The sequence below is a fragment of the Halorubrum salinum genome (assembly GCF_024494575.1).
GTDB classification, from domain to species: Archaea; Halobacteriota; Halobacteria; order Halobacteriales; family Haloferacaceae; genus Halorubrum; species Halorubrum salinum.
In genome coordinates this window covers 112,794-227,090 of record NZ_JANHDO010000002.1, presented here as the reverse complement: position 1 = coordinate 227,090, position 114,297 = coordinate 112,794, and the positions used below count along the sequence as shown (strand labels likewise).

102 protein-coding genes (2 of these 102 running past the window's edge) are annotated in these 114,297 nt (G+C 68.0%); 55 read left to right on the top strand and 47 right to left on the bottom strand.

What is annotated here, in order from left to right; genetic code table 11:
- From NO930_RS06835 to NO930_RS06785, 11 genes are all read left to right on the top strand, one after another.
- A protein-coding gene (locus tag NO930_RS06835; RefSeq protein ID WP_256403154.1) for a V-type ATP synthase subunit I crosses the window boundary here: on the top strand, positions 1-1,157 show its 3' portion. 1,045 nt of this gene lie to the left of the window's left edge; only the last 1,157 of its 2,202 coding nucleotides appear in the window; its start codon lies off the left edge, out of view; it ends in the stop codon at positions 1,155-1,157.
- Between the two features lie 169 nt (positions 1,158-1,326).
- Positions 1,327-1,578: a hypothetical protein gene (locus NO930_RS06830; RefSeq protein ID WP_012659523.1), complete on the top strand. Its 252-nt coding sequence runs from the start codon at positions 1,327-1,329 to the stop codon at positions 1,576-1,578.
- A 21-nt stretch (positions 1,579-1,599) separates the two neighbouring features.
- On the top strand, positions 1,600-2,178 hold the full coding sequence (locus NO930_RS06825) for a V-type ATP synthase subunit E (protein WP_137783644.1): 579 nt from the start codon (positions 1,600-1,602) through the stop codon (positions 2,176-2,178).
- Positions 2,175-3,221: a V-type ATP synthase subunit C gene (locus tag NO930_RS06820; RefSeq protein WP_256402933.1), complete on the top strand. Its 1,047-nt coding sequence runs from the start codon at positions 2,175-2,177 to the stop codon at positions 3,219-3,221. Before NO930_RS06825 ends, NO930_RS06820 begins: the two co-directional genes overlap by 4 nt.
- Entirely contained in the window at positions 3,218-3,547 is a 330-nt protein-coding gene (locus NO930_RS06815) for a V-type ATP synthase subunit F (protein WP_137784502.1), read from the top strand. The genes NO930_RS06820 and NO930_RS06815 overlap by 4 nt, the downstream gene beginning before the upstream one ends.
- A 1-nt stretch (position 3,548) precedes the next feature.
- Positions 3,549-5,327 (top strand): ATP synthase subunit A, encoded by a 1,779-nt coding sequence (locus NO930_RS06810; RefSeq protein ID WP_256402932.1) that lies wholly within the window; start codon positions 3,549-3,551, stop codon positions 5,325-5,327.
- Positions 5,328-5,329: 2 nt separating this feature from the next.
- Positions 5,330-6,751, top strand: a complete 1,422-nt coding sequence (locus NO930_RS06805; RefSeq protein ID WP_137782966.1) for a V-type ATP synthase subunit B — start codon at positions 5,330-5,332, stop codon at positions 6,749-6,751.
- 99 nt (positions 6,752-6,850) lie between these two features.
- Entirely contained in the window at positions 6,851-8,518 is a 1,668-nt protein-coding gene (locus tag NO930_RS06800; protein WP_256402931.1) for a PAS domain-containing protein, read from the top strand.
- A gap of 115 nt (positions 8,519-8,633) precedes the next feature.
- Entirely contained in the window at positions 8,634-9,383 is a 750-nt protein-coding gene (locus tag NO930_RS06795) for a bacteriorhodopsin (protein WP_345780034.1), read from the top strand.
- 122 nt (positions 9,384-9,505) lie between these two features.
- Positions 9,506-10,333 carry a lycopene cyclase domain-containing protein gene (locus NO930_RS06790; RefSeq protein WP_137782968.1) on the top strand — a complete coding sequence of 276 codons (828 nt, stop codon included), beginning with the start codon at positions 9,506-9,508 and terminating at the stop codon, positions 10,331-10,333.
- A gap of 114 nt (positions 10,334-10,447) precedes the next feature.
- Entirely contained in the window at positions 10,448-11,143 is a 696-nt protein-coding gene (locus tag NO930_RS06785; protein WP_049984433.1) for a V-type ATP synthase subunit D, read from the top strand.
- 117 nt (positions 11,144-11,260) lie between these two features.
- On the opposite strand, the gene NO930_RS06780 is transcribed toward NO930_RS06785, so the two are convergent.
- Together NO930_RS06780 and NO930_RS06775 are read right to left on the bottom strand one after the other, a co-directional pair.
- Positions 11,261-11,989, bottom strand: coding sequence for a LysE family translocator (locus NO930_RS06780; RefSeq protein WP_137782969.1), 729 nt, complete (start codon positions 11,987-11,989; stop codon positions 11,261-11,263).
- 175 nt (positions 11,990-12,164) lie between these two features.
- On the bottom strand, positions 12,165-12,968 hold the full coding sequence (locus NO930_RS06775) for a DUF2103 domain-containing protein (RefSeq protein WP_256402930.1): 804 nt from the start codon (positions 12,966-12,968) through the stop codon (positions 12,165-12,167).
- A gap of 134 nt (positions 12,969-13,102) precedes the next feature.
- Here NO930_RS06775 and NO930_RS06770 point away from each other — a divergent pair, with 134 nt between their 5' ends.
- Complete coding sequence (locus tag NO930_RS06770; RefSeq protein ID WP_256402929.1) at positions 13,103-13,771, top strand: hypothetical protein; 669 nt, start codon at positions 13,103-13,105, stop codon at positions 13,769-13,771.
- Positions 13,768-14,403, top strand: coding sequence for a DUF2238 domain-containing protein (locus NO930_RS06765; protein ID WP_256402928.1), 636 nt, complete (start codon positions 13,768-13,770; stop codon positions 14,401-14,403). The genes NO930_RS06770 and NO930_RS06765 overlap by 4 nt, the downstream gene beginning before the upstream one ends.
- Positions 14,404-14,439: 36 nt before the next feature.
- Here NO930_RS06765 and NO930_RS06760 read toward each other — a convergent pair whose 3' ends face one another.
- Together NO930_RS06760 and aroA are read right to left on the bottom strand one after the other, a co-directional pair.
- Complete coding sequence (locus NO930_RS06760) at positions 14,440-15,657, bottom strand: ArsA family ATPase (RefSeq protein WP_256402927.1); 1,218 nt, start codon at positions 15,655-15,657, stop codon at positions 14,440-14,442.
- A gap of 148 nt (positions 15,658-15,805) precedes the next feature.
- On the bottom strand, positions 15,806-17,242 hold the full coding sequence (gene aroA / locus NO930_RS06755; RefSeq protein ID WP_256402926.1) for a 3-phosphoshikimate 1-carboxyvinyltransferase: 1,437 nt from the start codon (positions 17,240-17,242) through the stop codon (positions 15,806-15,808).
- A 129-nt stretch (positions 17,243-17,371) separates the two neighbouring features.
- Between aroA and NO930_RS06750 the strand changes: the two genes are divergently transcribed.
- From NO930_RS06750 to NO930_RS06740, 3 genes are all read left to right on the top strand, one after another.
- Positions 17,372-17,761, top strand: a complete 390-nt coding sequence (locus NO930_RS06750) for a cupin domain-containing protein (RefSeq protein ID WP_137783270.1) — start codon at positions 17,372-17,374, stop codon at positions 17,759-17,761.
- 63 nt (positions 17,762-17,824) lie between these two features.
- Positions 17,825-20,461 (top strand): PAS domain-containing protein, encoded by a 2,637-nt coding sequence (locus NO930_RS06745; RefSeq protein WP_256402925.1) that lies wholly within the window; start codon positions 17,825-17,827, stop codon positions 20,459-20,461.
- Between the two features lie 73 nt (positions 20,462-20,534).
- On the top strand, positions 20,535-23,525 hold the full coding sequence (locus tag NO930_RS06740; RefSeq protein WP_256402924.1) for a DEAD/DEAH box helicase: 2,991 nt from the start codon (positions 20,535-20,537) through the stop codon (positions 23,523-23,525).
- 39 nt (positions 23,526-23,564) lie between these two features.
- On the opposite strand, the gene NO930_RS06735 is transcribed toward NO930_RS06740, so the two are convergent.
- The 3 genes from NO930_RS06735 to NO930_RS06725 are packed head-to-tail and all read right to left on the bottom strand — an operon-like array spanning position 23,565 to position 26,838.
- Positions 23,565-24,182 (bottom strand): dolichol kinase, encoded by a 618-nt coding sequence (locus NO930_RS06735; protein WP_137784139.1) that lies wholly within the window; start codon positions 24,180-24,182, stop codon positions 23,565-23,567.
- A gap of 4 nt (positions 24,183-24,186) precedes the next feature.
- A complete protein-coding gene (glyS, locus tag NO930_RS06730; protein ID WP_256402923.1) occupies positions 24,187-25,989 on the bottom strand; it encodes a glycine--tRNA ligase in 1,803 nt (600 codons plus the stop codon).
- Positions 25,990-26,838 (bottom strand): CBS domain-containing protein, encoded by an 849-nt coding sequence (locus tag NO930_RS06725; RefSeq protein WP_256402922.1) that lies wholly within the window; start codon positions 26,836-26,838, stop codon positions 25,990-25,992.
- 239 nt (positions 26,839-27,077) lie between these two features.
- Here NO930_RS06725 and NO930_RS06720 point away from each other — a divergent pair, with 239 nt between their 5' ends.
- Positions 27,078-27,302, top strand: coding sequence for a DUF7556 family protein (locus NO930_RS06720; protein WP_137782732.1), 225 nt, complete (start codon positions 27,078-27,080; stop codon positions 27,300-27,302).
- A 45-nt stretch (positions 27,303-27,347) separates the two neighbouring features.
- Here the strand turns inward: NO930_RS06720 and NO930_RS06715 are convergent, their stop codons facing one another.
- The 3 genes from NO930_RS06715 to NO930_RS06705 all read right to left on the bottom strand — a co-directional run bounded on the left by NO930_RS06715 (position 27,348) and on the right by NO930_RS06705 (position 30,510).
- A complete protein-coding gene (locus NO930_RS06715) occupies positions 27,348-28,253 on the bottom strand; it encodes a ketopantoate reductase family protein (protein ID WP_256402921.1) in 906 nt (301 codons plus the stop codon).
- Between the two features lie 74 nt (positions 28,254-28,327).
- Entirely contained in the window at positions 28,328-29,554 is a 1,227-nt protein-coding gene (locus NO930_RS06710; protein WP_256402920.1) for a pyridoxal-phosphate dependent enzyme, read from the bottom strand.
- Entirely contained in the window at positions 29,554-30,510 is a 957-nt protein-coding gene (locus NO930_RS06705) for a succinylglutamate desuccinylase/aspartoacylase family protein (protein WP_256402919.1), read from the bottom strand. Before NO930_RS06705 ends, NO930_RS06710 begins: the two co-directional genes overlap by 1 nt.
- Before the next feature lie 158 nt (positions 30,511-30,668).
- Between NO930_RS06705 and NO930_RS06700 the strand changes: the two genes are divergently transcribed.
- Both NO930_RS06700 and NO930_RS06695 read left to right on the top strand, forming a co-directional pair.
- On the top strand, positions 30,669-30,917 hold the full coding sequence (locus tag NO930_RS06700) for a hypothetical protein (protein ID WP_137782892.1): 249 nt from the start codon (positions 30,669-30,671) through the stop codon (positions 30,915-30,917).
- A gap of 82 nt (positions 30,918-30,999) precedes the next feature.
- Entirely contained in the window at positions 31,000-31,797 is a 798-nt protein-coding gene (locus NO930_RS06695; RefSeq protein WP_256402918.1) for a helix-turn-helix transcriptional regulator, read from the top strand.
- A 41-nt stretch (positions 31,798-31,838) separates the two neighbouring features.
- On the opposite strand, the gene NO930_RS06690 is transcribed toward NO930_RS06695, so the two are convergent.
- Both NO930_RS06690 and NO930_RS06685 read right to left on the bottom strand, forming a co-directional pair.
- Positions 31,839-31,967: a hypothetical protein gene (locus tag NO930_RS06690; RefSeq protein ID WP_255511554.1), complete on the bottom strand. Its 129-nt coding sequence runs from the start codon at positions 31,965-31,967 to the stop codon at positions 31,839-31,841.
- A 116-nt stretch (positions 31,968-32,083) separates the two neighbouring features.
- Positions 32,084-32,617 carry an inorganic diphosphatase gene (locus tag NO930_RS06685; protein ID WP_137782894.1) on the bottom strand — a complete coding sequence of 178 codons (534 nt, stop codon included), beginning with the start codon at positions 32,615-32,617 and terminating at the stop codon, positions 32,084-32,086.
- Positions 32,618-32,946: 329 nt separating this feature from the next.
- Here NO930_RS06685 and NO930_RS06680 point away from each other — a divergent pair, with 329 nt between their 5' ends.
- On the top strand, positions 32,947-33,306 hold the full coding sequence (locus NO930_RS06680) for a PadR family transcriptional regulator (protein ID WP_137782895.1): 360 nt from the start codon (positions 32,947-32,949) through the stop codon (positions 33,304-33,306).
- Positions 33,307-33,469: 163 nt separating this feature from the next.
- On the opposite strand, the gene NO930_RS06675 is transcribed toward NO930_RS06680, so the two are convergent.
- The 8 genes from NO930_RS06675 to NO930_RS06640 form a co-directional block, all read right to left on the bottom strand.
- Positions 33,470-34,156: a DUF7108 domain-containing protein gene (locus NO930_RS06675; protein ID WP_137782896.1), complete on the bottom strand. Its 687-nt coding sequence runs from the start codon at positions 34,154-34,156 to the stop codon at positions 33,470-33,472.
- Positions 34,143-34,739: a ribonuclease HI gene (rnhA, locus tag NO930_RS06670; protein WP_137782897.1), complete on the bottom strand. Its 597-nt coding sequence runs from the start codon at positions 34,737-34,739 to the stop codon at positions 34,143-34,145. Before rnhA ends, NO930_RS06675 begins: the two co-directional genes overlap by 14 nt.
- A gap of 61 nt (positions 34,740-34,800) precedes the next feature.
- The gene (locus tag NO930_RS06665; RefSeq protein ID WP_256402917.1) at positions 34,801-38,898 is read right to left on the bottom strand and encodes a DNA-directed DNA polymerase II large subunit; all 4,098 of its coding nucleotides are present in this window, start codon (positions 38,896-38,898) and stop codon (positions 34,801-34,803) included.
- A 16-nt stretch (positions 38,899-38,914) separates the two neighbouring features.
- Entirely contained in the window at positions 38,915-39,334 is a 420-nt protein-coding gene (locus NO930_RS06660) for a PPC domain-containing DNA-binding protein (RefSeq protein ID WP_049984456.1), read from the bottom strand.
- Positions 39,335-39,500: 166 nt separating this feature from the next.
- On the bottom strand, positions 39,501-39,875 hold the full coding sequence (locus tag NO930_RS06655) for a NifU family protein (protein ID WP_137782900.1): 375 nt from the start codon (positions 39,873-39,875) through the stop codon (positions 39,501-39,503).
- A 96-nt stretch (positions 39,876-39,971) separates the two neighbouring features.
- On the bottom strand, positions 39,972-40,301 hold the full coding sequence (locus tag NO930_RS06650; protein ID WP_137782901.1) for a DUF5783 family protein: 330 nt from the start codon (positions 40,299-40,301) through the stop codon (positions 39,972-39,974).
- Positions 40,302-40,455: 154 nt separating this feature from the next.
- Positions 40,456-43,206 (bottom strand): heavy metal translocating P-type ATPase, encoded by a 2,751-nt coding sequence (locus NO930_RS06645; RefSeq protein ID WP_256402916.1) that lies wholly within the window; start codon positions 43,204-43,206, stop codon positions 40,456-40,458.
- Between the two features lie 141 nt (positions 43,207-43,347).
- Positions 43,348-44,676 carry an amidohydrolase gene (locus NO930_RS06640; RefSeq protein WP_256402915.1) on the bottom strand — a complete coding sequence of 443 codons (1,329 nt, stop codon included), beginning with the start codon at positions 44,674-44,676 and terminating at the stop codon, positions 43,348-43,350.
- A 137-nt stretch (positions 44,677-44,813) separates the two neighbouring features.
- On the opposite strand from NO930_RS06640, the gene NO930_RS06635 reads away from it, so the two are divergent.
- On the top strand, positions 44,814-45,161 hold the full coding sequence (locus NO930_RS06635; RefSeq protein WP_256402914.1) for a dihydroneopterin aldolase family protein: 348 nt from the start codon (positions 44,814-44,816) through the stop codon (positions 45,159-45,161).
- A gap of 10 nt (positions 45,162-45,171) precedes the next feature.
- Here NO930_RS06635 and NO930_RS06630 read toward each other — a convergent pair whose 3' ends face one another.
- Positions 45,172-46,800 carry a GTPBP1 family GTP-binding protein gene (locus NO930_RS06630; protein WP_256402913.1) on the bottom strand — a complete coding sequence of 543 codons (1,629 nt, stop codon included), beginning with the start codon at positions 46,798-46,800 and terminating at the stop codon, positions 45,172-45,174.
- Positions 46,801-46,896: 96 nt separating this feature from the next.
- Entirely contained in the window at positions 46,897-47,829 is a 933-nt protein-coding gene (locus tag NO930_RS06625) for a transcription initiation factor IIB (RefSeq protein WP_256402912.1), read from the bottom strand.
- A gap of 162 nt (positions 47,830-47,991) precedes the next feature.
- Here NO930_RS06625 and NO930_RS06620 point away from each other — a divergent pair, with 162 nt between their 5' ends.
- Complete coding sequence (locus NO930_RS06620) at positions 47,992-48,483, top strand: DUF7858 family protein (RefSeq protein WP_256402911.1); 492 nt, start codon at positions 47,992-47,994, stop codon at positions 48,481-48,483.
- A 34-nt stretch (positions 48,484-48,517) separates the two neighbouring features.
- Here NO930_RS06620 and NO930_RS06615 read toward each other — a convergent pair whose 3' ends face one another.
- Entirely contained in the window at positions 48,518-49,318 is an 801-nt protein-coding gene (locus tag NO930_RS06615; RefSeq protein WP_256402910.1) for a ParA family protein, read from the bottom strand.
- Positions 49,319-49,440: 122 nt separating this feature from the next.
- Between NO930_RS06615 and NO930_RS06610 the strand changes: the two genes are divergently transcribed.
- On the top strand, positions 49,441-50,658 hold the full coding sequence (locus tag NO930_RS06610; protein WP_256402909.1) for an MFS transporter: 1,218 nt from the start codon (positions 49,441-49,443) through the stop codon (positions 50,656-50,658).
- Positions 50,659-50,745: 87 nt separating this feature from the next.
- Here the strand turns inward: NO930_RS06610 and NO930_RS06605 are convergent, their stop codons facing one another.
- Positions 50,746-51,177, bottom strand: coding sequence for an HIT family protein (locus NO930_RS06605; RefSeq protein ID WP_256402908.1), 432 nt, complete (start codon positions 51,175-51,177; stop codon positions 50,746-50,748).
- Between the two features lie 99 nt (positions 51,178-51,276).
- Positions 51,277-52,209 (bottom strand): ribonuclease Z, encoded by a 933-nt coding sequence (rnz, locus tag NO930_RS06600; protein WP_137783465.1) that lies wholly within the window; start codon positions 52,207-52,209, stop codon positions 51,277-51,279.
- A gap of 119 nt (positions 52,210-52,328) precedes the next feature.
- Between rnz and NO930_RS06595 the strand changes: the two genes are divergently transcribed.
- Both NO930_RS06595 and NO930_RS06590 read left to right on the top strand, forming a co-directional pair.
- Positions 52,329-52,604, top strand: a complete 276-nt coding sequence (locus NO930_RS06595) for a DUF7538 family protein (protein WP_137783466.1) — start codon at positions 52,329-52,331, stop codon at positions 52,602-52,604.
- Positions 52,605-52,670: 66 nt separating this feature from the next.
- Entirely contained in the window at positions 52,671-54,617 is a 1,947-nt protein-coding gene (locus NO930_RS06590) for an ABC transporter ATP-binding protein (RefSeq protein WP_256402907.1), read from the top strand.
- A 69-nt stretch (positions 54,618-54,686) separates the two neighbouring features.
- Here NO930_RS06590 and NO930_RS06585 read toward each other — a convergent pair whose 3' ends face one another.
- Complete coding sequence (locus tag NO930_RS06585) at positions 54,687-55,040, bottom strand: DUF5789 family protein (protein ID WP_137783468.1); 354 nt, start codon at positions 55,038-55,040, stop codon at positions 54,687-54,689.
- Positions 55,041-55,120: 80 nt separating this feature from the next.
- Here NO930_RS06585 and NO930_RS06580 point away from each other — a divergent pair, with 80 nt between their 5' ends.
- Complete coding sequence (locus NO930_RS06580; protein ID WP_256402906.1) at positions 55,121-55,870, top strand: creatininase family protein; 750 nt, start codon at positions 55,121-55,123, stop codon at positions 55,868-55,870.
- A 2-nt stretch (positions 55,871-55,872) separates the two neighbouring features.
- Here NO930_RS06580 and NO930_RS06575 read toward each other — a convergent pair whose 3' ends face one another.
- The gene (locus tag NO930_RS06575) at positions 55,873-56,286 is read right to left on the bottom strand and encodes a DUF5790 family protein (RefSeq protein ID WP_256402905.1); all 414 of its coding nucleotides are present in this window, start codon (positions 56,284-56,286) and stop codon (positions 55,873-55,875) included.
- A gap of 236 nt (positions 56,287-56,522) precedes the next feature.
- On the opposite strand from NO930_RS06575, the gene NO930_RS06570 reads away from it, so the two are divergent.
- The 3 genes from NO930_RS06570 (at position 56,523) to NO930_RS06560 (ending at position 59,680) form a co-directional block, all read left to right on the top strand.
- A complete protein-coding gene (locus tag NO930_RS06570) occupies positions 56,523-57,077 on the top strand; it encodes a DoxX family protein (RefSeq protein WP_137783873.1) in 555 nt (184 codons plus the stop codon).
- A 135-nt stretch (positions 57,078-57,212) separates the two neighbouring features.
- On the top strand, positions 57,213-58,916 hold the full coding sequence (locus NO930_RS06565; protein ID WP_137783872.1) for a methyl-accepting chemotaxis protein: 1,704 nt from the start codon (positions 57,213-57,215) through the stop codon (positions 58,914-58,916).
- Positions 58,913-59,680, top strand: coding sequence for a bacteriorhodopsin (locus tag NO930_RS06560; protein WP_256402904.1), 768 nt, complete (start codon positions 58,913-58,915; stop codon positions 59,678-59,680). Before NO930_RS06565 ends, NO930_RS06560 begins: the two co-directional genes overlap by 4 nt.
- A 36-nt stretch (positions 59,681-59,716) precedes the next feature.
- On the opposite strand, the gene ahbB is transcribed toward NO930_RS06560, so the two are convergent.
- Positions 59,717-60,808 (bottom strand): siroheme decarboxylase subunit beta, encoded by a 1,092-nt coding sequence (gene ahbB / locus NO930_RS06555; protein WP_256402903.1) that lies wholly within the window; start codon positions 60,806-60,808, stop codon positions 59,717-59,719.
- Positions 60,809-60,947: 139 nt separating this feature from the next.
- Positions 60,948-61,094 (bottom strand): DUF7317 family protein, encoded by a 147-nt coding sequence (locus tag NO930_RS06550; RefSeq protein ID WP_199242205.1) that lies wholly within the window; start codon positions 61,092-61,094, stop codon positions 60,948-60,950.
- Between the two features lie 265 nt (positions 61,095-61,359).
- On the opposite strand from NO930_RS06550, the gene NO930_RS06545 reads away from it, so the two are divergent.
- The gene (locus NO930_RS06545; RefSeq protein ID WP_256402902.1) at positions 61,360-62,457 is read left to right on the top strand and encodes an anthranilate phosphoribosyltransferase; all 1,098 of its coding nucleotides are present in this window, start codon (positions 61,360-61,362) and stop codon (positions 62,455-62,457) included.
- A 206-nt stretch (positions 62,458-62,663) separates the two neighbouring features.
- Complete coding sequence (locus tag NO930_RS06540; RefSeq protein ID WP_196219654.1) at positions 62,664-62,813, top strand: DUF7563 family protein; 150 nt, start codon at positions 62,664-62,666, stop codon at positions 62,811-62,813.
- A gap of 26 nt (positions 62,814-62,839) precedes the next feature.
- Here the strand turns inward: NO930_RS06540 and NO930_RS06535 are convergent, their stop codons facing one another.
- Positions 62,840-63,673 carry an NAD+ synthase gene (locus tag NO930_RS06535; protein WP_137783483.1) on the bottom strand — a complete coding sequence of 278 codons (834 nt, stop codon included), beginning with the start codon at positions 63,671-63,673 and terminating at the stop codon, positions 62,840-62,842.
- 167 nt (positions 63,674-63,840) lie between these two features.
- Between NO930_RS06535 and NO930_RS06530 the strand changes: the two genes are divergently transcribed.
- The 4 genes from NO930_RS06530 (at position 63,841) to NO930_RS06515 (ending at position 68,276) form a co-directional block, all read left to right on the top strand.
- Entirely contained in the window at positions 63,841-64,143 is a 303-nt protein-coding gene (locus NO930_RS06530) for a DUF7091 family protein (protein ID WP_137783484.1), read from the top strand.
- 78 nt (positions 64,144-64,221) lie between these two features.
- On the top strand, positions 64,222-65,421 hold the full coding sequence (locus NO930_RS06525) for a hypothetical protein (RefSeq protein ID WP_137783485.1): 1,200 nt from the start codon (positions 64,222-64,224) through the stop codon (positions 65,419-65,421).
- Positions 65,422-65,544: 123 nt separating this feature from the next.
- Positions 65,545-67,479 carry an ABC transporter substrate-binding protein gene (locus NO930_RS06520; RefSeq protein ID WP_256402901.1) on the top strand — a complete coding sequence of 645 codons (1,935 nt, stop codon included), beginning with the start codon at positions 65,545-65,547 and terminating at the stop codon, positions 67,477-67,479.
- Positions 67,476-68,276, top strand: coding sequence for a phosphatase PAP2 family protein (locus NO930_RS06515; RefSeq protein WP_256402900.1), 801 nt, complete (start codon positions 67,476-67,478; stop codon positions 68,274-68,276). Before NO930_RS06520 ends, NO930_RS06515 begins: the two co-directional genes overlap by 4 nt.
- Before the next feature lie 39 nt (positions 68,277-68,315).
- On the opposite strand, the gene NO930_RS06510 is transcribed toward NO930_RS06515, so the two are convergent.
- The gene (locus NO930_RS06510) at positions 68,316-69,020 is read right to left on the bottom strand and encodes a DsbA family oxidoreductase (protein WP_256402899.1); all 705 of its coding nucleotides are present in this window, start codon (positions 69,018-69,020) and stop codon (positions 68,316-68,318) included.
- 85 nt (positions 69,021-69,105) lie between these two features.
- Here NO930_RS06510 and thiD point away from each other — a divergent pair, with 85 nt between their 5' ends.
- Positions 69,106-69,996 (top strand): bifunctional hydroxymethylpyrimidine kinase/phosphomethylpyrimidine kinase, encoded by an 891-nt coding sequence (gene thiD, locus NO930_RS06505; protein WP_137784106.1) that lies wholly within the window; start codon positions 69,106-69,108, stop codon positions 69,994-69,996.
- 75 nt (positions 69,997-70,071) lie between these two features.
- Here thiD and NO930_RS06500 read toward each other — a convergent pair whose 3' ends face one another.
- From NO930_RS06500 to NO930_RS06460, 9 genes are all read right to left on the bottom strand, one after another.
- Positions 70,072-70,869 (bottom strand): ZIP family metal transporter, encoded by a 798-nt coding sequence (locus NO930_RS06500; protein WP_256402898.1) that lies wholly within the window; start codon positions 70,867-70,869, stop codon positions 70,072-70,074.
- Positions 70,870-70,958: 89 nt separating this feature from the next.
- On the bottom strand, positions 70,959-71,096 hold the full coding sequence (locus tag NO930_RS06495) for a hypothetical protein (RefSeq protein ID WP_256402897.1): 138 nt from the start codon (positions 71,094-71,096) through the stop codon (positions 70,959-70,961).
- Complete coding sequence (locus tag NO930_RS06490) at positions 71,093-71,860, bottom strand: hypothetical protein (RefSeq protein WP_256402896.1); 768 nt, start codon at positions 71,858-71,860, stop codon at positions 71,093-71,095. Before NO930_RS06490 ends, NO930_RS06495 begins: the two co-directional genes overlap by 4 nt.
- The gene (locus NO930_RS06485; protein ID WP_256402895.1) at positions 71,860-72,864 is read right to left on the bottom strand and encodes a signal peptidase I; all 1,005 of its coding nucleotides are present in this window, start codon (positions 72,862-72,864) and stop codon (positions 71,860-71,862) included. Before NO930_RS06485 ends, NO930_RS06490 begins: the two co-directional genes overlap by 1 nt.
- Entirely contained in the window at positions 72,864-73,955 is a 1,092-nt protein-coding gene (locus tag NO930_RS06480) for a DUF7467 domain-containing protein (RefSeq protein ID WP_256402894.1), read from the bottom strand. The genes NO930_RS06485 and NO930_RS06480 overlap by 1 nt, the downstream gene beginning before the upstream one ends.
- Complete coding sequence (locus NO930_RS06475) at positions 73,952-74,728, bottom strand: hypothetical protein (RefSeq protein ID WP_256402893.1); 777 nt, start codon at positions 74,726-74,728, stop codon at positions 73,952-73,954. Before NO930_RS06475 ends, NO930_RS06480 begins: the two co-directional genes overlap by 4 nt.
- Before the next feature lie 213 nt (positions 74,729-74,941).
- Positions 74,942-76,651: a SipW-dependent-type signal peptide-containing protein gene (locus tag NO930_RS06470; protein WP_256402892.1), complete on the bottom strand. Its 1,710-nt coding sequence runs from the start codon at positions 76,649-76,651 to the stop codon at positions 74,942-74,944.
- A 118-nt stretch (positions 76,652-76,769) separates the two neighbouring features.
- A complete protein-coding gene (locus NO930_RS06465) occupies positions 76,770-78,101 on the bottom strand; it encodes a SipW-dependent-type signal peptide-containing protein (RefSeq protein ID WP_256402891.1) in 1,332 nt (443 codons plus the stop codon).
- Between the two features lie 126 nt (positions 78,102-78,227).
- A complete protein-coding gene (locus NO930_RS06460) occupies positions 78,228-79,727 on the bottom strand; it encodes a vWA domain-containing protein (RefSeq protein ID WP_137784121.1) in 1,500 nt (499 codons plus the stop codon).
- 549 nt (positions 79,728-80,276) lie between these two features.
- Here NO930_RS06460 and NO930_RS06455 point away from each other — a divergent pair.
- Entirely contained in the window at positions 80,277-80,804 is a 528-nt protein-coding gene (locus tag NO930_RS06455) for a DUF7344 domain-containing protein (protein WP_137784323.1), read from the top strand.
- 37 nt (positions 80,805-80,841) lie between these two features.
- Here NO930_RS06455 and NO930_RS06450 read toward each other — a convergent pair whose 3' ends face one another.
- Complete coding sequence (locus NO930_RS06450) at positions 80,842-81,699, bottom strand: DUF8054 domain-containing protein (RefSeq protein ID WP_137784322.1); 858 nt, start codon at positions 81,697-81,699, stop codon at positions 80,842-80,844.
- A gap of 256 nt (positions 81,700-81,955) precedes the next feature.
- Between NO930_RS06450 and NO930_RS06445 the strand changes: the two genes are divergently transcribed.
- The 4 genes from NO930_RS06445 to azf all read left to right on the top strand — a co-directional run bounded on the left by NO930_RS06445 (position 81,956) and on the right by azf (position 86,878).
- Positions 81,956-82,510, top strand: a complete 555-nt coding sequence (locus NO930_RS06445; RefSeq protein ID WP_256402890.1) for a DUF7344 domain-containing protein — start codon at positions 81,956-81,958, stop codon at positions 82,508-82,510.
- A gap of 217 nt (positions 82,511-82,727) precedes the next feature.
- Positions 82,728-85,535 carry a DNA mismatch repair protein MutS gene (gene mutS / locus NO930_RS06440; protein WP_256402889.1) on the top strand — a complete coding sequence of 936 codons (2,808 nt, stop codon included), beginning with the start codon at positions 82,728-82,730 and terminating at the stop codon, positions 85,533-85,535.
- A 49-nt stretch (positions 85,536-85,584) separates the two neighbouring features.
- Entirely contained in the window at positions 85,585-85,935 is a 351-nt protein-coding gene (locus NO930_RS06435; protein WP_049984498.1) for a cell division protein SepF, read from the top strand.
- A gap of 76 nt (positions 85,936-86,011) precedes the next feature.
- The gene (gene azf / locus NO930_RS06430; protein WP_256403153.1) at positions 86,012-86,878 is read left to right on the top strand and encodes an NAD-dependent glucose-6-phosphate dehydrogenase Azf; all 867 of its coding nucleotides are present in this window, start codon (positions 86,012-86,014) and stop codon (positions 86,876-86,878) included.
- Between the two features lie 57 nt (positions 86,879-86,935).
- On the opposite strand, the gene NO930_RS06425 is transcribed toward azf, so the two are convergent.
- On the bottom strand, positions 86,936-87,598 hold the full coding sequence (locus NO930_RS06425; protein ID WP_137784463.1) for a DUF309 domain-containing protein: 663 nt from the start codon (positions 87,596-87,598) through the stop codon (positions 86,936-86,938).
- Between the two features lie 284 nt (positions 87,599-87,882).
- Between NO930_RS06425 and NO930_RS06420 the strand changes: the two genes are divergently transcribed.
- Genes NO930_RS06420 through NO930_RS06390 form a run of 7 tightly spaced genes read left to right on the top strand, consistent with a single transcriptional unit; the run spans position 87,883 to position 93,420 of the window.
- The gene (locus NO930_RS06420) at positions 87,883-88,266 is read left to right on the top strand and encodes an urease subunit beta (protein ID WP_137784464.1); all 384 of its coding nucleotides are present in this window, start codon (positions 87,883-87,885) and stop codon (positions 88,264-88,266) included.
- Positions 88,263-89,975, top strand: a complete 1,713-nt coding sequence (gene ureC, locus NO930_RS06415) for an urease subunit alpha (RefSeq protein ID WP_256402888.1) — start codon at positions 88,263-88,265, stop codon at positions 89,973-89,975. Before NO930_RS06420 ends, ureC begins: the two co-directional genes overlap by 4 nt.
- Positions 89,972-90,325, top strand: coding sequence for an urease subunit gamma (locus tag NO930_RS06410; protein ID WP_137783611.1), 354 nt, complete (start codon positions 89,972-89,974; stop codon positions 90,323-90,325). Before ureC ends, NO930_RS06410 begins: the two co-directional genes overlap by 4 nt.
- A complete protein-coding gene (ureG, locus tag NO930_RS06405) occupies positions 90,322-90,945 on the top strand; it encodes an urease accessory protein UreG (RefSeq protein ID WP_137783610.1) in 624 nt (207 codons plus the stop codon). Before NO930_RS06410 ends, ureG begins: the two co-directional genes overlap by 4 nt.
- Entirely contained in the window at positions 90,942-92,006 is a 1,065-nt protein-coding gene (locus NO930_RS06400) for an urease accessory protein UreD (protein WP_256402887.1), read from the top strand. The genes ureG and NO930_RS06400 overlap by 4 nt, the downstream gene beginning before the upstream one ends.
- Positions 92,003-92,641, top strand: coding sequence for an urease accessory protein UreE (gene ureE / locus NO930_RS06395; RefSeq protein WP_256402886.1), 639 nt, complete (start codon positions 92,003-92,005; stop codon positions 92,639-92,641). The genes NO930_RS06400 and ureE overlap by 4 nt, the downstream gene beginning before the upstream one ends.
- On the top strand, positions 92,638-93,420 hold the full coding sequence (locus NO930_RS06390) for an urease accessory protein UreF (RefSeq protein WP_256402885.1): 783 nt from the start codon (positions 92,638-92,640) through the stop codon (positions 93,418-93,420). The genes ureE and NO930_RS06390 overlap by 4 nt, the downstream gene beginning before the upstream one ends.
- Before the next feature lie 11 nt (positions 93,421-93,431).
- On the opposite strand, the gene NO930_RS06385 is transcribed toward NO930_RS06390, so the two are convergent.
- From NO930_RS06385 to NO930_RS06375, 3 genes are read right to left on the bottom strand one after another with little or no spacing between them, the layout of a single operon-like run.
- Positions 93,432-95,489 (bottom strand): type II secretion system F family protein, encoded by a 2,058-nt coding sequence (locus tag NO930_RS06385; RefSeq protein ID WP_256402884.1) that lies wholly within the window; start codon positions 95,487-95,489, stop codon positions 93,432-93,434.
- The gene (locus tag NO930_RS06380; RefSeq protein ID WP_256402883.1) at positions 95,486-97,831 is read right to left on the bottom strand and encodes a type II/IV secretion system ATPase subunit; all 2,346 of its coding nucleotides are present in this window, start codon (positions 97,829-97,831) and stop codon (positions 95,486-95,488) included. The genes NO930_RS06385 and NO930_RS06380 overlap by 4 nt, the downstream gene beginning before the upstream one ends.
- A complete protein-coding gene (locus NO930_RS06375; RefSeq protein WP_256402882.1) occupies positions 97,828-97,959 on the bottom strand; it encodes a hypothetical protein in 132 nt (43 codons plus the stop codon). The genes NO930_RS06380 and NO930_RS06375 overlap by 4 nt, the downstream gene beginning before the upstream one ends.
- 161 nt (positions 97,960-98,120) lie before the next feature.
- Here NO930_RS06375 and NO930_RS06370 point away from each other — a divergent pair, with 161 nt between their 5' ends.
- From NO930_RS06370 to NO930_RS06345, 6 genes are all read left to right on the top strand, one after another.
- On the top strand, positions 98,121-99,125 hold the full coding sequence (locus tag NO930_RS06370) for an alcohol dehydrogenase (RefSeq protein WP_137784101.1): 1,005 nt from the start codon (positions 98,121-98,123) through the stop codon (positions 99,123-99,125).
- Between the two features lie 207 nt (positions 99,126-99,332).
- A complete protein-coding gene (locus NO930_RS06365; RefSeq protein ID WP_137784100.1) occupies positions 99,333-100,244 on the top strand; it encodes an HpcH/HpaI aldolase/citrate lyase family protein in 912 nt (303 codons plus the stop codon).
- 179 nt (positions 100,245-100,423) lie between these two features.
- Entirely contained in the window at positions 100,424-104,185 is a 3,762-nt protein-coding gene (locus NO930_RS06360) for a PAS domain S-box protein (RefSeq protein WP_256402881.1), read from the top strand.
- A 92-nt stretch (positions 104,186-104,277) separates the two neighbouring features.
- A complete protein-coding gene (locus NO930_RS06355) occupies positions 104,278-105,768 on the top strand; it encodes a globin-coupled sensor protein (protein WP_049984505.1) in 1,491 nt (496 codons plus the stop codon).
- A gap of 120 nt (positions 105,769-105,888) precedes the next feature.
- On the top strand, positions 105,889-108,036 hold the full coding sequence (locus NO930_RS06350; RefSeq protein WP_256402880.1) for a PAS domain S-box protein: 2,148 nt from the start codon (positions 105,889-105,891) through the stop codon (positions 108,034-108,036).
- Between the two features lie 178 nt (positions 108,037-108,214).
- A complete protein-coding gene (locus NO930_RS06345; RefSeq protein WP_256402879.1) occupies positions 108,215-111,520 on the top strand; it encodes a PAS domain S-box protein in 3,306 nt (1,101 codons plus the stop codon).
- Positions 111,521-111,642: 122 nt separating this feature from the next.
- Here the strand turns inward: NO930_RS06345 and NO930_RS06340 are convergent, their stop codons facing one another.
- Complete coding sequence (locus NO930_RS06340; RefSeq protein ID WP_256402878.1) at positions 111,643-113,388, bottom strand: L-lactate permease; 1,746 nt, start codon at positions 113,386-113,388, stop codon at positions 111,643-111,645.
- Between the two features lie 178 nt (positions 113,389-113,566).
- Positions 113,567-114,016 (bottom strand): acyl-CoA thioesterase, encoded by a 450-nt coding sequence (locus NO930_RS06335; RefSeq protein WP_137783520.1) that lies wholly within the window; start codon positions 114,014-114,016, stop codon positions 113,567-113,569.
- 157 nt (positions 114,017-114,173) lie between these two features.
- On the opposite strand from NO930_RS06335, the gene NO930_RS06330 reads away from it, so the two are divergent.
- On the top strand, positions 114,174-114,297 hold the 5' end (the start) of the coding sequence (locus NO930_RS06330) for an IS5 family transposase (RefSeq protein WP_256403152.1). The gene runs 728 nt beyond the window's last position; the window shows 124 of its 852 coding nt (coding positions 1-124); it begins with the start codon at positions 114,174-114,176; its stop codon lies off the right edge, out of view.

Sequence of the window (114,297 nt, the reverse complement as noted above, 5' to 3'; positions counted from 1 at the left end):
CGCCGGTCGTCCAGGACAACGGGAGCGCGGCCGGTCCCTTCGAGCTGCTCGTGCAGGGGTTCGGTCGGCCGAAGTACTCCGAATTCGACCCGACGCTTCTGGTCTTCCTCACCTTCCCGCTCATGTTCGGCTTCATGATCGGCGACGTGGGGTACGGCGTGTTGTACGCCGCCATCGGCGCGTTCCTGTACAGCCGGTACGACGGGACGTTCCGCGAGCTGGGCGCCGTCGCGCTGTGGGCCGGCGGCTTCACGATCCTGTTCGGGATCTACTTCGGTATCGACGTGTTCGGCTACCACGCGTACCAGCTCCTGCCGGGTGACGTCCACTGGCCCGTCGACGGCAAGGGCCTCTCGCCCGCCGACATCGACTGGGCGCTGTCGTTCCTCGTCGCCAGCGTGCTGTTCGGGCTCGCGCACCTGAACGTGGGGCACGTCCTCTCGTTCGTGAGCAACTACCAGCAGCACGACCTGAAACACGCGCTGTACGAGGGCGGCTCGTGGCTCCTGATCCTCAACGGCGCGTGGGTCTGGATCTTCAGCCAGCACCTCCCCGGCCCGAAGCCCGAGTTCCTCTTCGAGTCGTTCTCGATTCTCACCTTCGGGGCGGTGTCGTTCGGCGGCTTCCCCGTCGCGGTCGGGTACGCCGCCATCGCGGCCATCGCGCTGGGGGTCGTCCTGCTCGCGATCGGTGAGCCGCCGGAACTGGCCGAGGTGCTCTCGCCGATCGTCAACGTCATCTCGTACGCCCGGATCATGGCGGTGCTGCTCGCGAAGGGCGGGATGGCGCTCGCCGTGAACCTGCTCGCGTTCGGCGCGTACATCGACGAGAGCGGCGAGGGGAGCTTCCACTTCATCTTCAGCGCCGACTACCTCGAGTACGTACAGAGCCACCCCGGCGACTACGAGCTCGTCTTCGCGGGAATGACGACCGCGTTCGATCCGGCGTCTGCCGGGGCCGTCGGCGTCCTCGCCCTGGTGGGCGGCATCGTCGTGGCGGTCGTCGGTCACGTCGTCGTGCTCGCGCTCGGGATCACCTCCGCCGGCATTCAGGCGGTGCGTCTCGAGTACGTGGAGTTCTTCGGAAACTTCTACGAGGGCGGCGGGAACGCGTACCTGCCGTTCGGCTACGACCGCGAGTACACCACTGACGAGTAGCCGTCACGCCCCGTCCGACGATCCGGCGAATTTTTCGCGGTCGATACCCCGGAGAGCCCCGTCTCTGCGCGGCGTCACGGCGGTTCCGTTCGGTCGTTTTGGGAAGCTTTATGACTCCAGTAGGGGCAACTAGCAACTGTTCGGAGACGAGCAACCGCAACTACTACCAATGCTTGAAGCTACCAACGAACTCGGGAATGTCGCACTGCAGGCCGGAGGAACGCTCACTGACCCCAGCGCCGCGGCGGCGCTCGCCGTCGGACTGGCGGCGCTCGGTGCGGGCTACGCGGAGCGTGGAATCGGTTCGGCCGCCGTCGGCGCGATGGCCGAGGACGACGATCTGTTCGTCAACGGGCTCATTCTGACGGTCCTCCCCGAGACGATTGTCATTCTCGCACTCGTCGTCGTCTTCATCGTCTAAGCGGTTCCCCCTTCCACACCAATGAGTTTGGATACTGTCGTTGAGGACGTTCGAGACGAAGCCCGCGCGCGTGCAGAGGAAATCCGTGAGGCGGCGGAGTCCGAGGCGGACGAAATCGTCGCCGAGGCGGAGGCCGACGCCGAGCGCATCCGCGAAGAGCGGCTCGCCGAGGCCGATCGGCAGATCGAACAGGAGCGCGAGCAGACGCTCTCGTCGGCCAAACTCGAGGCCAAACAGGAGCGCCTCGGAGCCCGTCGTGACGTCCTCGAAGACGTCTACGACGACGTCGAGGCCACCATCGAGTCGCTCGACGGCGACCGCCGCCGCGAGCTGACCGAGACGCTCCTCGACGCGACGCTCGCGGAGTTCGACGACGACGATGACGTCGCCGTCTACACCCGGCCGGAAGACGTCGAGCTGCTCGAAGACCTCGTCGCGGACCGCAACGCGGAGGTCGACGGCGAAGTCGACTGTCTCGGCGGTGTCGTCGCGGAGAGCGACACCTCGCGCGTCCGGGTGAACAACACGTTCGACTCGGTCCTGGACTCCGTCTGGGACGACGAGTTGAAACACATCTCGGAGCGACTGTTCGACCAATGAGCGCCGTCGGCAGCTCGAACCCAGAGTACGTCGTCGCGCGGGTTCGTGCCCGCCGCGGCAGCCTCTACGGGGACGAGGAGTACCGCAAGCTCACCCGCATGGGGCCGGCGGAGATCGCCCGGTTCATGGAGGAGTCCAGCTACGCGGACGAGATCAACGCCCTGGGGAGCAGACACGGCGGCGTCGACCTGATCGAGTACGCGCTGAACCGGAACCTCGCGTCGCAGTTCGACGCGATCTTAGACTGGAGCGAGGGGTCGCTGTACGGCCTCATCGCCCGGTATCTCCGGAAGTTCGACGCGTGGAACGTGAAGACGGTCATCCGCGGCGTCTACACCGACGCGGACCAGTCGGCGGTCGAGTCGGACCTGATCCGCGCCGGCGAGTTCGACGACCGCCGGATCCGGCGGCTCCTCGAGGCCGACTCGATCGACGCGGTCGTCGAGGTGCTCGAAGACACCATCTACGGCGATCCGCTCCAGGCGGCGTACGCCGAGTACGAGGAGACGGGCGTGCTTGTGCCCCTTGAGAACGCCGTCGACCGCGCGTTCTACGAGCGGCTCCTGTCGGGGCTCGGCGGCGGCGAGCCGACCCGTCAGTACGAGGCGTTCCTCAAGGCCGAGGTCGACTTCCGGAACGCGACGAACGCCCTCCGGCTCGCCCGGTCGGGCGCGGACATCGACCCCGCGGCGTACTTCATCGAGGGCGGCGAGCTGTTCACTCGGGGGTCGCTCGCGCGGCTCGCCCGGAACCTCGACGAGCTCGTGGAGTACATCGCTGACAGTCAGTACGGCGACGAGCTGGGTCCGGCGCTGCGCGAGCTGGAGGAGGCCGACAGCCTCATCGCGTTCGAGCACGCGACGGACGCCGCGCTGTTGGCGTACGGAGACCGGCTGGGAACGATCCACCCGGTGTCTATCACCCCGATCATCTCCTACATCCTCGCGAAGGAGCGCGAGGTGGAGAACATTCGGGCCATCGCCCGCGGGAAGGAGGCCGGTCTGTCGGCCGACGAGATCGAATCGGAGCTGGTGATAACATGAGCCAGGAGATAGCCGTCGTCGGCAGCCCGGAGTTCACGACCGGATTCCGGCTCGCGGGCGTTCGGAAGTTCGAGAACGTACCGGACGACGAGAAGGACGAGCGGCTCGACGACGCCGTCGAACGCACCCTCGACGACGAGGAGACCGGCATCATCGTGATGCACGACGACGACCTCGACCACCTCTCGCGGGGGACCCGCGAGTCGGTCGAGGGGAGCATCGAGCCAGTGCTCGTGACGCTCGGCGGGTCCGGCGCAGGCAGCGGCGGGCTGCGCGACCAGATCAAACGAGCCATCGGGATCGACCTGATGGAGGAGGACGACTAACATGAGTAAAGCAGAATCCACGGAGACCACCACAACCGAAACCGGTGTTATCCAGAGCGTGAGCGGTCCGGTCGTGAGCGCCCGCGATCTCGACGCCCGCATGAACGACGTCGTCTACGTCGGCGACGAAGGCCTCATGGGGGAAGTGATCGAGATCGAAGGCGACATCACGACCGTTCAGGTGTACGAGGAGACCTCCGGGGTCGCCCCCGGCGAGCCCGTCGAGAACACGGGTGAGCCGCTGTCGGTCGACCTTGGTCCGGGAATGCTGGACGCCATCTACGACGGCGTTCAACGTCCCCTGGACGTGCTGGAGGGCAAGATGGGCAGTCCGTACCTCGACCGCGGGGTCGACGCGCCCGGTATCGACCTCGAAGAGGAGTGGGAGTTCGAGCCCACCGTCGAGGTCGGCGACGAGGTCGGCCGCGGCGACGTCGTCGGCGTCGTCGAGGAGACGGTCACCATCGACCACAAGGTGATGGTGCCGCCGGACGCCCTCGACGAGGGCGAGACGGCGGAGGTCACCGCTATCGAGTCCGGCTCGTTCGACGTCACCGAGACGGTCGCGGAGCTGTCCAACGGGACGGACGTCTCGATGCATCAGGAGTGGCCCGTCCGCGAGGCGCGCCCCTCCGCGAACAAGAAGACGCCCCGGACGCCGCTCGTGTCCGGCCAGCGCATTCTCGACGGACTCTTCCCCATCGCGAAGGGCGGGACGGCCGCGATTCCGGGGCCGTTCGGCTCCGGGAAGACGGTCACCCAGCACCAGCTCGCGAAGTACGCCGACGCCGACATCATCGTGTACGTCGGCTGCGGCGAGCGCGGCAACGAGATGACCGAGGTCATCGAGGACTTCCCCGAGCTTGAGGACCCGGCCAACGGTAACCCGCTCATGGCCCGGACCTCGCTCATCGCGAACACGTCGAACATGCCCGTCGCGGCGCGTGAGTCCTGTATTTACACGGGTATCACGATCGCCGAGTACTACCGCGACATGGGGTACGACGTGGCGCTCATGGCCGACTCCACCTCGCGGTGGGCGGAGGCGATGCGCGAGATCTCCTCCCGGCTGGAGGAGATGCCCGGCGAGGAGGGGTACCCCGCGTACCTCGCCGCCCGCCTGGCCCAGTTCTACGAGCGCGCCGGCTACTTCGAGAACGTCAACGGGACGGAGGGCTCCGTCTCCGCGATCGGCGCGGTGAGCCCGCCCGGCGGCGACTTCTCGGAGCCGGTCACCCAGAACACGCTGCGCATCGTGAAGACGTTCTGGGCGCTCGACGCGGACTTGGCGGAGCGCCGCCACTTCCCGTCGATCAACTGGAACGAGTCGTACTCGCTGTACAAGGATCAGCTCGACCCCTGGTTCGAAGACGAGGTCGCCGACGACTGGTCGGAGAAGCGCCAGTGGGCGGTCGACGTGCTCGACGAGGAGACGGAGCTACAAGAGATCGTCCAGCTCGTCGGGAAGGACGCCCTGCCGGACGACCAGCAGCTCACGCTTGAGGTGGCCCGCTACCTGCGCGAGGCGTACCTCCAGCAGAACGCGTTCCACCCGGTCGACACCTACTGTCCGCCGGAGAAGACGTACCTCATGTTGACGACGATCGAGACGTTCAACGACGAGGCGTTCGACGCCCTCGAAGCGGGCGTGCCGGTCGAAGAGATCATCGACACCGACTCCGCCCCCCGGATCAACCGGATCGGCGTCCAAGAGGACTACGAGGAGTACGTCGAAGACCTCAAATCGGAGATCAAAGAGGAGCTCCGGAGCCTCTACTGACAATGAAAGAGTACCAAACCATCACCGAGATCAGCGGCCCGCTGGTGTACGCCGAGGTCGACGAGGCCATCGGCTACGACGAGATCGTCGAGATCGAGACGGCACAGGGGGAGACGCTGCGCGGACAGGTGCTCGAATCCTCGGATGGCGTCGTCGCCATTCAGGTGTTCGAGGGCACCTCCGGTATCGACCAGAACGCGTCCGTCCGCTTCCTGGGCGAGACGATGAAGATGCCCGTCACCGAGGACCTGCTCGGACGGGTCCTCGACGGGTCGGGCCGTCCGATCGACGACGGACCCGAGATCGTCCCCGAGGAGCGCCAAGACATCGTCGGCGCGGCGATCAACCCCTACTCCCGGGAGTACCCGGAGGAGTTCATCGAGACGGGCGTCTCCGCGATCGACGGGATGAACACGCTCGTTCGCGGCCAGAAGCTCCCGATCTTCTCCAGCTCCGGCCAGCCGCACAGCGAACTGGCGATGCAGATCGCCCGGCAGGCCAGCGTCCCCGAAGAGGAGGAGGGCGACGACGAGGAGAGCTCCGAGTTCGCCGTCATCTTCGGCGCGATGGGGATCACCCAAGAGGAGGCCAACGAGTTCATGGAGGACTTCGAGCGCACCGGCGCCTTAGAGCGCTCCGTCGTCTTCATGAACCTCGCGGACGACCCCGCAGTCGAGCGGACGGTCACGCCGCGGATGGTCCTGACGACGGCCGAGTACCTCGCCTTCGAGAAGGACTACCACGTCCTCGTCATCCTGACGGACATGACCAACTACTGCGAGGCGCTCCGCGAGATCGGGGCGGCCCGCGAGGAGGTCCCCGGCCGGCGTGGCTACCCCGGGTACATGTACACCGACCTGGCGCAGCTGTACGAGCGCGCCGGTCGGATCCAAGGCCGTGACGGTTCGGTGACCCAGATCCCGATCCTCACGATGCCGGGCGACGACGACACCCACCCGATCCCGGACCTGACCGGATACATCACGGAGGGACAGATCTACGTCGACCCCGACCTGAACAGTCAGGGCCTGCAGCCGCCGATCAACGTCCTCCCCAGCCTGTCGCGGCTGATGGACGACGGGATCGGCGAGGGGCTCACCCGCGAGGACCACGCCGACGTGAAAGACCAGATGTTCGCGGCGTACGCGGAGGGCGAAGACCTCCGCGACCTCGTGAACATCGTCGGCCGCGAGGCGCTCTCCGAACTCGACAACAAGTACCTCGACTTCGCGGACGCCTTCGAATCGGAGTTCGTCGACCAGGGCTTCGAGACGAACCGCACCATCGAGGAGACGCTCTCTATCGGCTGGGACCTGCTCTCGATGCTGCCGAAAGACGCACTCAACCGGATCGACGAGGAGTTCATCGAAGAGCACTACCGCGAGGACGACTCCGAGCGCGAAGTCGTCGAAGTGGCCGACTGACGCGGCTTTCCCTTCGTTTTCGACCGCTCGCGAGCGGCTGCGCCGCGACCCGGACTCGTCGACCCCGTACGTTTTGGTCGTTCGACGCCATGTTCGTACATGACACGGCCGGAGAACCCGGATCTCGATCAGGGGTCGACACGGTCGGCACGCGCGTCCGGATCGGTGCGGTCGGCGAGCACCGACGCCGTCGACGAGGCGTTGAAGACGCGGACGATGGACGAGGCACCGGTCGGAATCACGATCGCGGACGCGAGCCAGCCGGACATGCCGCTGATCTACGTGAACGCGGCGTTCGAGCGGATGACCGGGTACTCGCCGTCGTACGCGGTCGGTCGTAACTGTCGGTTCCTTCAGGGAGAGGAGACGCGGGAGAAGCCGGTGCGACAGATGCGCACCGCAATCGAGAACGGCGAGGCCGTGACGGTCGAACTCCGCAACTACCGTCGGAGCGGTGACCGCTTCTGGAACGAGGTGACGATCGCACCGCTTCGGGACGAATCGGGTGAGGTCGCGTACTACGTCGGCTTTCAACAAGACGTCACGCGCCGGAAGCGGGCAGAGCAGGCCGCGTCGGACCGGGCGACGCGGATCGAACACGAGCGGACCGCACAAGCGCGTCTCTTGGAGCGGCTGGACGGCGTCGTCGCCGACGTCACGGAGGCGGTGGCGCTGGCGTCGTCGCGGGAAGAGCTGCGTCGGGCGGTCGTCCGGAGCATCGCGGACACGTACTCCAGCGCGTGGATCGGGACCTACGACCCGGCGACCGAAACGGTCGAACCGCACGCTTCGGAGGGCGAGGTCGGGGTGGCGGTCGAGTCGGTCTCGGTTGCGGCCGGCGACGCCGGGGATCGGCCGGTCGAAGCCGCCGTCGCGGCGGCGGTGGCCGACCGTCGCGTGCGACTCGAACCGATCGGTCCGGAGGATCCGGCCGAGGCGGCCGCGGTCGCGGGCGTGCCGCTCCACTTCGGCGAGGCGACCTACGGCGTCATCGCCGTCTACGCGCAGACAGAGGAGTTCCGCCGCCACGAGCGGGACGTGTTGACGGCGCTCGGCCGGACCGTCGCGATCGGCATCAACGCGCTGGAGAGCCAGCGGACGCTCCGCGGGGACAGCGTCGTCCGGTTCCAGTTGGCGCTCGCTTCTCATCCCCTCGGCTCGTTCAGCGAGGCGCTGTCGTGTTCGCTCCGCCACACCGGTACCGTCGGTGACCGCGCCGAGCGGTCGCTGCTGTTCGAGCTGGACGGCGCGGCGGACGTGGACGCCGAGACGGTTCACGCCGCAGCCGAGGCGGCGGGCGTCTCCGTCCGTTCGATCCTCGCCGCGGAGACGGACACGCCAGTGGTCGAACTGTCGTTCGACGAGACCCCGCTGGCGGAGTTGATACGGGAGTACAGCGGCGAGCTGTGCAGTTGGGACGTGTCCGATGGCGTCGCGGTCGCGACGATCGAGGTCGGCCGGGAGGCGCTGGCCCGCTCGCTCGCGGCGGACGCGTTAGAGCGCCTTTCGGGCGCGGACCTTCGCAGCTATCGGCGGCGGGAACAGACGCACGAGACCCGCCGCGAGTTCGTCGCCGAGGTCGAATCGCGGCTGACGCCGCGACAGCGAGCCGCGCTGGTACGCGCACACACGAGCGGGTACTTCGAGTGGCCGCACGAGACGAACGGCGACGAGATCGCCGACTCGATGGGCGTCACGCGATCGACGTTCCACCAGCACTTGCGCGCGGCACAGCGCAAGATCGCGGCGGCGATCTTCGAGCGGTAGTCTCACGCGGAACGCGTGGAACGGACGTGCACGCGGATCCGGTCGACGACCGAGGCGTACCACACTGGTTGTGTACGTCGCTTAGTAGAACTCGCGACGTACTGATAAATGCGCCATGATGGCACAACCCGGTAGCGAAGGGATTTGGCTGTGGATCGGGACGCTAGGTATGTTCCTAGGGATGCTGTACTTCATCGCTAGGGGCTGGGGTGAGACCGATAGGCGGCGACAAGAGTTCTATATAGTCACGATATTCATCACCGCCATCGCGTTCGTCAACTACCTCGCGATGGCGCTCGGGTTCGGACTGACGACGGTGACGCTCGGCGGCGAGGAGCTGCCCATCTACTGGGCGCGGTACACCGACTGGCTGTTCACGACGCCGCTGCTCCTCATCGACCTCGGACTTCTCGCCGGGGCGAACCGGAACCAGCTCGCCTCGCTCGTCGGTCTCGACGTGCTGATGATCGGTACCGGTGCGATCGCGACGCTGTCGACGAGCGCGGCCGTGCTCTCGGCGGGCGGGACGCGGCTCGTCTGGTGGGGCGTCTCCACCGGCTTCCTGCTCGTGCTCCTGTACATGCTGTACGGCTCGCTCGACGAGAAGGCCTCCCGGTTGTCCGGACAGGCCGCGTCGACGTTCAGCACGCTCCGGACGCTGATCGTCGTCGTCTGGCTCGTGTACCCGGTGTGGTGGCTCCTCGGGACCGAGGGGCTCCAGATCGTCTCGCTCAACATCGAGACGGCCGGGTTCATGGTGCTCGATCTGGTCGCGAAGGTCGGCTTCGGCTTCATCCTGCTGTCGAGCCGCGAGGTGCTCGACGCCGCCGGATCGGCGGCCGCCGAGCCGGGAGCGGCCGACTGACCGGCGCAAACGACTCGGTCCGCGCTCCGCGCCGGAGCATCGCTGACGCCGCTGTCCGGCGGCGCGTCGCCGCCGCCTGACGCGTCCCGCGAATCGATCCGTGCGGCCACTCGAACCCACCGATGATCGTCCCGTTCACCTACATCCAGTTTCACCTCGCGTTCCTCGTACCAGCCGTGCTGTTCCTCATCGCGACCGGCTTCGTGAGCCGGTCTGTGGATGCAGGGAGCGACGCTCACCGGCCACGCGGTTGGCGACACTACTGGGCCGGCGTGGTGATCATCACCGTCGTCGCGCTGGCGTACACGACGCCGTGGGACAACTACCTCATCGCCAGGGGCGTGTGGTGGTACGGCGAGGAGCGAACCCTGCTTCGGCTCTGGCACGCGCCGCTCGAAGAGTACCTGTTCATCGTCGTGCAGCCGTGGATAACCGCGCTGTGGCTCTCACACTTCGAGGCGGACGCGACGTGGGAGCGGGGCGGCAGTCCGGTCGCGTGGCGGGTCGGGGGGCTCGCGGTCGCGACCGGAATCGGACTCGCCGGGTGGCGGTTTCTCGGCACTGACGGCGCGTTCTACCTCGGTGCGGTCCTCGCGTGGGCGGCACCGGTGCTAGCGCTGCAGTGGATCGTCGGTGCCCCGCAGCTCTGGACGCGCCGTCGGACCGTCGCGCTCGGGACGCTCCTCCCGACGCTGTACCTCTGTCTCGCGGACCGGATCGCAATCGAGTTCGGGATCTGGGTGCTCTCAGCGCGGTACACCACGGGGCTCACGATCGGGGGGCTCCCGATCGAAGAGGCGACGTTCTTCCTCGTGACGAACCTGTTCGTCGTACAGGGGCTGATCCTCTACCGGCTGGTGACGGTTCGGTGGACGACGGAGACGGCGGCCGGTGACCGACGACCGGCCGACGACCCGGACCGGACGTCCGCCGAGTTCGGTGGCGACTGACGCGGCGGTCGGGTCGAGACCCGTGAGAGCGCGATCTGACGGTTCCGGTCTCGGGCGTCTCGTCGGCAAACAATAAAAGGTTAACAGGCTCGGTTCGTTATCTCTCCTCAATAGATGGCCAAGGACGTCAAACCGACACGCAAGAACCTGATGGCGATCGAGGACCGCATCGAACTCTCCGAGCGCGGTCACGACACCCTCGAACAGAAGCGTGACGGCCTCATCATGGAGTTCATGGACATCCTCGACCAAGCGCAGGATGTCCGATCGGACGTCTCTGAGAACTACGAGACGGCCCAGCGGAAGATCGACATGGCCCGAGCAATGGAGGGCGACGTCGCCGTTCGGGGCGCGGCCGCGGCGCTGAAAGAGCACCCGGAGATCACGACGCAGTCGAAGAACATCATGGGGGTCGTCGTTCCCCAGATCGAGTCCTCGAAGGTGAAAAAGAGCCTCGACGAGCGGGGCTACGGGCTGCTCGGCTCGTCCGCCCGCATCGACGAGGCCGCGGACGCCTACGAGGAGCTGCTCGAATCGATCATCCTCGCCGCCGAGGTCGAGACGGCGATGAAGAAGATGCTCACGGAGATCGAGACCACGAAGCGCCGCGTGAACGCCCTGGAGTTCACGCTCTTGCCCCGCCTATACGAGAATCAGGAGTACATCGAACAGAAGCTCGAAGAGCAGGAGCGCGAAGAGATCTTCCGGCTGAAGAAGATCAAAGCCAAAAAAGAAGAAGAGGAGAAGGCCGAGGCCGCCGAGGCGGCGGCCGAGAGTCAGGCCGTCGAAGAGCCCGAAGCGGCCGACTGACTCGCCGACTGCCGCTCAGCCGCCCCGCTCCGAACCCGTCCGATTCTTGCCGCAGTCCGCCGGCACGGTACTCGCCGAAGCCGTCGTTTCTCGCCGCGTTTCGTTCTGTGCTGACTGTTACCCCGCCACGAGCGCGCTGACGGTGTCGACGATCGATGTCGCCCCGAGCGTCGTCGCGGCGTCGTACAGGAAGTAGACGCCGAATCCGGCGAGCACGAGCGCAGAGCCGACGGCGACGACGGGGGCGAACGTCTCGATCCGCCGTTCGGCCGCGACGAGACCGGTCGGGAACCCCACGATCCACGTTAAAACGCCGAGGAAGAACCCGCCTATCAGCGCCGGCGACCCGGTGGCGACGACGAGGGTCCCGGCTAGGTCCGCACCGACCACGGGCAGCCGCGCCAGCACGTCGAGTTCGCCGGGACGGAGCAGTCCGACGCCGACCGTCAGCCAGAACAGCACCTGATAGGGGTTCGTCAGCGCGAGCACCAGCGCCTTACGGAACCCCTTGCCGGCTTCGATCGACGGCTCGCCTCCGGACGTGGGGCGGAACGACGCCCGTGCCCCGCGAGCCGCGTCGACGGCGAAGTACAGCATCAAGACGCCCCCGACCGCGATCATGACGGCCCGCAACAGCGGGAGCGACTCGACGACCGCGACGACGCCGAGGTACGCGAGCAGGAAGAATATCGCGTCGGCGGTGGCGGCACCGAGTCCCGCACGGACCCCGGCCACCCGTCCGCGAAGCACCGACTCCTCGGCTATCACGGCGTTCATCGGACCGGGCGGCGCGGCGAGTGCCAGTCCGAAGACGACGCCGGCACCGAGCGTGACGAGGAGGTTCACGTCCGAGAACACGCCCGGTTTCGTGAAAAATCTCGCGAAGCAGATCGGGAGTATAGGCCACTGAAACCGGAGACGTAGCCGGATCGCTTCCACCTTCCACGGTATCTGATCACCACTGATCGGATCCGGACAACGGAGAGAGCCCGGCGGGTTTCCGCACCCTGTCAGCCCGTTCTCACTCGTCTTGCAGCCCCGCGTCTCGCAGGGCTTCGTTGAGGTCGTCGCGCACGCGCTCGCCGGTCTCGCGGTCCATCGCGGTGGTAACGATCCGATTCTCCTGCACGCTGGAGCCGTCGCGAAGGAGGAGTCGAACGTTTCCGTTAGTACCGGCGCGAGTCGCTTTCGCGCGGAGGCCCGTTCGCGATCCCGTGCCGCCGGCGTCGATCGGTCCCGGGACGATCTTCTTGACGTGAGGATGCTCCGCGACCGTGCCGACGGCCTTTCGCCCCTTGCGGTCGCCGATGAGCGTCGAGTGCGAGCCGCCTATCTTCTCGCGCGGCGGCGTCTCGACCACGTCCAGCGCGCGGTCGCCGCGACGGTCGAGCACCCACTCGACGACGGGGCCCACGTCGCGGTCGTCGCGGTCGTCTCGGTCGCTCTCGGCCGCGTCGGTACCGCGGCCGCTCTCCCCTCCTGCCTTCGCGTCCGGGACGCGGTAGAACTCGTGGTGCAGTTGCGCGCGAGTCTCTCGAAGCGGCTCGCGCGCACCGGCGGCGTAGACGGTGTCGGGGCGCTTGCGGCGGATCTCGTCGGCGACGCGGCCGGCGAAGTTGCGGAGTTGGACCTCGCTCAGCCGCTCCGCGCTTTCGGGGCGCGTCGTCACCGTCGTCTCGCCGACGACCGCGTCTTCGTCGAGGACCGTGAGCCGCGCGCGGTCCGATTCGAACTCCGCGACGACGGCGTCGGCGTTGGCGGTGTTGCAGGTGAGACAGTAGTCTCCGGGCTTTCGGAGGGGAGTCCCGCACCGCCGACAGTTCATACCGACGGAAGGCGCGTGGCGGATAAAAACGCGTCCGTTCGTTCGGGCGCGCGTTCGTCCGATGAGGTCCGCCGGTGGATCGAGCCGTCCGGCGGAGCAACCCCTATATCCCTCGCCGGCCTCCGATACTCCGTATGAGCGAACACCGCGGCGTCGACGAAGATGTCGAGGAGGAACCCGCGGGCGACCCACCCGCCGAGCCGGAGACGGTCGAAGACCGACTCGCCCGGCTCGTCCGCGACGGGCGGTACAACGCGCTCGTCGCGTGGGCGATGGTCGCCGTCCTCCTCGGCGTCCTCGTCGAGAGCGCGCTCGACGTCGACCTGTTGGCGGCGTCGATCGTCGTCGGGCTCGGCGCGGTCGTGCTCGCGCCCACCGTCGCGGCACGCGACTGGCGGGCGATGCTGCCGGCGGAACTCGTCGGCCTCACGCTGTTGCCGGTCCTCGTGCGCGCGCTGCTCGGCGGCGAGTTAGGGACGTTCGCGACGTACGTCGCGATCGCGGCGCTGGCGCTCGTGATCACCGTCGACCTCCACATGTTCACCTCGCTGCGGGTCACCCACTGGTTCGCCGTCGTCTTCGTGGTGATGGCGACGCTGGCGACGGCCGCGGTGTGGACCGTGCTCCGCTGGAACCTCGACCGGGCGGCCGGGACCGCGTACCTGACCACGAACGACGCGCTGATGATCGAGTGGATCTACGTCACGCTGGCCGGGGTCGTGGCCGGACTCCTCTTCGACGGCTACTTCCGACGCCGCGGTCGCCGACTCCGCAGCGCGATCCGGCGGGTGGTGCGGCGATGAGCCTGCTTCCCCGGCCCTCGATCCGGTCGCAGCGCCGACTCACGGGCGCGATGCAGGTCTTCCTCGTCGCCATCGTGGCGTACGGCTTCCTCGCCGGTGAGCAGAAGGCGATAAGCAACGGAGTCATCTCGCTTCTCGTCACGCTGATCCCGGCGGCGCTCGAACGCCGCTACGACCTCCCGCTCGACCCGTGGCTCGCGTTGTGGATCACGATGGCCGTCTTCCTCCACACGGTCGGATCGGCCGGGTTCTACGCCCGAATCGAGTGGTGGGACCACGTCACACACTCGCTCTCGGCTTCGCTCGTCGCCGCCGCCGGATACACCTCGCTTCGGGCGGTCGACCTCCACAGCGACGCGATCCGCATTCCGCCGCGGTTCTCGTTCGTCTTCATCGTCGTCGTCGTGCTGTCGTTCGGCGTGCTCTGGGAGCTGTTCGAGTTCGGGCTCGACATCGTCGCGACGGAGACCGGCGTCGACATGCCGCTCGCCCAACACGGGCTCGAAGACACCGTCTCCGATCTCACCTACAACACCATCGGCGCGGTGCTCGTGGGACTGTTCGGGCAGGCGCACCTGTCGGGCGTCGCGGAGACGGTTCGAGACCGACTGCTGGCGCGCGCACAGGGCTGAACGGACACCCCAGCCCGTCCTCTCTCCGCCGTCCGGTCACCGCAGACACGCCGCGACGACCCGGAGCGCGGCCTCGCCGCGGACCTCGCGCGCGAGCAGCGGGACGCGTTTCACGTCGCGGCCGCGGAACAGGTCCGTGGCCTTTCGCAGCGCCCCCTGTTGGACGTCCCACCGGCGGGCACAGAACTCGCAGGTGTCGGGGTTCGGCTCCACGACCCACTCCGGATCGATCGCGGTCGCGTCCGCACCTCCCGCGCCGTCGCCGGCCACGTCGCCGATCCCCTCCATCACGCGGTTGACGACGAGCGTGTTCACCGGAATCGAGAACTCGTCGAGGCGGGCGACGAGCCGCTCGGACTCGACGACGCTCATCTCCTCGGGGATCATCACGACGCGGAAGTCGGTCTGTGCCGGGTCCCGGAGGACGGCCCGCAGGCGCTCGATCCGGTCGCGAAGCTCGTCGAGGTCGGCCGACGGGTCGGGGTCGTCGTCACCGCCGCCGAACATCCCCTTAATCCCGTCCATCATGCCCGAGAAGCGCTGACGGAGCTTCATCACTCGTCCGAGCATCGAGTCCATGATCTCGGGGAGCTGGAGGAGGCGGAGCGTGTGTCCCGTCGGCGCGGTGTCGACGATCACCCGATCGAACCGCGGGTCGTCGAGGTATTCGAGGAGCTGGCGCATCGCGGCCGCCTCGTCGGCTCCGGGCATCGTTCCGCCGAGGAGGCCGCCGAGTCCCTCGTCGCCCTCACCGCCCGCGCCGTCGGAGCCCCCAGCGTCACCCATCCCGCCCATCGGGCCGTCTCCGCCGCCCATCCCGCCCATCATCTCGCCCATCTCGCCGAGCCCGCCGAGGGGGTCGGCGTCCGCGCCGAACATCCCCTCCTCCATCGCGGCGTCGGGGTCGATCTCGGCGGCGAAAAGCGGAATCTCCTCGCGGATTCGCGCGGGCTCCGCGGGGATGTCCGTCTCGAACGTGTCCGACAGCGAGTGGGCGGGGTCGGTCGAGACGACGAGCGTCCGGACGCCGCCCGCGGCCGAGGCGAGTCCCGTGGCGGCCGCCATCGTGGTCTTTCCGACGCCGCCTTTCCCGCCGTAGAGGACGTACTCCGGGGCGTCGACGCCCGCGGGGAGATCCGTCCCGTCGCCCTCGTCCACCGCGAGACCGGATCCGGCGTCTTCGGCGTCGGGTCCGGTCTCGTCGCCTCGATCGTCTTCGACGCGATCCACGGGTTCGACGTCGATGTCGTCCATGCACGAGGGTGGGCGGGACGGCTTGTGTACCCGTCGGTCTCGACGGATCGGCCGCGCGGGTTCGTCACCGGGAGCGCCGCGAGTGTCTGACCGCACGCATCGGATCGCCCGACGAGACGCTCGCGTCTACGCGGGAGGGTGCGCGCGTCTACTCGGCCGCGCCCTCGCGTTCCACGTCCATACCCAACTCCGCCATCGTCTCGAAGAAGTCCGGGAACGAGACGTCGACGTGTTCTGCGCCGCGGATCGTCGTGGTCCCCTCGGCGGCCAGCGCGGCGACCGCGAGCGCCATCACGATCCGGTGGTCCGCTCGGCCGTCGACGGTCGCGCCGCGGAGGTCGCTCTCGTCGCCGTGGACGGTGAGCACGTCCGGCTCCTCCGTGGTCTCCGCGCCCATCCTCTCCAGTTCCTCGGCCATCGCCGACACCCGGTCGGTCTCCTTGTAGCGGACGTGCTCGCAGTTTTCGATCCGCGTGTCGCCCTCCGCAACGGCTCCGAGCGCGGCGATCGTGGGAAGGAGATCGGGAGTGTCGCCCACGTCGACCGTGGCTCCGGAGAGCGGCGCGCGCTCGACCGCGATCTCGCCGGCGTCGCGGTCCCAGTCGACCGCGGCCCCCATGCGCTCCGTTATCTCGACTATCGCGGCGTCGCCCTGCGCGCTCGGTCGCGCTCCCTCGATCCGGACGGTCTCCCCGTCGTCGCCGGCGACCGCGCCCGCGGCGAGGAGATACGAGATGGACGAGAAGTCGCCGGGAACCGCGTAGCTCCCGCCGGCCGGCTCGTACGACTGTCCGCCGGGGACGGAAAACCCCGCCGCGCCCGCCGCGCCGTCTATCGGGTCGCCGCCGTCGTCGACGGGCGTCGCCTCGACCCCGAACTCGTCGAGCAGTTCGAGCGTGATGTCGACGTAGGGAGCCGACTTGAGCGGCGTCGTGAGGTCGATCTCGACCCCCTCGTCCGTGACCGCGCCGGCCATCAGTAGCGCCGTGACGTACTGCGAGGAGACGTCGCCGGGGATGGCTACCTCCCCGCCCGCGAGCGGACCGGTGACGACGAGCGGAGCCAGCCCGTTGTTTCGCGTCGACTCCGCGCGCACGCCGAGGTCGGCGAGCGCGTCGAGGAGCGGCCCCTGCGGACGCGACCGGAGCGATCCGTCGCCCGTGAGCACGGTCGTCCCGTCCGCGAGCGCGGCCGCGGCGGTGACGAGCCGCATCGTCGTCCCCGAGTTCGCACAGTCGATCACGTCGGCCGGGACGGCGGGACGACCCCCGAACCCGTCGACCGAGAGCGCCCCTGCGCCGTCGGGGATGGCCGGGTCGGCGGATCCGCCGTGGGCGTCGGCGCTGTCGGTGGCGGCGGAGTCATCGACGTCAGCGGCGGAGCCATCGGTGTCGCCTGCGCCCACCCGGCCGCCGAACGCCCGAACGGCGCGCGCGGTCGCTCTCGTGTCCGCAGAGACCAGCGGCGAGCGGACGACCGCGCGGTCGCTGTACCCCGCGGCAAGCAGCGCGCGGTGCGTGTAGCTCTTCGATGGCGGCGCGCGAGTCGTCCCCCGCACCGTCGAGGTGGTGACGTGAACGTCCATACGTCCCGTGCCGTCCCCGACGACAAGTCGGTACCGGACGCGGCACGATTCTGACCGGGGGTGCGGCCGGCCCTCGTCACCGTCGACCGCTTCCCCCACGTTTACCACGCCGTCGGTACTCGACAGCGTATGGTTCGTTCCTACGATCCGTCCGAGATTCCGTCCGTGTACAATCTCAAAGACGCGCCGCTCGCCAAGGAAGGGAAGGGGTTCGAGCAGGTCGTCTTCCGCGGCGTCGACCAGATGATCGGCATGACGACGATCGGGCCGGACCGGGAGGACAAGCCGCCGCACTCGCACCCGTGGGAGCAGATGAACCTCGTCGTCGAGGGTGAAGTGGACTTCATCGTCGACGGCGAGCGCGTCTCGCTGTCGACGTACGACGCCGTCGAGATCCCGCCTGACGTGCCGCACGCCTCCCGCGCCGTCTCCGACGAGCCGGCCACGCTGCTCGCCTTCTGGCCGCTCCGAGAGGACCGCGTCGACGCGACGGACTACCAGACCGAGTTCGAAGTGTAACTCGAACGAACACCATCCGCAGTATTATCTGCCGGTGCGTCGTATTGACGTATAAGAGCGATTATGGACGAGAGTGAATCGCGTTCAGAGGCAGATCCTTCCATCGATTTCGGTGGTGAAGGAGCCACTGTGTACGAAGCGATATTTCGAGAGATCGAAGACGCCGTCTTTCTGATCGACGTTGAGCGAGCGGGCGGAGACTACGCGTTTACTTTTCTTCGGAACAACGACACACATCAGCGGCAGACGGGACTATCAGAGGATTCGATGCGCGGACAGACGCCAAGGGAATTCCTCGGGGAAGAGCAAGGCGCGACCGTCGAGTCCAACTACCGGCGCTGCGTCGAGCAACAGACCACCGTCGAATACGAAGAGAAGCTCGATCTCCCCGGTGGAACGAGCTACTGGAAGACCAAACTGACGCCGATTACGGACGGCGGGGACGTAGCGTATATCGTCGGCGTCGCTCGCGATATCACAGAAGAGAAACAGCAAGAGCGGGCCCACGACCAGACGTATCGTCGGTTCGAGACCGTCTTAGAAACGATGTCGGCGGCAGTGTTTCTGAAGGACACCGACGGGAGATACCTCCTGATGAACCAAGCGTGTCGCGATCTACTGGATATTCACGGCGACCCCGAAGGGATGACCGACGAGGATCTCTTCCCGCCGGCGGCTGTAGAACGGGCCCGGTCGGACGACAGACGGGTTCTCCAGGACGGAGAACCGATCGAAGTCGAGGAGACGGTCCCGACGCCGACGGGCGAGAGCGTTCGTCTGACTCGAAAATCACCCGTATACGACGAGGAAGGGACGATCGTGGCTATCTGTGGCGTCTCGACGGACATCACCGAACAGAAAGAGCGGGAACGCACGCTCCAGAGGCTCAAAGACCGTCTCGAACTCGCCGTCGAAGGCGGACAGATCGGCGTCTGGGACTGGGATATGACCTCCGACGAGGTCGAGTTTAACCACCAGTGGGCGGAGATGCTCGGATACACGCCAGACGAGATCGAGCCGCACCTCGACGCGTGGGAGCGACGCGTTCACCCCGACGATCTCGGAGGGGTCGAAGGCGCGCTGTCGGACCACGTGGCGGGTGAAACCACGTACTACGACACAGAACACCGAATGCGAACCGCGGCGGGCGAATGGAAGTGGATCCGCGACGTCGGGAAGGTCGTCGAGCGAGACGAGGACGGGGAACCGGTTCGGGCAGTCGGAATCCACCTCGACATCGACGACCGAAAGCGCCGAGAAACGGAGTTGGAACGGACGCGAGCGCTCATCGAACGCACTCAAGAGAGCGCGTCGATCGGCTGGTGGGAGGTCGACCTAGTCGACGAGTCGGTCACGTGGAGCGACGAGGTGTATCGCATCCACGGAGTGCCAGCGACCGAGTCAGTCGAGTTAGCGGACGGGTTCGAGTTCTACCACCCGGACGACCGCGACGCCATCGAAGCCGCCTTCGACCGGCTGACGGAGGAGGGAGAGTCGTACGACCTCGAGTTGCGGATCGTCACGAGCTCCGGACAGACTCGGTGGGTCAGGGCGATCGGCGATCCGCAGTTCGACGACGACGGGACAGTCACCGGCGCGCTCGGACTGTTCCAAGACGTCACCGAGCGGAAGGAGTACGAGATCGCTCTCGAATCGACCCGTGAGGAACTGCGGCAGATCATCGATCTCGTGCCGGACCTCGTGTTCGTGAAGAATCGAGAGGGGGAGTACCTCTTGGCCAACGAGGCGACCGCGGCCGCGTACGGAAAGACGCCCGAGGAGGTCGAAGGCAACTCCGAGGCAGACATCATCCCCAGCGTCGAGGACTCAGAGGCGTTTCGACAAGACGACCTCGACGTGATCGAATCTGGCAAGCCGAGGAGGATCGGCGAGGAGACGCTAACCACGGTGAACGGAGAAACGCGAATCCTACAGACGACGAAGATCCCCTATCAAGTCGCTGAAACGGGTGAAGACGCCGTCTTGGGATACGCCCGGGACGTGACTGAACTCAAAGAATACGAGCGAACGCTCGAAGAGCAGCGGGATAACCTGAAGCTGTTGAACCAGGTGGTTCGCCACGACATCCGGAACCAACTGATGGTCGTCGAATCGTACACCGAGTTACTCGAAGACTCGTTGGCGGACGATCAAAGTCGGACGTATGCGCAAACGGTTATCGCGGCGGCAAGGCAGGCGGCCGACATCACGGAAACAGCCAGAGACGTCACCGAAGTGTTGCTTCAGGCCGGATCCGACCGAACGCCGGTGAGCCTGCGCACCGAACTCGGCGAGCAGATCGAACGGATCCGGTCGGATAAAGACCGTGCGACGGTCACCGTCGACGGATCGATCTCCGACGTGACGGTGCTGGCGGACGACCTGCTGGAGGCGGTGTTCCGCAACCTCCTGACAAACGCGATCGTCCACAACGACAAGGAGGTGGCCGAGGTCACGGTGTCGACTCGCGTGTTTGACGAGTCCGTTCGCGTGTCGATCGCGGACAACGGCCCCGGGATCGCGGACGACCACAAAGAACAGATCTTCCAAGAGGGTCAGAAGGGGCTCGAGAGCGGTGGCACAGGGGTCGGGCTGTATCTCGTCAAAACGCTCGTCGATACGTACGACGGCGACGTGTGGGTCGAAGACAACGAGCCGACCGGCAGCGTGTTCGCCGTCGAACTGTCGCTCGCCGACTGACCTGACACAGACTCACGGGATTCGGGGGCCACTCGGCGACGGGCTTAATCGGCCGAGCGCCCAACTCGGAGTGATGTCGGAACAGGCGGGGATGGACGCGTTCGCACACCTCGGGAGCGAACTGCGCGACGCGCTCTCGGAGCAGGGCTTCTCGACGCCGACGGAGCCGCAGCGCGAAGCGATCCCGCCGCTCGCGGCCGGAAAGAACGCGCTCGTCCTCGCGCCGACGGGGACGGGCAAGACCGAGACCGCGATGTTGCCCGTCTTCGACGCGATCGTCGCAGCCCGCGACGCGCCGGGCGAGCAGCCGCGAGAGGGCATCTCCGCGCTGTATATCACCCCGCTGCGCGCGCTCAACCGCGACATGATGGACAGACTGGAGTGGTGGGGCGACCGGCTCGGCGTAGAGGTCGCGGTCCGCCACGGCGACACGACCCGGTACGAGCGCAGCAAGCAGGCCGACGACCCGCCGGACGTGTTGATCACGACGCCAGAGAGCCTCCAGGCGATCCTGACCGGCTCGAAGATGCGGGCGGCGCTCGAATCCGTCGCCCACGTCGTGGTCGACGAGGTCCACGAGCTGGCGGCCGCGAAACGCGGCGCACAGCTCACGGTGGGGCTCGAACGGCTCCGTCGGGTGGCGGGACCGTTCCAGCGGGTTGGGCTCTCGGCGACGGTCGGCGAGCCCGAGGAAGTCGGGCGCTTTCTGGTCGGATCGGGCAGACGCGACCCCGACCGGGAGGGCGATCGCGCGTTCGAGACCGTCGAGGTCGCGACCGGGAGCCGGACCGACGTGCGGGTGCTCGATCCGGCGATCACCGACCGCGACGCGACCCTCGCCGGCGAGCTGGCGACCGACGAGACGACGGCGAGCCACGTCCGGACGATCCGCGAGATCGTCGCGGCGCACGACTCGACGCTGATCTTCGTCAACACGCGACAGACCGCGGAGGCGCTCGGCTCGCGGTTCAAGGCGCTCGCAGAGCGAGAACGGGAGAATGCCGATAACACTGGAGGCGGGTCGGGCGACACCGGAGGCGGGTCGGGTAGCGGCGGCGCGACCGACGACGCCGGTGACACCGACGGGGTCACCGAGATCGAGGTCCACCACGGCTCGCTCTCGAAGGACGTGCGGATCGACGTGGAAGACCGGTTCAAGGGGGGCGAGATCGACGGATTGGTCTGCACCTCCTCGATGGAACTGGGGATCGACGTGGGGCGCGTCGACCACGTGGTCCAGTACGGGAGTTCGCGCGAGGTCGCCCGCCTGCTCCAGCGGGTCGGGCGGGCGGGTCACCGCCGCGATCTGGTCTCGGAGGGGACCGTCGTGACGCAGGGCGGCGACGACACGCTCGAAGCGCTGGCTATCGCCCGGCGAGCCGACGCCGAACTCGTGGAGCCGGCCGGGATCCACCACGGAAGCTTAGACACGGTCGCCAACCAGATCGTCGGGCTCGTGATGGACGACGGCGAGATCCACGCTCGCGAGGCCTACGAGACCGTCACCGACGCCTACCCCTTCCGTGACCTCTCGGAGCCGCAGTTCCAAGAGATAGTCCGCGAGCTCGACGGCAACCGGCTGCTGTGGCTCGACGAGGAGTCGGACGCCCTAGAGAAGTCCGGCGGGACGTGGCAGTACTTCTACGCGAACCTCTCTATGATCCCCGACGAGTCGACCTACGAGGTGTACGACATGTCCTCGCGGCGGCAGATCGGCACCTTAGACGAGCGGTTCGTCGTCAACTTCGCCGGGCCGGGAGAGACGTTCGTCCAGCGCGGCGAGATGTGGCGGATCACCGAGGTCGACGAGGAGGAAGAGCGCGTGAACGTGACGCCGATTCCCGACCCCGCGGGCGAGGTGCCGTCGTGGGTCGGCCAGGAGATCCCGGTCCCGAAGCCCGTCGCCGCCGAGGTCGGACGTATCAGGGGAGAGGTCGCGAGGGCGCTCTCGACGGGGTCAACGCCCGCGGCCGTCGCGGGCGACCTCGCGGAGCGATATCCCGCTACTTCGGAGACGATCGCGACCGCCCTCGAACCGGTCGCCGACCACGTGGAGGCCGGCCACCCCGTCCCGACCGACGAGCGGATCGTGATCGAGGGGTACGGCCGGACGGTCGCGGTCAACGCCGCGTTCGGCCACGAGGTCAACGAGACGCTCGCGCGGCTGCTCGCGGCGCTCGTCGGCCAGCGCGCGGGGTCGTCGGTCGGGATGGACGTCGACCCGTACCGGATCGAGTTCGAGGTGCCGGGCGGCGTCGACGCCGGCGACTTCCGCGAGGTGCTGGAGACGACGGACCCGGAGAAGCTCACGGCGTACCTCGAACTCGCCCTGAAGAACTCCGACGCACTGAAGTTCACGCTCGCGCAGGTCGCAGCGAAGTTCGGCTCGGTGAAACGCTACAAGGAGGGGCGGGGGAAGTTCGGCGGCGACCGGCTGCTCGCGGCCTTGGAGGGGACGCCCGTCTACGAGGAGGCGCTGCGGGAGGTGTTCCACGTCGACCTCGCGGTCGACGAGACCGCCGAGTTGCTCGCGGCGGTGCAATCGGGAGACCTCGGCGTCGAGACCGCCCGCGAGCGGACGCCGCTCGGCACGGCCGGCCGGTCCTCGGGAACCGAGTTCCTCGTGCCCGAGAACGCCGACGCCGACGTGATAGAGACGGTGCGCGAGCGCATTCGCAACGACCGCGTCATCCTGTTTTGCCTCCACTGTACCGACTGGAAACGGACGACGAAGGTGCGGCGCGTCCGTGATCAGCCCGAGTGTCCGGAGTGCGGGTCGACCCGGATCGCGGCGCTGAACCCGTGGGACGAGGAGACGGTCACCGCGGTGCGGGCGGCGGAGAAAGACGACGAGCAGGAGCGCCGGACCGAGCGCGCCCACCGCGCCGCGAGCCTCGTGCAGACCCACGGGAAGCGCGCGGTGATCGCGCTCGCGGCGCGGGGCGTCGGCCCGCACAACGCCGCGCGGATCATCAACAAGCTGCGCGAGGACGAAGACGAGTTCTACCGCGACGTGCTCCGGCAGGAGCGCGAGTACGCGCGGACGCAGTCGTTCTGGGACTGAGCCGCGGTCGGTGCCCGCAAACCGCCGATCGCCTCCGCGCTACCCGACGACCGCGATCGCGAGGAGCATCCCGCCGGCCGCGGCGGGGGGAATGGTGAGGTTGTCGTCGACCGGGATCCCTCGGATGACCGGTGGGACGCCGTCCGCGACCGCTGCGGGGGCCGCGCCCGCCATCGCGACCGCGACGCCGGCGTTCGGCCCGAACGCGGGGATCGTGAACGGGACCGCGAGCCCGAAGCAGACGAGGAACATCGCGATCCACGCGGCGGGGCGCTTCGCCTCCGTGGCGTCGTTGTCCGCGAGCGCGCCGCTGACGGGGTCGCCCACCGAGAGCATCCACATCGCGGGGATCGCGACCGTGGGTGACAAAAGGAGGACCGTGCCGGTCATGCTCACCTGATACAGCGCGTAGCCCGCCAGCGCGTCCTCCTCGTACTCGCGGGTCAGCGTCCGGTAGACGGCGTGGTCGAGCCCGACGACGAGTCGGAGGAACTCGAGCGCGAAGACGACCGCGAGCGCGACGCCGAGGAAGACGCGCGTCTCGCCCCACGAGAGCCAGCCGAGCAGGTACGGGACCGGGTACAGCGTGCCGCCCGCGTGGACCAGCCGCCGCTCGAACTCCACGCGCTCGCGCCACGCAGCCGCCGGGAGTGACACGGGCTTACCGTTCTGCTGTCGTCTCGACGTCGGTCTCGACGACTTCGTACTGATCTACCAGCGCGTCGAACTCGCCGCCCGCCCGGAGCGCGGCCAGTTCCGCGGCCAACTCGTCTGCGGGAACGCGGACCTGCGCGGCAGAGTCGCGCTCGCGGACGGTGACGGTGTCGGGACCGTCGCCTTCGACGCCGTCGCGGTCGACGGTGACGCAGAAGGGGGTCCCGACCTCGTCCTGTCGGCGGTAGCGCCGGCCGATCGAGCCGGAGTCGTCGTACGCCACCGCGAGCCCGGCGGCGCGGAGGTCGGCCGCGATCTCGTCGGCGAGCGCCGTCAGCCGGTCGTCGTTGGTGACGAGCGGGAACACGGCAGCGTCCTGCGGCGCGATCTCGGGTTCCAACGAGAGGTACGTCCGCTGCTCGCCGTCGACCGCGTCCGTCTCGTAGGCGTGCGCGAGCAGCGTCTGGACCGTCCGCCCGACGCCGAACGACGGCTCGACGACGTGCGGCGTGATGTGCTCGCCGCTCTCCGTCACCTCCTCCACGGAGAAGTTCGCGACGTCGGCGTCGACCGCGTGGGTCTCCGCGTCGTCGCCCTCGCCGACCGTCACTTCGACCGTCTCGCCGTCGAACGCGTCGGGGTCGCGCTCGGCGAGCGTTTCGAGCGCATCCGCGATCGCGGCGGCGTCGCCACCGAACTCGGGTCCGAGGACGGACATGTCAGGGTCGACGGTCGCGCGCTCGACCGTCTTCGGCTCGTCGTAACGCTTGAAGACGGTGAACGAATCGTCGCCGTGTGCGTCGTGTTTCGAGAGGTCGTAGTCGCCGCGGTACGCGAATCCGGCGATCTCGATCCAGTCGCCGTCGACCTCGCTCTCCGCGTCCCAGCAGTCGGCCGCGTAGTGGGCGCGCTCGCCGGAGAGATGCTGGCGGAACCGGAACCGGTCGAGGTCGACGCCGACGCGCTCGTACCACTCCTGGGCGACGCCGAGGTAGTAGCCGACCCACGGGGAGCCGATCACGCCCTCGTCGACCGCCTCGCCGACGGTCGTGTCGAGGTACTCGCCGTCGTCGGCCTCCTGTTCGGCCGCGGGGTACAGCCGGACCTCCACGTCGCGGACGCGCGCTAGGGGCGGTTCGTCCTCTTCGGGGTCGATGAACTGCTCCAGTTCCGCCTGCGTGAACTCTCGGAGGCGGAGGAGCCCGCCGCGCGGCGATATCTCGTTACGGTAGGCGGGACCGATCTGGGTGATACCGAAGGGGAGGTTCCCGCGGGCGTACTCCTTCAGCCGCGGGAACTCGACGAAGATCCCCTGTGCGGTCTCGGGACGGAGGTACCCGGGCTGGGCGTCGCCCGGCCCGATGTCCGTCGCGAACATGAGGTTGAACGCCTCGACGGGCTCACCGGCCAGCGGGGTGCCACAGGAGGGACACGCGATCTCGTTGTCGGCGATCAGTCCTTCGACCTCCTCGCCCGGGAGCGCCTCGGCGTCCTCGATGTCGGTGACGGCCTCGACGAGGTGGTCAGCCCGGTGGGACTCGCCGCATTCGGGACACTCGACGAGCATGTCGTCGAACCCCTCCAGGTGGCCGGACGCCTCGAAGACGGCTTCGGGCATGATCGTCGGCGCTTCGATCTCGCGGTTCCCCTCGCGGATGGTGAAGCGGTCGCGCCACGCGTCCTCGACGTTCCTCTTGAGGGCCGCACCCTGCGGTCCGAAGGTGTAGAAGCCGGCCGTCCCGCCGTACGCGCCGTTCGAGCCGAAGAAGAACCCGCGCCGCTTCGCCAGTTCGGTGAGCCCGTCGGCCATCTACAGCCCCTCCAGCAGGTCGACGTCTCGGACGATCCCGTCGAGGTCGGTCCCGTTGACCAGCGGGACCTGCTCGATGTCGTTGCTGATGAGCTCCTGTGCGACCTCCTTCGCCGTCCGCGTTCCCGAGACGGTGACGAGGTCCGCGGTCATGAAGTGACGCGTCGCGCCGACGGGCAGTTCCACGTTCCGGGTCGGCAGGTAGCGCGCGCCGGTCGCTTTGATCCCCTCCCAGGACCACTCGGAGTCCTGCTCGGCGATGGAGTCGCCCGTGCTCGCCTCGCCCTCGACGACGCGGGCGACCTCCAAGACGTCGACTTCGGTGAGCATCCCCGCGATCGCGGCGTCGTCGTCGAGGACGACCGCGTAGGGGACGTTCGCGAGTCCGATCTCGCGTTCCGCGACCGGCAGCGGCGTCTCCGTGTGGGTGGCGTTGACCGCGCGCGTCGCGAGGTCCCCGACCGGGGTGTCGCCGTCGATCTCGCCGCGAGCGATCGCTCGGACCACGTCGGTGACGGTGCAGATGCCGACGAGGGAGTCGCCGTCGACGACCGGGAGTCGGCGGGACTCCTCGGCGACCATCGTCTCTGCGGCGTCGACGATGTCGGCGTCGGCCCCGATCGTCGGGACCTCGCGCATCAACAGCGCGAGCTGGTCTTCGTCTGGCTGTTCGATGAGGTCGTCACGGGAGACGAGCCCGCGGTACACCTCGTCGCCGTCGACGTCTTTCACGACGGGGACCGACGAGAAGCCGTGCTCTTGGATGTACTCCAACACGTCGTTCCGGCTTCCGGGGATCTCGACGACGACGAGATCCGCTCGCGGCGTCATGGCGTCAGATACGTTCATGAACCGTTGTTCAGCGTCGCACCTCTTGTATACTGCGAAGGTGGCCCGCCCGTACCGGAGGCCGGCAGGCGGACCCGACACGCGAAATCTGTGAGATCGACGGCGATATCCGCCGATCGACGGTTCATCGTCGTCGGTCGGCGGTTGCGGCCGAAGATCCGCGGCGAGCCGAGTCGATCCGTCGACGACACCGGGTCTCGGTCCGGAACCCTTATACGTACTGTGAACTATTCACAACCATGTCACGGAGTTCCACTCCATGGGACGACCCGGACCCCGATCACCGGCGGACGGCGCTGCCGACGGATCCGACCCTCGACGCCGGAGACTCGCCGGACATCATGGCCTCCGTCGACGACTCGTCCGCGTCGCAGCCGGAGTTCGTGATCGCAGACGTCTCGCGGGAGAACGCGTGGGTCTCGGTCGACGAGACGGACGCGACGATCCTCGAAGAGTGGTGTTGAGACGCGGCCCCTGAGAGGGCGCGAGCGCTCTCGACGCCGAGCGCGCTATGTTTCTCCCCGGACTCCCCGCCCGCGTTCCCACGCCCGAAGCAGTGCCGAGAGCGTCCGGCAGGTCGGTGCGGCCACCCCGTGTCTCGCGGCCCGCTCTGTCACCGCGCCGTAGATGGCGTCGACCTCGGTCCGCCGGCCGGCGGCGACGTCTTGGTGCATCGACGAGCGGTTCGCGTCGGTGTCGCCGGCGACCCGTTCGAGGGCGTCGACCGCCGCCTCGTCAGCGAGGTCGACGCCGTCTGCGCGAGCGACGCGCGCCGTCTCGCGGGCGGCCGCGCGGGAGACCTCGGCCGCCGGACCGTCGAGCGTCGCGCCGTTCGCGAGCCGAGCGAGCGCGGACGGTCCGTTGATGCCCGCGTTTACCGCGAGCTTCTCGTACCGGCGGCGCGGCATGTCCGGGGCGACGGTCGCGTCGATCCCCGCCGCGTCGAACGCGGCTCCGACCCGGTCCGCGAGCGGGTCGGAGCCGCCGGAGAGCGGCCCGACGACGACCTCGCCGACTCCGGTGCAGGTCACACGGCCGGGCGCAGGGATGCGCGCGCCGTAGCTCGCGGTGCCCGCGAGGACGGTCGCGTCGAGCGCGGCGACGAGTCGCTCCTCCGTGAGCCCGTTTTGAAGCGAGCACACCGCGTCGTACTCGCCTGTCGCGAGCGCCCGCGCCGCGGCGTCCGTGTCGTACGCCTTCGTCGTGACGAAGGCGAGGTCCGCGGTGCGGTGGGTCCCGTCGGTGAGTGCGCGCGGACGAACGCGGGCGTCGACCGCGCCGTCGATCCGGAGGCCGTCCTCGCGGATCCGGCGCATGTGCGGGTCCCGCCCGACGAGGGTGACGTCGTGTGTCCGCGCCAGAAGCCCCCCGACGAGGCTGCCGAGCGCGCCCGCGCCGTAGACGAGGATCTCCATGCGCGACCCCACGGTCCGCGGTGAGAAATGGATGGCGGTGACCCCCCGCTCGCCGGGCACCGCGGCGAGCCGGGCTAGCTTTTCAGGCCGCTACCCGTGAGCGGGACGACCACGTCGTCGTCCGCCGCGATCTCGCCGCTCGCGCGGAGCGCGCGGAGCGCCGCGGGCGCGACCGCGCAGGTCGGCTCCGTGTAGAAGCCGGCGGCGTGGAGCCGGTCGAGTTCGCGCGACGCATCGGCCTCGGTGACCGCGAGCGCGTCACCGCCCGTCTCGTCGAGCGCGGCGTGGATCTCCGCTTCCCGGACCGGCTCCGCGATCTGGATCCCGTCGGCCGCCGCGTTGACGCGCCCCTCGGGGTCGGCGGCGGCCGGTCCGTGGCGCTCGCGGACGATCGGCGCGACGCCGGCCGCCTGCGCGCCGTAGAGCCGCGGGGCCTCGTCGATCCACCCCGCGCGTTCGAGCCGGCGGAACCCCCGATACGCGCCGAGGAACAGGGTGCCGTGGCCGAGCGGCGTCACGACCGCGTCCGGCGCGTCCCAGCCGCGCTGGGCGGCGATCTCGTAGGCGACCGTGGCAGTTCCCTCGAAGAAGGCCGGGTTCCAAGCGTGGCTGGCGTACCAGGCGTCCCCGCCGGCGTCGTCGCTCCCGAGCGCGGCGAGACACGCCTCGGTCACGTCCGCGCGGCTCCCCTCGACGCGGACCGGCTCGCCCCCCGCCCGCCGGATCGCGCGGAGCTTCGCGTCCTTGACGTCCGCGGGGACGTAGATCTCGGCCGCGACCCCGGCCCGCGCGGCGTACGTCGCGATCGCCGCCCCGGCGTTCCCGGAGGAGTCTTCGACGACGCGGTCGACGCCGAGTTCCCGCGCGCGGGTGAGCGTCGCGGTCGCGCCCCGGTCCTTGAACGATCCCGTCGGGAAGACGTACTCCAGCTTGAACGCGGCGTTCCAGGGCGCTGAGTCGCCGGCGGCCTCGCCGTCCGCGCCGTCGAGGTCGGGGGCGGCAGCGGCGGTCGCGTCGCCGCCCTCGCCGGTGACTGCCGGCCCGTCGGCGTCGACGAGCGGCGTCATCCCCTCGCCGAGCGTCACGCGGTCGGCGGGGTCGTCGCCGACCGCCATGAGGTCGGCGAACGCCCACAGCCCGCCGCGGGCGTCGGTCCCCGAGGTCGCGAGTTCGACCGGCTCCGGGGGGGTCCCGGTCGGCGCGGGCGGGTCGGCGAACGACAGCGGCGCGCCGCACCGACAGCGCCATCGGTCTCGGTACGTCGCGCCGCAGTCGGGACAGGCGAGTCGGCGCGGCGGCATCAGTACCGGTCGACGTTGGTACCGACCGAACAGACGTACTCGCCCGCGGCGACCTGCGGAAGCCGCCGGGTGCGCCAGAAGACCCCGTCGTCGTCGGCGGTCACGCGGGCTTCCAGGCCGCCGAACACGTCCGTCACCTCGAAGAGGACGTCGCCGGACGAGACGCGCTCGCCGAGGTCGCGCTCGAACTGAACGAGCCCGCCCGAAGGCGAGCCGTACTGGTCGAATCCGCGCGCGCGGACCTGCCGGTCGAGGTCGACGTCGCCGTCGAGAAAGCCGTAGTGGCGGAGCACGTTGAACACGCCCTCGACGCCGTACTGGATCGACTCCTCGTCCCAGCCGACGCAGCCGCCGAGTTCGGGGTCGATCGTCGGGATCCCGTGTTCGGGGCCGGCCCGTGCGAGCTGGCCGTCGGGACCCTTGATGTCGAGGACGTGCCCGCAGCCGAACACCTTCGCCAGCTCCAGGCAGTCGCCGTGGAGGTGATGACGGACCCCGCATCGGACCCGCGTCTCGTTTATCATCCGGCTCGTCGACCCCTGATGGAGGTCCAAGATGAGGTCGGCTCGCGTCGCGGCCTGAAACGTCGCGTGAGCGATCCGCTCGCTCGTCGTCCCGCTCTCGTCGCCCGGGTACCCGCGGTTCATCTTCCGGTCGTCGATCGGGTTCCGGTGTTCGGCCACCTGGAACGCGAAGTAGTTGACGACGCCGACGACGAGGACGCATCCCGACAGCTCCGTCGGATCGATCCGGGGAACGACGCGGTTGACGACGCCGAGCCCGTTGAGCTCGTCGCCGTCGCTGACCGCCTGGAGGTACAGCGTCTGCCCGTCGTCGGCACCGTTTATCACCGCGACCGGCAGGCGGACCGGACTCCCGTCGCGCGTCTCGCCCACCTCGAGACGGCCCGTGTCCGTCTCGCCCGGCGGAGCGCGGGCCGTTCCGAGTGAGATCATTACCAGACCGTGGGTCGGCGGCCCCTTTATCCGTTCGGTCCGCGGCGATTCACCGCCGCCGTGCGGTCGGACCCGACGACGGGCCGGCGACCGATCGCGCCGTGTCCGCCCCGTCGACGCCCCGCCGTTTTTTCACCTCGCGCGGTCTGTTTATTCGCATGACCGACGTTCAGGGTGCGATCCGCGACGCGTTCGAGCACACCGAGTACGACCTCGGCGACGTCGCCGTCAACCGGCGACAGGTGCGGGTGCCGGTGTTACAGAAAGGGGCGGATCCCGACGCGCTCCGGGCCGTTATCGAGGAGGCGCTCGGTGCCGACGCGGTGGCCGCCGTGACAGTGACCACCGAGGCGATCGACGGCGAGGACACCATCGGGACCGTCGTGTCGTTCCGTCACCGCCCGTGATCGGCTCCGGAGGTGCCGAGTCGGCCGATCAGTGCGACGCGATAGCATTAACCCCCGGGTGGTCGTACCCCCGGATCCCACGATGACGGGCGACGACGGACACGACGGCGCGGCGTATCTCTCCGGATCTCCGGTTCGAGCCGAGATCCTCCGAGCGCTCCGCCGCGAGCCGCGACGACCCGCGGACCTGACGGCGGCGGTCGACGCGACGCGCACGACGGTCCAGCGGATTCTCGCCGGCTTCCGCGAGCGCGACTGGGTCGTCAAACGCGGAGCCGCGTATCACGTGACGCCGACCGGAACGAGAGTGCACGACGCGTACGAGGAGCTGCTCGCCGAGGTCGAGCGCGCCGATCGGTTCGGGCAGTTCGCGGCCGACCTCGAACGGGTCGGCGCGGACATCCCACCGGCGGCACTCGACGCCGGCGACCTGACGGTCGCACCGGATCGGAACCCGCTGGCGGCGGTCGATCGGGTCACCGAACTGCTTCGCGGGGGAAGCGGGACCGAGATCCGTGCGGTCTCACCGGTCGTCATCCAGCAGTTCAACGACGCGGCGACGGAGGCTCTCGACGCCGGAGCAGAGATAACGCTCGTGATCGATCGGGACGTGGTCGAGACGTCGGTCGACTCGTTCGAGTCGGCGACGGACCGCGCGCTCAACAACGACGACGCCACGGTGTACGTCTCGTCGGAACAGATCGAGTACGGGCTGTTTCGATACGAGGATCTCGCCTGCGTGACCGCGTACGACCGGCGGAACAACCCCCGGTGCGTGCTCGAATCACGAGATCGGACGGTCACGGGGTGGGCAGACGAGCGGTTCGAGTCGTTCCTGAACGACGCAAAGCCGCTGTCCGAGGTGCTCGAAGACGCCTAGCGTCGCCGTACACGTGCGTCTCCGGCCGATCGCAGTCGGCGTCAGTCGCAGTCGGCGTCAGTCGCGGGCGGTCGGACCGCGTCGCCGTCGTCCGCCCGGTCCTCGGGATCGAAGTTCGCGGGGACGACCGTGGGGTGGTCGATGCCGACGGATTGGGGGTTCGCGCTCATGGCTCTACGTGTATATGCGCCCTCGCCCGTCTAAAAATTACCCATAGGCATAACGCATCGGAGCGGCGCGACCGATGCGCCGTGGTTATCGATCCTCGTCCGGAACGGTTAGGCCGTCACTGGAACTCCTCGGCGTAGAGGTCCTGCGCGTGTTCGATCGCGTCCTTGGCTGCCGCCTTGTCCTCCCAGCCGAGCGTCTCGACTTCCTTTCCGGCTTCGAGGTTCTTGTACGTCGAGAAGAACTCGTCTATCTCGTCGCGGGTCTGCTGGGGGATGTCTTCGAGGTCCTCGATGTGGTCGAAGCGGGGGTCCTCGGTGGGGACCGCGATGACCTTGTCGTCCTGCTCGCCGTCGTCGTCCATCTTCATCATCGCGACCGGACGGGCCTCGACGACGCAGCCGGGGAACGTCTGATCTTCCACGAGCACCATCACGTCGAAGGGGTCCTCGTCGTCGTAGTACGACTGCGGGATGAAGCCGTAGTCGTACGGGTAGTGGACGTTCGAGTGGAGCACGCGGTCGAGCACGACGCCGGGGATGTCCTTGTCGTACTCGTATTTGTTCCGCTCGCCTTTGAGACACTCAACGACGGCGTAGATCTCGTCCGGCGCGTTCGGTCCCGTCTCGAGATCTTCCCAGAGGTTGACCATGTGACCGGTAGTGTGTCCAAAGCCCGCAAAGTCCTTTCGGGTTCCGACGACGCCCGGCGGTACTGCCGTCGAAACGTCCCCGATACCAGTAATTTCGTCCGGGAGTGTCGGTGAGATATTCGATCCGAACGGCCCGGTATGTTTGACGGATTTTCGCGATTTGTCTCGATCGGCAGTCGATCGGTCACATGGGTGCTGTCACCCAAATCATCACGCGCCAGCCACCAGACCGCCGTTCACCCAAGATTCGCACACCCGGCTCGGATGACATATTCACAGACTCGCGAACCTTGAGAAAGATTATAAGTTCGGCTACCCTTCACATACCTATGTCAGAGGCACAATCAGTCACTGATGGAGATGTACCGCCCTCGGCGTCGGACCTCACCGCGTTCCAACAGAACATCCTCACGATTCTCGCGGAAGAACCCATGTACGGGCTCGCTATCAAGCGGGAGCTCGAATCGTACTACGGGTCTGAGGTCAACCACGGGCGGCTCTACCCGAACCTGGACGACCTCGTCGACGACGGGCTCGTAGAGAAGAGCGAACTCGACAAGCGGACGAACCAGTACGAGCTGACCGAGGCCGGACACGACGTCGTCCTCGGGCAGATCGAGTGGGTGCTCGACCGCTTCGTCACCGACGAGACGCGCGACGACGAGGTCCGCGCGCTCCTCGGAGAGTGACCGGCGGCGGGGGCGCGCGCTGACACGCGGCGTTTCCGAGTTCGGAACCGAGCGACGACCATGATACCTCGTTTTGGCACACGAGCGCGGTGAAAACCGCGTTTTTCACACGGAGAGCGACGGTGTCGTCGAACGCGCCGGCCGGATACGGCCCCGCGGGGTGTCAGGCGTCGGGACCGTCGACGTCGGCGGCAACCGTCTCGATCACCGACAGAGACTCGTCGACGATAGCGAGCTGTTCCTCGCTCGGCCAGCCGTTGCGGACGAGGTACTCCTCTCTGAACTCCGCGCGCATGTCCGGCGTGGCGTCGTCGACCGGGCGGACGTAGTGGTTGCTCATGAACGCCGCGAACGTGCGAGCGGTGTCGGCGTGCACGTCGGCCTCGCGCTCTGCGACCGCGGCCGCGACGTCGTCGTTGTACGCAGCGACCTCCTGAAAGCGGTCCGCGTCGCCCGGCCCCGACAGCGACACTTCGACCGCGCGCTCGGTGGTCTCGATCCGGTCGAGTTGGACGGTCCCGTCGGCCATCCACTCGTCGGGGTACAACACGAGGGTGTCATCGTCCGATCGGAGCCGCGGGACGTAGTCGTACCCCCTGACGAGTTCGTCGCGCCGCTCGCGGTAAAATCCGGCCGCCGCGTCGTCGTCCGTCCGCCGCGCGAGCCGAGTGAGCCGCTCCGCCTCGTCGACGATGTCGACCGGGATGTCGGGAGCGCGATCGCCGACAGCGCCGTCCGCGTCGTCGCTCTCGGGAGACTCCCCGCCGCTCTCGGCGTCGTCATCGGCCTCCATCAGTTCTCGCGCCCGTTCTCGCGCCCACTCCGGGGGCTCCTCGTCAGTTTCGGTCATCGAGTGCCTCGTTAGCCAGCTCGTCGGCGCGCGCGTTTATCTCCCGCGGAACGTGCCCGAGTGACCACCGGTCGAACCGGTCCAACAGCTCCCGGACCCGCACCCGCTTCTCGCGGAGTTCGGGATCGTTCGCGTTCCACTCCCCGCGAACCTGCTTGACGATTAGCTCCGAGTCCCCGCGAACGTCGATCTCGTCGAACCCGTACTCGTCCGCGGCTTCGAGCGCGCGGATCAGCGCGGCGTACTCCGCCTGATTGTTCGTGACGCGGCCGATCCGCTCGCCGCCCTCGGCGACGATGCCGTCCGACGTGACGAGACACCATCCGACCGCACCCGGTCCGGGGTTCCCGCGCGATGCGCCGTCGAAGTAGACGTGCGCGCGGCCGCCGCCGTCCGAAAGCAGGCCCGTGAGCCGCGTCGGGTCGCCTCCCTGGACCACGACCTTGTCGTCGTACGCGACGGCGACCGCCCCGTCGCGCTCGGCGCGCCACCGCTCGTGAGCGGTGTTCCCCTCCTCGATCCGGACGCCCGCGTCGGTCAGGCGGTCCCGGGCGACCGCCGGATCGCAGTCGAGTGTCGGCATACGCGGAGGTGCGTGTCTGTGAAACAAATGGCTGTCCGTCCGGATCGCGCGTCGATCCGCGCTACATGAAGTCCGCGATGCCCGACTGCTTGTTGGTGTCGTCCTCGAATATCGACTCCAGCGACTCGTCTAACACCTTCAGCCGCTGTTTCGTGTAGGGCCGACAGCCGAACCGGTCTGCGACCTCTATCGCCGTGTCCACGTACTTGCTCACGGAGCCCTCGTGGACGGTGAGGTTCACCCGGCCGCCGCACTCGCGGCACTCGCCCGAAAGCGGCATCCGGCGGTACTTCTCGCCGCAGTCGAGACACCGCGTCTCCTGTCGCGAGAACGCGCGCAGGTTCCCGATGATGTCCGGTAGGAAGTGATACTCGATGACGCGCTCCGCCACGTCCGTCTCGTCGACCGCGCGAAGCTTCCGAGCGAGTTCCAACTGCGCGTCCATCTTCTCCATCATGTCGCCGAGCGTCTTGTACGCCGAGAGATCCGGCCCCATCGCGATGTCCGTGGTGTCGTGGGTGTGGTCGAACCCGTGGTACTCGTCGTCTGTCCCGAGCGTGTCCTCGCCGATCTGGATCAGCTCCTCGACGTCTTCCGGATCAGCCATCTCCAGCGACGCCTCGTACAGCTCCAGCGGGTACTCGCGCACGATGTCGACGTTGTGCGCCTCGTCGTCGATCTCGGCGGGATCGATCCGCGAGGACATCACGAGCGGCGCGTCCATGCGACCGCCTCGCTGGTCCGGCAAGAACGTCTTCGAGAAGTTGAGGAGACCGTCCATGAGCAGCATCACGCAATCCTCGTCGCCGTCACACTGAGCGACCAGCAGATCGTTCGCCGCGAGCGTGTGCGTCTCGGCGACGGTGAGATTGTACGTGTACTCGACATCGCTTTCGAGGAACGAGACCGACGTTACCTCGTCGGCCTCGATTCCGCCGTCTGTCGCCGTGATAGTGACGGCACCCGCCGATGCGTTCTGCTGTGGCTGACTCGCGGGAACCGTATCTCCGGTCTCCAGTTCGTTCGCGTCGACCTTTTGAACACCCCCATCGGCGACTCGTAGCATCGTGTGGTCAGGCGTCACGCGGATCGAACGCCCGCGCCGAGTCTCGACCCGAATGAGATGGTCTTGGCTCGGGTGTTTCGAAACGGCAGTTACCGGCTGCATCGACCTGTTTCCGCGTTCGTCGATCGACGGAACCTCGATGTCGGCGTCGGTCTCATCGACGAGCGTTCCGAAGTCGTCGACCTCGGGACTATCCAGTCGTTCCTCGACGAACGTCTCGATCGTTTCGCGGTGCCATCCCGCGTCGTCTCGGTATTCAATCTCCGTCTCTGGATGGAAGCAGTTCCGCCGCTTGGCGGCGTGAAAGTACGGATGCGCGTATCCGACCGCGGCCGAGGTGAATCCCACCACTCTCCCGACGGTCGCGGCGCTCGTGTGGGGGGCCATCCCGAAGACGAGTTCGCCGACGAGGTCGTCGCGCTCGTTCACCTCGTAGAAGCGGTCGAGCCCGTAGAACTGTTCGAGGAGGTCGTCCACGAAGTCCGCGGTCTTCAGCATGTGCTCTGCCGCGCCGTCCGAGAGGACGATGTCCTGCACCCGCAGTTCGATCAGTTGGTCGTCGTGGCGCAGGGGCTCGCCGTCGATGTCCGTCTCGTAGCCCAACTCCCGGAAGTGGTCTGCGGTGACGTCGAGTTCCTCCGGGCGGACCGCCGTGACCGGGAGGTCGGTCATGTCGTACCTGACCGTCCCGTCCTTGAACGAGGTGACGCCGTTTTTCGCGCGTAAGATCCCCTTCTCTATCGGCTCCGGAGTCTTGTTCCGCGAGGTGAGCCCCTGGACGCCCTTCAGGATCTCGAAGGCCGACTCGCGTTCGCCGACCGTCTCCATCGCCGAGCGGTAGGCGTCGTTCACGTCTATCTCCCGGCGATCCGCTGCAGTCACCTCCCACTCGCAGCGCGGGCAGACGACGCGACCGGCCTCGTCGGGCTCGCACACCGTCCCGCACCCGCCGCACTCGTAGCGGAGATCGGTGTGCGTCTCGCAGTCGGGACACAGCGCGCGGTAGGTGTGATCGCCGCAGTCGGGACAGACGCGCTCCGCGATCTCCACCTCCAGCCGACCGCGACGGCCCTGGTCGTCCATCACGCTCGCGGCCTCCGCGACGTCCCGCTGAGGGCCGCCGGCCTCGGTGATCGGGAACAGGGTGTGGACCGCGGGCGAGAGGTCGCGGCTCTCGGACTTCTCCGGGCGGCCCATCCGGTTGCCGATCCGGGTCGGCGCGCGTTCGCGTATCTCGAACGGGGCCATCTCGTTGACCGCGCGAACCGCGTTGTCGCCGTCCGCCCACTCGCGGGCGTCCGCCGAGAGGTCCGCCGAGGACCACGTCTTTCGAAGCCCGTCGTCGACGCCGAGCGAGCGCGCCAGCGGCCGCCACGTGGGGATGCGGAGCGCGTCCGGCGTGGCGGCGTGTTCGACGAGAAGCGCTTCCAGCGTCTCCCGCGTCGTCTCCGTGCGCTCGATGGCGAGCACGCCCTCGACCACGTCGCCGGCGGCGACCGCGTCGGCGAGCGCCTCGAACGCCTCGACAGAGACGTCGTGCCAGAGGTAGGTGTACTCGGGGTGGAGCGGACAGTCGTACGCCGTGGCCCAGTCGAGCGCCGCCTCGACGCTCGGGTGTTCGAGGTCGACGTTCGGGTCGTCGGAGAACGCTTGCACGTCCGCGCCCGCGGCCTCGAACTCCTTCACCCACCACTCGTACACGTACGAGGCGGGCGCGAGCGCGTGGTTGTTCTCGATGAACTCCCCGTAGTTGACGAGGTACTCGCCCAGATCGAGCACCTTCTCGATGCCGTTTCGGACCGCCTTCGCCTCCTCGGGGTCGTTTATCTGACGGACCTCGCCGTTAGCGAGGCGGACGGTCGGGCCGTCGATGGAGTCGACGGGGACGACGCCGTGGGCCTTCCCCGGGCGCTCCGTCTTGATCTGCGTGCCGGCCGCGAGGAAGTCGTCGACGATGTGCATCGTCGCGGGGTGGACGCCGCCGGTCGCGAACCCGTGGTTTCGCGCGCGGCCGTATCGGAGCCGGAACCCGCCCGCTTCGCTCGGGTGGGTGAACACCGGCCGGCCGGCGATGAGGTCCCGCAGGAACTTCTGGGCGGGCTCCGCCCGCGGCGGGCCCGCCGGCTCGTCTCCGTCCGTCTCGTCGAGTTCACTCGCGTCGGAATCGGCGGACTCGTCGGCCGGTACGTCGCCATCATCACTGCCGGGATCTTCGTCTCCCTCGGCCGCGTCGCCGTCGCCGGACCCGTCTTTCCCGATCGTCCCGTCGATCAAGTCTTGGAGCCACGGCCAGTCGACCTCGTCGAGGTCGCGTGTGTATCGCTGGATCTTCGGGGCCTTGAGCGCGATCCCCTCGGCGGCGACGAGACACATCCCGCCGCGGGCGGAGTTGGTGTCGACGCGCTCTAAGTCGCGGAACCCAGAGACCTCCTCGTCGCTGGTCGCCTCCCCGTCCAGCATGATGGGGATGTGCTTGGCGATGAACTTCGACTCCTTGTCTTTCGGCGTGTACTGGAGGCCCGTCTCCGTGTCGTACAGCGCGATCTCCTCGGCGTACCGCTCCACCTCCTCGTCTCGCGGCTTGTACTCGTCGATGCCCAGGAGCGACCGGGCGTAGTCGGCCACGAGCACCGACAGCGCCTGCGCGGTGCCGCCCGCGGAGCGGATCGGTCCGGCGTAGTAGACGTTGACGAACTCCGTGCCGTCGTCGTTCTCCAGCAGTTCGACGCGGTCGATCCCCTCGATCGGCGCGGCGACGACCCCCTCGGTGAGCAGCGCGACCGCGGTCCGCACCGCCCCTTCGACTTTGCCCTCGCGGGAGTCGTAGTCGCCCACGTTGCCGTCGACGAAGTCCTTCACGAGCTCTAGGGCCGCCTCTTCGCGGGACATCTCGCCCTCTAGCTCGCGAACGCGCTCTGCGACGCCGTCGATACCCAGGATGTTCTCGACGCGGTCGGCCATGTCGCGCGCGACCGGGATCTCGATTTCGGGCTCCGGATCGTGTCCCTGCCGTTTCGCGGCCTCCGCGACGTCCCAGGCCTCGTCGAGCCGGTCTTCGATCCGGGCGAAGTAGCGCTCGTCGTCGGGCCTCATCGCCGCCGACGCGGGCTCAGAGCCATAAGTCGAGGTCGGTCGTCGGGTCGTGTTCGCGCTCCAGCGGCTCGTCGAACGCCCGCAGGTGACACTCGCCCGCCCAGACCGTCGCGGAGTCGAGGTGGCCGGCGAGCGCCTGTCCGCTCGGCCGCGAGAGCACGGCGTGCGTGTGCGCGAACACGTCGCCCTCCAAGAGCGAGACGTTGCCGACGCAGGCGGCGACCTCCAGCGGCTCGTCGAACGTCACCGACTGGTACTCGGTGTCCTCCTGGTCGTAGAACCACACGTCGGCGTCTTGGACCGCACCGAGCGCCGTGAACCAGCCCGCCTCGACGTCTTCCGCGCGGGCGAGGTCCTCTATCTCCTCGCGCCAATCGGCACCGGTCTCGAACCGCGCGACGTACTCCGCAGTCGTCTCCACTTCTCGGTGATGCATGGACGCGCCAACGACCGCCGGGGGCAAAAAGTCTTCAGTCGCGGCCGGGAACGGGACGCCGAATTGATATAGCACTCAATAGTTTACAGACGCGCAGCGTGGTACCGGCTGTCGCTATCGGCACTCGACTGCTGTGAGAAGCGAAGACGCTGCGGGCGTCAGCGATTCAGAACGGGGCCTGCGGTCCTTCGTCGTCGCCGCCGTCGTCCGTCGTCTCGCCGGGGAACGAGGGCGACATGCCCCCGCCGGTGCCGCCGAGGTCGCCGTCCGCGCCCGCGTCCATCCCGGTGTCGGCGTGGACCGTCTCGATCTCGGGAATCTCCTTGACCATTCGCGACTTGATCGCCTGGATCGTCATGGGCGAGATGCCGCAGCCGGAACACGCGCCGCCGAGTTGCACCGTCACCTCCCCGTTCTCGCGGTCGAGGTGGCTGATCGCGGCGCTCCCGCCGTGCATCTGAATCTGCGGGAAGTTGCGCCGCAGGAAGTTCGTGATCCGCTCGCGGAGGTCGTTGTCCGCGTCGCTCGTATCCGTGCTCATGCCCGAGAGTTGGCGGTCGGCGGGCTTATGCCTTTGGTTCGACCGAACGGGAACCGCGAAAATCGACGCTTCGGGCAGTGAACCGAGCGAACGCGTTCACTCCGGTCGGTCGACGCCGAGCGTCCGATACAGCTCCGTCTCGATACGGTCGACGTACTCGTCGAGCGTCTCCTCGAACGTCTCGTCGTCGACGGGGACGGCACCCTGAATGCGCTCGCGGGGATCCTCCGGGAGTTCGACGTAGAACTCGCCGTCCTCGTAGAACGGCTCGGACTCGTTGAGCACCGTCTGGTCGATCCCGTGGATCAGCTCCGAGTCGTACCGGTCGTTCATCTGGTTGAACGCGTTCTTGTACGCCCGCTGCAGCTCGTTGAAGTAGTGGGCGTACTTGTCCTCGAACTTCTCGGGGTCGAACTCGTCAGCCATAGCGGGGCCGACGGCGCGCCCGGAAAAAAGCCGGTCGATCCCGTCGAGCGGATACACGGACGACGCCCGTCGCATGAGCCGACAGAAGCGTTGGAGCCGAGTGGACCGCCGATATAAATTTAATACCGCTATACGAAATTTTGACGCGCCGAGTTCACCGCAGCCGACCGAGCAGCCGGTAGTCGCGGTCGGGCTCGTACCGGCGGAACAGCAGGCTGTTGGTGAGCACGCTCACGCTGGAGAAGGCCATCGCCGCGGCTGCGAGCGCGGGCTGGAGCAGCCCGAGCGACGCCAGCGGGATCATCGCCGTGTTGTAGCCGAGCGCCCACACGAGGTTCTGTTTGATCTTCTGAAGGGTGGCGTCGGAGACGCGGATCGCCCGAACCACGTCGAGCGGGTCGTCGCGCATCAGCGTCACGTCCGCGGCCTCGATCGCGACGTCGGTACCGCTCCCGATGGCGGTCCCGACGTGTGCGACCGCGAGCGCCGGCGCGTCGTTGACGCCGTCACCGACCATCATCGCCTTGCGGCCGTCCTCCTGAATCGCTTCCACCGCGTCAGATTTGTCCTCCGGGAGGACTTCGGCGCGGACGTTTCCGGGGTCGATCCCGACGCGCTCGGCGACCGCACGCGCGGTGCGCTCGTTGTCGCCCGTGATCAGCATCACGTCGAGGCCGCGATCGCGGAGGGCGGTGACGGCGTCAGCGGCGCTCGATTTCACCGAGTCGGCGTCGGCGACGACGCCGACGAGTCTTCCCCCCTCCGTGCCGGCGGGCACGCGGGCGACGAGCATCGCCGTCTTCCCCTCGCTTTCGAGCCGTTCCATCGTCTCCTCGGCGGGGTCGGGGTCGACGCCGTTGTCGCGGAGGAGCTTCCGGTTGCCGACGAGCACGTCCTCGCCCGCTATCTCGGCGCGGACGCCGTGACCGGGAACGTTCTCGAAGCCGTCGGGGTCTGCGAGGTCGAGTCCCCGCTCCTCGGCTCCCTCGACGATGGCGCGCGCGAGCGGGTGTTCGCTGCCGCGCTCGGCGCTCGCGGCGAGCCGGAGCACCTCGTCGTCGGTGAGGGCGGCGTCGTCCGGGCCGGATTCGGTCTCATCGCCGGGGTCGATCGTCTGGACGGTCCCGCCGTCGGCGTGGGGCTCGCCGTCGGGACCGAACGCGACCACGTCCGTGAGCTCCATCTCGCCTTCGGTGAGCGTCCCCGTCTTGTCGAACACGACCGTGTCGACGTCTCGCGCGCGTTCGAGGACGTCGCCGCCCTTGAACAGGACGCCGTTTCGCGCGCCGATGGACGTGCCGACCATCGTCGCCGCGGGCGTCGCCAGCCCGAGCGCGCAGGGACACGCGATGAGCACCGCGGAGGCGAACACGACGACCGCGAACTCGAAGACCGAGACGCCGCCGCCCGCGACCGCCGGGCCGCCGGCGACGAGCCCCCACAGCGGGAGGGCGTTCACGACCCCGGCGAGCGTCTCGGGGAACAGGAACCAGACGACCCCCCACAGCAGGGCGTTGGCGATGACCGCGGGGACGAAGTACGCCGAGATGCGGTCGGCGAGATTCTGGATGTCGGGCTGGCGCGACTGCGCCTGCTTCACCGTCTGGACGATCTGCTGGAGCGCGGTGTCCGCGCCCACCTTCGTCGCCTCGACCACGAGCACGCCGTTCTCGTTGATCGTGGATCCGACGACCTCGTCGCCCTCGCTCTTTTCGACCGGGACCGACTCGCCGGTCACCATCGACTCGTCGACCGCGCTCTGACCGTCGACGACGACGCCGTCGGTCGGGATCTTCTCGCCGGGGCGGACCTTCATGCGGTCGCCCGGTTCGACCTCGTCGAGCGGGACTTCCGTCTCGCTCCCCTCGTCGTCGACGGCTTCGCCGTCTGCATGCGGCGTATCCGACGCCGCCCTGTCGACGAGCGTCGCCGTCTCCGCTTCCATCTCAAGCAGCTTCCGGAGCGCCTCGCCGGCCTGCCCCTTCGAGCGCGCTTCGAGGTAGTTGCCGAGCGTGATGAACACGAGGATGAGCGCGGCCGTGTCGAAGTAGAGGCTCCCGGCGATCGCCCCGGAGAGGACCGCGACCGAGTAGACGTACGCGGTGCTGGAGCCGAGCGCGATCAGCACGTCCATGTTGGCGCGGCCGTTCCTGACGAGCGCTTTGTAGGAGTTCTCGTAGAACGGCCGGCCGAGCGCGACCTGCACGGGCGTCGCGAGCAGGAACTGCACCCAGCCGACGCCGACGCCGAACACCCGGTCGGGCAAGAGCGCGCCGCCGAAGAAGAGGTGGTCGGCCATGAACGCGAGCAGCGGGGCGGCGAGCGCCGCCCCGAACAGCGTCAGGCGGAGCTGCCTGCGGATCTCCTCTTCCCGCGCGGCGTCGCGGGCGCTCTGACCGCCGTCGCCGCCAGACCCGGCGTCCGCGTCGCCGGCCGCGTCGCTCGCGCCGGATGCACCCGATTCGCCGCCTTCCCCGCTGCCGTCCTCGCGGACCGGAGAGTAGCCGGCCGACTCGATGGCCGCGTACAGGTCGGAACGGGAGGCGCCCGCCGGGTTGTACGTCACCTGCGCCTCGTCGGTGGCGTAGTTCACGTCCGCGTCGATCACGCCCGGCGTGTCGTCGAGGGCGTCCGCGTTCGCCTCGGCGCAGTTCGCACACGACATGTCCGTGATCGCGACCGTGACCGTCTCCGAGATCGCACCGTAGCCGGCCGAGTCGATCGCGTCGTAGATCTCGCGCAGCGTTACGACCTCGGGATCGTACTCGACCGTCGCCTCATCGGTGGCGTAGTTCGCCGTCGCAGACGCTACGCCGTCGAGGGCCTCCAAAGCGTCCTGTATCGCCGCCGAGCAGTTGGCACAGGACATCCCCGTGATGTCGAGGTGGGCTGTTCTGTCTGGCATACCCGTTACTAGGGGGGCCACTCTTAGCTGGTTTACTGCTTCGAGAGTCGGGTTGATCGAGAGGTGGAACTTTCGATTCGAAAGCCGATCGGCCAGACCGCTGTCTTCTCGCTGAGAGCAGGTAGCCGGTACCCCCCGCCGTCAGTCCCGTTCGACGCGGTCGATCAGGTCGCGTGCGGCGTCGGCCGCGCGCGCTCGCACCGCGTCGGCGTCGAGCGTCAACACGTCGCGGTCGCGCATGAGGACGCGCCCGTCACAGACGGTGTGGCGCACGTCGCTCCCGCGCGCCGCGTACGCGAGGTGTGAGACGGGGTCGTGAACGGGAGTCAGGTGCGGCGCGTCGAGGTCGACGACGGCGAGGTCGGCGGCCGCGCCGGGTTCGATCCGTCCGCCGGGGAGCCCGATTGCGTCCGCGCCGGCCGCGGTCGCCATCTCCACCGCGGCCTCCGCGGGGACCGCGCTCGCGTCGTCCGCGGCGAGTTTCCCGAGCATCGCGGCGTCGCGCATCTCGTCGAAGACGTCGAGGTCGTTGTTCGAGGCCGCGCCGTCGGTGCCGAGCGCGACCGTCACGCCCGCGTCGCGGAGCCGCTGGACGGGAGCCATCCCGCTCGCGAGCTTCATGTTCGAGGCCGGACAGTGGACGATCGCCGTCCCCGACTCGGCGAGCCGATCGATCTCTCCCTCGTCGAGGTGAACGCCGTGCGCGAAGAAGTCGTCTTCGCCGAGCGCGTCGATATCGTCGGCGTACGCGATCGGTCGCTCGCCGCGTTCCTCGACGATCGGGTCGACCTCGTCGCTCGTCTCGTTCGCGTGGAGGTGGATCGGAACGCCGGCGTCGCGGGCCGCGGCCACGCCCTCGCGGAGGTACTCCTCACCGACCGTCGTCAGCGAGTGCGGCATGAAGGCGGTCCGGATCCGCCCGTCCGCGGCCCCGTCGAGGTCGCGGGCGACGGCGACGCTCTCCTCGACGTCCGCCCGCGCGTCCGCGTCGTCTTTGCCGACCGTGACCGCGCCGTGGCCGAGCCGCGCGCGCAGTCCCGCGCGGTCGACCACGTCCGCGACCCGGTCCATCGAGAAGTACATGTCGGCGAACGCGGTCGTCCCCGACCGGATCATTTCGAGGACGCCGAGTTCGGCGCCGGCCTCGATGTCGTCGGGCGTGAGCGCCGCCTCGGCCGGCCAGATGTCCTCCCGTAGCCACGGGTCGAGCGGCTTGTCGTCGGCGTACCCGCGGAGCAGCGTCATCGCGACGTGGGTGTGCGCGTTGACGAGCCCGGGGATCACGAGCGATCCGGACGCGTCGAGGGTCTCGGCGTCGGCGAGGTCGGAGCCCTCGCCGCCCGCCCCGTCGACCGCCTCTTCGCCCACGGCGACGATCGTCCCGGCGTCGCGGTCGATCGTCACGTCCGACTCGGTCACGCGGCCGTCCGGGCGGAGCACTCGGCCGCCGGTCACGCGAAGCGCGTTCATGCCCACGGGTTCCGGCCGCCGGACCTAACGCCTTCCGTTCGTCGGCGACGCGGTGCGGCGGGCGACTCGACTACCCCGCCGAACGACGCCGGCCGCTGGCTCCGAACTTCTTTCCCCGCCGCCGCCGGAGGGCCGGTATGGCAACCGACGCGGAGCAGGCGTGTTTCGAGGCGGGGATCAAGTTCGGCTCGCTGTACCACCAGTTCGCGGGGACGCCAGTCAGCCCGTCGAGCGCCCGGAGCCTGGAGGCCGCGATGGCGGAGTCGATAGAGAACCAGCCGTTCTGTGAGTCCGTGACCGTCGAGATCCATGACGACCGCGTCGCAGACGCGATCGACCACGAGAACGGGTACACGGAGCTCACGGGCTCGCTGATGGACGTCGAGATGCGGATCGACTACGAGGGCGTCCGCGTTCGCACCCGCATGTCGATGGTCGACGGCTACCCGCTGATGGAACTCGTCGACGTGGTCGAGGAGGCCTGACGGTCCCGGATCAGTCCGGGTTCACCGCCCGGATCGTCCCGACGCCCTTGCTCGACCCCTCGCGGAAGACGAACCGCTGCCCCTCTTCGACGAGGTACGGACGGAACTTGAACCGGACGCGCGTCCGCCCGGTGTCGCCGGGGAGGAGCTGGCCGCCCTCGGGCGAGAAGACCGCGGCCTCCGAGACGGTCTCGACGTGGACCACGGGCTCGTAGCCCGCCTGAATCCGCGTCGGGTGGTTGAGCACCATCGCCTCGGCCTCGAACTCGCGGACCGGTTCCGGGTCGCTGTCGCGGGGGACCAGGGCCATCCCTCGCTCTATCTCCGCCTCGTCGACGCCCTTGAGCGCGATCCCGACGATCCGGCCGGCGGTCGCCTTGTCGACGCGGTGGTAGTGCATCTCGATGGAGCGCACCTCCACCTCGCGGAAGGATCCGTCGGTCATCGGTCCCAAGAGGAGTTCGTCGCCCGCCTCGACGGTGCCGGAGTTGACGGTGCCGGACGCGACCGCGCCGACGCCGGTCACCTTGTAGCTGCGGTCGACGTACAGCCGGAACTCCGCGCGCTCTGGAGTCGCGCGCTTCGGAAGCGTCTCGAAGAGCCGGTCGAGCGTCCCGATCCCCGCCTTCGTCACGGCGCTCGTCGACAGCAGGGGGACGACGCCGTCGCCGACCTCCGCGACCGCCGCGTCGATACCGTGTCGATCGACGAGAAGCGGCGTCTGTCCGGCGTCCCGGAGCGTCGATTCGACCTCGCGCTCGACCGCGGCGAGCCGCTCGTCGCTCACGGCGTCCGCCTTCGTGATCGCGACGATCGTCGGGAGTTCGGTCGCGAGCAGGATGCCGAGGTGCTCGCGGGTCGTCTTCGTCGGGCCGTCGTCGGCGGCGACGACCAAGAGTCCGTAGTCGAGCTTCTGTCCGACGAGCCCGCGGATCGTGGTCCGGAGCCACGGCTCGTGGCCCACGGTGTCGACGAACGAGACCAGTCGGTCGGCCTCCTCGACGATCCGGGCGCGGTCCGACTTCCGGTGGGGGTTGTCCATCCGCACCGGGTCGCCGTCGCCGTCGGCGAAGCCGTAGACGGCGTACGACAGGTCCGCCGACAGCCCGCGTTCGACCTCGTGCGGCTGGACGTCGAGGAACCCGCGCGTGCCGCCCTGCCCGTCGTCCGCCCGGCCCGTGACGAGAGTGCCGACGAGCGTCGATTTCCCGTGGTCGACGTGGCCCGCGGTCCCGACTACGAGGTGGTCGTCATCGGTCTCGAACATCGCACCGTCGCGGAGCGTCGCGAGCCCGACGAGCCCGTCTGCGCTCCCGTTTCCGGACGAGCCGGCGCTCCACGTCTCGACGTCGGCGATGTGCGCGTCGGCCTCGCCGGCGAGAAGCGAGAGCACGTCCATCGTCTCGGAGAAGGTCCCGGGGTCGACGCCCGCGAGGCCGCCGTCGTCGGTGACGCCGAGGACGTAGGTAGCCTCGCCGTCACCGGAGAGCACGCGGTGACGGAGCTGGGCCACGAGCGACTCCATCCGGCCGTCGGCCAGGTGGACCTCGCGGGTGAGCCGCTCTTTGAACTCGATCGCGCCGCCGTCCCGTTCGCCGCGCTCGATGGCCCGCAACAGGGCGGACCGGTCAGCGCTCATGGTCGCTCGTACGCGACAGCCGGGCTTAACCGTTTTCGTGCTATCCGTCCCCACGTGTCGTGATCGGTTCCGAGGACTCGGGAGCCCTCCGGAGTGTCACTTCGCGGTCAGTTCGACGTACGTCCGCCGGACGGTCACGGGCGTGACGCCCGCGACGTCGGCGGCGTCCTGCTGCGTGCAGTCGGCGTCGCGCTCGCGGGCCGCGGTGTAGAGGCAGGCGGCGGCGACGCCGACCGGGTTTCGGCCGTTCGCGATCCCCTCTTCGACGGCGCAGTCGACGAGTTCGCCGGCCCGACGCTCGGTCGCGGCGTCGACGTCGAGGTCGCTCGCGAACCGCGGCAGGTACTCCGCGGGTCCGGTCGGCCCGATCGGGAGACCGAGCTCGCGGTTCATCGCGTCGAAGGCGGCGCGGTGTTCGGCCTCGGTCGCCTTCGCGGCCTCGCACACCTCGCCGACGGTGCGGGCGACGTTCGCGGTGCGACAGGCGACGTAGACGCACGCGGCCGAGAAGCCCTCCAGCGAGCGCCCGCGCAGCAGGCTCTCGGCCTGCGCGGAGTCGAACAGGGTGCAGGCGGTGTCGCGGAGGCTGGTCGGCAGCTCCAGCGCGCCCGTCAGTCGCCGGATCTCGGTGTAGGCGTACACCTTGTTGCGGTCGCGTTTCGTCGAGATCCGCGCGCGGTTGTGCTGGGTCCGCATGCGGGCGAGCCGCCGACGCTTACGGCCCTTCACCCGGGTCGACCGCCCGATCTCCGTCGAGAGCCCGCGGTCGTGCCGCGAGCGCGTCAGCGGCGCGCCCGTGCGCTTCGGGTTCGTCTGGTCGTCGGCGAAGGATCGCCACTCGGGGCCGTGGTCGATCCGGTCGGTCTCGACCACGAGCCCGCAGTCGCTACAGACGCGCTCGGCGGCGTCGACCTGCGTCCGACCGCCGCACTCGGGACACTCGTCGACGGAGGCCCGTTCCGTCTCGTCGACGCCGGCGGTGGTTGCGGTGCGGTGCGATCGGACGCGGGTCGAACGTGCGTGGCTCATCGTACTTCCAACTCCGTCCCGATCCCATACTTAAACCCGGGTGGATCGGGGGGAGAACGGCGCGATCTGCGCGTTCGAACCGACCGGTAACCGGTCGGTGGTGGGTCGTCGATCTCGCCGCAGTACGAGGGTTTTAACACCGCGAGCGGCGCACGGAGTTTCATGACGCTCTCGGAGATCGCGGCGGGTCTCGAAGTGACTGCGCGCCAGCGCGACCGCGGGGTCGCCGTCGCGGACGACACCGAGACGCCGCTCGTCGATCGGCTCTCGGGTCACGCCGCCGATCTCCCGTGTACCCCGGCCGCGACCGCGACGCTCGTCGACGCCTACTCGGCCGGACGGAGCGTGGGTGACGCCGCGAGCGAGGCCGGCGTCACGCCGATGACCGCCGCGAAGACGCTGCATCGCTGCGGCGTCGCGGGGATCTGTCCGCTCGCGCCGACCCGGCGCGGCGTCGTCCGCGACTGGCTCGACGGCCGGATCGGCCGCAGCGACGCAGTCGCGCTCACCGGCGGCGACGAGGCGGACTTCGCGCTGGCGACCTACGTCGAGACTCACGACGCGGTGTCCGCCGTCGCCGACGCCGTCGACGCCCACCTCGCCGGCTCCGCCCCGCTCGGCGGGGCGCTCGGCGACCCCGACGGAATCCGCTGAGCCGACCGCCGCGGCCGCGGGTCGAGCGCGCCGGTCAGTCCGACGGCCGCAGCCGGTCGATCAGTCCGGGGTCGTCGGCGGCGATCTCGAGTGACACGCCGAACGCCCGCTCGTAGGTGTCGCGGAGGGCACGCGTGTACGCGCCGTCGCCGCGCGGCGCGGTCGGCACTGGCGCGACGGCGGGGTCGACGGCCGGGAGGAGGGTGTCGGCCGACGGCTCGACAGACTCGCCGTGGCCGTCTCGCGCCGCCACCGCGATCGATCCGTCGACGGTCGCCCCGACGTCCGCCATCCGCCCGCGGAGGCGCTGGAGCGCGTCGCGCCCGTGAGCCGACGCCGGGCTGACGGTCTCGACTCGGTCGGCGGCGGTGGCCGCGGCGACCGCCTCGTTCGATCCGACGGGCGCGACGTCGAGGACGACCGCGTCGTGCGTCGAGGTCGCCTCCTCGATGCGGCGCTCTAGCTTCCGTGCGGCCGCCGCCGTCTTCGCCCGCGCGAGGCGCTCGAAGGGCGCTCGCGCGGGGACGATATCGACGCGACCGTCGGAGGCCGCGCCTCTCGCGTTCGGTTCGGACGCGACACCGGACGCACCGGCGGCCCCGAGCGGGTACGCGGCCGCCGACAGCGGCGACTCGGTCTCGTCCGTGAGAAGCGCGGTGAGGTCGGTGTCGATCCGGCCCGCGACGTACTCCGAGAGGCCCTGGGTCGTGAACGCGGCGTCGACGACCGCGACGTCGTGACCGCCTCGCGCGCCGACGGCCGCCAGTTCGACGGCGGTCCGCGTCGTTCCCGCGCCGCCGGTCGCTCCGACCAGCGCGAGCGTCGTGGTATGCATGAGACCGGTCTCTGTAGTCGGGTGTTAAGCGTCGCGGATCGGCCCCGCGACCGCGTCCGAACGTCGGTCGCGTCCGCCCCGTCCCAACACTTATGTCATAAATAATCCATCGGTATGGGCACATGGCTGCCATCGCAGACGGGAAGTGGCGCGCGCTCGTGCTGGTCGGCGTCGCGGAGCTTTTCGCGATGACGCTCTGGTTCAGCGGGACCGCCGTCGGGCCGGAGCTGGCCGCGGCGTGGGGGCTTTCCCCTGCCGAGACGGCGTGGCTGACGAACGCGGTCCAGCTAGGGTTCGTCGTCGGGGCCCTCCTGTCGGCGTCGCTGACGATCGCCGACGTCGTTCCCCCGCGCTATCTGTTCGCCGGGTCCGCGCTCGCCGGGGGCGCGGGAACGGCGGTCATCGCGGCGGTCGTCGAGAGCGGCCCGCCCGCGATCCTCTTGCGGTTCCTGACCGGCGTCGCGCTCGCGGGCGTGTACCCGACCGGCATGAAGATGATGGCGTCGTGGTTCGACGAGGGGCGCGGGCTGGCGATCGGCGTGTTGGTCGGCGCGCTCACGGTCGGGTCGGCCTCGCCGCACCTCCTCCGAGCCGTCAGCGGGATCGGCCGTCCCGACGCGGTGTTGTACGGCACCGCCGCGCTCGCGGCGCTCGGTGGGGTGCTCGTGCTCGCGTACGAGGACGGACCACACCAGCCGGAGACGGCTCCGTTCGACCCTGGCGCGATCCGTCGGATCGTCACCGATCGCGGCGTCGTCCTCGCGAACACCGGCTACTTCGGCCACATGTGGGAGCTGTACGCGGTCTGGACGTGGATCCCCGTCTACCTCGCCGCGAGCTTCGAGGCCGGCGGCGTCGCCGACGCCGACCGCAGCGCCGCGCTGTTAGCGTTCGCGACGATCGCCGTCGGCGGGGTCGGCGCGTGGCTCGCCGGCTCCGCGGCCGACCGGTGGGGCCGGTCCGTCGTCACCAGCGCGTCGATGATCGTCTCGGGAGCGGCCTGCCTGCTCGCGGGCGTCGTGTTCGGCGCGTCGCCGCTCGTGGTCGCCCCGTTCGTCCTCGTCTGGGGCTTTTTCATCGTGGCCGACTCCGCGCAGTTCTCGGCGGCGGTCTCCGAGCTCGCCGACGAGAGCTACGTCGGCTCCGCGCTGACGCTCCAGACCGCGGTCGGCTTTCTCATCACCATCGCGTCGATCCAGCTCGTCCCCGTCGTGCAGGACGCCGTCGGCTGGCGGTGGGCGTTCGCCCCGCTCGTCGTCGGGCCGCTGGTGGGGACCGCGGCAATGCTGTGGCTCCGCACGCTACCGGCCGCAGACCGGCTGGCTGGCGGACGGGGATGAGCGGCTGACGGTAGTGATCGCTCGGCGAGGATGAGCGGCTGGCCAGGACTGATCGCCCGCGCGATCGGCGGTCGAACCGGAGGGGCGTTACCCGTCGATCGCGGCCGACACGTCCGCCGCGATCGCGTCCAGTTCCTCGTCTTCGAAGTCGGGACGCTCACCGGCGACCGCGTGGATGGGCGCGCCGCCGTCGCCGTCGAACCGCGGGACGACGTGGACGTGGACGTGCGGGACCTCCTGACCGGCCGCCTCGCCGTCGTTGATCCCGACGTTCGCGCCGTCTGCGTCCACGGCGGCTTCGACCTCCGGCGTGATCTCGCTCACGACGTCGAAGACGGCGCTCGCGAGGTCGGCGTCGAGGTCACCGACGCGTTCGGCGTGCGTTTTGGGGATCACGAGCGTGTGTCCCGGTGCGAGCGGGTTGGCGTCGAGGAAGGCCAGGGCGTCGTCGGTCTCGTGGACGGTCCGCGCCGGGATCTCGCCGTCGGCGATCGCACAGAAGATGCAGTTGTCGGACATACGCGAGGGGTCGGCGGCGCGGCCCATCAAGCTTTCCCGGGCCGTCGTGCGGTCGTCGGATAGTCGGCTCAGGCGTCGGATCTTCGGGCCCGGAGCGGCCTACTCCTCTCGCTCCGGGAACGGCACCTCGATAAGCGTCCCGTCGTCGGGCAGAATGCACTCCCCGTCGAACTCCTCGCGGGCGTCCCGGCGGATCGCGGAGGCGTCCGCCGCGTACCGCGAGGAGATGTGGACGAGCGCCAGTCGCGACGCGTCCGCGCGCGCCGCGATCGACCCGGCTTCGCGACCGGTCGAGTGCGCGGTGTCGCGGGCGCGGTCGGCCATGTCGTCGGCGAAGGTGGCGTCGTGAACGAGGAGGTCGGCGTCGCGGGCGGCCTCGACGGTCCGCTCTCGCGGGCGCGTGTCAGCCGTGTACACCAGTTTCCGCCCGGGACGCGGCGGACCGACGACCTGATCGGGCTCGACGGTCGTCCCGTCGTCGGCCTCGACGGACTCGCCCGCGTGGAGCCTGCCGAACTTCGGGCCGACGGGGACGCCGAGCTCCTCGGCCTTCGGCCGGTCGAACCGACCGGGGCGGTCGTCCTCTTCGAGGACGTACCCCTGCGATCTGGTGCGGTGCTCCGTCTCGAAGGCGCGGACCGCGTAGCCGTCGGCGTCGAGCGCGACCTCGCCGGGCGCGACCGGCTCGATCCGGACCGGGAACGCGGGGTCGTGGCCGACCGCGTGGACCAGATCGCGGAGGTCGGCGTCGGTGTTCGGCGGGCAGTAGATCGAGAGCGGCTCCGTCCGGTCGTTGAACCCGAGCGTCTGGATCAGCCCCGGGATCCCGAGGACGTGGTCGCCGTGGAGGTGCGAGACGAACAGGTGGTCGATCCCGAAGCCGGTGCCGTACCGCATCATGCCGCGCTGGGTGCCCTCGCCGCAGTCGAAAAGCAGGCGGTCGCCCTCGCGGTTGACGAACAGGGCGCTCGGCGCGCGCTCGGTCGTCGGGACGGCACCGCCCGTCCCGAGGAAGGTGACGCGAAGGGACATACCCGCCCTGCGGCCGGCGGGGGTAAACTCCTTTCGAGGCGTGCTCGTCGCGGGCGACGATCGCGGGGACCGGCGACCGAGGTCGAAGCCGACATCAGCCTCCCGCCCCGAATCCCCCCATGCACGAGGAGATCGCCGCGCTCGTCGGTCAAGAGGGGTGGCGCGCCGAGGGAGACGCCGCGCGCGTCCACTACGACGGCGGGGGCGACCGCGTCGCGATCGAGTTCTACGCCGCCGCCGAGCGCGTCCTCTACTGGACGGTGCCGACCGACGAGGGCCGCGAGACGGCCGCGCCGATCCCCCGCGACGAGGTCCCGAATCCCCTCCGCCGTCGGATCCGCGAGGACCTCGACGCCGCCGGCGTCGATCCGGCGATCGAGCGCCGAGACGTCTGAGGCACGTTCACCGTCCAGATCGATCCGAAGGAAACCCACTTGTCTCGCGGCCCGGTAGTCTCGGTGATGAGTAGCGCCGAGTGGGAAGACGACGACCCGTTCGAGGAGCAGCGCGAGGAGGTCGAGAACCCGATGCGGCGGCTGTTCGCCGTCTACGGCCGCGAGTACCTCCCGCAGGCCTCCGTCGGCGTGCTCGCCAGCGTCTTCGCGCGGCTCCTCGATCTCCTCCCCCCGCTCATGCTCGGGATCGCCATCGACGCCGTGTTCCGTCGAGACGCCGACTTCCGCGAGCAGATCCCGCTCGTCGTACTGCCGGACGCGTGGCTGCCCACGGCCCAGGCCGACCAGTTCTGGTTCACGGTCGGCGTCATCGCGGGCGCGTTCGTGCTCGGTGCCGGGTTCCACTGGGTCCGCAACTGGGGGTTCAACGCGTTCGCCCAGCACATCCAGCACGACGTCCGCACGGACACCTACGACAAGATGCAGCGGCTGAACATGGAGTTCTTCTCGGACAAGCAGACCGGCGAGATGATGTCGATCCTCTCGAACGACGTGAACCGGCTCGAACGGTTCTTGAACGACGGGATGAACTCGCTGTTCCGCCTCTCCGTGATGGTCCTCGGGATCGGCGTCATCCTCTTTTGGATCAACTGGCAGCTGGCGCTCGTGGCGCTGTTGCCGGTGCCGATCATCGCCGGGTTCACCTACCTGTTCATCAGGACGATCCAGCCGAAGTACGCCGCGGTGCGCTCGTCGGTCGGGACGATGAACTCCCGACTGGAGAACAACCTCGGCGGGATTCAGGTGATCAAGTCCTCGAACACGGAGCCGTACGAGTCCGACCGCGTCGACGACGTGTCGATGGACTACTTCGACGCCAACTGGGACGCGATCCGCACCCGGATCACCTTCTTCCCGGCGCTGCGCGTGTTCGCCGGCATCGGCTTCGTTATCACCTTCGTGATCGGCGGCCTGTGGGTGTTCCAAGAGACGCCGCCGGGTCCGTTCACCGGGACGCTCACCGTCGGGAACTTCGTCGTCTTCATCCTCTACACCCAGCGGTTCATCTGGCCCATGGCGCAGTTCGGACAGATCATCAACATGTACCAGCGCGCCCGCGCCTCCTCCGCGCGGATCTTCGGCCTGATGGACGAGCCCTCGCGGCTCGCCGAGGACCCGGACGCCGAGGACCTCGTCGTCGACGAGGGAGCGGTCGAGTACGACGGCGTCTCGTTCGGCTACGACGACGAGACGATCATCCGGGACGTGGACTTCGCGGTCGAGGGCGGCGAGACGCTCGCGCTCGTCGGGCCCACCGGAGCCGGCAAATCGACCGTCCTCAAGCTGCTTCTCCGAATGTACGACGTCGACGAGGGGGCCATCGAAATCGACGGGCAGGACGTCCGCGACGTGACCCTCCGGTCGCTCCGGCGCTCGATCGGCTACGTCGGGCAGTCGTCGTACCTCTTCTACGGGACCGTCCGCGAGAACATCACGTACGGGACCTTCGACGCGACGGACGAGGAGGTCCGCGAGGCAGCGAAGGCAGCCGAGGCCCACGAGTTCATCGAGAACCTCCCGGACGGCTACGACACGATGGTCGGCGAGCGCGGAGTGAAGCTCTCGGGCGGCCAGCGCCAGCGCGTCACCATCGCCCGGGCGGTGCTCAAAGACCCCGACGTGCTCGTCTTGGACGAGGCGACCTCCGACGTGGACACCGAGACGGAGATGCTGATCCAGCGCTCGCTCGACCGGCTCACCGCCGACCGGACGACGTTCGCGATCGCCCACCGACTCTCCACTATCAAAGACGCCGACACGATCCTCGTGTTGGAGGACGGCGAGGTCGTCGAGCGAGGGACGCACGAGGAACTGCTCGACGAGGACGGGCTGTACGCGCACCTCTGGGGCGTGCAGGCCGGCGAGATAGACGAGCTGCCACAGGAGTTCATCGACCGCGCCCAGGAGCGGACCGCGCAGTTGATCGAAGACGCCGAGGGCGACGACGACTGATCGGACCGGAACGGGCCGGCCGGCGACGCCCGCCTCGACCGACGACGGCCGGTCCAACGCGCCGGGTGCTCACTCCTCGCTTTCCAGCCGACTCCAGTCGCCCGCGGTGTCGACCGCGGCGGAGTCGTCGCCGGCGTCACCGCCCTCGTCCCCGCGGTCGACGCGCCCGCGCACCGCGCCGTCGGCGAGCCCGTCCAGGATCGCGTCGCGGACCTCCCACGGCTCGCCGAACCGCGTCGTCTCGGTCCCCTCCAAGGCCGCTTCGAGCCGCTCTCCCCCCGCCGCGGTCTCCAGTTCGAACCCCCCGTACTGCTCGATCAGCTCCGCGGCCGACACCGGGTATCGGTGCTCGCGGAGCGCCCGCTTCAGCGGGCCGAACGCGACGCCGTACGCCCGTGCGTGGTCATCGTGATCATCCGTCATGGGTTGCCGTTCGCCCGCCATCGGAATAATTCCCCTGTTCGGACCGCTGGCTATAGGACCCAGCGCGGCGACGGTCCGGCATGCGACTCGCGGACGCAACCTGGACCGACGTGCGCGACGCCGACGTCGACGTCGCGTTCGTCCCCGTCGGCAGCACCGAACAGCACGGCCCCCACGCGCCGCTCGGCACCGACACGCTCGACGCGGTCGCGGTCGCGGAGGCGGGCGCGGCCGCCTACGAGGCGTCTGCCGACTCCGGCGCGGTCGCCGTCGCCCCGCCGATCCCCGTCGGCGTCGCGGAGGAGCACCGCGCGTTCGACGGGACCATGTGGGTTTCCCCGGACACCTTCCGGGCGTACGTCCGCGAGGCGGCCGCGTCGCTGCCGAGCCACGGGGTCGATCGCGTCGTGTTCGTCAACGGCCACGGCGGCAACGTGGAGGCGCTCGCGGAGGTCGCGCAGCGGTTCTCCCGAGACGACGCACACGACGGCTACGCCGTCGCGTTCACGTGGTTCGAGGCGGTCGGCGAGCACGCGGGCGACATGGGCCACGCCGGGCCGCTGGAGACGGCGCTGTTGCGCGCGACGAATCCCGGTCTCGTGCGCGAGGAGCGGGTCGCGGCCGCGAGCGACGGAGCCGCCGACCGCTGGGGCGAGTGGATCGCGGGCGTGAACCTCGCGCACGACTCCGACGAGTTCACCGACAACGGCGTCGTCGGCGACCCGAGCGCGGGCGACGCCGCGCGCGGCGAGGAGCTGCTCGACCGCGCGAGCGACGCGCTCGCGGAGCTGGCGGGAGCGGTCGTCGATCGGGATCCGGCGTCGCGGTGAGCTTACTCCTCGCTCTCCTCTTCCTCGGCCGTCGCGTCCTGTAACGCACCGCGGATCGCGGGGACGGTCCCGGTGAGCGAGGCCACCTCCTCGGCGGCGGCCTCGATGTCGCCGACCAGTTCCTCCAGCTCCTCGATCTCCGCGTTCAGGTCGTCCGCGTCGTCGAAGGCGTCGGCCCGCTCGCCGAGCACGTACGCCTTCTTCGCCGAGCGCACGCTGTCGACCGCGTCGCCGACGTCGAGCGCCGATTTCAGCCCGTTGAGCACGCCGAGCACGTTGTCCGCGTCCGTCTCCCAGACCGCGTCGGGGTCGGGGAGTTCCTCGCGGGCGGCCGCGAGGTGCTCTTCGACCTCCGCGCGGGTCTCCGCCGCCGCCTCGCCGAACAGGTCGTCGTCGTCGAACGTGGACTGGCTCATGATGCCACAGTCGGCCCGACGGGTTTTAAAAACGACCCCGAAAGCGGAAGTGAAACCGACGCGGACGACGGTTCACCCCGGCGATACGAGACGTATCGGCGTCCAGTTTCGACTCGGTCGGTCGGGGTCGATCGGCCCGCAGTTCGGTCTGTTTCCCGGCGACGACGGGCTCGACACCCCCTTGCGCCCGAGAAAGTGCCACTATGTTTATGTACTAATCTGTCATCTTGACGCGTATGTCTACAAAAGAAGTTTCGTTACAGAGCACTGTTGCCGGTATTTCCGCAGAGGGCAAGCTCCACACGCTCAGCGTCTGGTTCATCCTCGCGTTGCGGCTGATGATGGGGCTGGCGTTCCTGCAGGCCGGGCTGGGGAAGCTCCTCGGCGAGCCGTTCAGCGCGGCGGGGTACCTGGCGAACGCGCCGGCCGGGAACGGCAGCCCGCTCGCCGGGCTGTTCGTCGCCATGTCCGAGACGGCGTGGTTCATGGCGTTCGTCGACGTCGCCGTGCCGTGGGGTCAGCTGTTCATCGGGCTCGGCCTGCTGGTCGGCTTTCTCACCCGACTCGCCGCGTTCTGGGGGGCGTTCATGATGGTCCTGTTCTACTTCGGGAACTGGGACATCGCGCACGGGTACGTCAACGGCGATCTGGCGTACATGCTCGTGTTCCTCTCCGTCGCCGCGTTCGGGGCCGGTCGGATCCTCGGGCTCGACGCGTACGTCGAGGGGTACGAGGTGAACGGCCGACCGCTCGTCGAGCGGTACCCGTGGGCGCGGTACGTCCTCGGGTAACCGCCTCGACGTCGCGCTGGTAGCCGTCGTGTGAGAGCCGGCCGATCGGCGGTCACACGCATCCAACGGCGGTTATCATCCCTAATATTCGGGTGCTAGTTATTATACGAACTCGACCGCAGGTACTGGGTACACATGCAATGGGGACCGTTCTCCCGTGTCCGGTCGAGTTACGGCGCGAAGCTCGCGCTGTCGCTCGTCGGCGTCATGGGGATTTCAGTTTCGTACGGGGTACTCGTCTACCTCAGGGCAGACGGGCTCGGCGCGGCGGGCGCGGAGATCAGGTCCGGGCTCATCGGGATGACGCTTCTCACCGTCATCGGGCTCGCGCTCATCGGGGTAACCGTCGGGTCGAACACCGTCATCTCGCTGCGACAGCTCACCGCGAAGGCGGAACAGATGGCCGACGGCGACCTCGACGTGCCGCTCCAGACCGGACGGAGCGACGAGATCGGGCGGCTGTTCCGGGCGTTCGACGCCATGCGGTCGTCGCTCCGATCCGAGATAGACGACGCGGAGACCGCCCGTGAAGAGGCCGAGCGCGCCCGCCGCGAGGCGACGGAGCGCGCGGAGACGGTCGAGCGGAAGGCGACGGAGTACGAGTCCGCGATGCGCGCGCTCGCCGACGGCGACCTCACACAGCGGGTCGACACCGACAGCGACAACGAGTCGATGGCGCGCGTCGGCGCGGCGTTCAACGAGATGGCGGCCGAGCTGGAGGACACCGTGACCTCGGTCGCGACGGTCGCCGAGGACACCGCAGACGTCGCCGGCACCGTCGACGACCGCACCGAGAGCCTGCGGGCGACGACGGGCACCGTGAGCGAGGCGGTAGAGGAGATCGCCGAGGGGGCGCGCACTCAGCGCGACGATCTCCGGGCGGCGACCGACGAGGCAGAGAACCTCGCGTCCTCGGCCGAGGAGGTCGCCTCGACCGTCACCGACGTGGCCGAGACGGCCGAACACGCCGCCTCGGTCGGCGAGGAGGGTCGCGAGGCCGCGGAGGAGGCGCTCGCGGAGATGGACGCCGTCGAGGAGACGACCGCGGAGACGACCGCGGAGGTCGAGGCGCTCGCCGAGGAGGTCGAGGAGATCGGCGAGGTGGTCGACACGATATCCGACATCGCAGAACAGACCAACCTGCTCGCCCTGAACGCCTCCATCGAGGCGGCGCGGTCGGGAGCGGAGGGGGCCGGCTTCGCGGTCGTCGCGGAGGAAGTGAAGTCGCTCGCCGAGGAGACGCAGGAGTCCGCGAGCGAGATCGAAGCGCGCATCCACGCGGTCCAAGAGCGCGCGGAGACCGGCGCGGACGCGATGGAGCGGACCGAACAGCGGATCTCGGCGGGCGTCGAGACCGTCGAGACGTCGATCGACGCCTTGGAGCGCCTCGCCGAGGCATCCGAGCGGACCGACACGAGCATGACGGAGATCACCCGCGCGACGGAGACGCAGGCGGACTCCGTCGACGCCGTGGTCGGTCACGTCGAGGACGTCTCCGCGATCAGCGCCCAGACCGCGAGCGCCGCCGGCGACGTGACCGGCGCGGTCGACGAACAGGAGCGGACGCTCGGCGCGGTCGAGACGGCCGCCGAGTCGCTTTCCGCCCGTGCACACGACCTGCGCGACGCCGTCGGCGGCTTCGAGTTCGCGGCCGACGCCGACCTCGACGCCGCGCCGAGCGCGGGCGACGCGAGCGCACAGGCCGTCTCGGACGGCGGGACGGCCGCGGGTGACGGCGACGGCGAGTCCGATGCGGGCGACGCCTTCGACTTCTCGCACGCGGGGGGTTCCGACGCCGCCGACGGCGACGCCGCCCCCGAAGGAGGTGATCGGCGATGATCGCCGACGCAGCCGTCTGGGCGTGGGTCGGGTTCGTCGCGATGGCCGCCGGGACGGTCGCGCCGCTCTGGGCGTGGCTCTCGCGGGACGCGTCCGGCGAGTCACACGCCAAGTACTACCTCACGCTCGCGGGGGTCACCGGTATCGCGGCGCTCGCGTACCTCGCGATGGGGCTCGGCGTCGGCGTGGTGTCCACGCCCGGCGGCGATCTGGAGATCGTCCGCTACGTCGACTGGCTCCTGACGACGCCGCTCCTGCTGTTGTACCTCGGCCTGCTCGCGCGGCCGTCGCGCGGCGTCCTCGCCGGACTGATCGGCGTCGACGTGGTGATCATCGCGGCCGGCATCGCCGCCAGCGCCACCACGGGGACGCTCTCGTGGGCGCTGTTCGGCGTCGGCGGCGTCGCGTACGTCGCGCTGGTGTACGGGCTGCTCGTCTCCCTCCCGCGGTCGGCGTCGGCCGCAGGCGACCGGGTCCGAGCCGTCTTCGGGACGCTCCGGAACATCACCGTCGTCCTCTGGACGCTTTACCCGGTCGTGTGGGCGCTCGCGCCGACCGGCCTCGGGCTGGTGACGCCCGCGACCGAGATGCTCGTGTTCGTCTACCTCGACATCGTCTCGAAGGTCGGCTTCGTCGTCGTCGCGGTCGGAGGAGCCGACGCGCTCACCTACCTCACCGCGGGGAGCGCACCCGACAGCGCCGGACCGGTCGCGGTCGGCGACGCCGACGACACGGAACAGACGACCGTACTGGCCGACGACTGACCGGACCGCCGGACAGCCGACGGGAGTCCCGTTTTTTCACTCCTCGCTGGCGACGAGGTCCTCGTAGCGCGCGCCGGTCTGTTTCAGCGTCTCCGTGGAGTAGAGCCGTTCGTGGTCGTACGGGAGGTGTTCGGCCGCCAGCTCGTCGATCTTCCGGTCGACGGCGTCGGCCTCACGGCCGTGGATCATCGTGAACAGGTTGTACTCCCAGTCCTGCTCCGGGCGGCGGGGTCGGTGGTAACAGAGGGTGACGTACGGGAGGCTCCCCACCGCCTCGCCGCGCTCGTCGAGGTCGTCGTCGGGGACGTCCCAGACGACCATGCAGTTGCTCGTGAATCCGGTGACGACGTGGTTGACGACGCAGCCGATCCGCTTGATACAGCCGTCCGCCAGCAGGCGTTCGACCGCGGCGAGCACGTCGTCGACCGTCGGGTCGACGCCGGCCGCCGCGCCGGCATCGCTCGCCGCGATCTCGTCTGCCACGTCCGCGTAGGGGGTCGAAGACAGCGGGAAGCCGTCCTGGATCGACAGGAGGAGCGCGGCGTCGAGGGGGGTGAGATCCCCGCGGGCGTCCTCGGAGATACGGGTGGCGGAGACCGCCGTTTCCTCCAGTGATTCTCTGGCGAACCGGTCGCCGTTCACCACGGGGAACTCCAAGTCGATGTAGTAGTCCGTGAGCATCGGGAGGGTCAACACCGCACAGCCGGTCCGCGCCTCGATCTCCGCGAGGATCTCGTCGCGCGTCTCGCGGGAGCCGGCGGTGACGACGAACCACTGGTTCCACGCGTGGTCACGGCGGTAGTTGTGGTTCACCTGCGGGTAGCCGTTGATTATCTCGGCGACCTCGTCGAACCGGTCTGCGGGGGCCTGCACGGCCGCGAGCGTCGAGGACCCGATGACCGGGGGGTTGAGCACCGCGCCGAACCGCCGGAACACGCCGCGCTCGCGCAGGTCGCGGACGCGATCGAGAACCTCGCTCGCGTCGAGGGACACACCCGTCTCGGCGGCGATCTCGCGTGCGACGCGCTCGAACGGGCGCGACTCGACCGGGAAGCCGCTCTGGTACTCGTCGATGAGGGCCGCGTCGACGGCGTCGACGTCGGTCCGCCAGTCGGCGTCCAGACTCATTGGCCAGATTAAGTGCCGCGCGTACCTACCGGTTTCGGAGGCGGGTAGTCGGCAAGGGCCGTCGGTGAGGGCGATAGACGACGACAGCGGGGCGGCAATCGGGAGATCGGCGCGACGTCAGCGGGGACGTCAGCGGGAGTCAGTCGTCAGCGGGAGTCGGCGCGAACGCCCGGGCGCTCTCTTCGAGTTGTGTCGTCGAGCAGCCGCCGGCAGTGGCGGCCTGTTCGAGGGTGAGGGTCCGAGAGCGATACAGCGTGAGCGCGGTTGACACGGATTTGGACGTCATCGGGTACAATCGAACACAAGGTGGACGTGCATATAATTCTGACGCTTTTTACACCGCGCTACAGAATCTTCCAGCGCTAATTCTATCGTATTGTGTCTTGATTTCCCCTGTAAATGAACAAAGCCACAGTATTGTATGCGGATCTGTGACACGGATCTGCGGCGGCGGTCGTCCGCGACGGCTCGCACGCGCCGCGTTCCGGGCCCGTTCCCGGCTCGCGGGAGGCGAGCGAGGGACTTTTCGTTCGGAGCCCCGAACGAGGCGTATGGCTCAGGCGACTCAGGAGTTCGGCGAATGGCCCCTCAAGCGGCTGATGACCGAGGTCTGCGGCTCCGGGCACAAGTCGGCCGACGACCTGACGCGCGCGCAGGCGACGGAGGCGTTCGAGCGAATCCTCGCGGACGAGCCGGACCCGACGACGCTCGGGGCGTTCTGGCTCGCGAACCGCTGGAAGCGGAACACGCCCGAGGAGCTGGGCGCGTACGTCGACGTGATGTGCGACCGCGTGGAGTACGCGGAGCCCGAGGTCGACCCCGTCGACTGCGGCGCGAACTACGACGGGAAGGGTCGGACCGCGATCCTGGGCGTGGCCGCGGGCGCGGTCGCGGCCGCCGCCGGAACTCCCGTGGTCGTCCACTCGGGCGACCGCGTCCCCACGCAAAAGCAGGACGCGTACAAGCAGGTCTTAGACGAACTCGGCGTCGCGACGGAGCTCACGCCGCGTGACTCCGCCGAGATGGTCGACGAGACCGGGTTCGGGTTCTACTACCAGCCCGCGTTCAACCCCGCGATCGACGACCTGTTCGAGCGCCGCGACATGATGGGCGTCCGGACGTTCGTCAACACGATCGAGACGCTGGCGAACCCCGCCGGCGCGTCGGTCCACCTCGGCTCGTTCTATCACCTCGCGTTCGCGAAGAAGGTCGTGGACACGTTCGTCGAAAGCGAGTTCCACGACCTCGACCGCGTCCTGATGTTCCAGGGGATGGAGGGGTACGACGACGTCCGTCCCGGGTACACCAAGGTCGCGGAGTGGACCGCGGCCGGCGACGAGGGAGACGAGGCCGGCAGCGAGAGCGCGAGCTTCGACGACTTCGAGATCGAGACGGCCGAGTACGGGATGGATCTGGAAGAGGACGACCTCGCCGTCGACGACGTCGGGGGCGAGTCCGCGACGATCACGGAGGAGGTCTTGGCGGGCGAGCGCGAGGACGCCTTCGCCGACGCGGTCGCGGTCAACGCCGCCCTGCGGATCTACGCCCGCGAGGACGCCGACTCGATCGAGGCGGGGCTGGAACTGGCCCGCGACGCGATCGACGACGGCTCCGCGATGGCCGTGCTCGACGCGCTCCGCGACTTCTGAGATAGGGGCCGTTTTTCCACCGGCTGAGGGCCGTGGCGTCGGGGGTGACGCCGCTCGCGACGCGACCGATCCGCCCGCAGGCGAGAGGTTTTCGGACGAATTTTGGACGGAGTTCGGAAAGGCCACTTAGGCGTTCGTGACCAAGTCTCACGTGCGTAGAACTGCCATGATACGAAACGCCTTCAGACACCCGGAGCCCCCCCGTCATGCCCACGTGTGAGCACTGCGACGCGCACGTCTCGGACCGGTTCGCTCGGGTGTTCTCCGACGAGCGCGGACAGATCCACGCGTGCCCGAACTGCTCGGCCAACGCCGGTATCGCGGAGGTCACGAAACAACGGGCGCACGACGCCTGAGCGGACTCGAAGCGGTCGCTACTGGTCTACCGTTCCGGAGCCGGTGGCATCGACCGCTTGTGCGCGCTGCCCTCGTACAGCTCGACGACTCGGTCGACGGCCTCGGCCGGCACGCCGAGTTCGCGGACCGTCGCCGACCGCGAGAGGCCGCCATCGACGTGGACGGCCACGATCGCGTCGACGGTGTCGTAGTCGAGGCCCATCTCCGCCGCGTCCGTCTGTCCCTCCCACATCCCGGCCGTGGGCTCTTGCATCACGAGGTCGCGGGGGACGCCGACGTGGGCGGCGAGCTGGCGCACCTGCTGTTTGTAGAGGTTCCCGATCGGGTTACAGTCGACGGCCTGGTCGCCGTACTTGGTGAAGTACCCCGTCATCGCCTCCGCGCGGTTGCCGGTCCCGAGCACCACCCGGTTTTCCGCGTTGGCGACGAAGTAGTTCAGCACCGCGCGGGTCCGGACGTACACGTTCCCCGTCGCCGTCCGATCGTCGGCCGCCTCCGGGAACGCCTCGAAGAACCGCTCTGCGATCGGTTGGATCTCGACCACGTCGTACTCGATCCCGAGGTCGTGGGCGACGCGCTCGGCGTCGCTCATCACGTCGGGGTCGTTCACCTCGGCCGGCATCGTGATCCCGTGGAGACCGTCCTCGCCGAGAGCCTCGACCGCGAGATAGGCGGAAAGCGTCGAGTCGATCCCGCCGGAGAGTCCGAGGACCGCCCCGTCAGCGCCCGCGTCGTCGACGACGTCGGCGATGAACGACGTGATCCGATCGCGGGCGGCGTCGAGTTCGGCCGGAGAGAGACGGAGGTCGAGCGGGGGGTCGTCCGACAGCAACACCGACTCCGCTGGGGTCTGGCTCATGCGCGATCCGTGGGGCCGAGGCGACTAATACCTCCCCGTTCCCCTCGTGAACTGAACGTTCGTCGTGTTTTTTCGCCCCGTCGCGTCCGATCCCGAGCGGGGTGCGTCGCGGACGGACCGGCTCCGACGGCCAACGGACCTATAGTTCGCCGGACGAACGGGGTCGTATGGACGACCGACTCGAACGCGTCATCCGCCGGCAGATCCGCGAGGCTGGCCGGCAGTTCGAGGCGGCCAAACGCGCCTACGCAGAGGGACGCGACGGTTCGGAAGGGGACGCGGCGGGCGCGGCGCGGTACGACCTCCCGGTCGACGAGGAGGGGCGCGCGCGGGTCGTCTGCCGGCGGCACGCGGAGCGGCGGGCCGTTCCGGTCGACGAGGAGGGGCGACCGGCGTGTTTCGAATCCGGACACGCCGACTGTGAGGGGTGTGCGGAGGACGTTCGCGACGGCGTCGTCGAGACGTGGTGACCGCGGGCGAGGTGGAACGGACGGGCCCGGGGAGGAGACTCCCGAACCGGTTTTACCTCCCGCCTCGTCGTGGGTGCCATGGGACGGACGACGACCGCTGCCGTACTGCTCGTCGTCGTCGGCGTCGGGCTGGCGCTCTCCGGGGTCTTCGCCGGGCCGCCGGCCGAGCCGGCGGACGCGGCGGTCGACGCGGACTCGCTCGTCGTCGTCGAGGGGGAGTACCGACTGTGGCCGTATACGAGCCGTGACACGTCGGCCGCGGGGAGGACGCTCGCGATCAACGTCGTGGTCCACGCCGACGCCGAGACGACCCGGCGTGCGATCGAACACCGGTCCGACGCGGACTGGGAGGAGACGAACGGGACGGAGGCCGCGACCACGGCGGACGTCGATCAGGTCCGGGCGATAGTCGAGCGCGACTGGGCCGACGCGCGGAGTTCCACCCGATACGGCTACGTTCGAGGGCCGGCGGGCGGGATCTGGCTCCGGGAGACGTTCGAGCTTCACGACGGCTCGTACCTCGGCGTCCGCGACCACCTCCGCGCCTACGAGTCGCCGGACGGGGCGTACACGGCGATACAGGCCCACGAGGAGTACTACGACTGGTTCCGGCTGCGACACACGGTACCGGGGATCGCCGAGCCGCGGAATCGGTTGGAGGACGAGCTCATCCGCGGGGCGGTCGACGCCGAGGTCAGCCGCGAGTACCGCGGCATCGACGGCGGGTGGAGCGACGGGTGGCTCACGGTGGTCGAACTGGCGACGGCGGCGACGCTCGCGGCGGTCGGCGGGACCCTCCTCCGGGACCGGACTCGACGGGCCGCCGTCGACCTTGCCCGGCGTAGTCGCCGGGAAGCCCGCCGACACACGCGGGCCGCGGCGCTCGGTGCCCTGCTCGCGCTCGTCGTCGTCGCGGTTCGCGTCGCCGGCGTGACCGTCGAGACGCTGGGGCCGACGCTCCCGCCGAAGGCGATCGCCGCCCCGCTGTACCTCGTCCTCGCCGTCGGACTGCCCGGCCTCGTGGTCGCACTCGGGCGCGAGTGTGACCCGACTGCAGCGGGGCTCGCGGTCGGCGCGGGGCTCGGAGCCGGTTTCGTCGCCGACTTCGCCGCGCTCGGCGTCGCGGTCCCGCCCGCCCTCATCGTCCATCGGACCGCGCTCGTCGCCGCGCTCTCCGTGCTCGCGCTGGGTCGAGCGGCCGGCGACAGGGCCGTCCTCGCCGCGGGGACGGTCGCGTGGGCGGTCGGACTGGCGCTCCCGCTCGCCGACGTGATCTGAGTGGTCCGTTCGGATCGATCGTGCAGATCGGGCGGGAGTCGGCCGAAAGGGCGGCAGATCCGCCGATCCGCGGACGGGCGACCACAGAAGAAATATACCCCGGCGGCGAAAGGGCACCGACACATGACCCGACCGATCAGCCGACGGCGGGCGCTCGCGGGATTCGGCGCGGTCGCCGCGAGCGGTGGCTGTCTCGGTCGTTCGCGAAACCTCGCGGGACGGGGGACGACCTCGCAGTTGACCCTCCAGATAGACGCGGTGCCCGCCGACAGGGACCCGAACGCGATCCGGATCGCGAGACACCTCGCGGAGAACCTCAAGACGGTTGGGATCGACGCCCGCATCAACACCCTCGATCGGACCACCCTCTGGCGGAAGGTACTCATCAACCAGAACTTCGACGCGTACGTCGGCCAGTTCCTCGAACCGAAGCCGTTCGACCCGGACGCGATGTACGCGCTCACGCACTCGCGGTTCGCCCCGGAAGTGGGCCGGCAGAACCCGTTCGGATTCGCCGACCTCAACGGCGTCGACGAGGAGCTCGAAAGACAGCGCCGGGCGGAACCGGATCGACGCGAGGCGGTTGCGGACCTCCAGCGCTCGCTCACCGAACTCCAGCCGTTCACCGTCGTGGCGTTTCCCGACCCGCTCACCGCGATCCGCGAGGAGCGGTTCGAGGGGTGGAGTCAGGGACAGCCGCTCACCGTCTCCGGTCTGTTGTCCCTCGATCGCACGGACGCGGCCGACGGTTCGACCGGCGGCGGGGGATCGGCCGACGGCGGGGGATCGACCGACGGCGGCGAGTTCCTCGACGACGGCGGGAACGCCACCGCGGCCGCCGAGGAGCTCTTCGCCGGCGACGACGCCGAGGCGTCGGCCACGCTCCGGCTGGTGACGACGGACAGCGGTATCACGGAGAATTGGAACCCGATCGCGGCGGAGTATCGCCGACAGGGGACGTTCACGTCGCTCCTGTACGACCGACTCGTCGTGATCGACTCCGGCGACGTCGTCCCGTGGCTCGCGACCGATTGGGAGCGCGTCGGGCCCGAGACGGTCGAGGTCTCGCTGCGGGACGCGACCTGGCACGACGGCGAACCGCTCACCGCGGACGACGTCGCGTTCACCTACGAGTTCCTCCGCGACACGTCGATGGGGAGCATGGAGACGCCGGTGCCGACGCCGCGGTTCCGCGGCCGAAGCTCGGTCGTCGAGTCCGCGCTGGCGGTCGACGACCGGACCGTTCGGCTCGGCGTCGAGAACGTCAACCGGGCGGTGGTCGTCCGCGCGCTTCGCGTCCCGATCCTGCCGGCACACGTGTGGAGCGACCGCACCGAGGCCGCCACGATCGCCGGCTTCGAGTTCGACGCGGAGACGACGGAGGCGCTCGTCTCGCCCAACGAGGACCCGGTGGGAAGCGGGCCGATCCGGTTCGTCGAGGCGACGGCGGAGGAGTCGGCCGTCTTCGAGCGGAACCCGGACCACTTCCTCGTGCGGGCCGAGACGGGAGGCGACGGGGCGTCGGCGGACGCGGCGGCCGGGGTTCCAGAGCGCTTCCGCGGAAAGCCGGCGTTCGACCGGCTCGAAGTCGGCGTGGTTCCCTCGGACATCGCGGCGGTCCAGATGGTCGGAGACGGGTTCGCAGACGCCACCGTCTCGACCCTCGGTCCCGACGCGATCCCGCGTATCGGCCGCGAGGCCGACGCCCGGCTCGTGACCGGCCGTTCGGGCGCGTTCTACCACGTGGGTTACAACGTGCGGCGAGCACCGCTGTCGAACCCGCGGTTCCGCGGGGTCCTCGCGTCGCTGATCGACAAGGAATCCCTGGTCGAGGAGGCGTTCGACGGATACGCGGAGCCGGCGTCGTCGCCGCTCGCGGCCTCTCCGTCGTGGGTCCCCGACGGCCTGCGGTGGGACGAGCGGTCCGTGGACCCGGTTCACCCGTTCGCCGGCGACGCCGGAACCGGCTCGCTCGACGCCGAGCGGGCGCGGGATCTGCTCCGAGACGCCGGGTATCGGTTCGACGACGAGGGACGGCTGCTCGCGAGGCAGCAATGAGCCCGTTCCTGTCCGTCCTCCGATCGGTCGTGTTGTGGCTCTGCGCGTCGCTTTTCGTCGCCGGTATCGCGATCGTCCGGCCGAAGCGGCTGTACGGGTTGTGGGGGAACGCCGTGCCGCGGCTTCGGGACGCGCGGCGGGAACTCCTCGCGCTCGGCGTCGTGTTGCTCGTCAGCGCCGTCGGTCGGGGGTCCCTACAGACGATTTCCGAGCTGTTCGGACTGCGGCTGACCGGGTTCATCTGGGCGCTCGAAGGAAACTTCGTCGCGTGGCTCCAGCAGGCGTTCGCCACTCCCGAACTGACGATGTACTTCTCGTCGGTGTACGTGTACGGGTACGCGTTCCTGCTCGCGTTCCCGTTTCTCGCGTACCTCGCGCTGCCGAAGACGACGACCCTGCGGCGGCTGCTCGTCGCGTACGCGTTCAACTACGCGATCGGGCTCGCACTCTACACGGCCGTGTTCGCACACGGCCCGCGGAACCTGAACGTCGGGACGTCGCTTCTGTACACCCACAACCCAGAGTTCAGCGCGCTGACGAGCGCGGTGAACGAGACGACGAACGTCTTCCCGTCGCTTCACACGTCGCTTTCGGTGACGGTCGCCGCCTTCGCCGTACTGACACGCGAGGAGTACCCGCTGTGGACGCCGCTCGCCGTGTGGCTCGCCGGATCCGTGGTGATAGCAACCATGTATCTCGGCATCCACTGGCTCACGGACGTGATCGGCGGGACCGTCCTCGCGCTCGGATGCGTCTATCTCTCCTATCGGATCGTCGACCCCGACGAGGCGGCGTAATCGTCGCTTCCGCTCGTCGTTACCGCGTGGGCGCGCGCCTCAGGCCCCCTCGACGAGCCGTTCGAGCTGTTCCGGCGGGACCGCGCCGCGGGCGGCGTGGCCGTCGAACGCGAACGTGGGGACGCCGGTGATTCCGCGCTCTCTCGCCGCGTCGAAGAGCCCCGTGACGCGCTCGCGGAGATCGTCGTCGCCGAGCGCGGTCTCGACCGCGTCGGCGTCGAGACCCTCGACGTCCGCCGCGAGGTCGGCGAGCACCTCGCGGTCGCCGATGTCGCGGCCGTCCCGCCAGAGCGCCTCGAAGACCGCCTCGTCGAACGCGGGCCACGCCTCCGGCGCGGTCTCTTTCACGTGAACGGAGACGACCTGCGCCGGGAGCGAGTCGACGTCGGTGGCGATCTCTTGGGCCATCTCGACGCCGTACTGCTCTTGGAGCCGCCGGACGTTCTCTCGGGCCTGCGCGTAGTAGTCCTCGTCTTTCCCGTCGTCGGCCTCGTGGTCGATCGACCCGTCGGGGTTGCGCTTGCCGGCGCGGAGGTCGAACGGGTGCCAGTCGACCGCGAGCGGCTCGGACCGCGTCTCCCGGTACTCCGCGAGCGACTGCCGACCCAGGTAACAGAACGGGCAGACGTAATCGGAGTAGACGGTGACGGAGTCGGTCGCGTCGTCGACCGGATCGGCGGCGATGCCGGCCGCCTCGGAACCGTCCGATTCGGGCGATTCGGCTGCGGGATCGGAGTTCGACATACGCCCGGTTCGACCCCGAACGGCAAAGGGCGTTCGACGGCGGCGATCGCTACGATTTAGGACAACCGGGTAATATACATCGGGTATGACAAAGGAGACAGCCAGCGCGTACGACCCGGTCTCGCCGCCCGTCGCGCTCACGATCGCCGGCAGCGACTCCGGCGGCGGGGCGGGAATACAGGCCGACCTGAAGGCGATGACGGCCCACGACGTCTTCGGGACCGCCGTCGTGACGGCGACGACGGCACAGAACACGCGCGGCGTGTCAGACGTTCACGCGCTCCCGGTCGACCACGTAGAGTCACAGTACGACGCCGTCGTCGACGACTTCGACGTCAGGGCGGTGAAGACGGGGATGCTCGCCACGGCGGAGACGGTGGAGGCGGTGACAGAGCGGCTCGCCGGATTCGCGGAACCGATCGTCGTCGATCCGGTGATGGTCGCCGCGACCGGCGACCGGTTGCTCTCGCCCGCGGCCGAGGAGGCGTACGACGACCTGATCGCCGCCGCGACGCTCGTCACGCCGAACGCCGACGAGGGGGCGGTGTTGGTCGGTGGGGACGTCGAGACGCCGGCCGACGCCGCGCGGGCCGGACGCGAGATCGTCGCCCGCGGCGCGGACGCCGCCCTCGTCAAGGGTGGGCACCTCGACGGCGACGACACCGTGGTCGACACGCTCGTTCTCGGCGAGGGCGCGGCCGAGGCGGCGGGGAGCGGTGAATCTCTGTCGGCCGCCGAATCCGAGGACGGAACCGCAGTCGTGCGGTTCGAGACGCCGCGAGTCGCGACCGGGGCGACGCACGGGTCCGGGTGCACGCTGTCGAGCGCGGTCGCGGCGCGGCTCGCGCGAGGCGAACCGCTGGCCGCGGCGGTCGAGACCGCCGTCGGCGAGATGGGGGCGGCGATCCGGCGCGGCTACGACGTGGGCGAGGGACCGGGAGCGGTGAACCCGACGATGCTCGACGGCGCGGAGTGACTCGGGCGCGCGAGCGTGCAGTCACGCCTTCGCGAGGGCGCGAGGCCACGTTGCCCGCCCGGTGACGGGGCGCGGTCACACGAAGTTGAGCGGCACCATGAGCGCGACGCCGAGCGCGAGTCCGACCGCGAGGGTCGGCTTGCCGCCTCGTGGGAGGTCCGCGCCGGTGTCGAGCGCCTCCGGGATGAACTCCGTGAGCACGAGGTACACCATCGCGCCGGCGGCGAACCCGAAGCCGTAGGGGAGGACCTCGCGGGCGTACCGGACGAACGCGAACGCGAGGACCGCCCCGATAGGCTGCGGGAGACTGGAGAACACCGCCCACCAGACCATCTTCCACTTCGAGACGCCCATCGACCGCAGCGGGATCGAGATGGCGGTCCCCTCGGGGACGTTGTGGATCGAGATCGCGACGGTCATGAACACCGCGAGAAGCGGGACCGTGAACCCGAGCACCTGCGTCCCGCCCTCCAGCCCGAGGTCGGCGAAGGAGACGCCGACGGCGATCCCCTCGGGGAAGCTGTGGACCGTGAGCACACCGAGAATCAGCACGAGCTTCTTGAAGTCGGCCTCCTCGTACTCGCGGGGGTCGATCTCGGCGTCGAGAAGCACCTCGTGTGCGAGCACGACGAGCGCGACGCCGGCGAGCACGCCGACACCGATTTCCACCGGGGTCCCCTCCGCGAGCCCCTCCTGAACCAGCCCGAAGAGCGACGCGGCGACCATGATCCCGGAGGCGAACCCCCACAGCGCGACGTTCCCGCGGTCGCTTATCGAGTCGAAAAAGAAGAACGGCAGCGCGCCGACCCCCGTCGCCAGCGCCGTGATCAGCCCCGCGACGAAGACGAACCCGAACGCGGCGACGTCGACCATTGTCGGCTGACAGTTCGGCGCACCGACTGATAAATACGCCGAGTGCGCTCACGTGCTGGGACCGGCGTCGCCGGGGCGTCGATCCGGACTCAGCCGAGCCCGCGGACGATCCCAGCGAGGACGCCGAGAAGCAGGAGGAGGACGAACAACAGAAGCACCGCGAGCTTCAGCCCCACCGGTCCACAGAGGGGGCGACCGGCGCGTCTCGGCCGACCGCAAGCGCTCACGCGCTCACCTCACCGGAGGCTGCGTCGCCGCCGCTTGTATCGCCACTGTCACCGGCGTCGTCGCTGCTCCCGTCGTCAGCGTCTTCGGCGTCGTCACCGGCATCCTCATCTCCGGCGTCGCCATCCTCCCCACCTCCGGCGGCGTCGCCCGCGCTGCCGTTGTTGTCGCCGTCGCCGGTGGCGTCGGCATCCTCATCGCCGCTGCTGGCTTCGTCTCCGTCACCGGCAGCGTCGGCGTCGCCGTCACCGCCCTCGCCAGCGTCACCGGTGCCGTCACCGCCCTCGCCAGCGTCGTCATCGGGAGCGGCGGAGTCGTCACCCGCCGGCTCGCCGGCGGCAGCGGTGTCGGGCGGCTCACCCGTCGTCTTCGGTTCGTCTGCGCCGTCAGTCTCGTCGTCGCTCTCGGGACCCTCTGCCGCGTCCCCGCCGCCCGTGGCGGGCGGCGTCGGGACCGTCGCCGATGGCGGAACGGCCCCGCCGCCGGGTGGCGATCTCGTGTTCTCTCCCGGACCCGGGGCGTTCGCCGGCGGACCGGGATCGGCCGCGACGGACGGGTCAGAGCCGTTGTCGGCGGACGCGGCCTGGGGGGCGTCGGGGACGTCCGCGGTCGGTTCCGGGACGGAGAAGTTCTCCGCGGTCTCGAACGAGACGGTCACGTTGGCGGCCGAGGAGAACGCCGCGAGGGTGTACCCGCCGCCGAACGCGACGCACCACACGAGCAGGACGGCGACGGCGGCGGCGGTGACGCCGCGTGAAGCGGGCATCACTCCACCTCCCCCGAGCCGTCCGTCTGCGCCGTGGGCGCGGGCGTCTCGTCGGCGGCCGGCGCGGAGGACGGGTCGACCGTGACCGGCTCCGCAGACCGCTCGGACGAGGACGCCGAGTCACCGGGGCGAACGCGGTCGACGACGCCGCTCGCCGGCACCCAGACCGCGAGCGCGCCGAACAGGACCGTCGCCGACGCGACCGCGACCGCGATCGACGCCGCGCTCCGGAGTTCGACCGCCGCGTAAGCGGCGTAGGGCGCGAACACGGCGAGCACGGCGGTCGCGCCGCCGACCGCGTCGACCGAGATCCCGCCAGTCTCGTCCGCGGCCGTCGTCGAATCGGCGACCGTCTCTGCGACGTCCGGATCGGCCCCAGCGTCCGAACCGGCCGGAGCCTCCGGACCGGCCTCGACGTCCGGATCGGCCCCAGCGTCCGAACCGGCCGGAGTCTCCGGATCGGTCGATGCGAGTGCATCGCCGGCGTCGTCGGACCGCGATCGGACGATGCTCCACAGTTCCGACGCCACGAGCAGTCCGAACGGGAGCACGACCAGCGCGAGAAAGCCCGCCCGCGTGCCGGCGAACTGGATCACGTAGCCGATGTACGGGATCGTCAGGACGACGACGCCGACGAGGTTCGCTCCCGGGACGAGCCCGGGATCGGGACCCTCGTTCGCGTCGCCTTTGGTCTCGAACTCGACGCCGCCGGCCGTGGAGACGACGCCGATCACCCGATGTGTCACCGGCACGTCGCTCGACCCGCGGACGAAGGTTATCACGTCGTCCTCGACGACTGTGGTGGGGTCGCGTTCGGCCACGACGACGACGTCGCCGGGAGCGATCGCGGGGGTCATACTCGGCGTGAGCACGACGAAGCTCTCGTCGGCACCGACGACCTCCGGAGCCGCGTACACCGCGAAGGGCGCCACGAGGACGATCAGCACGGCGATGCCGAGTACGTTCGCCGCCCGTTTCATCCGTGGTGTGAGAGTTGGTGTCATCAGTTCTCCTCCGAGCCGCAGAGCGGCTCGCCGGCCGTCGTCGTTCCGGCGGCGATCTCGAACTCGCCGTTCTCGCCGAACCGCATCCCGACCGCGAGCGGCTCCGAACAGCTCGTGTGAATCTTGACGCCGGCCGGGCGCTCGGGTCCGCCGTTGCCCCTTCCCGGACCGCTGTCGTCGCTTCCGGCGTCGCTGCCGTCAGCGGCGTCGCTGTCGGCGTCGACGTAGATGTTCGAGCCGAGCCAGCCCGGGTCGCCGTTCGTGGGTGCGTCGGAGCCGTCGACGACGAACGTCTCGTTCGGAGCCACGTCGCCCGCGAAGACGACGGTCCCGCCCGTGCCGACGCCGCCCGCACCGCCGCCGGTGGCGGCGACGGTCACGCGCGCGGCCTCGTCGCCGCGGTACCGGAGCGTGAGCGATCCGATCGCGACGCCGTTTTCGTCCTCACAGGAGACGCACGCCGGACCCTCACAGGCCCGTCCGGCGAAGGGGTTCGCGCCGGTCGCGGCCGTCTCGGTGACGTGTCGGCACTGTTCGGCGTACAGGCGGAGGCGAAGCGAGGTCGCCGTCCCGGCCAGCGCGTCGGGCGCGTCGGCTGGGAGCTCCGCTGTGACCTCGACCGCGAGCGCGTCGTCGGGGCCGAGACAGCCGTCGTCGATGCGCTCGCCGGAGACGAGGTCGGCCGCGACGGCGGCGAACGGCCGGAGCCCGTCCGTGATCGAGCGCCCGTCGACGCGGAGATCGATCCGGAGGGCGGCCGCGAGCGCGTCGTCGTCGGGACATTCCGCCGCGAGCCAGACCCGCGCGGGGTTGGTCCGGACGCCGACGGGGAACGTCTCGGTGACGCGTCCCTCGGGACCGCGGTCGATCCCCGACACGTCGACGACGACGCCGTCTGCGACGCCGTCACCGACCGTCAGCTCGACCGTTCCGGCCCCGAACCCGTTGTTCGCGAACGTCACGCGGTCCGAGAGGTACGCGCCGGTGCCGAGCCCGCTCGCCATACCGACCGCACCGACGCCGCCGATCCCGGCGAGCAGGCGGCGGCGGCTCAGGCCGCTCGACCGTCGTTCACCGTCGTCTGGGGTCACGACGTCCCTCCCGCGGCGTCGGGGGCCGCGTCGATCTCGAAGGGGTTGCCCTCGCTCCCGCAGTCGTCCGCGGCGAACTCGACCGTGAAGTCCACGGTCCCGCCCTGTCCGGCGTTGCCGCCGTCGGTGTCGAACGCCCACGCGAAGACCAGACACCGCCGCTCGTCGGCGGTGAGACACCCGCTGTCGAAGAGTCCCGGATTCAGTTCGATCCCCTCGGCGAGGTCGGTACCGTCGAACGAGGCCAGCGTGCCGTCGGCGATCGACTCGCCGTACGCGGCGAAGTCTCCCTCGGCACCCCCGCAGCCGCCGATCCCGAGGATTCCGGTGTCGTACCGGACGTCGAGCGAGATGCGCTCTGCGAGCGCGGCGCTCGCGGCGTCGGCGGTGTCGACCTGGGGTGAGACGCGGAGCCACACGCGGACGCCGTCGGGCGCGGTGTTCGCCGGGTCGTCGAGCCAGAGCCCGACGCTCGCCGTCCCGCGGTCGCCCGGCAGCGCGTTGTCGACGTCGACGAGCCGGATGCCGGCGCTCTCGACGTCGGTCTCGGCGTCGCTCGGGCTCGACCCGACAACGGCCCCGTTCTCGGTGCGTCGCCAGCCGACCACGAGGTCCCACGGCGTGTCTGACTGCGCGTACGTGTAGCTTGGATACGCCTCCCGGCTGGCCGTTTCCGCCGACCGGCCGGTCGCGGCACCGAGGACGGCGAAGCCGACGGCTCCGAGGCCCGCGAGCGTCTGTCGCCGCGTGAGTTGTGTGTCTTTGTGTGTCATGTGCTGTCGTGTGTGTTTCGTGTGCGGTTCCGTCCGAGACGGCAGCTTGCCGCCGCCGTCGCCGCCGATGGTCGTCTCACGCCCCCTGCGTCCGTATGTATGCACGACCTACCCGAGCGGTCCGCGTCTCCTACTCGGCCGCGCGGCCCTCTCAGAGGCGGGAGTCAGCCCGCCGCGGGCGTCCCGTTCGTCGCGGGGTCCCGCGTTCCGCGGTCAGGCGGCCTGTCCCGGTCCGGAGCCGTCGTTGTGACGCGCCTGCTCGGTGTAGAAGCCGAGGTCGAAGCCGAGCGTGTCGCCCTGAACCTCGTTGCCGACGTCGAACGGCAGCTCCCACGAGAGCGCGACGCAGTGCATCACGCCGTCGCCGCGGAACGGGTCGCGGGCCGCGTCGTCGGGCGCGTCGCCGAGTTCGTCGTACGGCGTCGCGCGGTTCCCGTCGAGGGGGACGCCGTTGCCGTCGGCGAGCGCGTCGAGGACGTTGCCGAGCGTGTCCTCCATGATGACCTTCTCCTGTGCGGTCTGTGCCGCGAGGTTGCCGAACACGGTCGGGATGTTGAGCGGGTCGTCGACGTTGTTAAAGAACGTCGCGTCGCCGCCGGTCCCGCCGGCCGGGCCGGCCATCGCCTGCAGCGTGCCGGCGCTGCCGTCGACGTTGATCGTGTAGACGTCGGTCGCGGGACTCGGCGAGGCCGCCCGCGCGTCGTCCGCCGCCCCGGTCGGCGAGGAGAACTGGGTGCTGCCGGTGCCGTTGAACGACTCGCCGTCCGAGAGAACGATGTTGCGCTTGTCGGCCGCCGGACGGCCGTTCGCGGCGAGTTCGTCCTGCGCGTCGTCGACGCCCTCACCGATGTAGGTGCCCGTCGCGATGCCGTTCGCGTTCGAGAACGGGTCCGGGTCGCCGTCGCCGTCGAACGGTGTGGAGCCCGCGCCGCCGCTCACGACGTTCGCGAGCTTCTGTCGGAGTCCGGAGAGCGCCGAGTCGACCACGGAGAGGTCGCTCGTCAGCGGCTGAACGATGCCGGTCCGCGGCTCGGTGTCGTCGCTTCCCTCGCCGTCGAAGTACGCCACGCCGACCTGCACGTCCGAGTTCTGCGACTGCAGGTAGTCGACGAACTGGCGGGTGCCGAGCTCGACGAGGTCGACCTTCGTCGTCTCCGGGTACGTCGTCCCGTTGACCTGAATGGGGTCGGAGTTGACGACGCCGCCGTACTGGTCGTACAGCATCGAGCCGGAGAAATCCAGCGTGAGCATGATGTCCACCGGCTCCGCGCCGTCGTAGACGTTGTCGCAGTCCTCGTCGTACCACAGCGTCGCCTCGATGGCGTCCGCGAGGTCCGCGGCGTTGTCCGCGTCGACGAGCGATTCGGGCTCCGTGAACGCGCCGCCGTCTTCGCTGACGTTGCCCGCCTGCATCCAGATGTAGCCGGGGTTGTCACAGAGGTGGAGCGAGAAGGTGATCTCGCCGGAGTCACCGGGCTTCACGTCGGAGAACTGGATCAGCGTCTCCATCTCCTCGCCCGTGACCGGGTCGGTGCCGAAGTCCGCCTCCTCCAGCGGCGGGATGGTCTCGCAGTCGAGCACCGGGATGTTCGCGCCGTTGCTGTCCTCGTCGTCCTCGTCCGGGAAGTCGCTGTACGCGAACACCTCTCCGTCTATCTCGATCGACTGTTCGCCGTCGCCGTCGTGGTCGGGGTGCGCGCTGACGAACTGGTGACCCTCACCGAAGTCGTACGTCTGCTGCCAGTCGACGAGCAAGTCGAGCTGACCGGCAGTGAGCGTGTTGTCCTCGAACGTCTCCGTGTCGTTGAAGTACGCCGTGGTTCCCAGTCCCGCGCCCGCGGAGGCCACGCCGACCGCGCCGAGGCCCGCCAGGAGCGTCCGCCGCGAGAGACCGACCGTGTCGATTGTTTCGTTGTCTGTCATGATTGGAAGTCCCCGAAGGGAAGTCCCACCGACGGAGTCGAACCGTCGTCCCGGCCGTCCGCGCGGGTCCGGGGTGGGAGGCGGTCACGCCGCCCGAAGCGGCGGGGTCGTCAGCGCGTCAGTCGCTGAACTCGACCGCGTTAGCGCTGTTGTAGAAGTCCGGGCCCAACGAGGGGTCGTCGTTGACCTTCGCGACCGGCCCCTCGCCGCCCGTGCTGCCGTATCCGAGCAGCCGGAACGTCGAGGATATCTCGCTGTTCGGGACCCCGAATACGATCGTGTTCCCGACCTTCGCCGCCGAGAAGCCGGCCGGGAGCGACTGAGCAGCGCCGTAGCTTCCGCCGTTGTTCTCGACGTATCCGAACGGAGCGTCCGGGAAGCCGGCGTTGGGCTGCCAGATGAGCTGCCAGTCGTGCGTGCCGTCCGCGTCCGCGTCGACCGCCACGGGGAGATTCGTGCTGGAGTAGTCCGCGGTGTCGAGGAAGTCCACGCCGTCGCCGTCGTCGTCGAACGCGAAGCTCAGAACGGTCTGATTCTGGCCGAACGAGACGCTGGTGTAGACGTTACCCTCGGTGGGGTTCCCCAGAGTCTGGCCCTTCCAGTCGTTGTCGTACGCGGTGACGACGGTCTCGTCCACGCAGGGGTTGTGGGTCCCGTCGTTGTGGCGGGCCTGGACCGCGTAGAACTCGAAGTCGAACGTCACGGAGTCCGTCTGGATCTCGTTGCCGACCTCGACCGGGACCTCCCACTCGAAGCAGACGCACTGCTCTGCGATGTTCGGTACATCGTCCACGAACGGTTCGGTGACGCCCTCGAACGCGGGGCGGTTCGCGAGCGGCGCGCCGCCGTCGCCGTCGCCGGACAGCGGGACGCCGGCCTGCAGCGCGAGCATGACCTCCGCTAGCGAGCCGGAGATGATCTCGTCGCCGACCACGTTTCCGCCGTCGCCGTCGTCGGTACAGTACGAGACGGTCACCTGCATCGCGTCGGCGATCTCGCCCGCGCCCTCGCCGGGGTCGCCACCGGTCTCGTCGTCGTCGGACTCGGGCTCAGTCTGGCCGTTCTCGTCGTTCGCGGTCAGCTCGCCGCACATCCACATGTACGCGGGGTTGTCGACGATCGAGAAGCAGAACTCGCCCTCGCCGGAGTCGCCGGGCTTCAGGTCGGAGACCTGGATGCTGAGGGGTTCGCCGTCGCCGCCGCCCACGACGTTGCCGTCGATGAACGTTCCGGAGGGGGTAGAGTACTGCGCGTAGCTACCCTGATCTTCCGAGTAGTCGACGTGGACGAACAGGTCGAGTTCGCCGGCGGTCAGCGTGTTGTCCTCGAACGACTCGGTGTCGTTGAAGTACGCCGTGGTTCCCAGTCCCGCGCCCGCGGAGGCCACGCCGACAGCCCCGAGTCCGACCAGCATCTTGCGCCGCGAGAGTCCGATTGTGTCGTCGTTCATTGTGTATCATCCCCAATGGGGAGTCCCGCCGGCGGTCGCGAACCGCCGCGTCGGCCGCCCACGTCGGGTGCCGAACGGGGAACCGAACGAGGTGATCGTTCGGGGTGGTTGGACAGCTCCAAAGAGCTAGTTCGAGCTCACGTTGCCGGTGCCGTTGGGGGCGGGGCCGGGGCTGGTGCTGTTCGCCTCCGTCCCGTTGAACGCCACCTGCGGGTTGTCGTTGTGCCGCGACTGCTCGGCGTAGACGGCGAGGTCGAAGGCCACGGAGTCGGTCTGGATCTCGTTGCCGACCTCCGCCGGGAGCGTCCACTCGAAGCCGATGCACTGAGTGGTCGCGCCGGGGTACGGCTGGCGACCCTCGTCCTGGCGGTTGCCGTCGAGCGCGACGCCCTCGGACAGCTGTCCGAAGACCTCGCTCATCGTGCCCGAGGCGATCTTCTGTTCGCCCGCCAAGACGATCTGCGCGATCTCGGCGTAGACGGTGTCGAGGTCGGCCGGGTCGGGTGCGACGAAGGCGTCGTCCGGCGAACTCGCGAGGCTCTGGAGCAGCGAGGTGTTCGCGCTCCCGAGCGCGATCGTGAAGATGCGGATGCCCGCGTTCTTCGCGGCGTCCGCCGCGTTGTTCGCGGCAGTGGCGCTGGAGTTCCCGTCGCTCAGCAGGATCATCACCTTCGACGCGCCGGGAGTGGCGTTGCTCCCGTTGAGGAGTTCGTCCGCACCCACGTTGATTCCCTGATCGATGCTCGTGCCGCCACCGTCGCTGTAGGCGTTGATGGCGTCCTTGACGGCCTGGTAGTTCGTGGTCAGCTCCTGGTCGAGCGACGCGGAGCTGTTGAACGAGATCGCGGCGGCCTCGTCCGGTGCGGAGAGGTTGTCGACGAACCCGTTCGCGGCGGCCTGGAGGTCGTCGATCGAGCCGTCCATGGATCCGGAGACGTCGCTGACGAGGGCGACCTCCAGTTCCTGTTGCTGGCCCGTGCCGGTGGGCTCGTACACGTTGTCGCAGTCCTCGTCGTACCAGACGCAGACCTCGATCGCGTCCGCGAGCTCGCCCATGCCCTCGCCGGGGTCGCCGCCGGTCTCGTCGACCGCCGACTCTGGCTCGCTTTGCCCGTTCTCCGCGTTCTCCGTGATCTCGCCCGCGAGGTAGAGGTACGCGGGGTTGTCACAGATGTGGAGGCTGATCGTCACTTCGCCGGAGTCGCCGGGCTTCACGTCGTCGAGCGTGAACACCGGAATTCCCTCGCCGTTGACGAGGTACTCGTCCGCCTCGGGCGAACAGAAGTCGAAGTCGTCCTCCATGACGAGGTCTTCCCACGCCTGCATGTCCGCGGGGCTCGGGGTCTGGTCGAGCAGGTACCGGCCGTCGCCGAGGTCTTCGGCGTCCGGGTAGCCCATGTCGACGACGTCGTCCAGACGGCCGGGGCCGCCGAGGTACGTCGACTTGTAGTCGAGCTTCAAATCGAGTTCGCCCGCGGTGAGCGTGTTACCCTCGAACGTCTCCGTGTCGTTGAAGTACGCCGTGGTTCCCAGTCCCGCGCCCGCGGAGGCCACGCCGACCGCGCCGAGGCCGGCGAGCAGCTTGCGCCGCGAGAGTCCGATCGTGTCGTTGGTGTCCGGTTTCATGGTATCACCCGACTCACGCCCGTTCCGCGCTCGGCCAGCGGAAGTCGGTTACTACCCCCTCTAGGGGATAGCTACCTAGTTACGCGCAGCCATGTCACAGTCAAACGAGGAATTCGACGAGTAGAACGCCTCAAGCGACGAATCGAATCGTCCGTTCGATCGCGTCAAACGAACCCTTCGATGCGGTCACACGACGCCTTCGACCGACGGTCCGGCGTGCCTACTCGCGGGGATCGGAGCCGCAGGGAGACCGTACTCGCGGCCGGGAATGCGGAACGAAGGCCATACTCGTACTCGCCGAAGCGGTACGAACCGACTGCCGGGCGAGCGGCGCGTCGAGTCGTCCCGCCGCGCCACTCGGGCGGGAGACCGCGCCGTCCCCGCCGGAGTCCGCCGGTATCGCCGTCAAACGGCGGTCGAGACGGGAACTGGGAGACGCCGCGCCGCGCTCGATGGGCGGGTAGCGAGACCATACATATGCCCCTATCTCGCGCACGGGAAGACGTACCAGTCGGGCACCGCCGCCGCGGGCCCGGACCCACCCTCACCATGAAATTCAGACGCGACGTCCTCCCGGCCGAACAGGTGTACGCCATCCTCGCGAACGAGCGCCGCCGCCGCGCGCTCGAACAGCTCACCGACGTCGGCGGGGTAGTGACCGTCCACGAGCTGTCGACGCTCGTCGCCGGCCGAGAGACCGGCGAGACGCCCCCGCCGACGCGGTGTCGCGAGAGCGTCTACACCTCGCTCGTTCAGACGCACCTCCCGAAGCTGGAGGCGCTCGGCGTGATCGAGTACGACCGCGAGACGCAGACGATAGAACTCTCGCGACACGCGCGAGACGTGGGGCTCTACACCGAGATCGTCGCGCGCGGCGGCGTGACGTGGTCGGAGCTGTACCGCGCGCTCGGCACCGGCTCCCTGCTCGTCGTGCTCGCCGCGCACCTCGACGCCCCCGGCGTGTCCGCGGTCGACCCGATGCTCTGGACGAGCCTCGCGCTCGGGCTGTTCGCCGCCGCCAGCGCGTATCAACTGTGGATCAACCGGTTCTCCGTGGTTCGTCACCTCCGGCGGTGAAGACGCTCGCCGGGGGCGCGGGAGGCGACGCCGGCCGTCAGTCGCGTTCGACCGCGATCGACTCGGGGAGGTCCATCTCGAACAGCCGCGCGTCACAGCCGCGACAGCGGGCGGCGACGACGTCACGGGAGGTACAACAGGACTCGACGACGCGCTCTTCGAGCGCCACGTCACCCGCGCAGGCGGGACACTCGTCGACGAACAGTCGGAGCGCGCCGAGAGCCGCGCTGCGCGCCCCGAGCGGGAGGGCGGCCCAGTCGTCTCGGCTCGCCGCGAGCACGCGGTCGGCGGCGACGTCCGCGCGGAACGCGGGTCGGGACTCCCAGCGACCGATCACGGAACCGTCTGCGAAGGCGACGCCGGACGCGCCGTGCCAGTCGAGCGACAGCGTCGCCTCGTCGAGCCCGGTGAGCGTCGACAGCGCCGCGAGGTCGGCGTCCGCGCGCGCCGCGGCGACCGCGCCCTCTCGGTCGAGGGCGTCCCGCCACGCGTCGGCGAACTCCGGCGCGAACGCGAAGTCGTTCCCGTCCGCCGTCTCCGCGAGGACGCCCGCGGACAGGAGATACGCTTCGGGATCGAAGCCGTCGGGGACGGCGGCCGATTCGGCGTGCCGGTCGGAGTCTTTCCCGAACAACGCGAGCGCCCACGACGGGAGGTAGCGCTTCGTGAGTTCCGGCGTCCCCGGGACGAGGTAGCCGCGGAGCCAGATCGCGACGAGCGATCCGACGAGGACGACCGCGGCGAGCGCCGGCCCGAGCGAGGGGCCGACCGCGACGGCGATCACGGCGGCGAGCGTCGCGGCGATGCCGAGATTGACGATCGTACACGGGACACAGCGGTTCTCACCGGTGTACTCGGGGCGTCGAAGACGGCCAATAGTGTGTGAGGCAGTCATACAGAGAGGGAGGCGACACGCGGTCGTATGTATGGGCAGCCTACCGCGGGAACGGTCGTCGCGGCGGCCGTCGGACGCGCCTCCGTAGAAGTGAGTCGGTGCTGTCGAATGATATGGAGATACTACACACAGTTCCGATACATCCGTTTTATAGGCACATGATAGCACTAAACACGGTTTTGTCAGATATATCTCTGTAAGGGAAAGTGATATGTTATATGAAGGAAATATCTTTGTGAGATACTGTGCCAGAGCTATGACATCACAACACACAATTATAGAGAAGCCTCCGGTAAACGAGAGCGGGGAGCCCTCGCGCGACGAGGTGTTCTCGGCGCTGAGCAATCGGCGGCGTCGGCACACGATCCGGTATCTGAAGCAGGTCGACGCCGAAGCGCGAGTCAGAGATATCGCCGAACAGATCGCCGCGTGGGAAAACGAGGTCGAGGTCCCGGCGGTGACGTACAAACAGCGCAAGCGCGTGTACACCGCGCTCCATCAGTCCCACCTCCCGAAGCTGGCGAAAAGCGGGTTCATCGAGTACGAGCCGGACAGGGGGCTCGCCTCGCTCACCGACGAGGGACGCGACCTGGACGTGTACCTCGAGATCGTCGGGCAAAACGAGATCCTCTGGGGCGAGTACTACCTCGGGCTCGGAGTCGTCTGCGGACTGTTGGCCGGCGCGGCGTGGATCGGGACCGTCCCGTTCGCGTGGCTGTCCGGCTACGCGTACGCGGGGCTGTTCGCGGCGCTGTTCGGTATCTCCGGGGCCGTCCACCGGACGGTGACGAGACGGAACCGGATCGGGTGATCGCGCGACGAAACGCCGAGTGACGCCGCGGCGGGGCGGGGGATCGGCGAGGCGGAGCGGGGGGGTCGGCGAGGCGGAGCGGGGGGGTCGGCGAGGCGGGACGGGAGGTCGGCGAGGCGGGACGGGAGGTCGGCGAGGCGGCGGGACAGCGCGGGGTCGACCGCCGAGTCGCCCGCCACCCGCAGGGTTTTACCCGCCCACGGCGGGAGTACGCTGTATGGCTACGGGGATCGTCGGGGAGTTCCTCGATCTCAAGGCGGAGACGGACGCTGACGTCCTCGCGATGCAGTGTGGCGACTTCTACGAGTTCTTCGCGGACGACGCGGAGCTGGTCGCAGACGAACTCGACTTGACCGTCTCACAGAAGTCCTCGCACGGCTCGTCGTACCCGATGGCGGGCGTGCCGCTCTCGGAGCTGACGCCGTACGTGAGCGCGCTCGTCGAGCGGGGCTACCGCGTCGCCGTCGCCGATCAGTACGAGACCGACGACGGCCACGCCCGCGAGATCACGCGTGTCGTCACGCCCGGCACGATCTTGGAGACGACCGGCGACGACGCGCGGTACCTCGCGGCGGTCGTGGGGGGCGACGACGCCGGCGGCGGTGACGCGGTCGGGAGCACCGAGGGCCCCTACGGACTCGCGCTCGCAGACGTCACCACCGGTCGGTTCCTCGTCACCGAGGTCGCCGACGCGGGCGACCTGCGGGCGGAGCTGTACCGGTTCGACCCCGCGGAGGTGCTGCCCGGGCCCGGGCTCCGCACCGACGACGACCTGCTCGCCGCGGTCCGCGAGGAGCTGTCCGGGTCCGTCTCGCTTTTCGACGCCGAGGCGTTCGCGCCCGGCCGGGCGACCCACGCGGTCCGCGAACAGTTCGGCCGCGAGACCGCAGACAGCGTGGGGATAGACTCCGAGTTGGCTCTGCGGGCGGCGGGCGCGGTGCTCGGCTACGTCGAGGAGACCGGCGCGGGCGTGCTGGCGTCGATGACGCGGCTCACCGCCTACGGCGACGACGACCACGTCGAGCTTGACGCGACCACCCAGCGCAACCTGGAGATCACGGAGACCATGCGCGGCGACGACGAGGGGACCCTGTTCGAGACGATAGACCAGACGGTCACCGCGGCCGGCGGCCGGCTGCTACGGGAGTGGCTCACGCGCCCGCGGCGCGACCGCGCCACGCTGGAGCGGCGGCTCGACGCGGTCGAGTCGCTGGCGTCCGCGGCGCTCGGGCGGGACCGGCTCCGCGAGACGCTCGGCGACGCCGCCGACCTCGAACGGCTGGCCGCGCGGGCGACGAGCGGGAGCGCGGGCGCGCGAGAACTGCTCTCGGTCAGGGACACCCTCGCGTTAGTCCCCGCGATCGCAGACGCGGTCTCCGGAGGCGACCTCGCCGACTCGCCGGTCGCGAGCGTCCTGGACGGGATCGACCGCGACCGCGCGGCCGAGTGGCGCGAGGAGCTTTCCGCCGCGCTCGCCGCCGACCCGCCGAAGACGAAGACGCAGGGCGGGCTGATACGGAAGGGGTACGACGCCGACCTCGACGAGCTGATCGCGAGCCACGAGGAGGCGAAAGAGTGGCTCGACACGCTCGCAAAGCGGGAGAAAGACCAGTACGGGCTCAGCCACGTCACCGTCGACCGCAACAAGACGGACGGCTACTACATCCAGGTCGGCAAGTCGGTCGCCGACCAGGTCCCCGAGCACTACCGCGAGATCAAGACGCTGAAGAACTCGAAGCGGTTCGTCACCGACGAACTGGAGGAGCGCGAACGCGAGGTGCTCCGGCTGGAAGAGGCCCGCGGCGAACTGGAGTACGAGCTGTTCGAGGCCCTCCGCGAGCGAGTCGCCGACGACAGCGAACTGCTGCAGGACGCGGGGCGAGCGATCGCCGAACTCGACGCGCTCGCCTCGCTCGCGACCCACGCGGCCGGCAACGACTGGACGCGTCCCGAGCTGACCGACGAGCGCCGGCTCGCGGTCGAGGCCGGGCGGCATCCGGTGGTCGAGCGGACGACCGACTTCGTCCCGAACGACCTCGCGCTCGACGCCGACCGGGGCTTCCTCATCGTCACGGGGCCGAACATGAGCGGGAAGTCGACGTACATGCGACAGGCCGCGCTGATTCAACTGCTCGCGCAGGCGGGGTCGTTCGTCCCGGCGCGGTCGGCCGAGGTCGGGCTCGTCGACGGGATCTACACCCGGGTCGGCGCGCTCGACGAACTGGCGCAGGGGCGCTCCACGTTCATGGTCGAGATGCAGGAGCTGTCGAACATCCTCCATTCGGCGACCGAGGACTCCCTGGTTATCCTCGACGAGGTCGGCCGCGGCACCGCCACCTACGACGGGATCTCGATCGCGTGGGCGGCGACCGAGTACCTGCACAACGAGGTCCGCGCCCGCACCCTCTTTGCCACTCATTATCACGAGCTGACGGCCCTGGCCGACCACCTCCCGCGCGTCGCGAACGTGCACGTCGCCGTCGACGAGCGCGACGGCGACGTGACGTTCCTCCGCACCGTCCGCGACGGTCCGACGAACCGGTCGTACGGGGTCCACGTCGCGGACCTGGCCGGAGTACCGGACCCGGTCGTCGAGCGCGCCGACGCGGTGCTCGACCGGCTCCGCGAGGAGAAGGCGATAGAGGCGAGAGGCGGAGGCGGCGACGGCGGGAGCCGGGATCCAGCGGAGACCGAACAGGTCGTCTTCGACCTCTCGTCCGGGTCGTTCGCCGGGGACGGCGCGGAGAGCGATGCGCCGTCGGCGGGCGACGCGGAGAGCGGAACGGCTGTGACCGGCGAGAAGACGGCGAGCGACGAGACCGTTCCGGGCGACGAGACGGCCGCGGGTGGCGCGGTCGCCGCCGCGGCCGAGTCGGGAGACGGTGGAGACGGCATCGGGGGGATCGATCCGGAGACCGAGGCCGTGATCGAGGAGCTGAGCGAGGTCGACGTCGCGTCGACCGCGCCGGTGGAGCTGCTCTCGCGGGTCCAAGAGTGGCAGGCGCGGCTCGACGACGCCACGTGAGGGGGCGTCTGACGTAAGAACTAATGTCCGACCTCGTCGTGTGGTGTGTATGGGTATTATGAGCAAGATCCTCGGCGGCGGCGGGAACCGCTCCGTCGACGACTACGTCGAACTCGACCTCGACGACTTCGCCGAGGCGCACGCGGAAACGGGCATGCAGGTACACATCGCCGAGATCGGCGACCAGAGCGACATCATCCCGATCAAAGACGCCGTCTACGACGGCGACTTCGTCATCGCCGACATCACCCGCCACTCCACGTCGGACCGGACCATCGAACACATCATCGACGAGCTTCGGCAGGTCGCCCAGGAGGTCGACGGCGACATCGTCCAGAAGGGCGACGACCAGATCGTCGTCACCCCGACCGGCGTCAACATCTCCCGCGAGAAGCTCTAACGGCCGTCTGCGCGCGGCGGTCCGATCACGGTCGAACCGTGCATTATATGCCCGTCTCGCGCCCATGGACGAGCGAATGGACGAGCCGGTCCTGCTGACCGGTGCCGGGGGACGGGTGGGACAAGCCATCCTCGACGGCATCGGCGGCGAGTACGACTGGCGGCTCCTCGACCGGGAGCCGCTCCCGCGAGCGAAGGTGCCGGACGGCGTCACCGACGCCGACCTGTACGTCGCGGACATCACCGACGAACGCGCGGTCGCGGAGGCGATGGCGGACGTCGACGCCGTGGTCCACCTCGCCGGCGACCCGCGGAAGACCGCCCCGTGGGACTCGGTGCTCCGGAACAACATCGACGGGACGCAGGTCGTGATGCGCGCCGCCGCCGACGCCGGCGTCGACCGGTTCGTGTTCGCCTCCTCGAACCACGCGGTCGGCGGCTACGAGACCGACGACCGGACGCCCGACCTGTACCGCACGGACGACGACTACCGGCTCGACGGCACCGAACTGCCGCGTCCGGGGAACCTCTACGGCGTCTCGAAGGCGACCGGCGAGGCGCTCGGGCGGCTCTACCACGACGAACACGGGATGAGCGTCGTCTGCGTCCGAATCGGTAACCTCACCAAGGACCACCCGCCGCGCGAGTACGAGCGCGGGCAGGCGATGTGGCTCTCACACCGCGACTGCGCGCACCTGTTCGACCGCTGCCTGCAGGCTGAGTACGGCTACGAGATCGTCTACGGGATCTCGAACAACGACCGCCGGTACTACTCCATCGAGCGCGCCCGCGAGGCGCTCGGCTACGACCCCGCCGACAACTCCGCGGACTACACCTTCGAGGGCGAGCCGAAGGAGGGCGACGGCCGGAACGGACCGATCGACGACAGCGCCGCGGAGCCGAACTTTCCCTCCGACCCCGACACGCCGACCGACGGGGCCTGATCGAGCGACCGCTGCGGCCTATCAAGCGACCGCCGCGGCCGCGGGCGTTCGCCGGACTCAGAACAGTCCCTCGACGTCTCGCCGCTTTCGCCGCTCGCGCTCGACGTGATCCGCGAGCCGCGCGGCCACCTGCGGGCGCGACGACGGATCGCGACAGAACGCGAAGAGCAGCTCCGCGAAGGTCGTCCGCCCCGTCCCGCGCTCCGCGCGTGCGAGGCTCGCGGCCTCCTCGACGGTCGCCTCGGTGCCGGGCGCGACCGCCTCGGCGAGCGCGGGGGCGGCGAGCAGCGTCGCCGAGAGGTCGAGGTCGTCGAACCCGAGGGGCGCGCCGTCGACCCGAATCTCCGGGGGGCTCGCGCGCTCGATCACCTCCGGGTCGGCGGCGAGCCGCCGACACCAGTCGCGGACGGTGCGCGCGTCCACGCCCCGGGCCGCGTCGGCCTCGTCTCCGAGCGCGCCGAGGTACCGGACCGCGTTCTCCGCGCAGCCGACAGCGCCGGACCAGTTCCGCTCTGTCGCGTGGTGTGTCGCCGCGGCGGCCGCGATCAGCCCGTGAAACAGCCGCTCGTCCGGGCCGGAGTCGAGCGGGAGCCACGCCGCCTCCCAGGGGTCGTGGGCCGCGAGCGCGTGGCCCGCGTTGAACAGCGCGGCCCCCGCGGCGAGCGCGGCGTCGCGGTCTGCGTTGACGTCGCGGTCGACGTCGGTTCGACGGTCACTCACGGCGAGTCGTCTGCACCGCCGACGGATAAGCGCTGAGTCGGCGGCGAACTCGCCGCATCGAGAGCCCCGAACGAACGCCGAGTTTTCGGAGCGATAGCTACCCGAACCGACGGCCTGACAGAAAATATTGCCACTAGAGTGGCGAATACGCAATTATACCGGGGTAGAATAGCAGAGAACTACGCTAAGAGGAAGTATTTTACACGTATTGTCCGAACAACTGCCCAGAACGATGGACGAACATGGTTTCGAGATCGCGCGGGACCGACGGGGTGATCGGGCGGATGAGTGACCTCGTTCCGGGGGAACTGCTGCCGGCGGACGAGCCGGTCGAGATCAACGCCGGCCGGGAGACGGCGTCGGTCACCGTCGAGAACACCGGTGACCGTCCCGCGCAGGTGGGCTCGCACTTCCACTTTTTCGAGTGCAACAGGGCGCTCGAGTTCGACCGCGAGGCCGCCTACGGCATGCGACTCGACATCCCGGCCGGAACGGCGGTCCGGTTCGAGCCGGGGTGTGAGGAGGACGTCGACCTCGTCGCGTACGGCGGGAACCGCGTCCTCAGGGGGATGGGCGGGCTCGTCGAGGGCGACCTCGACGACGAGGACGTTCGGGAGGCGGCCTTCGAGCGGGCCCGCGAGGCGGGGTACATGGAGGCCGACGAATGAGCCGCGAGCTCTCGCGGAAGGCGTACACCGATCTCTTCGGGGCCACGGAGGGCGACCGGCTGCGCCTCGGCGACACGAACCTCCTCGCGGAGATCGAGACCGACCACGGCACCTACGGCGACGAGGCGGTGTTCGGCGGCGGCAAGACGATGCGCGACGGGATGGGGATGCAGTCCGGCACGACGCAGGCCGACGGGGCCCTCGACTGGGTCTACACCAACGTCGTCGTCATCGATCCCGTCCTCGGCGTGCAGAAGGGCGACATCGGCGTCCGCAACGGGGAGGTCGTCGGCGTCGGCAAGGCCGGCAACCCGGACACGATGGACGGCGTCGACGACGACCTGGTCATCGGGGCGAGCACCGACACCGTCCCGGCCGACGGGCTCATCGCGACGCCGGGCGCGTTCGACATCCACGTTCACTTCAACAGCAAGGAGCTGTTCGAACACGCCCTCGCGAGCGGGATCACGACGATGTTCGGCGGCGGCTACGGCGGGGGCGCGACCACCTGCACCCCCGGCCCCGAGAACGTCGAGCGCTTCCTGCAGGCGGCAGAGGAGTGGCCGATGAACGTCGGCTTCTACGCGAAGGGGAACAGCAGCCGACCGGAGCCGATCCGCGAGCAGGTCGAAGCCGGCGCGTGCGGCCTCAAACTGCACGAGGACTGGGGCTCCACGCCCGCGGTCATCGACTGCGCGCTCGACGTGGCCGACGAGGAGGACGTACAGGTGTGTATCCACACCGACACGCTCAACGAGTCGGGGTTCGTCGAGGACACCTTCGACGCCATCGACGGGCGGACGATCCACACCTTCCACATCGAGGGCGCGGGCGGCGGCCACGCGCCCGACGTGCTGGAGCTGATCGGTCACGAGCACATGCTGCCGTCCTCGACGAACCCGTCGATGCCGTACACCGTCAACACGTTCGACGAGCACCTCGACATGGTGATGGTCTGTCACCACCTGAACCCGGACGTGCCGGAGGACGTGGCCTTCGCCGAGTCGCGCATCCGCTCCGAGACCATCGCCGCCGAGGACGTGCTCCACGACACCGGCGCGATCAGCATGATGACCTCCGACTCGCAGGCGATGGGACGAATGGCCGAGGTGATCTGCCGGACGTGGCAGACCGCCCACAAGATGAAGGCCCAGCGCGGGCCGCTCCCGGCCGACGAGGGCACTGGCGCGGACAACGCCCGGATCGAGCGCTACGTCGCGAAGTACACGCTCAACCCCGCGAGGGTGGCCGGCATCGACGAGCACATCGGCTCGCTGGAGCCGGGGAAGATGGCCGATATCGTGCTCTGGGACCCGGAGTTCTTCGGCATCAAACCGAAGTACGTCATCAAGGGCGGCTTCCCCGTCCACAGCGAGATGGGCGAGGCCAACGGCTCGCTGATGACCTGCGAGCCGGTGATGCAGCGCTCGCGGGCCGGCGCGGTCGGCAAGGCGAAGAACGCCCTGAGCACGACGTTCGTCAGCGAGGCCGCCTACGAGAACGACGTCGGCGATCGCCTCGACCTCGACTCGCGGGTGCGTCCGGTTCGCGGGACTCGCGAGGTCGGCAAATCGGACATGCTACACAACGACTACACGCCAGAGGACATCGAGATCGACGCGCAGACGTTCGAGGTCGAAGTCGACGGGGAACACGTGACGTGTGAGCCCGCCGACGAGGTGCCGCTCGCACAGAGGTACACCCTATGAAGCTCTCACCCAAGGACAACGAACGACTCACGATATTCATGGCCGCGGAGCTGGCCAGACGACGGAAGGAGCGCGGGATCGAACTCAACCACCCGGAGACGGTCGCGTACATCTCCGACTGGGTCTGCGAGCGTGCTCGCGAGGGCGAGAGCGTCGCGGAGATACGCGCTGAGGCGACGAGTCTCCTGTCCCGCGAGGACGTGATGGAGGGAGTCCCCGAGATGGTCGACATGGTGCAGGTCGAACCGACGTTCCCGGACGGCACGAAGCTCGTGACCGTCCACGACCCGATCCGGAGCGACAGCCGCGAGCAGCTGAACGAGGGCGACGCCGGGGGGGACGGCGCGTGACGGGCCACAGAGACGTGGCCACGGTCGGGCTCGGCGGCCCCGTCGGATCCGGCAAGACCGCGCTGGTCCAGCACCTCGTCCCGCGGCTCGACGACGCCGGCTACGACGTGGGCGTCATCGCGAACGACATCATGACACAGGAGGACGCAGACCGGCTCCGCGAGTCGTTTTCCGACCGACTCCCGCCGGACCTCGTTGCCGGCGTCGAGACGGGGGCCTGCCCGCACACCGGGATCCGGGAGGACCCCTCGATGAACCTCGCGAAGATCGACGAGTTCACCGAGCGGCACCCGGAGCTCGACGTGGTGTTGATCGAGTCGGGCGGCGACAACCTCGCCGCGACGTTCAACCCGGAGCTCGCCGACTACTTCATGTTCGTCATCTCGGTCGCCGAGGGCGACGACATCCCGCGCAAGCGCGGCCCGGGCGTCACGCAGGCGGACCTGCTCGTCGTCAACAAGACGGACCTTGCGCCGCACGTCGACGCCGACCTCGACGTGATCCGCGAGGACGCCGCGACGGTGCGGGGCGAGGACCCGACGGCGTTCACCGACTGCAAGGCCGACGAGGGCATCGACGCGGTAGCCGACGCCATCGAACGGAGCGTCCTGTTCGCGTGAAAACCGACACCGACACCCCGGACGAGAGGGCCGCCGACGGCGACGACGCGGACGGGAGCGCCGCCACCGACTCCGCCGACGGCGCAGTCGCCGTCCCCCCGGCGTTCCGCGAGTACGGCGAAGAGGAACTGCAGCAGTCCCCGGCGTTCGGACACGGGAAAGACGGGGTCGCGGACCTCGTGGTCGCCCGCGAGAGCGACAACCCGACCCGGCTGGTTTCGGACTTCGTGACGGTGCCGTACCACCTGACGGGCACGCTCGACAGCGATCCCGCGCCGGGGCTGACGACGATCTGTCTGCAGGACCCGACCGCCGTCGTCACGCAGGGCGACCGGCGACGGCTCTCGGTCGAGGCCCGCGCCGGCTCGCGCGCCCACGTGACCACCCAGAGCGCGACGAAGGTCCAGTCGATGAACGGGAGCTACGCCCACCTCGACGCGACCCTTACCGCCGAGTCGGGCGCGTACCTCGAGTACCTCCCCGGCCCGACCATCCTCAACGAGGACGCGCGCTGTCTCCAGACGACCGCGGTGTCCGCGGCCGCGGACTCGACGGTCGTCGTCGGCGACGTGTTCGTCCCGGACGGGCTCTCGGATCACGAACCGTTCGGTTTCGACCACTACCACAGCCGGTTCGAGGCGCGCGTCGGCGGCGACCTCGTCTGCGCGGACGCCGTCGACCTCCGGCCCGGCGAGCGCGACCCGCGCGACCCGGCGACCGTCGGCGAGCACGGCGTCGTCGGGACGCTCTACGTCGTCGCCCCCGCGGAGCCGGACGTCGGCGCGCTCGCCGACCGGATTCACGACCGGATCGCGGACGGGGTCGGGGACGACTCCGGAGAGGACGACGCCACAGGCGAGAACCCCGCGGCCGGCGAGCCGACGGGAGACGACCCGACCGTCGTCGCCGGCGCGTCGGTGCTGCGGGACGACACCGGCGTCGCGGTCCGGGTCCTCGGCGACCGGAGCACGGACGTGGTGGACGCCGTCGAAGCGGCGTGGGACGAGACGCGCGAGGCGCTGCTCGGCGTCGGCGCGCCGCTCGGGGGGCGCGGCCGATGAGACGCGTCGACGGGGTCGTCGGCAACGTCGACGACGACCCGGAACTGGCCGAGGCTGTCGCGGCCCACGAGCGGGGGGGGACGCTCGAACGGGTCGTCCTCGACGACGTCGAGCGGCGGCGCTCGCGGCTGCGCGTGACGACCGAGGCGGGCACCGAACTCGGCGTGCTCGTCGACCGGCCGGAACTGACCGCGGGCGACGTGCTCCTCGTCGAGGACGACCGCGCTGTCGTCGTCGCCTTCGAGCCGCGCGAGGCGTTCGTCGTCGAGTTCCCGGCCGCCGAGGCCGCGGTGTCGACGGCGGTCGAGTTCGGTCACCGGGTCGGGAACCAGCACTGGGACGTCGCGGTCGATGGCGACACGGTCTACGTCCCGGTCGAGGCCGACCGAGCGATCATCGAGGACGTGCTCGGGCCGTACCTGCCCTCCGGGGCGACGGCGCGGTACGAGACCGTCGAGGCGGAGCGGTTCATCGAGGACGCCGACGGCTCGGGTGCGGGTGGCGACTCGGGAGGGGATCACGACCACAGCCACGGCGGCGATCACGACAACGGTCACGGTGAGCACAGCCACGGCCACGGTGACGACCGCGATCACAGCCACGACCGCCAGTCGGCTTCGGGGGGTGACGAATGAACGACCGCGCGCTGTTGACGGCGATGCGCCTGTCCGACTCCATGCTTCCCGTCGGAACCTACACCGCCTCCTACGGGATCGAGCAGTATCTCAACGAAGACGAGATCGAGACGGCAGCGGGGCTTGGCGACCTGATCGAGGGGTACCTCCGCGGCGTGATCGGGCCCGCCGAGACCGTCGCGCTCGGGCACGCCCACCGGTCGGCCGCGGCCGGCGACCTCGACGGGGTGTTCGCGGCCGACGAGCGGCTCGGCGCGGCGACGCTGCCAGCGGAGTTCCGCGACAGTTCGCGCAAGGCCGGCTCGAAGCTCCTCGAACTGCTCGCCGATACCGACGACGGGGCGGCCGCCTCGCGCTCGTCCGATCCGGCCGACGCGGCGGACCGCACGTCGTCCGCCGGCGACGCCGCCGGGCTCGGCGACGTCGCGGTCGAGGGCGTGCTCGCCGAGTACGCGGCCGCCTGCGAGGCGGGACGCACCGACGGCCACTACCCGGTCGCGCTCGGCGTCGTCTGTCAGCGCGCCGGCCTCGACGCTCGCGAGGCGGCGCTGGTGAACGCGTACGCCTCCGTGACTGGGCTGCTCGCGGCGGCCCAGCGGCTCGGGCGGTTCGGCCACACCGCGATACAGTCCCAGCTCTCGGGGCTGTTCCCCGCGATGGAGACCGTCTGTGACCGCTATCACGACGCCGACCTCACCGCGATGTGCTCGTTCGCGCCGCTCGCGGACGCGATGGGCATGCGCCACGAGCGCGCCGACCGCCGGCTGTTCATGAGCTGACGGCGGGCAGTTCACAACAGCCCGCCGAGCGTGAACGCCGCATAACAGAGGGCGACGAGGACCCCCGAGTGTAAGAGCGCCGCGTAGCGTCCGCGCGAGGCGGTGCCGGCGAACCAGCCCGACGCGAGCACCGTCGCCTGCGTGACGACGTACAGCCGGAAGCGTTCGAGGTCGGGGTGGACCGTCTCGGGTTCGGTCACGAAGTCGGTGGCGGCGGCCACCTCCGCGAGCCGCGCCGCGTCGATCACCTGCGTGTTGACGACGGCGACGACGGCCGCGACCAGCGCGGCCGCCGCCCAGCCGACCGCGACGTACGGGTGCATCGACGAACGGAGCGCGCGCTGTTCGCTGTACAGCTGTCCGACCTCGATCCGGAGCGTCTCGAAGACGGCGTCCGCGTCGCTGCCGGCGTTCAACGCGCCCGTGACGAGCCCGAGCGTCCCCTCGGCGAGCGGCGTCCCGACGCGGTCGACGAACCGGCCGACCGCGGCCGCGCGAACGTCCGTCGTCTCTCCGGCGTCTGTCTTCCCCGCGTTCGCCGACCCCGTCTCCCCCTCCCCCGTCGCTCCCGTCGCTCCCGCTCTCGACGGGGCCATCTCCCCCGGCGAACACCCGACCGCACCCGTCGCGGTCGTCGATCGGAGGGCGAACGCGAGGGCGGCGACGTCGCCGTCTAACACCCCGAGGTCGGCGTCGCGGGCGACGGCCTCGACCGCGTCCGGGAACGGCCGACCGTGCGCCACGTGCCCCGAGACGGCGTGGACGAAGTCGGCGAGTTCGCGGTCCTTCGCGTCGTCGATCCGGGTGCGCCGTCCCGCGACGACGCCGACGGGGGCGGCGAACGCCGCGTACGCGAGAAGCGCCACGTTGACCAGGGTGTATCCCGAGACCGCGAGCCACGCCGCGAGGGCGAGAGCGACCGGCGCGGCCACGACTGCGGTGCTCGCCGGGTTGCGCCCGGCGGAGACGAGGATCGCCCGCGGCGAGCCGGGCCGATCGTAGCTCGCGCGCTGGTTCGGCGGACGGAGCGTCCCGACGGCGACCGCGCCCGCGAGCCCGAGCGCGACGAGGAAGGCGACCGCCCCGTAAAGCACGACCGCGCGCGTCGGAACCACGCCGACGGGAGTATCCACCGGCGGGAGGAACTCCGGGATCACCACGGTGAGCGCCGTCGCCGCGATCACGAGCAGCGCCGGGAGGACGAGCACCGCGACGAACAGCTCCGTGAGCAGTTCCAAGAATCGTCTGGCCCGCTTTCGAGCGCGGTCCTGCCGGTGCGCCAGCATTCGGCTCTCCGTCCGGAGGTACGACGCGAGCGCCGCGTCGCCCGTGGCGGCGTGCTTGCGGAACTTGAGGAGAAACGGCGCGAGCAGCTCTCGCGAGGGCGTGTCGCGGGCGACTCGGCGGAGCCCCTCGTCGAGGCTCCCGGCGAGCCGAGCGGCGTTGAGCGCCTTCCGCAGCGAGGTCGCGGTCCCGCCGTAGGCGTCGCTCGCGGCGGCCTTGGCGACCATCGCCCGCGGCCCGTCGCTCCCGGAGGCGAGCAGTTCGAGGTATCGGACGGCACCGGGGAGCGTCCGTTCGATGTCGGTCCGTCGGGTCGCCGTCAGCCACCGGAGGTGGACACCCCCGAACCGCACCGTCGCGCGCTTCGCGAGGAGGCCGGCGGCCGCGGCGATCCCGAGTGCGACCCATCGGCGCGAGCGCGCCGCTACCGGGATCGGCGCGTCGCCTCCGAACAGCGCGTCGACCGCGGCGAGAAGCGACGGCGTCACGCCCGACGCGACGACGAGCGCCGGCACGGTGACGACGGCACAAACGAGCCACGAGAGCCCGTACACCCGCGACAGGTACGTCTCGAACCCCGTCCCGAGCGCGGTCCCGCGGTAGCGCTTTCGGTCCGCGTCGTGGCGGCGGTCGTCCGCGTGACGTGCGAACAGCGCGTACAGCACGCGGTCTGCGACCGACGCGCGCCGGCTCCGCGGGAGGTCGTCGTCCGCGGCGGCGAGCGTGCCCCCCGCATCCGGCGGGTCGGCGGGGTCGCCAACTCCGGATCGCGGACCCGCGCTCACGGCGATCCCCGTCCCGGCCGATCGCGCATCGTGCGCGCGGCTCGCTCGACGGTCGCGGCCTCGTCGGTTCGGAGGTCGGCGAGGAACTCGAACAGGTCGTCCGCGTCGTCGACGCCCTCGCGGACGAGGTACTCGACGTAGCGGCGCTTGGCGGCGAACTCGGCCGCCACGTCGTCGGCGTCGCGGTCGGTTCGGGCGGCCAGGCGGGCGAACGTGTGGAGCGCTCGCTCCGTCCGCGCCGGCGATGGCCCCGGACCGACGCCGCCGGAAGCGGACGGGTCAGCCCTCGGCGCGCCCGGAAACCGGAACTCGCCGTCGGGGGTGCGCCACGCGACCGTGTTGTAGTACACCGTCGTCTCGCCCTTGTCGACGACGCCGGCCCCGCCGTGCGTCGGATTCCCAGTCGGGCTGTGTGTCGCGTCCCGATCGAGCGCCTCGTACTCGTCGGCCGAGAGCAGTTCGACCACCCGCGAGACGTACCGCTCGCCGCCGACCTGTCGCGGGAAGACGACCACGTCGATCTCGCGCAACAGCGAGGGGCGGAGCCCGCGCTCTATCACGCGGTTGACGAGCGACTCCACGTCCTCGGCGTGCGTCGTCCCGATCACGCCGTGGCCCGTGTTCAGCGTCTCGGCGAACGTCTCGAAGCTCGCCGGCGTGTTGATCTCGGCTATCACCTCGATGTCGGGATTGAGGTAGTTCGCCTCGGTCATCAGGTCCGACATGCTCACCGACTTGTAGGCGTCCTCGTGGTCGCGCGTCGTGAGCGACACCCCGGTCTCGTGCGGGAGCCGAACCTCTCGTGACCCCTCGTCGATCGAGACGGGGCGGTCGTCGAACGGGATGAAGGGCGTGTGGGCGTTGAGAAGCGTCGTCTTTCCCACGCCGGTCGGCCCCGCGAAGAGGACGACGCCGCGGTGTTCATACAGCAGCCACAACAGCGTGACGAGGTCGACGGACAGCGTCCCGCGGTCGATCAGGTCTACCGGCGTCAGCGCGTCCGGCGACTGCTTGCGGATGGAGACGTGCGGGCCGCCCTCGGAGATGACCGGCAGCGCCACCGCACACCGGATCGTCTCCTCGACGCCGTCGACGTCGAGGTTCACCTTCGCGGACGGCGTCGAGGCGTTGAGTTCGGTCCCGTCGCGGGCCGCGAGCCCGGTGACGACGTTGACGAACGCGGTCTCGTCGGCGAACGCGAGGTTCGTCGGGACCCGCCGCCCGGCGGTGCTGACGGACTCGGTCGGGGTACTCTCGTCGCCGCGCCGGAGGACCGACGAGCGCGGGACGACCTTCACGCGCTCGCCGACCCGGTTCGCCTCCACGTCTTCGAGGTTCGGGTCGCGGACCGGGACGGTCAAGATACCCTCGCCGACGAAGTCGCGGAGCACGTAGTACGCGAGGTCGTCGAGGCGGTCTCGGGCGTACCGCGAGTCGACCGGGGGCACCGCGAGGCCGCGTGACGCGAGCGCCGAACGCACCCGGTGAGCCGCCGCGTCGAGCCACGCGCGGGTGTCGCGGGCGGTGAGCCGCTGCGTGAGGAACCGACGGGCGTGGGCGTCGACGAACGACTCGCGATCGTCGACGACGCCGTTCACCGACGTCTCCCAGATCCGCGCTTTACACTCCTCGATGAGCGCCGCGTCTCCCGGGAGCAGGTCGGGTTCGAGCGCGGCGTACTTCGTCTCGAAGGCGTCGGAGCCGAGGAGTCGCTCGCGGTAGATCACCACGTCGACGGAGAGGCCGGCGAACTCGACGGCGTACTGCGCGAGCCGCTCGGCCGCGACCCGTTCGACGTACGGGGCGTCCGCGTCGATCCCCGTTTCGAGGGGCGCGAACGTCTCGGTGTGGACGACCAGCTCGCGCTCGTCGCCGACGTCGGCGATCTCGATGCGGTCGTCGAGCGCGACGGGAGTCAACTCGCCGAGCAGCCGGAGGTCGCGGAGGGCGTGGTAGTCGATTCGGCGGCGCGCTGCGGCGCTCGCGTCGAGCAGCCGGTCGAGCGCGCGCTCGTACTTGGGCTCGAAGCCGGCCGCGGCGCGTTCCACCACGCCGACCCGCGTGAGCGGTCGGCGGTGGCGGACCGCGGAGAAGTGGCCGCGGACGCGGTCGAGCGCGCGCTCGTCGGCCGGCGAGAGCAACGGCTCGCGCACGTCGTATCCGAACCGCCCGCCGTCGCGCTCGCGCACCGTCGCCACCACGCCGGGAGCGGGCTCGTACTGCGCGCGGACGTCGGGCGCGTACCACGCCTCCGGGTCGTCCGGAGGGACGGGCGCGGGCACCGCGCCGGGCGGGTCGTCGTCCGCCTCGTCGCCGATCCGAAGCGTCGGCCCCTCGCTCACGTCCCGGCCCCTCGGCGCTCTCCTCTCCTCGTTTCGGTCCCTCGTGTCTCGGTCTCGTGGCTCGCTCGCGTCTCGGTCCACGCCGCCGACCGGTCCCCCGCGACGTCGCCGTCCCCGCTCGTCGTCATCGTCGGTCGCGGGTGGCCGCCGCCCCGAGTTAAGCGTTTGTATTATATTTGATATGTCGTTTCAGCCGCGGGAAACGTCCGGCGCGCGTCGGCCGGTCAGATCCCCGCCGCCGTCAGGTTTTCCCGCGCGTCGCCCGGATGAACGGCCGATGACGGACACCATGCGAGCCGCGGTCGTACCGGAGGCGGGCGGCGAGTTCGAGATGGTCGAGCGGGAGGTTCCAGATCCCGGCCCGAACGAGGTCCGTGTCGCGGTCGAGGCCTGCGGGATCTGTCACAGCGACGCCTTCGTCAAGGAGGGGACGTTCCCCGGGGTGAGCTACCCGCGGGTCCCGGGCCACGAGATCGCGGGACGGATCGACGCCGTCGGCGACGACGTGAGCGCGTGGGAGGCGGGCGATCGGGTCGGCGCGGGCTGGCACGGCGGCCACTGTTTCACCTGCGACCCGTGCCGGCGCGGGCAGTTCCTGCAGTGCGAGAACGCCGAGGTCACCGGCCTCACGTTCGACGGCGGCTACGCCGAGTACGCGACGGTTCCCGCCGAGGCGCTGGCGGCGATCCCCGACGACCTCGACGCCGTCGACGCCGCGCCGCTCCTGTGTGCCGGGGTCACCACGTACAACGCCCTGCGGAACAGCGACGCGCAGCCCGGCGACCTCGTCGCCGTCGTCGGCGTCGGCGGGCTCGGACACCTCGGTGTGCAGTACGCGCACGCGGCCGGGTACGAGACCGTCGCGATCTCGCGGAGCCCCGACAAGGAGCCGCTCGCCCGCGAGTTGGGCGCGGACCACTTCGTGAACGCCGCGGACACCGATCCGGCGGCGCGGCTACAGGAACTCGGTGGCGCGAGCGTCGTCCTCTCGACCGCGCCGGCGAGCGACGCGATCGAGTCGGTCGTCGGCGGGCTCGGGATCGGCGGTTCCGTGGTCGCCGTCGGGGTCCCGGGCGAGCCGGTGTCGGTGAACGTCCAGGAGCTGGTCGGGTCGCTCGGCGCGGTCGAGGGGTGGGGGTCGGGCCACGCGCGCGACTCCCAGGACACCCTGGAGTTCAGCGCGCTCCGCGAGATTACGCCCGAGGTCGAGACGTACGGACTGGAGGAGGTCGACGCGGCGTACGACCGCATGATCGACAACGAAGCGCGGTTCCGGGTCGTCCTCGAACCCTGACCGCTCGCCGGGAGTCGCCGCCGCTCCGCTGCTCCGTCGCTCCTCCGCAGTTCCGACGCTCCACCGCTGTTCCGCCGCCGCCCCCGCCATCGACAGCACCGCGAGTGTAATGTGAACGCGCCGCACGGGATATACTCGTTTTCGTCTCAGAGAAAACCAAGTGAGGTAGATTTATTTTCGTGCGTGTTCGTCCTCCATCCGTCACACATGACGGACGTTACTCTTCGTCGGACGCAGCTGGCAACGCCCGCGAGCGACGAGAAAATGATGCATTCGGCGGCCGACAGCGACGCTGACGAGGTCTTCCTCGACCTGGAAGACTCCGTCGCGCCGAACGCGAAGCCGGACGCCCGCGCACCGCTCATCGAGGCCGCCCGCGAGGAGGACTGGAGCGACAAGGTCCTCAGCTTCCGGATGAACGGCATCGACACGCAGTGGTGGTACGACGACCTGATCACCGTCGTCGGCGAGGCCGGCGAGTTCATCGACGACATCATCGTGCCGAAGGTGAAGTCCGCGAGCGACATTCACACCGTCGAGAACCTCCTCGAACAGATCGAAGTGAACAACGACCTCGAGGTCGGCGGCATCGGTCTCGAACCCCAGATCGAGGACGGCGAGGGGATCCACAACGTCCACGACATCGCGCACGCCTCCGACCGCCTCTCCTCTATCATCTTCGGTCCCGGCGACTACTCCGCCGCGATGGGGACGCCCGGACTCGACATCGGCCAGTTCCCCGAGTACCCCGGACACTACTGGCACCACGCGCTCTCCGAGTGTAACTCCGCGGCCAAGTCCGCCGGTCTGCCGTGTCTCGACGGCCCGTACGCCGACATCGAGGACCCCGAAGGGTTCCGCGAGTCCGCCAACAACGCCAACATGATCGGCTGTGACGGCAAGTGGGCTATCCACCCGTCGCAGATCGAGATCGGCAACGAAGTGTTCGCGCCGGACCCGGAGGTCGCCGAGCGCGCGAAGCGGATCGTAGACGCCTACGCCGAGGCGATGGAGAAGGGCCAGGGCGCAGTGAGCGTCGACGGCCAGATGGTCGACGAGGCGACGAACAAGATGGCACAGGACATCGTCGAGACCGCGGAAGCCGCCGGCATCCTGTAATCGGGCCACCGCGCGCTCGATACCGGCCGATTCCTGGTTTTTTCGACGATCGCGACGAGAAGTCACGGGTGTATCGACGGCAGCTTGCTGAGATTTTACACGGATTCCGGTTCCAGAGCAACGAACTCCGTGTATTCTGTTGACGGAACTATTATTTTTGTTCTCATGTAACAAGGGATATGAGTTCGGTTCCCACACTTTCGGAGGTCAGCGACGTGTTCAACGCGCTCGGACCGCCCGGCACGCCGCTCACCACACCGGAAGTCGCCGAATCGTTCGACTGTACCGACCGAACGATCTATAATAAACTTGAGACGCTCGTCGAAGATGGCACACTTGAGACCAAAAAAGTCGGTGCCCGCGGCCGTGTTTGGTGGCGACCAGTCGAGCGAGACAGAGGCGCGGAGCAGCAAACGGACGAGACGTATCGGGCGCTGTTCCAGTCACTGGACAAAGCTATCTGTGTTATTACGTTCGACTTCGACGAGGACGGCCAGCCGGTAGACTACCGGTTCGTTGAATCGAATTCAGCATTCGAAGCGCTCACTGGGTTGCAAGATACAGAAGGCAAATCGGTACGCGAGTTGGAGCCAGACAGCGACGCCCACATATTCGATGCGTACACCACCGTCGCACAGACGGGCGAATCCACCCGGTTCATAACGCGTTTCGAGACGCTCGATGATCAGTGGATAGATGCTCACATGTATCGTGTCGGGGAGCCTGACGATCATACGGTCGCTGTTTTGTTCGACGATGTGACGGGAGAAAAACGCGCCGTACAGGAAGTATACGAGAGTAAAAACCGGCTCGATGCGCTGATGAGAGCCACGACAGATGGCATCTATCGGATGAGTCCAGACTGGTCGGAGATCTACCAACTTGCCGAGGATAATTTCGTCTCGACCGATCGGCCAAGCACATGGCAAGCGTATGTCCCAGAAACGGACCACGCTCGGGTGAAGCAGGCGATCGACGAGGCGATCGAGACACAGAGCCCGTTCGAATTGGAACACCGGATACGATGCGCTGATGGCACCACAGGGTGGACGCATTCAAGAGCGGTGCCAATACTGGAGGACGGTGAAATCGTCGAATGGTTTGGCACTACAACAGACATCACCGAACGCAAGGAACAGGAACGCGAGAAGGACCTCCTCTGGCGGGCAATCGAGAAGGCAAATTCGCCCCTTATAATGGCGGAGCCGGGAGCAGACGATACTCCCATCTCGTATGCAAACGAAGCATTCGAACAGATAACTGGATATTCAGAATCGGAGGTTATCGGCCAAGATTGTCGTTTTCTCCAAGGCGAAAGCACCCGAGAGGAACCAGTTAGAAAGCTTCGAGAAGCCATCGACAACCAAGAGCAGGTGACAGCGGAACTCCGCAACTATCGAAAAGATGGAACCGAGTTCTGGAATAGCGTTATGATCACTCCGGTGTACGACACCGACGAGGAACTCGTCCGATTTTTGGGGACACAAGAGGACATCACCGAGCGCAAACGACAAGAACGCAAGCGAAAGCAGGTTATCGACCGGGTTACCGACGGAATATTCGAACTGGACGCCGACTGGCAGTTCACGTTCGTCAGTGATCAGGCCGAGACACTGCTAGACACGTCCGAAGCAGAGATACTCGGCCGGAGTATCTGGGACGTGTTCGAAGCCGCCCGAGACACGCCATTCGAAGCCCGGTATCGAGCGGTGATGAACACCCGAGAACCGACCTCGTTTACCGAGTACTATCCGGCGCTCGATGGATGGTTCGACGTGCAGGCGTATCCGAACAGCGACGGAGGAATAGCCGTCTATTTCCGAGATGTCACCGAACGCAAGGAGCAGGAACAGGCCCGACAGCGGGCAGAAAAACGCTATCAGAAGCTACTGGAGATGGCACCAGTTCCGGTAGTTGCTGTCGATCCCACGACTGGAGATATTCTCGAAGCGAACGAGGCTGCCGGGACACTTCTCGACCGTCCGGCAGCCGATCTCATCGGGGAAAACCGAGCGTCTGTGCATCCCGCCGAGAACCGCGACGGATACGATTCGATATTCACGGACACAACCGAGCGAAAAGAGACGTGGCGACACCTACCCGACGGTTCGCCAACGACTATCGTCACAGCAGGCGGCGACGAGGTCCCCGTCGAGATCACTACGAAGAGGATAGAGCTAGAGGGTGACGACGTCGTTTTTAAGATGATACAGGACGTCAGTGACCAATTTGAGTACCAGCGCCGGATAGCGACGCTCAACGATGCCATCCAGGAGTTGTTCAACGCCGAGGAGGGACCGGAGACAACGCGAAAGGCGGTGGAGACGCTGGCCGATATCCTCGATGTCTCTACTGTCGCATTTTATGCGTTCGGCGAAGATGAGTGGAAACTCAGGCCGACTGTCCATGCAAGCGCAAGCGACGCTCCTGAGCAGCTCGCCCACCTGCCTCCCTTCGAACCCGGAGATGGCGTCGAATGGGATGCGTTCACATCGGGACAGACCGCCGTCGTCGATGACTTCCGAACACGGCAGACGGAGTACGAGTTCGAGCGAGCACTCCGGAGTGAACTCGCCGTTCCGATCGGCGATTGGGGCGTTCTCATCGCGGGCGACGCCCGACCGGAGCGGTTCGACGACTGGACGGTCAGACTCGTAGAGACGTTGGGTGCTGTGACGGAAGGGGCGCTCGACCGCAACGAACGGGAACAAGACCTCGAAGACCACAAACGGGAGTTGGAGAAAGTCGAGTCGTTGAATCAACGGATCCGGGATATCGGCCACGAGATCGTCCATGCGGACACGCGAGGCGAACTCGAGCAGGCGGTCTGTGAGTGTCTCGTCACGTCGGATTCGATCGAGTTCGCTTGGGTCGGTCACACGGATCTCGAAACAAAAACGGTGGCCCCACACGCGCAGGCTGGCGCGGGAAAAGACTATCTCGACAGTGTCTCTCTCACGTTAGATGAGGGGACAGACACTGAGCCGGCGGTACAGGCCACGCAGTCTCGGGAAGTGCGTCACCAGTCAAATACCGCGACCAGCGTTCGACACAGCGACTGGCAAAAAGAGGCGATAAAACGGGGGTTCCGATCCGTCATGAGTATCCCTCTGATTTACAAGGACGCATTCTACGGTGTTCTCACCGTGTACGCGGGAACGACGTCTGGATTCCCGGATTCGCTGAGGTCCGTCTTACGGGAACTCTGCGATTTGGTTGCTCACACGGCTGCGACGATCGAGCAAAAAGCGGCCCTGCATACGACACAGACGATGGAGTTGGAGTTCGAGATCAGAGACGACTCCACCCTGTTCTGTCGGCTCGCTACCGCTCTCGGGTGTGATATTACAATTACCTCGATCGTCGCACGGACGGAGGCGTCGGCGCTCGCCTTCGCCAGCGTCGATCACGGAACGCCGGAAGAGGTCGTTCACGCGGCAGAGCAGTTGGACGAGATCGAGAGCGCCACTCTGATGCAGCGGACGAATGACACGTTGGTTCGGTTTCGGTTGACGGAACTGTGTATCGGCGCGGCGCTGTCCGACAGAGGATTTGTCGTACGCCGACTGGTCGCTGACGGGACTCGGTGCCAGTTGGCACTGGAAGTTCCGAAGACAGGGGGGTCCCGGCAGGCGATCGATCTGATCATGTCGGAGTTTACTGACGCCCAACTGCTCGCTAAGCGGGAGTCCGATACCGCACTCGATACAAAAAACGGAGCACCAACGGGCGTGCTCGAATCTCTCACCCCTCGGCAGCGCGAAGTCGTAGAAACGGCCTACCGGTGTGGATACTTCGAGTCACCTCGGCGTATGAGTGGGACGGAACTCGCAGAGATGCTCGAGTTTTCAAACTCGACATTCCACGAACATATCCAGCGGGCAGAACAGACGCTGTTTGGCGAGCTGTTACATGGTGTCGAGAGTTCGCTCGATACGTAGATACAACCCCCACATGTTCGGGTTTTAGAGAAGAAAACCCTCGTATACAAGCCCAGACGATGATGTGTGTGTGGTGTGTTCCTAGACTGGGAATGGCTGACAGGATAACAGCGGAGGATCGAAAACAGGTAGACGGGACACGGTTGATAGATGAACTTGGGATCGACCAACAGCAAATCGCGTGGCGGAAGGACTTCACAAACTTTGAGCAAGCAGACGAGAAGCGACTTTCGGAGCTGAACAGCGTTGTCGAGCCGGTCATTGACGATGCGGTTGAGGATTTTTACGAGCATTTGGAATCGTACGATGAAACCCTCGAGATATTCGGCCGTTCGAGCAAAGGCATCGAAGCGCTCAAACAGAACCAGCGAGAGTATCTGAAAGGCTTATTCGACGGAGAGTACGGCCAGAGTCACTTCGAGACCCGCGCCCGAATCGGGAAAATACATGATATGCTGGATCTCGGACCGAAGATCTATCTCGGTGCCTACAGTATCTTTTACCGGCAGCTGATCGACGCCGTCGTCGATGACCTGAAAACAAATCTCGCACAGACGGACGGCGGCACTGCGGCACAGCAGAGCGGATCTCTCACACCGGAAGGGGCGCTCGATGAACTCGCCGAGCGCATGCAGTCGATGTTGAAAGTAATGAACCTCGACCAGCAGGTGGCTATGGATACCTACATCCAGTCGTACAGCGAACAGCTTGAGTCCGAACTGGAACAACAACACCGGGTCATCGACGATGTCGATACGCAAGTAACGCAGGCCATGCGGACCGCTGAAAACATCACAGAAAGTACAGATAAAATCAGTCAGAAAACCAAAGAGCAAGCGGAGTCGATGAACCAGGTCGCAAGCGAAGTCTCGGGCATGTCCGCCACTGTCGAAGAAATCGCATCGACGGCAGATGAAGTGGCCGCAGTGAGCGAGCAGGCCGAGGAGCTTGCAGAAGAGGGTCGAGGGGCTGCAACGGAAGCGATCGAAATGATGGAACGGGTCGACGACTCCGCGCAGACCGTCGCCACCGACGTCGAACAGCTCCAAGGGCGCGTCAACGAGATCGACGAAATTGTCGAAGTCATAAACGACATATCAGCACAGACGAATCTGCTCGCGTTGAACGCCTCGATCGAGGCCGCTCGTGCCGGCGAAGCGGGAGACGGGTTCGCAGTCGTTGCAAACGAAGTGAAGAGTCTCGCCGAGGACTCACAGGAGCACGCGGGCACGATCGAACGGATGGTTTCGGACATCAAAGAAGACACGGCAGAAACAGTCACCAGCCTCAAAGAAACGACGGAGGAAGTCAATCGGGGAATCGAGCAGGTCACCACAGCGATGGACACGCTACAAGACATCGCTGAATCCGTCCAAGAGGCGTCACAGGGTATCCGCGAGGTCTCCGATGCAACCGGAGACCAAGCCGCAAGCACCGAGGAAGTGGCGAGTATGGTCGACGAATTGGTCGAGCAGGCAGATTCGGTCGCCAACGAGGTCGAAACCATTGCCGCGGCAAACGAGGAACAAGCAGAGAACGTCGACCAGATCAGCGAGACGGTTCAGCAACTCACGACAGAGTAACACATCTACATGCCTAGCGGAGATCCAACGTCACGGGCGGAGGGACACCCCCAGTCACGGCAGGGCGAGTTCGGATGCGTGTTGAACACGGGTCCAACTACGAGGAGCGAACAAATCAACGTGCTTCACGTCGATGACAACGAAGGGATCTTAGATCTCAGCGCGTCGTTTCTCGAAAAAAAGCACGATTCGATATCGGTTCACAGCGAACACCGTGTCGAAGGGGCACTCGAGTATCTCGACGCGAATGACGTCCATTGTATCGTCTCCGACTACGATATGCCGGGATGCAACGGCATCGAGTTTCTCGAACAGATCCGCGAGACGTATCCGGATCTTCCATTTATTCTCTTTACCGGGGAGGGATCCGAAGAGATTGCGAGCAAGGCGATCTCGAAGGGAGTAACGGACTATCTACGAAAGCGAACGGGCGCAGAGCGCTACGAGCTTCTGGCCAATCGAATCGACAACGTCGTTTCTCAGCGCCGGTCAGAGCAACGCGCAAACCAGACCGAACGATGGCTCGTGGAACTCGCTGAAGAGACGCAAAACGTACTCTGGATCGTCACTGCGGACATGGATGACGTGATCTTCATCAATTCCGCGTTTGCGGAGCTGTACGACCTTCCGATACACCGCTTCCGCGACGATCCGCTGTCGTTTTTGGAGGCGACGCACCCCGACGATCGGGCAGAGGTAGCACAAGCCGTCGAACGGCTTCAAGACGGGGAGACCGTTGAAGTCGAACATCGGGTCAACGCAGGCGAGGACTACCAACGGTGGGTGTACGTTCAAGGAAAGCCCATCTACGACGGCGACGGCAACATCGCGCGGATCGTCGGGTTCATCACGGAGATCACTGAACGAAAGGAGCGCGAACGGAAACTTCGACAGTTTCAGCGGGCTGTCGAGGCCTCGGGTCACTCGATTTACTGTACTGATCGAGACGGCGTCATCGAGTTCGTTAATCCGGCTTTCGAGGAGTTGACCGGATACACCGCTGAGGAAGCGATCGGGGAGACACCGCAGTTCCTCAAGTCTGGCGAGCACGATCAGGCGTTCTACAGCGACCTGTGGGAGACGATCCTCAGCGGCGACGTCTGGCGGAGCGACGTGGTTAACCAGCGGAAAGACGGCGAACGGTTCATCATCGATCAGACGATCGCGCCGGTGAGAGACGAGTCGGGAGAGATCACGCACTTTGTCGCGGTCAACACTGACATCACGGAGCAACGAGCCACCGAGCGTAAACTGGCGATCCTCCGGACGGCGATCGACAACGCCCACTCACCACTCATCCTGACTGATCCACAGCAGGAAGACAACCCGATAGTGTACGTCAATGAGGCGTTTGAAGACATCACGGGATATCCGCAAACGGAAGTCCTCGGTCGGAACTGCCGGTTCCTCCAGGGTGAAAGAACCGACCAGGAGACGGTCGCCAAGCTTCGAGAGGCAATCGAGAACGAAGAGCCGATCACCGTCGAACTCCAGAATTATCGGAAGGACGGAACGCCGTTCTGGAACGAGTTGACGGTCGCGCCGGTGTACGATGGGGATGGCGCTCTCGTCCGGTATCTCGGTACACAGCGTGACGTCACCGGCCAGAGAAAGCAAACTCGGGAATTGAAGCGGCAGAATGACCGCCTCAACAAGTTCGCCAGCGTCGTCTCTCACGACCTTCGAAATCCATTAAACGTGGCGAAAGGCCGGCTCCAACTCGCCAGAGAAGAGTGTAAAAACGAGCACATGTCACACGTTGAGGACGCTCTCGATCGGATGGAGGCGCTGATCACCGACATGCTGACGCTGGCTCGTCAAGGACAAAGCGTCACCGAGGTCGAATCGGTCCGGCTGGCACCGTTGTTCGAGGAATGCTGGGACACTGTCGAGACGGAAGCAGCCTCGTTCGTGGTCGAGATCGACACGGAGACCTCGATTCGAGCAGACCCCAGTCGCATGAAACAAGCGTTTGAGAATCTGCTCCGAAATGCAGTCGAACACGGCGGCTCCGGTGTCACGGTGACGGTTGGCACGCTGGACGACGGCGTATATATCGAGGACGACGGTCCGGGGATATCAGAGCAGAGCTACGGTCAGGTATTCGAATCCGGGTATTCGACGAGGGCATCCGGAACCGGATTCGGATTGAGTATCGTCAACCAGATCGTGGATGCTCACGGGTGGAGCATACGAGCGGCCGAGAGCGAGTCAGGTGGCGCTCGCTTCGAAATTACGGGCATCGGACGTACCGTGCCACAGACATGAGCACAAACCCAGACATATTCGGACAGATCGTCTGCGATATATGTCGTTATTTCGCTCTCGTTGAAAAGACCCCGACGCAAAATCCGCCACTGCCCGCACCGACCGAAACGGATCAAGATAGTGCCACGAGCAACGGCCACGACACGACATCTCGAACAGAGAATACAAAAGAATCCCAATGAGCGAACCAGGATCACCAGCAACTAATCCAGAAGAGAACCACCAGGTGCGACGTGAGATTTTCGAACGCATGTCTGACGGTGTCGTGGCACTAGACGATACACTCCGGATCACATTCGTCAACAGTTCCGCGACGACACTGCTTGATGCCGACGCCGAGTCTCTCCTTGGCGAAGACATTTGTGACGTATTCCAGAATCAGAGGGACAGGACGGTTCGAGACACAATCGAGCAGGCAATCGAAACCGGAGAACTAGCCTCGTTCGATTGTTCTCCCCAGAGAGCAGGGCAGTGGTGTAAGGTCAGAATCCACCCGGGTGACGAGGGCGTGACTATTGTCCTCAGCGACATAACAGAAGATCGACACAAGGCTGAACAGGCAGATACGTTATTCAACAACACACAAGACGGGCTGTTTGTCATCGCAGTCGAAAACGCTGGAGAGACGTTCCGTGTCAAGCGAGTTAACCCCGCATACGAGACAGTTACGGGCACTTCAGCCGTCGAACTACAAGGGAAAACAGTCCGTGAAATCACCGGGAAAGCGGACAGCGCACATGTCCGTGAAAAATACAAAGAGTGTGTCAGCGGACAACAGCCTGTCCAATACAAAGAATACCTGTCAACGTTCGACGGCGGATCGTGGTGGGAAACGCGAATCGCACCGGTACTGGTCAATGGAACGGTTTCGCACATTGTCGGATCGACACGGAATATCACCGAACAGAAGCAACGCGAGCAACGTCTACAGAAGTTCGAACAGATGGTCGAACACACCGGACACGCCGTCTTCTTTACCGACGCAGATGGGCAGATCGAATACGTAAATCCAGAATTCGAGGACCTAACTGGATACACAGCTGTTGAAGTGCTCGGAAAGAAACCTGGTTTTCTCAATTCCGGTGAGCACGACGATGCGTTTTTCGCCGACCTATGGGACACTGTTCTGGACGGCGAAGTCTGGAGTGGCGAAATCGTGAATAAACGCAAGGACGGAGCACACTTCGTCGCCAACCACACGATTGCGCCGGTGACAGATGACTCGGGAGACGTAACTCACTTTGTCGCAATCTATAATGATATTACTGGGCGAAAACGGCGTGAAACCGAACTCCGACAAAAGACGCGTGCGCTCGAAAACGCGCCGGTCGGAATCACGCTTACCGATCCGTCACAGGAAGATAACCCCATGACCTACGTAAACAAGCGGTTCTCCGAGGTTACGGGCTATGAAAAGGAGGACTCCATCGGTCGGAACTGCCGGTTCCTTCAGGGCGAGAGGACCGACCCCGATCAAATCGAAACGATCCGCGACGCCGTTAACGAGGTTGAGTCGACTGAGACGACCCTACTGAACTATCGTAAGGACGGGACCAAATTCTGGAACCAGTTATCCATTTCTCCCGTGAAAGACGAAAACGGCGAATTGGAAACCTTCGTCGGATTCCAAAAAGACATCACCGACAAAAAAGAGCGCGAACAGCGCTTAGAAACCTACGAACTCGTCGTGCAGGCGATGAATGAAGTTGCATACCTCGTTGACGATAACAAGCGCATCCAGTTTGCTAACGATGCGGCACTTGAGTTTGCAGGTGTCTCACATGAAGCGATGAAGGGGCGGCAGATCGGACCGGTGACCAAGTCGATGGCTGCACCGGACGAAGATCCCACACGGTTCATCAACGTGATCGATTCGCTCCTCGAAGATGACAAACCCGATGTCGGTGAATGGATCCAAGAGCCGGATGGGACAGAAACGTTGTCTTTAGGATTTGGTCTCGAATTAGACTCGGTTGGCAAGATATACACTGAGCAGCGGTTTGTCCCCGTAGAACTCTACGACGGTGAGCGAGGTGTTGCAGTTATTTCGCGGGATATCACACATCAACAAGAAAGAGAACAAGAGATCCAGACCCACCTCGTACAGGCGCAAGAAGTCGGACACGTCGGGAGTTGGTTCTTGGAAATCGAAACCAGCGACCTCCAGTGGTCGGATGAATGTTATCGGATCTTCGGCCTAGAACCAGGGACAGCGATGACGTATGAACGGTTTCTAACAATCGTTCACCCTGACGACCGTGACAAAGTAACAGAAGCATGGGATGACGCATTGGAGAACGGCGGGTACGACATAGAACACCGAATCGTGGTAGAGGGTGAGACACGATGGGTTCGAGAGATAGCAGAAGTTGAATTCGACGCGGACGGAGATCCGGAGAGCGGTATCGGTGTCGTCCGGGACATTACAGAACAGGTGCAGCGGACCCACGAAGTGCGCGCACAGAAGAGGCGATACGAGTCACTATTCAAAAACGTCAGCGGCGCAGTCGTAGTGACGGATACTGCGGGCAATATTACGACGTGCAACCCGGGATTCACCGATCTGTTTGGATATGATATTGACGAAATCGAAGGAGACCATCTGCGCACAATCACAGACAATGGAGCCGATATCGAACGCGTGCTTGAAGCGACAGCTGTCCCGAACAAACCGAAGATCATCAACTACCAGAAAAACACCGGACACGTCTTCTCGGGCGAATCACGAGGATCACCGCTACGGACCCATGATGGCGATATTGATGGCTACGTTGTTCATATTATAGATATTTCTGAAGAGCAGGAAAACCGCGAACATCTGCAAGTGCTCGGGCGCATCTTCCGCCATAACGTGAGGAACAATATGAATGTGATCATGGGGGCGGCACAACGCATCCGAGAGCATGGATCGGACACGGTGACGCCGTGGGCTGAGAAGATACTCGAGAAAAGCCAGACCTTCGTCGAAATGGGAGAAAATCAACAGAGAATCACCAAGCTTCTGACCCGAAAGCGTGAAACGGAGGATATCGACGTCGTTCCGATACTCAAAGAGGTCGTCTCGGGCGTACAGAAACACTATCCTGATGCGACGCTGAATGTTGATCTGGCTACCGGCGGTCAAGCGAATACTGTACGTGAGATCGACGCGGCGATCCGAGAACTGGTACAGAATGCAATTATTCACTCGGAGCAGACGCGCCCACGCGTCGATATTCGCCATCGATACACAGATGCGATTACTGAGATTACGATACGGGACAATGGGCCGGGAATTCCGGAACAAGAATGGAGCGTATTGACCGCAGACGGAGAAATCAATTCACTGAACCACGGAACGGGGCTCGGACTTTGGTTCGTCAATCATGTTGTTCGCCGGTCGAATGGGACCCTGTCATTTGACACGAACGAGTTAGGAGGGACAACGGTGAGGATCCGGCTTCCGACGAGTATGTCTCACGCGAAACAGGCGGGGGATTGCTAGGGACGCAACACCCCACACGAAAATAGCGGCACTTCACCGAGTCGCAGGAAACCTGGCTGTGGTCTGCTTCGACGGCGACACCATATCAAAAAAAAGAAACTGCGACAGCGTTCTAGCGGAATTTAGAACACGGTCGGGAACAGCACGTAGCTGAACAGCAGACACAGGATTCCGACGCCCGACGCGTAGTAGAGGAGCGGGATGAGGTTCAGCCGCATCACCCGACCCTCCTGTCCGAGGAGACCGACCGTCGCCAGCGCGGCGACGAGGTTGTGGATCGCGACGAGGTTCCCGATGGCACCGCCGACGGCCTGCGCGCCGACGATGATCGTCCGCGGAAGCCCGAGCTGCGTCGCCGCCTCGAACTGGAACGCGCCGAAGGTGATGTTCGAGACGGTGTTCGATCCGGCCATCGCCGCACCGAGCGCGCCGATGAGCGAGGCGAACGCCGGGTACGCGGCACCGAGCAGGCCGGCGGTCGTCTGCGCGAGCAGGACGATCATGCTCCCGACTTCGGGTGCGCCCGGATGCGCGCCGGACTGGAGCATCACCTGCACCATCGCGATGACGAACACTAAGGCGATGAACGGCGAGACGATCTTCCGGCCGGCTTCCTTCCACGCTTCGCTGACCTCGTTACCCGACATGCTGAATATCGGGATCGCGAGCACGGCGCTCACGAGCAGCCAGAAGCCCGGCACGTTCATCCACGCGACCGCACCGCTAAGCGACGTTCCGAGGATCTCGCCCCAGCTGACGACGAAGATGTCTCGGTTGATGAAATTCGAGATCGGGTCGACAGCACGGGTCACGACCAGGAGCAGGACGAGCAGGACGTACGGCGACCACGCCTTGAACAGCGTCATGTCCTCGCCGCCTTCGAGGTCGGCGGCCTCCGCTTCGAGCGAGTCAGAGCCGTTCGAGCCGTTCGACTGGCCGGGCTCGATCGAACCGACCCAGTGGTCTTCCCACTTCTCGCGCTCGGGGAAGTCCCACTCGTCGTCCGGCAGGAGGTACCCCGCGCGGAGGATACTGAGGATGATCGTGCCGCCGACCATCGATCCGATGAGCGACGGGAACTCGGCCGTGAGGAACCACGCCGAGAGCCAGTACGGCACGGCGAATGCGATACCGGACGCGATACACAGGGGCGCGACCTCCCAGGCCGGCTTCAGCGACCGCTCTTCCGGGTCACCGAAGAAGTAGACGACCATTCCGACGGCGAAAAGCGGCATCACGAACCCGACCAAGGCGTGATATGTCGCCGCCCACGCCGCCACGTTGACGGAGAACTCCTGGACGGTCATCCCCCCTTCTTGGATCGCGGTGCGAGTGAACTCGACGCTCTCCATCGGACTCTGGATCCCGACCACGATCGGGGTCCCCACCGCCCCGTACGTGACCGCGATGATGTGTCCGATGATGCCGGCGACGACGGCGGCGAGCGCCGGGAAGCCGAGGCCCAAGAGCAGCGGCGCGACGACGGCGGCCGGCGTCCCGAACCCGGCTGCGCCCTCGATGAACGTCGCCATGAAGAACCCGATCAACACGATCTGGACGCGGCGGTCGTCACTGACCGTCGCGAACCCGCGGTTGATCCGGTCGAACGCCCCCGCCTCCATCAGCGTGTACAAGAGGACGAGCGCGCCGAAGACGATCCAGAGGATCTCGATCGCCGTCATAAAGCCCGCCGCGGACGCCGCGGCGAGCCAGTTGACCGGCATGTTCCACGCGAAGTAGCCGACCCCGATCGCGGTCACCCACGCAATCGGCATCGCGCGGGTCGCCGGCCAGAGGAGGCCGACGAGAAGCACGCCCGCAAGCAGAAGCGGGAGCGCCGCGATCGCGACATCAACGCCGGACGTCACGCGTCTCCCCCCCGTTGGCTCTCCGATACCCTTCGCCGTCGACGACTCGTGTCATGAGTTGACATCAACATGCGACGCGAGTTGCATCACATTCATTAATTATAAATCCCCGAGTTCCCGCAGGATTAATCGTGTACCCTGACGGGGATCGCCGTGCTATCTCCGTGTCAAATTAGTGTTACATCACGTCGTCGGGTTCAGCGTCGAGCGCCGCGTCACGGAGGGTACGACATCGATTTCCGGCGGTTTCGAGGTCGGGAACGGGGGTCGGATCGCCGTCCGCGTCGACCGCGACGAACACGAAGTACGACTCCGTCGTCACCTCTCGCTCGCCGGTTCGGGGTGACTCGCGGAACGCGCGCAGGCGGACGCGAACGCTCGTGCGGCCGGCCGCGTACACGTACGACTCGATGACGCAGGTGTCTCCCTGCGGGATGGGTCGTTTGAAGTCGAGCTCGCTGATCTTGGCGGTGACGCAGGTCTCGCCGGCGTGACGCATCGCGGACATCGCGCCGACCTCGTCCATCCACTTGACGACGTTTCCCCCGTGTGCCGACTCGTAGTTGTTCGTGTGCGTCGGCTGGACGCGCTGGCGGTTCTCGATGTAGGTGTCGCTGACGGTCGGCATGCCTCGACATCACCCGGCGGGGAGAAAGACCCGTCGGCGGCGCTTCCGGGGGCGGATCTCGCGAGTCACAGTCACGGAGCGCGCGGCCCGCGTTGCAAACGGCGGGCCTTGTTGAAACCCTTGCTGACAAACATGACTGGTGAGTAGCTGGAGGAAGATGGATGCTCTCCCAAAGTCACGACTTCTTCGATTCGTTGAACGGGCTATGGTGCTGGCTCGCCGTGCTGTGGCACGGTTCTCGACACGCTATTCACGGAAGCGGTTCACGCTCCGGCAACATG

Excerpts from the sequence above, each read along its gene's own strand:
- NO930_RS06830 (WP_012659523.1), top strand. The coding sequence starts at position 1,327 with ATGCTTGAAGCTACCAACGAACTCGGGAATGTCGCACTGCAGGCCGGA.
- NO930_RS06825 (WP_137783644.1), top strand. The coding sequence starts at position 1,600 with ATGAGTTTGGATACTGTCGTTGAGGACGTTCGAGACGAAGCCCGCGCG.
- NO930_RS06820 (WP_256402933.1), top strand. The coding sequence starts at position 2,175 with ATGAGCGCCGTCGGCAGCTCGAACCCAGAGTACGTCGTCGCGCGGGTT.
- NO930_RS06815 (WP_137784502.1), top strand. The coding sequence starts at position 3,218 with ATGAGCCAGGAGATAGCCGTCGTCGGCAGCCCGGAGTTCACGACCGGA.
- NO930_RS06810 (WP_256402932.1), top strand. The coding sequence starts at position 3,549 with ATGAGTAAAGCAGAATCCACGGAGACCACCACAACCGAAACCGGTGTT.
- NO930_RS06805 (WP_137782966.1), top strand. The coding sequence starts at position 5,330 with ATGAAAGAGTACCAAACCATCACCGAGATCAGCGGCCCGCTGGTGTAC.
- NO930_RS06800 (WP_256402931.1), top strand. The coding sequence starts at position 6,851 with ATGACACGGCCGGAGAACCCGGATCTCGATCAGGGGTCGACACGGTCG.
- NO930_RS06795 (WP_345780034.1), top strand. The coding sequence starts at position 8,634 with ATGATGGCACAACCCGGTAGCGAAGGGATTTGGCTGTGGATCGGGACG.
- NO930_RS06790 (WP_137782968.1), top strand. The coding sequence starts at position 9,506 with ATGATCGTCCCGTTCACCTACATCCAGTTTCACCTCGCGTTCCTCGTA.
- NO930_RS06785 (WP_049984433.1), top strand. The coding sequence starts at position 10,448 with ATGGCCAAGGACGTCAAACCGACACGCAAGAACCTGATGGCGATCGAG.
- NO930_RS06775 (WP_256402930.1), bottom strand. The coding sequence starts at position 12,968 with ATGAACTGTCGGCGGTGCGGGACTCCCCTCCGAAAGCCCGGAGACTAC.
- NO930_RS06770 (WP_256402929.1), top strand. The coding sequence starts at position 13,103 with ATGAGCGAACACCGCGGCGTCGACGAAGATGTCGAGGAGGAACCCGCG.
- NO930_RS06765 (WP_256402928.1), top strand. The coding sequence starts at position 13,768 with ATGAGCCTGCTTCCCCGGCCCTCGATCCGGTCGCAGCGCCGACTCACG.
- NO930_RS06760 (WP_256402927.1), bottom strand. The coding sequence starts at position 15,657 with ATGGACGACATCGACGTCGAACCCGTGGATCGCGTCGAAGACGATCGA.
- aroA (WP_256402926.1), bottom strand. The coding sequence starts at position 17,242 with ATGGACGTTCACGTCACCACCTCGACGGTGCGGGGGACGACTCGCGCG.
- NO930_RS06750 (WP_137783270.1), top strand. The coding sequence starts at position 17,372 with ATGGTTCGTTCCTACGATCCGTCCGAGATTCCGTCCGTGTACAATCTC.
- NO930_RS06745 (WP_256402925.1), top strand. The coding sequence starts at position 17,825 with ATGGACGAGAGTGAATCGCGTTCAGAGGCAGATCCTTCCATCGATTTC.
- NO930_RS06740 (WP_256402924.1), top strand. The coding sequence starts at position 20,535 with ATGTCGGAACAGGCGGGGATGGACGCGTTCGCACACCTCGGGAGCGAA.
- glyS (WP_256402923.1), bottom strand. The coding sequence starts at position 25,989 with ATGGCCGACGGGCTCACCGAACTGGCGAAGCGGCGCGGGTTCTTCTTC.
- NO930_RS06725 (WP_256402922.1), bottom strand. The coding sequence starts at position 26,838 with ATGAACGTATCTGACGCCATGACGCCGCGAGCGGATCTCGTCGTCGTC.
- NO930_RS06720 (WP_137782732.1), top strand. The coding sequence starts at position 27,078 with ATGTCACGGAGTTCCACTCCATGGGACGACCCGGACCCCGATCACCGG.
- NO930_RS06715 (WP_256402921.1), bottom strand. The coding sequence starts at position 28,253 with ATGGAGATCCTCGTCTACGGCGCGGGCGCGCTCGGCAGCCTCGTCGGG.
- NO930_RS06710 (WP_256402920.1), bottom strand. The coding sequence starts at position 29,554 with ATGCCGCCGCGCCGACTCGCCTGTCCCGACTGCGGCGCGACGTACCGA.
- NO930_RS06705 (WP_256402919.1), bottom strand. The coding sequence starts at position 30,510 with ATGATCTCACTCGGAACGGCCCGCGCTCCGCCGGGCGAGACGGACACG.
- NO930_RS06700 (WP_137782892.1), top strand. The coding sequence starts at position 30,669 with ATGACCGACGTTCAGGGTGCGATCCGCGACGCGTTCGAGCACACCGAG.
- NO930_RS06695 (WP_256402918.1), top strand. The coding sequence starts at position 31,000 with ATGACGGGCGACGACGGACACGACGGCGCGGCGTATCTCTCCGGATCT.
- NO930_RS06690 (WP_255511554.1), bottom strand. The coding sequence starts at position 31,967 with ATGAGCGCGAACCCCCAATCCGTCGGCATCGACCACCCCACGGTCGTC.
- NO930_RS06685 (WP_137782894.1), bottom strand. The coding sequence starts at position 32,617 with ATGGTCAACCTCTGGGAAGATCTCGAGACGGGACCGAACGCGCCGGAC.
- NO930_RS06680 (WP_137782895.1), top strand. The coding sequence starts at position 32,947 with ATGTCAGAGGCACAATCAGTCACTGATGGAGATGTACCGCCCTCGGCG.
- NO930_RS06675 (WP_137782896.1), bottom strand. The coding sequence starts at position 34,156 with ATGACCGAAACTGACGAGGAGCCCCCGGAGTGGGCGCGAGAACGGGCG.
- rnhA (WP_137782897.1), bottom strand. The coding sequence starts at position 34,739 with ATGCCGACACTCGACTGCGATCCGGCGGTCGCCCGGGACCGCCTGACC.
- NO930_RS06665 (WP_256402917.1), bottom strand. The coding sequence starts at position 38,898 with ATGAGGCCCGACGACGAGCGCTACTTCGCCCGGATCGAAGACCGGCTC.
- NO930_RS06660 (WP_049984456.1), bottom strand. The coding sequence starts at position 39,334 with ATGCATCACCGAGAAGTGGAGACGACTGCGGAGTACGTCGCGCGGTTC.
- NO930_RS06655 (WP_137782900.1), bottom strand. The coding sequence starts at position 39,875 with ATGAGCACGGATACGAGCGACGCGGACAACGACCTCCGCGAGCGGATC.
- NO930_RS06650 (WP_137782901.1), bottom strand. The coding sequence starts at position 40,301 with ATGGCTGACGAGTTCGACCCCGAGAAGTTCGAGGACAAGTACGCCCAC.
- NO930_RS06645 (WP_256402916.1), bottom strand. The coding sequence starts at position 43,206 with ATGCCAGACAGAACAGCCCACCTCGACATCACGGGGATGTCCTGTGCC.
- NO930_RS06640 (WP_256402915.1), bottom strand. The coding sequence starts at position 44,676 with ATGAACGCGCTTCGCGTGACCGGCGGCCGAGTGCTCCGCCCGGACGGC.
- NO930_RS06635 (WP_256402914.1), top strand. The coding sequence starts at position 44,814 with ATGGCAACCGACGCGGAGCAGGCGTGTTTCGAGGCGGGGATCAAGTTC.
- NO930_RS06630 (WP_256402913.1), bottom strand. The coding sequence starts at position 46,800 with ATGAGCGCTGACCGGTCCGCCCTGTTGCGGGCCATCGAGCGCGGCGAA.
- NO930_RS06625 (WP_256402912.1), bottom strand. The coding sequence starts at position 47,829 with ATGAGCCACGCACGTTCGACCCGCGTCCGATCGCACCGCACCGCAACC.
- NO930_RS06620 (WP_256402911.1), top strand. The coding sequence starts at position 47,992 with ATGACGCTCTCGGAGATCGCGGCGGGTCTCGAAGTGACTGCGCGCCAG.
- NO930_RS06615 (WP_256402910.1), bottom strand. The coding sequence starts at position 49,318 with ATGCATACCACGACGCTCGCGCTGGTCGGAGCGACCGGCGGCGCGGGA.
- NO930_RS06610 (WP_256402909.1), top strand. The coding sequence starts at position 49,441 with ATGGCTGCCATCGCAGACGGGAAGTGGCGCGCGCTCGTGCTGGTCGGC.
- NO930_RS06605 (WP_256402908.1), bottom strand. The coding sequence starts at position 51,177 with ATGTCCGACAACTGCATCTTCTGTGCGATCGCCGACGGCGAGATCCCG.
- rnz (WP_137783465.1), bottom strand. The coding sequence starts at position 52,209 with ATGTCCCTTCGCGTCACCTTCCTCGGGACGGGCGGTGCCGTCCCGACG.
- NO930_RS06595 (WP_137783466.1), top strand. The coding sequence starts at position 52,329 with ATGCACGAGGAGATCGCCGCGCTCGTCGGTCAAGAGGGGTGGCGCGCC.
- NO930_RS06590 (WP_256402907.1), top strand. The coding sequence starts at position 52,671 with ATGAGTAGCGCCGAGTGGGAAGACGACGACCCGTTCGAGGAGCAGCGC.
- NO930_RS06585 (WP_137783468.1), bottom strand. The coding sequence starts at position 55,040 with ATGACGGATGATCACGATGACCACGCACGGGCGTACGGCGTCGCGTTC.
- NO930_RS06580 (WP_256402906.1), top strand. The coding sequence starts at position 55,121 with ATGCGACTCGCGGACGCAACCTGGACCGACGTGCGCGACGCCGACGTC.
- NO930_RS06575 (WP_256402905.1), bottom strand. The coding sequence starts at position 56,286 with ATGAGCCAGTCCACGTTCGACGACGACGACCTGTTCGGCGAGGCGGCG.
- NO930_RS06570 (WP_137783873.1), top strand. The coding sequence starts at position 56,523 with ATGTCTACAAAAGAAGTTTCGTTACAGAGCACTGTTGCCGGTATTTCC.
- NO930_RS06565 (WP_137783872.1), top strand. The coding sequence starts at position 57,213 with ATGCAATGGGGACCGTTCTCCCGTGTCCGGTCGAGTTACGGCGCGAAG.
- NO930_RS06560 (WP_256402904.1), top strand. The coding sequence starts at position 58,913 with ATGATCGCCGACGCAGCCGTCTGGGCGTGGGTCGGGTTCGTCGCGATG.
- ahbB (WP_256402903.1), bottom strand. The coding sequence starts at position 60,808 with ATGAGTCTGGACGCCGACTGGCGGACCGACGTCGACGCCGTCGACGCG.
- NO930_RS06550 (WP_199242205.1), bottom strand. The coding sequence starts at position 61,094 with ATGACGTCCAAATCCGTGTCAACCGCGCTCACGCTGTATCGCTCTCGG.
- NO930_RS06545 (WP_256402902.1), top strand. The coding sequence starts at position 61,360 with ATGGCTCAGGCGACTCAGGAGTTCGGCGAATGGCCCCTCAAGCGGCTG.
- NO930_RS06540 (WP_196219654.1), top strand. The coding sequence starts at position 62,664 with ATGCCCACGTGTGAGCACTGCGACGCGCACGTCTCGGACCGGTTCGCT.
- NO930_RS06535 (WP_137783483.1), bottom strand. The coding sequence starts at position 63,673 with ATGAGCCAGACCCCAGCGGAGTCGGTGTTGCTGTCGGACGACCCCCCG.
- NO930_RS06530 (WP_137783484.1), top strand. The coding sequence starts at position 63,841 with ATGGACGACCGACTCGAACGCGTCATCCGCCGGCAGATCCGCGAGGCT.
- NO930_RS06525 (WP_137783485.1), top strand. The coding sequence starts at position 64,222 with ATGGGACGGACGACGACCGCTGCCGTACTGCTCGTCGTCGTCGGCGTC.
- NO930_RS06520 (WP_256402901.1), top strand. The coding sequence starts at position 65,545 with ATGACCCGACCGATCAGCCGACGGCGGGCGCTCGCGGGATTCGGCGCG.
- NO930_RS06515 (WP_256402900.1), top strand. The coding sequence starts at position 67,476 with ATGAGCCCGTTCCTGTCCGTCCTCCGATCGGTCGTGTTGTGGCTCTGC.
- NO930_RS06510 (WP_256402899.1), bottom strand. The coding sequence starts at position 69,020 with ATGTCGAACTCCGATCCCGCAGCCGAATCGCCCGAATCGGACGGTTCC.
- thiD (WP_137784106.1), top strand. The coding sequence starts at position 69,106 with ATGACAAAGGAGACAGCCAGCGCGTACGACCCGGTCTCGCCGCCCGTC.
- NO930_RS06500 (WP_256402898.1), bottom strand. The coding sequence starts at position 70,869 with ATGGTCGACGTCGCCGCGTTCGGGTTCGTCTTCGTCGCGGGGCTGATC.
- NO930_RS06490 (WP_256402896.1), bottom strand. The coding sequence starts at position 71,860 with ATGCCCGCTTCACGCGGCGTCACCGCCGCCGCCGTCGCCGTCCTGCTC.
- NO930_RS06485 (WP_256402895.1), bottom strand. The coding sequence starts at position 72,864 with ATGACACCAACTCTCACACCACGGATGAAACGGGCGGCGAACGTACTC.
- NO930_RS06475 (WP_256402893.1), bottom strand. The coding sequence starts at position 74,728 with ATGACACACAAAGACACACAACTCACGCGGCGACAGACGCTCGCGGGC.
- NO930_RS06470 (WP_256402892.1), bottom strand. The coding sequence starts at position 76,651 with ATGACAGACAACGAAACAATCGACACGGTCGGTCTCTCGCGGCGGACG.
- NO930_RS06465 (WP_256402891.1), bottom strand. The coding sequence starts at position 78,101 with ATGAACGACGACACAATCGGACTCTCGCGGCGCAAGATGCTGGTCGGA.
- NO930_RS06460 (WP_137784121.1), bottom strand. The coding sequence starts at position 79,727 with ATGAAACCGGACACCAACGACACGATCGGACTCTCGCGGCGCAAGCTG.
- NO930_RS06455 (WP_137784323.1), top strand. The coding sequence starts at position 80,277 with ATGAAATTCAGACGCGACGTCCTCCCGGCCGAACAGGTGTACGCCATC.
- NO930_RS06450 (WP_137784322.1), bottom strand. The coding sequence starts at position 81,699 with ATGACTGCCTCACACACTATTGGCCGTCTTCGACGCCCCGAGTACACC.
- NO930_RS06445 (WP_256402890.1), top strand. The coding sequence starts at position 81,956 with ATGACATCACAACACACAATTATAGAGAAGCCTCCGGTAAACGAGAGC.
- mutS (WP_256402889.1), top strand. The coding sequence starts at position 82,728 with ATGGCTACGGGGATCGTCGGGGAGTTCCTCGATCTCAAGGCGGAGACG.
- NO930_RS06435 (WP_049984498.1), top strand. The coding sequence starts at position 85,585 with ATGGGTATTATGAGCAAGATCCTCGGCGGCGGCGGGAACCGCTCCGTC.
- azf (WP_256403153.1), top strand. The coding sequence starts at position 86,012 with ATGGACGAGCCGGTCCTGCTGACCGGTGCCGGGGGACGGGTGGGACAA.
- NO930_RS06420 (WP_137784464.1), top strand. The coding sequence starts at position 87,883 with ATGAGTGACCTCGTTCCGGGGGAACTGCTGCCGGCGGACGAGCCGGTC.
- ureC (WP_256402888.1), top strand. The coding sequence starts at position 88,263 with ATGAGCCGCGAGCTCTCGCGGAAGGCGTACACCGATCTCTTCGGGGCC.
- NO930_RS06410 (WP_137783611.1), top strand. The coding sequence starts at position 89,972 with ATGAAGCTCTCACCCAAGGACAACGAACGACTCACGATATTCATGGCC.
- ureE (WP_256402886.1), top strand. The coding sequence starts at position 92,003 with ATGAGACGCGTCGACGGGGTCGTCGGCAACGTCGACGACGACCCGGAA.
- NO930_RS06390 (WP_256402885.1), top strand. The coding sequence starts at position 92,638 with ATGAACGACCGCGCGCTGTTGACGGCGATGCGCCTGTCCGACTCCATG.
- NO930_RS06375 (WP_256402882.1), bottom strand. The coding sequence starts at position 97,959 with ATGACGACGAGCGGGGACGGCGACGTCGCGGGGGACCGGTCGGCGGCG.
- NO930_RS06370 (WP_137784101.1), top strand. The coding sequence starts at position 98,121 with ATGCGAGCCGCGGTCGTACCGGAGGCGGGCGGCGAGTTCGAGATGGTC.
- NO930_RS06365 (WP_137784100.1), top strand. The coding sequence starts at position 99,333 with ATGACGGACGTTACTCTTCGTCGGACGCAGCTGGCAACGCCCGCGAGC.
- NO930_RS06360 (WP_256402881.1), top strand. The coding sequence starts at position 100,424 with ATGAGTTCGGTTCCCACACTTTCGGAGGTCAGCGACGTGTTCAACGCG.
- NO930_RS06355 (WP_049984505.1), top strand. The coding sequence starts at position 104,278 with ATGGCTGACAGGATAACAGCGGAGGATCGAAAACAGGTAGACGGGACA.
- NO930_RS06345 (WP_256402879.1), top strand. The coding sequence starts at position 108,215 with ATGAGCGAACCAGGATCACCAGCAACTAATCCAGAAGAGAACCACCAG.
- NO930_RS06335 (WP_137783520.1), bottom strand. The coding sequence starts at position 114,016 with ATGCCGACCGTCAGCGACACCTACATCGAGAACCGCCAGCGCGTCCAG.